The organism is Mycobacterium neglectum, from assembly GCF_002591975.1.
GTDB classification, from domain to species: Bacteria; Actinomycetota; Actinomycetes; order Mycobacteriales; family Mycobacteriaceae; genus Mycobacterium; species Mycobacterium neglectum.
Window position 1 is genome coordinate 57,672 of sequence record NZ_NVQE01000011.1, and the last position, 90,813, is coordinate 148,484.

Sequence of the window (90,813 nt, forward strand, 5' to 3'; positions counted from 1 at the left end):
CGGACGGAATCCGCTACTCGGGCGGGATGCGCAAGGACGTCGACGACTGGTGGGAGTACGGCTGGGTCTTTCACGCCATGAACACCAACAAGCGGTCGGTCACACTCGACCTGCAGACCGACGCCGGCCGCGGCCTCATCAAGACGCTGATCGCGCAGGCCGACGTGGTGATCGAGAACTTCTCGCCTCGGGTGATGGATCAATTCGACCTCGGCGCCGACGCATTGCTCGAACTGAACCCGCGCCTGGTGATGGTGCGCATGCCTGCCTTCGGGCTGACCGGTCCGTGGCGCGACAGGGTGGGCTTCGCGCCAACGATGGAGCAGATCGCCGGCCTTGCCTGGGTGACAGGCATGCCGGATGGACTGCCCGTCGCCCCGCGTGGCGCCTGCGACCCGTTCGCGGGAACACATGCGGCGTTCGCGCTCATGGCGGCATTGGAGTTCACCGATCGCACCGGCCGCGGCCAACTCGTCGAGGTGCCGATGATCGAGAGCGTGCTCAACGTGACCGCGGTGCAGCCAATGGAATTCGAGCTGTACGGGTCGATCCTGGAGCGCAACGGAAACAAGGGGCACCACCCGGGCGTGACGCAGGACATCTACCGGTGTGCGGGCGACGACAGTTGGATCGCCATGACCGTCCGCACCGACACTGAACGGGATGCGCTGGTCACACTGATGGGCACACCGGATAGCGACCTCGCGCAGTGGTTCGCCACGCAGGACGCGGCCACCGTCGTCGAGCAGCTCGTAGCGGCCGGTATTCCGGCAGCCGTGGTGATTTCGCCATCGGTCGTGATCGACAATCCGCAACTGGTGCACCGCGGCTTCTTCGAACCCCTGACCCATCCGAGCACCGGACCCGGTCTGTATCCGTGTCCGCCGTTCGCCCGCCTCGACGGTGTGGACACCTGGCTGCATCGTCCGCCTCCGACGCTGGGGCAGCACAACGGCGAGGTGTTGACGGAGCTGTGCGGGCTGACGGAGGCAGATCTCGAACGCCTTGCCGCTGACGGGGTCATCGGCACCCGACCGAAAGGCCTGTGAGTCAGCGGGGCGTGAGGGAGATCGCCATCCCGTCGAAGATCGACATGTTGTTCGCCAGGTTGGGATGGGTGACCTTGGGGGTGCCAAGACTGATGTCGTCGGCGCGCAGCAGCAGTTCGTCGAGCGCCGCACGAATCTCGGCCCGCGCCAGCATGGCCCCGAGGCAGTGGTGGGGTCCACCGCCGCCGAAGGTGACGTGGGGATTGTCTGGGCGCCCGACGTCGAACACGAACGGGTCTTTGAAGACGTCCTCGTCCCGATTGGCCGAACGCAGCATCGACACCACCCGATCGCCCTTGGGGATAGTGATGCCGTCCATCTCCACGTCGACCTTTGTCGTGCGGGTCCAGAACGCGACCGGCGACGACCAGCGCAACACCTCTTCGACGGCGCGCGCCCGGATCGACTCGTCGGCGCGATAGCGCTGTATCTCACCGGGATTGGCCACGAAGGCCTGAAGACCGGCTGCCAGCGCGTTTTTCGTGGTGTCACTGCCTGCGAGCGTGAGCACGAAGAAAAAGATCTCGAGCTCGTTGGCGGGGATGGACAGCTCCTCGCCACTTTCGTCGGTCACGACGGCGGTGGTGAGTGTGCTCCAGATGTCGTCGGTGGGGTTGCGTCGCTTCTCGGCGGTGAGTTCGAGCGCGTAGGTGAAGATTTCCCCGAACAACGCCATGTGCTCCTCGGCATTGGTCTGGCTCTCGGATGCGCCGGCCTTGAGGATGCGATCGAGGGTGTCGAAGATGTGCGTCCGGTCCTCGTCGGGGATGCCGACGATGTCGCCGATTACCGACATCGGCAGCACGTCGGCCACGTCTTCGATCCAGTCGCCGCCCCCCGAATCCAGCAGCCCGTCGATCATCGCGGACGCGCGTCGGCGGATGCCGTCCTCGAGCTTGCCGATCGCTTTCGGCGTGAACGCATGCGACATCACCCGGCGGCGCTTCGTCAGAACCGGGGGATCCATGGTGATGACGTTCGGAAATGAGCCGATGGGCCCGATGCCCTGGATCAAGGGTCCGTCGGCCGCGGTGAACGCGTCGGTGTCCCGGTGGATGCGTTGGGTGTGGCGATGCTTGGTGGTCATCCAGAAGTCACGTTTCACCGAGTTGGCCACGCCGTCGGTCAGCTCGTGGTGGAAGATCGGCAGCTCACGGCGCAGTTCGGTGAACAGGTCGTCGGGAAAACCGTTCTCCCACAACACAGAATCCGAGAGATCGACCGGAGTCGTCGTGGGCATGCGTTCTCCTCGCGTCGCCATCCTTGACCTAGAATGCCTAAAATAGTAAAAATAGGCAACGGGCAGGTTTGACGACCTGCGGTTATAGCGCGCGCGGACGGAGAAACGTGATGACGGCAGGGTCTTTTCAACAAGAAGAGGTTCACGACCCGCAGATCGATCCGTCCGAACGCGAGTTCGGCCCGAGTGGGATCAGCCTCTCGACCTACCGCTTTCCGACGGGCTGGTTCATCGTCGGGTTCGCCTCGGATTTGGAAGCAGGTCAGGTCAAGCGGGCGCACTACTTCGGCGAGGAACTGGTCATGTTCCGTACGAAGTCGGGCAAGGTGAACGTGCTCGATGCCTATTGCCTGCACCTCGGTGCGAACATGGGTGTCGGCGGGACCGTCGAGGGCGAGCACATCGTCTGCCCGTGGCACGGGTGGGAGTGGCGCGGCGACGGCACAAACGCGCTGATTCCGTACAGCAAGATCGGCTGCAAACAGAACGTGCGGATCAAGTCGTACCCCGCGCAGGAGTGGTACGGGTTCATCATCGTCTGGCACGAACGTCACGGCCGCGCTCCGTACTGGGAGCCGCCGGTGCTGCCGGAACTGGAAACCGATGACTACTACCCGCTGCACCCGCATTCCCGGATGCTCAACCGCGTCAAGGTGCACGCGCAGATGATCATTGAGAACGCGGCCGACCCATATCACGTGCAGTTCGTCCACAAGGCCGACAGCGCCGCCAACACCACGTCGTTCGATGCCAACGGCTACCACCTGCATGCGACGGTGACGGCGAACTTCGGTGGCGGCCGTCCGTCCACATGGCTCACGCCTGAGGGTCCGGTCGACGCCAACATCATCTACGACAACTATTCGCTCGGGCTCGGCATCGTGCGCTTCCCCAAGGAGCTCGTCGCAACCATCGAGGTCACCGGCCAGACCCCGGTCGATGAGGACTACACCGACTACTTCTACACACAGGCGTCGGTGCGCGAACCCGGCGACACCGGCGACAAGCCGGCGGGCCGCGCTGCGAAATTCCTTGCGCTGCAACAGGAGGTCATCAAGCAGGACTTCTTCACCTGGGAGAACATGAAGTACCTCGAGAAGCCCAACCTGGCGCCGGAGGAGGCGCGCGACTACGCCGCGCTGCGGCGGTGGGCACACCGGTTCTACCCGGGTGAAGAGCCGTCGCCTATCGACTTCGGCTACACCGCCGAGGGCGATCCCGCTCCGGCTGCAGCGAGGGTGTGATGCCCCGTGGTCGGGGACCTTCACTAGACCCGGCGGGGTTCGGCGTCGAATGCTTCAGCGTCCCTGCGGTGCTCGACCGTCGCGCCGATCAGTACGGCGATCGCGTGATGATGTCGATCGCGGGAACTCCGGTCACCTTCGCGCAGATGCGAGAGCGGTCGTGTGCCGCCGCTCATCTGCTCTCCGATCTCGGCGTGGCGCGCGGCGAAACGGTGGCGCTGTTCACCGGAACCTGCGCGGAGTGGGTGTACTTCTGGCTCGGCGCTGCCCGAATCGGGGCGGTGTCCGCCGCGGTGAACGCGGCCAGCAAGGGGGAGTTCCTGGCCCATGCGCTGAGCCTCTCGAGGGCCGCGGTGGTGATCACCGACACCGACCACCAGGACCGGGTGGCCGAGGTTGCCGATGATGTACCGACACTGAGATCCTCGCTGGTTCAAGATGATTCGCTCGCGGAGGCGTTGGCGGCCGCGCCCACCTCCGCGCCAGAGGTCGAGCCCGTCGGGCCTGATGAGATCGGCGCACTGTTCTTCACCTCGGGAACCACCGGGCCGTCCAAGGCCGTCGCCACCACCTGGCACTACTTGTTCTCCGCGGCGGCAACCGTCGCGGCGTCGTGGGAACTGCAGCAGGGAGACACGCTGTGGACCGCGATGCCGCTGTTTCATCTCAGCGCCGCCCCCACGGTCCTGGCGCCCCTGCTGATCGGCGGGACGAGTGTGCTGGCCGCCGCGTTCCATCCCGGCACGGTATGGGACGAGATACGGAGCTGCGGCGCAGTCGGCTTCGCCGGCGCCGGAGCCATGGTGTCGATGCTCTGGAGCCTGCCGCCTGATCCGCGCGACGCCGAGCTTGGCATCCGTTTCATCTCGGCGGCACCCATCACCGCGGACATGTACCGACAGATCGAGGAGCGCTACCGCTGCCGCGTGGTGACGATGTACGGCATGACCGAAGCATTCCCGATCGCCTACAAAGCAGTCTCCGACCAGGGCAAACCGGGTACCTCAGGTCAGGTCAACCCGGCGTTCGACGTGCGGATTGTCGACGGTCGGGGCCTGCCACTGCCCACCGGTGTGGTCGGTGAGATCGCCTGCCGGGCGCGGACTACGCATGCGATGAGCCAGGGGTACGTGTCGTCGGCACCCGGCAGAGCAGGTCTGGACGTGGAGCCGCACCCGGAATGGTTTCCCACCGGTGATCTCGGCTCGCTGGACGACGACGGCAACCTCACCTATGTGGACCGCGCCAAGGACTCGCTGCGCCGCCGCGGCGAGAACGTGTCGTCGGTAGAGGTCGAACAGACCGTGATGGGCCACCCCGCCGTGTCGGAGGCTGCGACGGTCGGCATTCCGAGCGACCTCGGAGAGGACGACATCCTCGTCGTCGTGATGTTGCACCACGGTGCGACAGTGGATTTCGCCGAACTGCTCGACTTCTGCGCGGCCCGAATGCCGTACTTCTGTGTGCCGCGCTACCTCGAAGCGCTTGAAGAGATTCCGAAGACCGTCATCGGACGCGTCCGCAAGGACGTGCTCCGCAACAGGGGACTGGGCGCCGACGCCTGGGACCGCGAAGCGCACGGCTACGTGCTCAGCCGCTAGGAGATGAGATAGATGTCGTTGACATACCAACAGCAGTTCGTGCTGGACGGACTGGCGGCGCGGGCAGCCATCCTCAACCTCGACGCGCGACACAACCGGCTGTACTCCGAAGGCGATCTCATCGGCTGGATCACCACGTTCCGTCACGCGGGCGCCACCTATGTGCGGGCAGGGGAGTCGTTCACCGATCTGCGCAAGGCATTCGACGGCGGTGGCGGGGTGCGGCTGGTGACCGTTGACCACGAGATCACGGTCGACGGCGTCGACGCGACCCAGAAATGCGTCGTGTTGCTGCTGCGCGACAACCAACTTCAGGGCTCAGGGACGTTCAGCGACCGGCTCATCTACGAGCGTGGCGGCTGGTACTTCACGTCACGCGAACTCGAATGGGACCGCGTGCCGCAGGAAAGTGCGCTACCCGTGTGAGCGAGGGGATCCGGTACGAGTTTGCCTTCGGTACCTACGAGGACGCCCTGCGCATGATCGGCGTCCAGACGGAGCCGAGGTATGCCGGGACGGCGGTGAGCGGAGCGCGCATCCAGCATTTCGCCTCGATGGTTCACGATCCCAACCCTGCCTACTGGGAAGCCGACTTCGCCCGCGAGGTGTGGGGCGGTCTGGTCGCTCCGCCTGCGTTGTTGATGGGCTGGCTGATCCCGCCACCGTGGTCGCCCACCGACGAGCCTCCGGTGGCTTCGATAGCCATCCGGGTGCCATTACCCGGAACGACGATGATCAACGCGTCCAACGATGTCGAGTTTCCCGCAACCATCCTCGAAGGTGACCGTCTCCAAGTTGTCGAGGAACTCGTCTCGGTGTCACCCGAGAAGACGACGCGGGTGGGCACGGGTCATTTCGTCGAAACCTGCGACCGGTTCCACCGCGCCGACGGAGCGTTGGTCGCGATCAACCGAAACACGTTGTTCCGGTTCACCCCTGCGGGGAAGCCGTGAGACCGTATCGCAGCCTGTCGTGGGACGACATCGTCGTGCCCACCGAACTCGCCGAGGTGGTCGACCCGCTCGATTACCACCGCGTCGCGATGAACCCCGGCGCGACATGGGACTATTTTCCCGGCCACTTCGATGCCGAATACGCCCAGCGGCACGGACATCCGACGATTTTCGTCAACACGATGCACACCGCGGGATTCGTCGATCGGATCGCGACCGGCTGGGCGGGTCCCTACTGCCGGGTCGTGCGGCGCAAGGTTTCGCTGCTGGGCTCGTTCTATGCCGGCGATTCGATGGTCGGCCGCGGCCGCGTCGTCGACAAGCGCGTCGATACGGCGGGCGACCTCCCGCGACAGCTCGTCGACCTCGAGATCGCCGTCTACAACCAACGCGACGAGTTGTGCTGCCCCGCCGAGGTCACCCTCGAGTTCTGCAGCTAGCTTGCGACCGGACGTCCGCCTTCGACGTCGTTGTGTGCGCCGATGGTCACGGCCAACATGTCGCTCCTTCACAGCCGAATGTCCACTTGTACGACGCCTCTCGCGCAGAAGCGTCGCACAGGTGGCCATTCGGCGAGGAGGGCTAAGCCAGGTCGGGCAGCTTGCTCGCGCTCACCGTCGACTGCAGCTCGACATACTCCGAGAGTCCCTCGGTCCCGAACTCACGCCCGATTCCCGACTGCTTGAATCCGCCGAACGGAGCGGTGGTGTCGAGCGTGTACATGTTGATGCCGTAGGTGCCCGTCCGGACCTCCGCGGCGATCTCCAGACCACGTGCCACGTCGGCGGTCCAGACCGAACCCGCCAGCCCGTAGTCGGTGTCGTTGGCGATCCGCACGGCATCGGCTTCGTCGCGGTACTTCAGCACGGTCAGCACCGGACCGAAGATCTCCTCCCGCGCGATCTTCATGTCGTTGGTCGCATCGGTGAACAGCGTCGGCCGGACGTACCAACCGCGATCATGCGGTTTGTCGGTGCCGCCCAGGACCATTCGCGCGCCCTCGTCGACGCCGGCCTGGATGTAGGACTGCACTTTGTGCTGCTGACGTTGCGCCACCAGTGGGCCGATATCGGTCGCATCCTCGGCGGGATCGCCAACTTGCAGGCCCGTCATCATCTCGGCGAGCGCGTCGACGACTTCGTCGTGTTTGCGCTCGCTGACCAGAATCCGGGTCTGCGCGACGCATGCCTGACCGTTGTTCATCAGGCTGGCCATCTTCAGATGCTTGACGGTGTTGCCGATGTCGGCGTCGTCGAGGATTATCGCTGCGGACTTGCCGCCCAGTTCGAGGCTGACCCGCTTGAGCTGCTCACCGCACACCGAGGCGATGTGCCTGCCCGTCGCCGACGATCCGGTGAACGAGATTTTGTCGACGCCGGCGTGGCGGACCAGGCTCTCGCCGGTCTCCCTGCCGCCTGGGACCATCGACACCACACCTTCGGGCAGGTCGATCTCCTCCAGCATTTCGGCCAACCACATGGCGTCCAAGGGTGTTTCGGGCGCGGGCTTGACGACGACGGTGCAGCCCGCGATCAACGCCGGAATCATCTTGGGCATGATCAGGAACTGCGGCACGTTCCACGGAACGATCGCGCCGACCACGCCGACCGGGGCACGCCGTAGATGAATATCCCCGAACAATCCCGGCCGTCGCTCGACCCACGGAAATTCCTTGGCCGTCGCCAGGTTGAGATGCATTTGGGCCAGTGCTCCTGCGCCTTGTCCCAGCCGGCTGAAACTCTTGGGCGAGCCCATCTCCGCGGTGATGAGGTCGGCGATCGCGTCGGTCTCGGCCAGGTAGATGGCGGCGAGCCGCTCGATCTTCTCCATCCGTTCGCTCACGCTCATTCGCGGCCACGGGCCCTCGTCGAAGGCCTTCCTGGCTGCGTTGACCGCCTTGTCGACATCGGCGGGGGCGGCCTCCGGCGTCTCACCGATCGGCTCTTCGGTATGCGGGGAGATCACGGATATCCGTTGACCCGTCGACGGCGCCTGCCAGCGGCCGCCGATATACAGCTCGTCGTAATTGAGGGATCTCATGCTGTCGCCTCCACCGCCTAAAGTTGCTATTAATATAAACATAGACAAAAAGGCAGGGCGCGTGAACCATCCGCAAACCGACGACTGGCGCCGGTACCCGTTCGCACTGGTACCGGAGGATCGTCAGCTCGATTTCCCCGCGGCCGAGGCGAACCATCCGGACTGCGAGTCCGACACCTGGTTTCTGGCCGGCGAGCTGACCGGCGACAGCGGACGTGGCTATGCGTTCCTGTCGATCTTCAACAAGAACAGGCCGGGGCTCGGGGGCATCGTCGCCGACTTCTATACGTTAGCGCTGTTCGACCTCGACGCGGGCGCCTACGGGACATACACCGACTACGACATGCCGCCGGGAAGCATGCAACCCGGCGCCGTTGTGAAGATGTCGGTTTCCGACGAATGTCTCGACATCGCCTTCGACAGCGGCGCGGGCCGAGCGGTCTGGCGTACGTGCCGCGACGATAAGGGCGACCTGGTGCCCTACACCTACGACGTCACGTTCGTCGGCACCGACGCAGCCGGCGAGGCGATGCGGGTGGACCTGCACGTCACCCCGACCCGCGCGCCTGTGCCGTTGGGCGCCGCGGATTTCGGCGGCAAGATCGAGTGCTTCGGACAGGCCGACACCTACTCGTATCTGCAGACCGGCCTGACGATGACGGGAACGCTCGCGTGGGGCTCGTCCTCCGAACCGGTCACCGGCAGCGCGGGTCATGTCGACCGACAGTGGTTCCCGCTGATTGCCAACAGCGGTGGCGCGGATGGCAATGTGCGGTGGCGGGCGCACGAATGGCGCACGATCAATCTCGACAACGGCGTGGACCTGAGCATCTGGCGGCAATTCGACCGCACCGATCGCAATGCACTGCAACCGTTTTCGGGTGCCACCACCAGCTCACCCATGCCTGGCGTCGACCCCGAGTACGCCGACGACATCGAGGTGACGATCGACAGCTACGTGCGCTGGCCCGAAGCGGTCCGCACCCTGTACCGACCGCCTGCTGCCGCGAGATACCTACCGGATCGGCACCGGCTGACGTCGCGCAAGCTCGATCTCGATCTGACGGGCGAGCCGCTGGTGCCCGCGCCAGGACACGGTTTACCGCTGGAGTACATGGAGGGCCCGTTTCGCTATCGCGGGACGCTGCTCGGAGAGCCGGTGAGTGGCTTCGCGTTCTACGAGCGATCCCTTGCGCTGTACCGCGATTGGGAGTTGGTCGACGTCCTCGCCGGCGTCGTGGGCGACGCGCGAGTGGTGACACTGCGCGAACTGGTCGAAAGTGGGCGCCGCGATGACGCCGTGGCACATCTGCGTGACGAGATCCTCCCGTCAGGAACCGGGATAACTCAGCTCGTCGACGATCTCATCGTTGCGCTGTCGGTGTGATCGCCTCAGTCCACGTCCTGTGACGGTGATGCAGTCCCGGTTCGTTGCGGCCGAACACCAGGTGCTCGCGCACCCCGGATTCGAGGTTGGCCTGCAATCCGGCGACGAGGGCGTAATCCTCATCGCGGACGGTCGAGTGTGCGTACTCGAAGACCGCTGCCGCACCGGCGGCCGTGGATTCGTCGGACACGTCCAGCGGCGTGGAGTTCTGGTGCACGGTGATCGACCGCCCCGACATGTCGCCGGGGTAGACGCGGAACAGTTCACCGTTGGCGACGGTGCACGAAATGACGATGTTCGGGAACAGCGCGTAGATGACGACCATCGCCTGCAGTGGCTCCCACTGTTCTTCGGGAACATCCTCGAGGTCGAGAATCCCGTTGAGCGGGAACACGAGTCGGTGGTGGAGGCCGAACGAGTCGAACACCGTGCAGTTACTACGGGCGATCGTCGCAAACGTCGTCTTGTGCACCGTCGCGAAATGGTAGTTCTCGGCGAACGTGTCGATCGCCAGCTTCCAGTTGATCGGACAGTCCAGCACCTTCTCGCCCAGCGGCGACCACCGGCCGATGCCCCACGAGTCGAGTTCGTCGGCCAGTGGCCCGAGAAAGGTTCCGATGTCCAGCCCGTCCGACGACGTCGCGCCCGGATCGAGCGAGATCCACAGGAAGCCCGCACATTCGGCGGCCGGCAATTCAGCTAACCGCGTTGTGCCCGATGATGATTCGGGAAATCCTTCCCTGCCGGGCACTGCAGCCAGATTGCCGTTGAGGTCATAGCTCCACGAGTGATAGGGGCACGCCAGCCGACGCGCGGCACCGCAGCCGTCGGCGATACGCGACTGGCGATGCAGACAGACATTCTCGAACGCGCGTACCACTGAATCGGCGGCGCGGGTGAGCAGGATGGACCGGCCCATCACCGTCTTGGTGCAGTACGTGCCTGGCCGGGGGAGTTCTGAGACGTAGCCGACCAGTTGGGGGCTCGACAACAGCATCGCGGTGTCCTGCGAGTGGCGCGCGGCCGACGTGTACGACTCCGCGGCGACGGTGCACTCCGAGGGCATGAGGTCGGTGGCCCTGTCCCGCGCAAGCTTCAATGCGCGACGGGTGAGATCGATGAGCTGGTCGCGTTCCATCAGTGGTCCTTGGGCGTGGGCTTGTTGACCATCTGCCTATTTTTATAATGATAGCTGCGGTATGTCAAAATTCGCTGGTGAGCGACGTCGCCCGCGTATCGTCCGATCATGCGCGCAGAGCGGGTGCTGTCTGAGGATGTGCCAGCCTCGCCCGATGAGGTTCGCGCGTTCTATGTCGACCTCGACAACATCAAAATGGTTCATCCGCTGGTGGTCTCCGTGCGCAAGACGACGCGGACGGAACTGGTGGACGGCTACTGCCAGAGCTACCGCGTCAAGGACCGAATCCCCCTCGGACCTTTCACGCTGCCGACCAGTTACACGGCCAACCTGCGGGTTGCGTCGACCGGACCGGTGATCACACAGGCGCGTCAGTTCCCGCACGTCCGTCTGTACGGCGTGGTCTCCTTCGAGCCGGTCGGCGCCGGAACCAGGCTCGTCGAACGGCTGACGATCGACGCGCCGCGCCCGCTGGCCGCAATGACCACGCGGGAGGCGGTCAAGGCCCACATCAAGATGCTGGCGGGCATCCGAAGCCATTTCGGCGGCTAGTTGTCCTCGGCGGGCGATTCGGACGCGTCGAGCACGCTGACCGCGATGCCGTACGGCAGGAATCGCACCTTGCGGGTGGGGTCGGTGTTGTTCTTGTTGGCGCGCAGCGCGTCCAGTTCGGCCGGATACACCTGCTCGATATGGGCGCCGCCATCGCTGTCGACGGTGTAGATCGCCCAGACGCCGTCGCCGGTCTCGCCGGTGGTCTCGGGTTCCCGTTTCGGCCTTGACTGGCGGGTGAACTCGTCGACGAGATTGACCCAACCTGCGCGTTCACCGGAGGTGTTGAGGAACTTTCCCACGCCGTCCAATGCGTCGCGCAGTCCTTCACCCGCCTCGCGGACGACACGGTCGAACTCCTCGGGATCGATCCCGAAAGGCCTGTTGCTGCTCATGGCGGTCCCTCCTCAGGCGCGTGCGCCCTGCCCAGCTGACGCGGGTGCTCAGCGCGGCGGTGATTCCAGTGTGCCTGCAGGTGGCGAAGTAGTCGACCGAGGCCAACGGAGATGGTATCCAGTCGTATGGCTTTCACGCGCTCGGATGTGTTGGCGGCCGCCGAGCGGTCACCGGCGGCGGCGGGCGCGCGCGACAAGACCGGGTGGATCGAGCTGTTCACCGCAGACGGGCGGGTCGAGGATCCGGTGGGCTCGGAGCCCCACCGGGGATTGGGCGCGATCGGCAGGTTCTACGACACGTTCATCGGTCCCCGGCACATCACCTATCGCCCCGACGCGGACATCGTGACGGGCTCGACGGTCGTCCGGGACGGCGAACTCGAGATCGCGATGGGTGCGGTGTCGCTGCGTGTCCCCGTCTATATCCGTTACGACCTGCAGGAGGGCGGCGGCGGACTGAAAATCGCTGCGCTGTCGGCCTTCTGGGAGCTGCCCGCGATGGTCGGCCAATTCCTGCGGGCCGGAATCGGCGGCCTTCCGGCCGGATTGCAGCTGTCCAGAGCGTTGCTCGCCAACCAGGGCGTTGTCGGGGTGCTGGGCTACCTCGGCGGCCTGCGGGGAACCGGGCCGCAGGGAAAGCGGCGGATCCGGGAATTCCTCGACGACGCGCGGGCGGGCGACGAGGTCGCGGTGCGCCGCTGGCTGGGCAAGGGGGCGCGGGTTACCACCGGCGACGAGTTCCCGTTGACCACCGCAGACTTGCTGGGCCGGCTGGCAAGTGCCCGTCCCCGCAAGATCATCGCCTCCGGATACAGCGTGGTTGTGGGGTTGGACCGGGAGGGGCGACGCGACGTGATGATCGTCGATGTGGCGGCCAAGCCGTTCGCCATCCGCAGAATTCGATACTTCACCGAAGACCCCCTAGACGGCGGCTGAACCGGTTTCATCGCTGCCGTGCTCGGGCAACCGGTGAACATGGGACTGACCGACACCCGCAAGGTCACGATCATCGGCGTGTTCGTGGCGGCGGTGCTCGCCGCCTGCCTGGTCGTCCCGGCCTTCGGCCAGGTGCTCACCCTCGAGGGAACGTGGGTGGCCGCCGCGATTCTCGGGCTGCCCACCGCCGCGGTGCTGGCGCTGACTGGCTACCGCCACTACGGACCGGGCCGCAGCCTTCTCGTCGCCGCGATCGTCACGGTCCTCACGCTGCTGATCACTTGGGTGGTCTCGGTGTTCGTGGTGGCCTCCGCGCTGAGTGGTTCGGCGACGAGTCTGGTCGTGGGAGCCGTTCTCTACGGTGTCCCGGCCGTGGCCGTGGTGGTTCTGGGCCTCGTCGCACTGCGGCTGGTACCGGGTCGACCGCGTTTGACCACTTCGACGCCGGGTAACCGGCAGCACATGAGCCCGCGAGACGACAACAAGTCCGAATCCGACGTCGACGATGACGACCACGTCGCCGGATCGCGAGCAGGCAAAGGCGGAGGCGACGACGGTGGCTACGTCGGTCAGACAGCCTCCGACGACGCGCTGGATGTAGGTGAGTCGGGGGCGGAGGCGCGCAGCGAAGCCGAGCGCTGACAGCGGGTTGTCTCGATTCAGTCGCGTTGGACCTCGATTCAGTCGCGTTGGACACTGTGCGACTGCCCGACGTGAGACGGTATGAGCACCATGTCCGTTGACGATGAAATGACCTACGAGGAATTCGGTCGGCAGTTCTTCGAGATCGCCGTGACCGAGGATCGTGTCGGCGGTGCGATCGCCGCCATCGCGGGTGACGAATTCGAGATGGGTCCGATGGCGCAGGGCCCGGGCAAGGTCGCCAAGGTGACGGCGAAAGTCAGGATCCAGGAGCCCCGCCTTACGCGCGACGTCGGCGAGAAGATCACGTTCGCCATCCGGATTCCGCTCGAGATCGACCTGGTGGTCGACCTGCGGATCGACAAGCCGCAGTTCATGGTTTTCGGCGAAATCGCCCTTCGTGCGACCGCGCGCGCCGCGGCGCCGCTGCTGTTGATCCTCGATGTAGAGAAACCCCGGGCGTCCGATATCGCCATCCACGTGACCTCAAAGTCGCTGCGCGGTGAGCTGGTGCGGATAGTCGGGGGCATCGACGCCGAAATCCGGCGATTCATCGCGGCACACGTCGCCGGGGAGATCGACAGCCCGGCCTCGCAAAAGGCCAAGATCATCGATGTCGCGGACAGCATCGACGGTGCCTGGTCGGGCACCTGACACTCGGCCCACGTACGCTCGCTCCGTGCATCGCAGACTCACCACGACCTTCGCCCTGGCCATGGGACTACTCACCACCGCCGCGGTCGCGGCCTCTCCGGCCCAGGCTGACCCTCTCGATGGCGCGTTCGTGGCGGCCCTGGCCGATGCCGGTGTCACCGCGGTGGATCCAGCCAGCGCTGCGGCGCTCGGCCAGCAGGTCTGTCCGATGCTCGCGGACCCCGGTCAGACGGCCGCCGACGTCACGAGCAAGGTGGCCGAGGCGGGCGGGATGTCGCTCGGGCCGGCGACCATGTTCACCGGCGTCGCGATCTCCATGTTCTGCCCGGCGATGATGTCGTCGATCGGAAACGGTGGCTCGCTCGATTCACTGCCGATCCCGCTGTCGATTCTGGGGTTCTAGCTAGGCTGCCACGCCTTCGAGCCGCGGCCGTTTGGGGCCGCGACCGTCGCCGGCCGATTTACCCCGCACGTGATACCAGAGCCACGGCATCAGCATGTTCTGCGTCCACAACACCTGCGAATACGCCTGCGACCGCAGCGACGGACGCCGCGCAGGACCGCCGACCGTCGCCCATTCGTGGCTGCTGCCCGGCAGGCCGAGCGCCTCGGCGGCCGCGGCGGCAAACAGCCTGTGTCCCTTGATCGATCCGTGCACCCGGTCGGGGCTCCAGGTGTCCGCCTCGGTCATCGACGGCGCATCGTATAGGTCGACGAGCCGAAATCCGTTCCGCACTGCGGCTTTCCGGATCTCGTCATTGATCTGTTCGACGCGTGACGCGATCACCCGTCCGATGGGCAGGATCTTCGCGATATCCGGGAACGTTGTGGTCAGGATGGTCGCGTCGGAGGCCGCCAGACGCGTGTGCAGAGCGTCCAGTTCTGCCAGGGCGCTGCCGAAGTGCGGGCCGGGACGCGTCACGTCGTTCATCCCGATGCACACCGAGATCAGATCTGGCTGCAACGCCAGCGCGGCGGGCAGCTGCTCATCGAGCAGATCTTTGATCCGTCGGCCGCGGATGGCCAGGTTGGCGTAGGTCACGCCGGGGTGGTGGGTGTCGATCATCGTGGCGAGGCGGTCGGCGAAACCGACGAGACCTTTCGAGTCGTCGCCGTCCCACAGCCCCTCTGTCTGACTATCGCCGATCGCGACATATCGGGAGTACCGAGGCACACCGGAACTCTAGCGGCGCAGCGCCGCCGCTACCTCCGGTGCGCCGGCGTTCGCCGCGAGTTCACGGTGGCGCTCCGACACCACCGCGCCCCCGGCACGCAGGAGATCGACCACCTCGACGACCGCGGCGGCCCGGTATTCGTTGAACGCGGCGCCCGCCGCCCACCACGTCATCAGCGAATCCAGCCCGCGACCGGCATCGGCGCCGAGTTCGACCATGGCCGCGACTGTCGCCGGAAGGACCATTCGCGCCGCGAGCTCGATCGGCTGGGTACCGCTCGGCAGCGGTGTGTTCATGGAGGCGCCCGCGCGCACCAGTGCGCGCACCATCTCGGGGTTGACGTTGTCGGCCGAACTGCCGATCACATGCAGCGCGGTGGCGCCCTCGGAATCGACGAGGCCGGGGTCGACGCCGTGGGCCAGCGCGTGGTTGAGCGCGACAGGGCGTCCCCGCCGCACGATCTCATGCAGGATCGTGGTGAATTTCTCACCACGGGCCGACAATTCGATACGGCGTCCCGCATCGGCGTCCTCTTCGATCAGGGCGACGACGATGCCGGCGGAGTGCGAGCGCACGGCGTACCACAACGGCGTCGCACCGCACGGGTCGACAGGGTCCGGGTCTGCGCCCCAGGCCAGCAGCTCGATCACCCGCGTGTCGCCGCGATCAGCGCGCTCGAAGAGATCCAGCACGCTGGGCGCCAGCGGTTCGGTCCAGGTGGGGCGGCCGGCCCCGAGCGCGTCGAGCACCTGCAGCGTTCCGTCGCGTTTGACCCCGAGGTCGAACCACGGCCAGGGCCCCGGTCCTTTCAGGACGAACTCGGCGGCCGGGCTGCGGAATTCCTCGGTGATCGTCGCACCGAAATCCTCGTACGCCGAGGAGAACATCAGCTCGTCGCCGTCACGCACAACGGTGACCTCGGCGGGCCCGACCTGGTATCGCGCGATTTCGGTCACAAGGAACGCATTCTCCCAAATGGCGACGACCGGACTAGAGCAGACGCGTCAACCGCGTCAGGTTCAGCGGAACCCCTGCGACGCTCAGCTGACCGAGGATGTCCTCCAACCGCTTGCGTGGCATGTCCATCTGCCATTCGGACACCGATGCCGACAGGCACACCGCGTCCGGGGCGAAGGCGATACCGGTGAGTCGCAGGCCGTGCGGCAGTTCGGGAAGGCACACGGGATAGGCGGGCGTCTTCGCCGGCAGTGTCCAGCGTGATCGGCGAACACCGAGTACGCGCGGTCGCAGCCACAGCGTCGAATCGTCGAGCCGCGCGTCGACCTCGATGTGGCCGAGCATCGGGCGCCTGGCCATCCGCAGCCGCGCGACCCCGTCGCTGCCGACCTCGCCGGACAACCGCGGCGCCACCCATCGGAACAGATCGTCCAGGGCGGCCGTCGGCACCTCGACGGTGAGATCAACCGGAGCAGCCACCAAGACGGGCGGCGTCGTGGGTCGCATGTGCACGTTGTGCAGCAGCGCCGTCGCGCGATCGAACGTCTTGTCCTCCCAGGAGATATCGCGGGCAGCGATGCGGACGTCGTTGAGTTGTCCCACCGACAGGCCCCGTACGTCGAGCGTCGAATCGAATTCCGTGACCGTCAGATTCAGCACGCCGTCGTCGAGCCGGATCGCGAGGCGACGGCCCACCACCAGCCTGCGCACGGTCGTGAACAGGGTCCGGTAGGCCATCGCCGCGCCGCTGCTCACCGGAGCGACCGCCGCTGATGACCACAGCGATGTCAGCATGTCGATCGGCCGGAACGGATCGAACCGGCGCAGCGGACCCGTCCCGCCGGCTGAGCCGGCAATCCAATCCATGACATCCAGCATCCGCCATCCGCGCCTCGGAATGAAATGGAGGTCGGGTGAATGATGCCCGGCTACAGGGGTATGTCAGCGCGGGGCCGATTTCCGTAAGGTGGGATTTGATGACTTCAGTCGTGGTGGTCGGCAGCGGGTTCACCGGCTTCGAATGCGCCCGTCAGCTGGCACGAAAGATACGCAGGCACTCCAAAGATGGGGCTTCGGTCGACATCTCGATCATTTCGCCCGTCGACTACATGCTCTATACACCGCTGCTACCCGACGTCGCCGGTGGCCTGGTGGACGCGCGGTTCGTCGCGATTCCGCTCGCCAACGCCCTGCGCGGCGTGCAGGCCATCCGCGGGCGGGTGGATGAAGTCGATTTCGACGGTCGAACCGTCACGTACACCGACCCCGAGGAGCGTGTCCGCAGCATTGCCTGGGATCGGCTGGTGCTGACGCCGGGTTCGGTCACCCGACTGTTCGACATTCCCGGACTGGCCGAGCACGCCCGCGGCCTCAAGTCGACGGCCGAGGCGTTGTACCTGCGTGACCATGTTCTGGAACAACTGGAATTGGCCGACGTCGATGACGACGCAGGCCGGGCCGAGGCGCGGCGGACTGTGGTGGTGGTCGGCGCGTCGTACTCGGGCACCGAGTTGGCCGTACAACTGCGCGCACTTGCCGATTCCGCAGCCAAACAGATGGGTTTCGACCCCTCCGAGGTGAAGTTCGTCCTCTTGGACCTCGCCGAGCAGGTGATGCCCGAAGTGGGCGAAAAGCTCGGCGCCGCGGCGCAGCGGGTGCTCAGTGCGCGTGGCATCGATGTGCGCCTCGGTGTCACACTGGCCGAAGTCCACGCCGAACACGTTGTGCTCAGCGATGACTCGCTGATCCGCACGCATACCGTCGCCTGGGTCACCGGGGTCACGGGCGCACCGCTCATCGAGAAACTCGGACTGCCCACCGAGCGGGGTCGCCTCAAGGTGACCACGGAGCTTCAAGTTCCGGGCCACCCCGATGTGTTCGGCGCCGGTGATGCGGCAGCTGTTCCGGACGTCACGCAGCCGGGCAAGATCACCCCGCCCACCGCCCAGCACGCGACACGGCAGGGAAAAGTGTTGGCCCGCAACGTTGCAGCGAGCCTCGGCTACGGCAAAGCCAAGGCGTACAAGCACCGCAACATGGGCCTGGTGGTCGACCTGGGACCCCGTAACGCCGTCGCCAACCCACTCAACGTGCAGCTGGCCGGATTCCCGGCCAAGGTTGTGACCCGGGCTTACCACATCTATGCGATCCCGCGATTCGTCAACAGGTGGGCGGTGTCCCTGGCGTATCTGACCGATGTGTTCTTCGATCGGTCTGTCGTGTCGTTCGGGCTGTCGACGCAGGAGGACGCGCGGTTCTCCACCAGCGAGGGCATCCCGATGCCCAAACCGGACTGATTGGATTCCCGGGCAGCGGGAACGTTAGAGGGTATGGCTACATATCGTGTGTTGAACCCCAAAGGTGACGTCGTCGACACGAAGGACATCGAGAGCGCCGGCGACGCGCATGCCTGGTTCGTCGACCAGAAGGCCGATCCCGAACTCGGGTGGCGGATGGAGGTCAAGTCCGATGACGGCGACTGGGCGTTCTTCGACAGCAGCGAGGGCGACCGCAAGTACTGACCAGCGCGAGTACTTACTAGGCTTGAGCGGTGCCCAAACTCAGTGCGGGGCTGTTGCTGTACCGCCTCGCCGACGGCGAACTCGAGGTGCTGATCGGCCATCCTGGCGGGCCGTTCTGGGCGCGCAAGGACGACGGGGCCTGGTCGATACCCAAGGGGGAGTACACCGAGGACGAAGATCCGTGGGCGGTCGCGCAGCGTGAATTCTGCGAGGAGCTCGGCAAGAGCGCACCCGACGGCCCACGCATCGCCTTCGAACCGGTGAAACAGCCCAGCGGCAAGGTGATCATTGCGTTCGCCGTTCGCGGCGACCTCGATCTGGACGGCACCTCCTCCAACACCTTCGAGCTGGAGTGGCCGAAGGGTTCGGGAAACATCAGGGAGTTCCCCGAAATCGACCGCGTGGCTTGGTTTCCCGTGGCGCAGGCTCGGTCGAAGCTGCTGAAAGGCCAGCGGCCGCTGCTCGACCATCTGATTTCGGCGGTCGGAGCCGACGAACCGGGTGCGTCTCGATCGCGTTGATGGTCAGCGCGCGGCCGTGGATCCGCCAGCCCGCGGGCGTGCGCATGTACTCGTCGTCGTATCGCAGATGCCAGACCAGGTCGGTGATTTGATCGTCGGCAACCGTCCAGTGATGCGCGATGCAGGTGATCCGGCCCAGTGCATAGTCGACGTCGTCGCCCGAGGCATACACTTCGCCGACGATCGCATGCTCTGTGCGGGTCACGGCGGCCAGCGCCGCCATCGCGGAGCGGACACCGTCGCGGCCATGGTGTGGGCGCACCGGCTCCAACGAGCGGGGCGGATCCGGCAGCCGCAGTTCCGCCGTGTGGGTGAATAATTCGACCACGTCATCGAATCGCCGGTCATCAACCGCTGATGCATAAAGATGCACCAGGTCGGCGAGCGCAAGCCGGTCCGACGTCGTGAGGGTCATGGCAGCGGGGGCAAGCCGTTGCTTTCCCGGATATCTCTGCGGCATTCGCGGCGGGTCTGTCCGGTTTGTTGCATGCACACCAGCACCGGGGACTCTTCGGCGACCGGCAACGGTTCTTCGGTCGGTTCGGTGGTGACTGTGGGACTCGGGACGTCACCCTGGGTCAGCGACCAGATCGAGCTACCTGTGCTCTGCAGCGTGGAGCAGTAGGCGGTGGAGCCGCCGGCGGTCGTCGCCGTGCTGCCGACGGGGGAGCAGTCGGCGCCGATCACCGCGGCGGTAGGCGGTGCCGATGCCGTGGTGGCGTCGGTCGTCGTCGGTGCTGCCGTTGTCGTCGCCGCTGGAGACGGTGGCGGCTCGGGCGGTGGCGGTAGCGGCGTGAATGTCGGTTTGGTGGCGGTGACCGCGGACGGTGCTGTCGTGGTCGGGGCCGCCGCGGGGCGGTCTTCGTTGTCGGCGCGGCCCGCCTCGAAGACCGCCGCCCCGATCGCCACCAGCAGCAGCACCGCCAGGATGGCCGGGACGATCACCCCGGCACGGATTACGGATCGGCGCGGCGGTTTCGGGTGCGCGACGGCTGCGGCCAGGCTGGTGCCGACGTCGGCGGGTGTGCCCGACCCGAGTTGGTGGGCAAGGGCCCGCGCGAAATCGGCGCACCGTTCGAATCGGTCGGCCGGGCACTTCGCCAGGGCCTTGGCGAGGACAGGATCGAGTCCCGCGAGCTCCGGGCGCTGCTCGCCGATGGTGGGCGGCGCCGCCGACAGGTGCTGGCTGATGACGACCGCGGGGTTCGAATGCTGGAACGGTGGCGATCCGGTCAGTAGATGAAAAGCGGTGGCCGCCAACGCATATTGATCGGCCCGGCCGTCGATTCGTTCCCCCATCAACTGCTCGGGTGCGGCGTAGGACACCGTGCCGACGGTCATGTTCGTCGCCGTCAGGCCACTGATGTCGTTGACCCAGCGCGCGATTCCGAAGTCCGCCAGAAGAATCCGTTGATCGCTGGCCTCGGGATTGGCGAGCAGAATGTTGGCGGGTTTCACGTCGCGGTGCAACAGGTCGCGCTGGTGCGCGTAATCCAACGCGTCGGCCACGGCGCTGATGATCTCGGCGACTTCTCCTTTGGCCATGCCGTCCGGATAGCGCTCACGCAGCAGGCGCGCCGCGTCGGTGCCCTCGACGTAGTCCATCGAGATCCAGAGCTGACCGTCGAACTCGCCGCGGTCGTGTACCCCGACGATGTGGGGATGCCACAGCGTGGCGGCGATGTCGGCTTCGCGGTCGAACCGCTCCCGATACTCACTGTCGGCAGACACCGACGCGGGCAGCACCTTCAACGCATCACGGCGTGGCAGCCGCGGGTGTTGGGCCAGGTAGACCTCGCCCATGCCGCCTGCGCCGAGTAGTCGCACGACGGTGTAACCCGCGAATGTCGCACCATCGGCCAACGGCATGGCCGAATAGTACGAGATGGCGCTACAGGTCGAGCGTGAGACGCGACCCCTCAGTGGCCCGGGATATGCAGATCAACATCATCTGGTTCTCGTGCTCAGGGTCGGTGAGCAGCGTGTCGCGGTGGTCCACGGTCCCCTCGGTCACACCGACCACTCGGGTCCGGCAGGTCCCGCAGAAGCCCTGCTGACACGAGTACGGGGCGTCCACATCCGACCGCTGCAGCGCCGCGAGCAGGGTCTCGTCGGCGCCAACGCGGATCCGTCGTCCGGTCGACGCGACGGTGACGTCGAAAATCCTGCCGTCCACGACGGGTGGTGCGGCGAACCGCTCGAAGTGAAGTTCGATCTTGTCGCGGCCGGCCAACTCCGAACGGATCGCGGTCAGCATGGGCGCGGGACCGCACGCATAGACCGCGGTGCCGTCCGGGCAGTCCCCGAGCAGATCGGACGCTGTCGGCAGCCCGCTGTCATCGTCGGTGTGGATGCGTACCGTGTCGCCATAGCCTGCGATGTCGTCGAGGAACGGCAGGCTGTCGCGGGAGCGTCCGGCGTAGACCATCGACCAGTCGACGCCGAGGCGCTGCGCCAGAGCCAACATCGGCAGGATCGGGGTGATCCCGATGCCCCCCGCGATGAACCGGAAGCGCTTCGTCGGCGAGCCGTAGCCGGGCACTGTCAGCGGGAACGCGTTGCGCGGGCCCTGTGTCGTCGCCGTCGCACCGACGTCGAGGACGTCGTGCACCTCGATGGAACCGCCACCGCCGTCGGGGATCCGGCGCACCGCAATGCGGTACACGTCGCGCAGATCAGGGTCTCCGCACAGCGAGTATTGGCGCAGCCGTCCGCTGGGCAGTTGCACATCGATGTGGGCGCCGGGATGCCAGCGGGGTAGCGGTTCACCATCCGCGGCCGCGAACGTCAGCGCTACCACGTTCTCGTCGTGAGCCACTGTCTGCCGGTCGACGACCCGCAATACGCGGGTTCGGTCGGACGCTTCTGGCAGCCTGACCCGCCTGGTGACACCCGCGAGCGCATCCATACCGGAGATCACCGCGCCGGCAAGGCCGATCATCACGTCACGGCGCCCCTGCCGTAGCGGATTGGACGGCAGTTGCCGGTAGCGCTCCCGCAGGCCCATCAAATGTGAGCCGCGCGGGCAGCGGGCGAGGTGGCCAGATAGGCGACGGCCTGCGCGGTGGAACCCATCTGCTCGGGCGTGTAGGCGGGCCGGAAATACGTAAGGGTCTGCGACCCGAAAAGAACCCGGAATTTGGGCAGCAGCCCCAACTTTGAGTCGCGCATCCGAAGGCGCTGCATCTTCCACCATCCGATGTCGTCGGCGGGGTGGGATTTGAACAGGTACCAGGTACCGCGCTGGAAGAACATGAAGATCGCCGCTGCGGCCAGAGCCATGGCCCTGATGCGGTCGGGGTAGCTGTCGTGGAAGTAGACCGCCACGTCGTGAGCGACGCTGCGGTGTTCGACCTCTTCGCTGCCGTGCCACCGGAACAGGTCGACCATTGTCGGGTCTGCGTGGTGCTCGTCCCAGGTCGCGTTGAGGGCGAAGTCACCGAGCACCGCCGTGTAGTGCTCGATCGCCGCGATCAGCCACAGGCGTTCGCATAGGTTATTCAACCGGCGCTTGGGATTGGTCGAAGTGGTTGGCGCCAAGACCTTTCCGAACAAGTAATCGACCATTTCGAGTATCGGCGCCGGGTCCACGCCGTTGCCGACGAGGAAGTCGCGGATCACCTCGTCGTGGGCGGCCGCGTGCGTGGCTTCCTGCCCGATGAAACCGCGAATGTCCTCGGCGAGCCGGGGATCCTTGACCAACGGCAACGCCTCGTTGAACGTCTGAACGAACCAGTGCTCGGCGGCGGGTAGCACGACATTGAAGAGGTTGATCATGGTGGAGGCGACCGGGTGCGCCGGGATCCACTCCAGTGGGACATCGGTGAGGTCGAAGTGCACCTTGCGGGCCTGGATCTGTACTGGTCCAGGGTCGATTTCCTGGTCGAAACGGTGGCGTCGCAAAGCGCCCTGCTGAGCCGGCGATCCTGCCATGGCGGACTCCCTGACGAGAAGGTGGTGCACGGGAGCTTACCGGAAGTACATGGGAACGCCGGTATCGGATTCTTTTTGCGATGCTGGGTTTCAAGCTGCCGTCCGTGGTCAATAGGACCGCTATGGCGGGGTTTGGCGACATTGCGAATTGGACCCGGCAGCAGGTCACCTCCCGGGTTCCGAAAGCCGACCTGGACCAACGCGACCCCGACTACATCCGTGAACAGCTGCCTGGACTGTGGCTGCTGGCGTCGCTGTACTTCCGCGCCGACGTCCGCGGCCTCGAGCGGATCCCGAACGACGGGCCCGTACTGCTCGTCGGCAATCACAGCGGCGGCAACCTCCCGCCGGACACATTCGTCTTCACGCTGGCGTTCTGCTCGTACTTCGGCGTCGAGCGGCCGTTCTATCAACTGGCGCACAACCTCGTCGTGTCGATGCCCGGACTGGGGTCCCTTCGCAAGTTCGGCACGGTGGCGGCCAACCACGAAAACGCTGAACTGGCACTGGATTCCGGTGCGGCGCTGCTGGTGTACCCGGGCGGTGACTACGAAGTCTTCCGACCATCGTGGCAGCGCCACGAGGTGGACTTCGGTGGCCGCAAGGGATACGTCAAGCTCGCCCGCGAGGCCGGCGTGCCGATTGTGCCGATCGCCAGTGTCGGCGGACAGGAGGCGGCGCTGTTCCTCGATCGCGGGCAGTGGCTGGCCAAGCTGCTGATGGTCGACAAGCTGGCACGGCTGAAGAGCGTGCCGATACTGCTGGCGCCGCCGTGGGGTCTGACCGTCAGCGATATGGTGCCGCGGCTGCCGTTGCCGACGAAGATCGCGATCGAGGTGCAAGACCCGATCGACGCCGACGACATCGCCGTCAGCGATGACGACGTGGTGCACGACAAAGTGGAGGCCGCGCTGCAGGCCGGTGTGGACCGGCTGGCGGCTGGGCGTCGATTCCCGGTGCTGGGCTGATGAGGGTCCAACGGCAGTGCGTCGTCGATGCCGACCGTGACACGGTGTGGAAGATCGTCAGCAGTCCCGATTGCTACCCGCAGTTCATGGCGAGCCTCGAGCGCTGGGAGGCCGCCGACGACGCCCCGGCCAGCAAGGGCGCCCGCTACACCGTGCACTGGAAGGTCGGGTCGGTGCCCATCGGAGGCATCATCGAGGTCGTCGAATTCGATCCGCCGCGCGAGTTGTCCTGGGTCGGCCTCACTGGCGTGTCACAGCGCGGACGGTTCCGGCTGCGCGAAACACCCGACGGCCGCACCAAGGTCACGTTCCGATTGGCCTATGAATCAGCGGGCAACCTGCTCGGCCTGATCGCGGACCGCGTCGCGGCCGGCCAAGTGGGGCGGAACATGGGGGAGACGCTGAAGAACCTGCGCCAAATGGTCGAAGGCTAGACCGGTCTAACCCGTCGAGATGACAGGGGGCGGAGCGCCCGGAGCCCGTGGAACGCCCGGGACCTGGGCGCCCGGAGCGCTGCCCGCGCCCGGAGCGCCGGCAATCGGCACCATCGGCGTCGGGGTCACGGTCGTGACGCCATTGCTGCCGACCCGCGGGCCTGCGGCCGGGCCCATCGCCGCGAGCATGTCGGCGGCGTGCTGGGTGCAGTCCAGCATCAGCAGAATTTTGCCCTCCGACGTCATCTTCTGCGTATCGACCAGGCAACTGGACTGCGACAGCACGCTGCCGACCGAGCCTCCGAAGGTCCCCTTGTAGCCAGACGCCTTGAGGATCGCCAGCGCCTTGTTGTACGGCTCGCCGACAACGTTCAAGGAGCCGCTCGGCTGTGACATGGCGATACCCGCGCCGACCAGCGCGGCGGAGCCGACTGCCACGAGCCCTCCGCTCACGACAACGAGCTTTTTCACGTGAAGAATCTCCCTAAGTCGGTGCGGTGCGAACATATCGCAGACGTGACATTTGTGAAACCGGAGGAGAGTCGCCCGGCGTTACATCTGGGTTTGCACCGCGGTCCGCATCACCTCGGCCAGCGCGGCCGCTCGCGGATCCGTGAAAACATCTTCTAGCAGCAGTTTTTGTCCATCCGGGCCCGCCAGCGGCACCCTCCAGTTGGGGTATTCGTCGGTCGTACCCGGCTGATTCTGGGTGCGCAGGTCGCCGACGGCGTCAGCAAGGGACAGCGCCAGCAGCCGCGACCGGGTCCGGCCCAGGTATCTGTACAACGCACGCACCACTTGATCGACCCCGGTCTCGTCGAGATCGCCGTTCAACAGCCCGACACGGCGCAATTCGTCGAGCCAGGCCGTCTGCTGGCGGCGATCGGCGGCCAGTTCCTCCTCGGCCGACCGGGTCAGCAGCCCGAGTTCGTCGCGAAGCCGGACATGTTCGCCAGCCAGGTAGCCGGGAGTCGGTGGCAGATCGTGCGTGGTCACCGCGGACAGGCAGTACTCGCGCCAGCGGTCGGCGGGCAGCGGACCGCCGTCACCGTCCCGATCGAACTCGAACCACAGGATCGACGTGCCGAACAGGCCGCGCTCGCGCAGATAGTCGCGCACCCAGGGTTCGACGGTGCCCAGGTCCTCGCCGACGATGACGGCGCCGGCGCGATGCGCCTCCAGCGCGACGATCCCGATCATCGCTTCGTGGTCGTAGCGCACGTAGGTGCCTTCGGTGGGCAAGGAGCCCTTCGGAATCCACCACAGCCGGAACAGCCCGATGATGTGGTCGATGCGGACGCCACCTGCATGTCGGAGCAGTGTGTTGACGAGGGCGCGAAACGGCTCGTAGGCCTGGTTCGCGAGTGCGTCGGGGCGCCACGGCGGTTGCGACCAGTCCTGGCCGAGCTGGTTGAACTCGTCCGGCGGCGCGCCGGCGGTGACGCCAAGTGCCAGCACATCCTGCAGGGCCCACGCGTCGGCTCCGTTCGGGTCGACCCCGACGGCGAGGTCGTGCATGATCCCCAGCCCCATGCCCGCCGCCACCGACGTCGCCTGGGACGCGGTGAGCTGATCGTCGAGCTGCCACTGCAGCCACCGGTGAAAGTCGACGTCGTCGGCGTGCCGTTCGGCGAAGTCGGCGACGCTCGGGCTTTCCGGATGGCGCAGCTCGTCGGGCCACTCATGCCAATCGGCGCCGTGCTTCTCGGCAAGGGCGCACCACGTTGCGAAGTCGTCGAGGCCGCGGCCCTGCCGCTCGCAGTAGGCCTCATACGCCAGGTTCCGGCCTGCGGATCGCTTGACGCGATACACCGTTTCCAGGGCGGAACGCTTGACCTTCCAGGCGCCGTCACGGTCGATCAGGCGTGACTTCCGCGCCCGTGCCTGCGCGTGCTCTCGGGCCTTGCGGATGCGCGCTCGGCCGGTGACGTGGGCGAACTCCGGGATCGCCTCCACCCGCAGGTACATCGGGTTGACGAATCTCCGCGAGGTCGGCAGGTACGGCGATGGCTCCATCGGCGCGGTTGGCGCGGCGGCGTGTAACGGATTGACGAGGATGAAACCGGCCCCGTACCGGGCCGCTGACCACACGGCAAGGTCAGTGAGATCCGTCAAATCGCCTATGCCCCAGGAGTTTTGTGATCGAACACTGTACAACTGGGTGGCCAGGCCCCACGTCCTCCCCGTCGGTGGCTCCAGCGACGCGGGGGAGACGACAATCGGGGAACTGACGTCGGAGGTGCCCAGTTGAAGGTGTACTTCGTGATAGCCCAGCGGCAGGTCGGCGGGCAACTCGAAGGAGGCCTCGCCGATCATGCGGCCGTCGAGATCATAAGGGGCCCTGTTGTTTTCCAGCTGGCGCAGGCCCATCCGGACGGAACCGTCCTCCAGTCGGATCCACAACCGCACCGGATCGCCGTGCGTGACGTGCACCCAGAACGCCGATGTCGCTCCCGAGCGCCCCACGATCACCGGCGGTAGCGAGCGAGACCAGTGGTTACGATCGTGCTCGGTCAATGCGGTCGCGCGCCGGTACTCGGTGGCTGCCGGAACCCCGAGGGCATCGAGAACGCCGACGAGGGTGGATTCGGGAACTGTGACGTGCCTGCCGGTCCAGTCGTCGTATTTCGTTGCGACGCCGTATCGTCGCGCCAACTCGACGAGTGATTCCGGAAGGTCGGTCATGGGGCCATCTTGCCCGCCACTAGTCGATGTCGCGCACCAAAAGGTCATCCCACGTGTCGCGGCGCACCACCGGTCGCGCCGCGCCGTCACGGATGAACACCACCGGGACGCGGCGCGCGCCGTTGTACTGGTTGGACATCGTGTAGCAGTAGGCGCCGGTGACCGGCACCGCCAGCAGGTCGCCGACGGACGGATCGCGCAATGCGACACCGTCGACCAGTTGGTCGCCCGATTCGCAGTGTCGCCCGACCACGTTGACGGTCTCGCCGCCGCCAACGCGGTTGACGATCGTCGCCTCGAACCTCTGCCCGGTGAGTGACACCTCGAGGTTGTCGCCCATACCGCCGTCCACCGCGACGTGGGTCAGGACACCGCGCTTGACGGTGGTGACGCGATACACCGTGCATGCGCTGTTGGCGACCATGCTGCGTCCGGGTTCGACGATGATTCGGCTGCCTTCCGGCAGCAGTGCCTTCGCCTGCTCCACCATCGCTTCGGCGTATTCGCCGAGTGACGGCGGGTGCTCGTCGTAGGTGTATCGAACGCCCAGACCGCCGCCGAGGTCGTAGACCTCGAAGGTGCCGAGCTTGGCGATGGGTTCGACCGCCTGCGCGAGTTGTTCGACGTTGAGTAGTTGCGACCCGACGTGGGTGTGCACACCGTCGAGTCGCATCTTGGTGCTGCGCTCGATCCGGGCGATCGCATCGCGGGCGTCGTCGGGCATCAGGCCGAACTTCGATCCGGCGTGTCCCGTCGCCTGCGATGCGTGGGTGGCGGCCTGCACACCCGGGATGACCCGCACCAGGCATGGCTGCCGGCGCCCCGTGGGAACGAGGCGTTCGAGGCGGTCGATGTCGTCGAAGTTGTCGACCACGACGAGGCCGATTCCGTGCTTCACGGCCAAGCCGAGTTCATCGTCGGACTTGGCGTTGCCGTGCAGCAGCATCCGGGCCGGGTCGGCGCCCGCTTTGAGGGCCGTTCGGATCTCGCCGCCGCCCGCAACGTCGAGATGCAGACCCTCTCCGACCATCACCCGCTGAACGGCGGTGCACGGGAAGGACTTCGACGCGAACGCCACGTCGCAGCGCGGCCAGCGACTGCGGAAGGCTGACAGATAGTCGCGGGCCCGCTGCCGTAGTGCGTCTTCGGATACGACGATCGCCGGAGTGCCGAACTGCTCGGCCACCTCGTTGAGGCGGCAGTCGCCGACCATCAGGGTTCCGTCGCTGTCGGTGCGCGTGCCCGGCGGGAACAGGCCGATCAACTCGTCGGCCGTGGCCTCGGTGTGGATCGTCATCGACTCAGCGTGCCACCGCGGAGGCACGTGTGAACTCAGTGCGACGAAGTTCGCCCAAAATCAGCCGTGCCTCCGCCGTCTCCGTGTGCTAGCGTATGTCTGTAATGATCCTTACAGAGCGAGCTCCGACGAAGAAGCAGCAGCAGGGCGAGCAGTCCCGCGAGCAGATCCTCGATGCGACGGAGAAGTTGATGGGCACCCGCGGGTACGCGGCGACGTCGATCAGCGACATCCGCAAGGCGTGCGGCCTGCCTGCCAGTTCGATCTACTGGCATTTCGGATCCAAGGACGGCGTGCTGGCAGCTGTCATGGAACGCGGCGCGCAGCGGTATTTCGCCGCGATTCCCGCCGAGGCCGCGGTCGAGCGGCAACTGGATGCGGTGGTGGACCAGCAGTCGCAACACCCCGATTTCCTGCGGCTGTTCCTCCTGTTGTCCTTGGAGCGCAGCGACGATCCCGCGGTCGTTGAGGTGGTGCGCCGCGTTCGCGATACCGCGATCGCGCGTTTTCGCGACGCGATCGCGCAGCTGCTTCCCGCCGACGTTGGAGAACAGAAGGCGCAACGGGTGCTGGCGGAACTCGCCGCCATGGCGGTCGCGCTGTCGGATGGCATCTTCCTCGCCGTTCATCTCGAGCCCGACACCACCGACGTCGACCGAATGTACCGGCGGCTGTATCAAACCCTGACGGCCCTGATCCCGATTCTCTTGGAGGAGCAATGAACATGCGAACCGCGATCATCACCGGAGCCAGCGCCGGGCTCGGACGGGAATGCGCCCGGGCGCTGCTCGCGAGCGACCCGTCCTGGCATGTCGTATTCGCGGTTCGCGACGTGGCCCGTGGCGTACAGGCCGTCGAACAGGCCGGACACCCTGCGCGCTGCACGGTTCTCGAAATGGATCTCGCATCACTGGCGTCGGTCCGCACCTTCGCGGCGAACTTCCGCAGCAGCGGATTGCCGCCGTTACACGCGATCGTCTGCAATGCCGGTCTTCAGGTGGTGTCCGGCACCGAGCGCACCGCCGAGGGCGTGGAGATGACGTTCGGCGTCAACCATCTCGGGCACTTCGCCTTGGTGAGCGACCTGCTTGCCGACCTCGCTCGGCCGGCACGCATCGTTGTGGTCAGCAGCGGCACTCACGATCCGGCGAAGTTCACCGGCATGCCGTCACCGCAGTACTCCAGCGCCGAGGAGCTCGCGCTCGCTGTGGAGGACGAGTCGGCCGATGGCCGCCGCCGCTACACCACGTCCAAGCTGTGCAACATCCTCTACACCTATGAACTCGACCGCCGACTGGGCCACGGCGCTCAGGGTGTCACCATCAACGCGTTCGACCCGGGCCTGATGCCGGGTTCCGGTCTGGCCCGCGACTACTCGGCGATCGGGCGATGCATGGCGCTACGTGTTTCCGCTCCTGCGCGTCCTGCCGAACGTCAACAGCACCCGGTCCTCAGGCGCGCGTCTGGCGGCACTGGTGCACGATCCCCGGTTCGACGACGTCACCGCCACCTATTTCGAAGGGAATCGGCCGATCCGGTCGTCCACCGACTCCTATGACCTCGAGAAGGCGCTCGATCTGTGGGAGACCAGCGAGCGGCTGCTGACTCTAGAGAAGACTGAACATCACGATCAACGCGGCGAAACCAGCGGTCGCCCAACCAAGTAAGAGGACTTCGGTCCTCGGTGTGGCGGTGATTCGGCGCGCTCGTCGGCGACCCAGCACGACGACCAATATCGCCAACGCGGCTCCTACGACCGGAAGCACCGACTGCCCCGCATCGTCGAACGGCCCGTTACCCAACAGCGGAAACGCCCCCGCGACGATGAAACTGAAAGCGCTTCGTTCCCAGGATAGTTGGGTTCGTTCTGCCTGCAGTCCCGGCTTTTCCGGTCGAGTTGCCATGGTTACGGCTGGACCGAGATCACGAAGATCAACGCGATTGTCAGGACGACGATGGCGCCCGCGAGAAGTATCGGCATGTGCGATCGAGGTAGTTCGGCGTCCTCGCTCATCGCGGCTTGCACGCTCCGCCAGCGCCGAACGGCCAGCACCGCCAGAACACCGCCCGCCACCGTGAGCGCTACCCCGAGGCCGTGGCGTAGTCCAGGGATGGACAGAGCGGGTATCAGTTGGACGACGGCGACACCGCCTGCGATGAGCGCGAGCGCCGTGCGGATCCACGCGAGGAACGTCCGCTCGTTCGCGAGCGTGAATCGATAGTCCGGATCCTCGCGATCGTCCTCCGCTGCCACGACCAATCAGCCTAGAGTCCCGGGTCGGTAGTGTCCCCGACATGGCGCCCAAACCGGTCGACGCGGCCGTGGCGCAAAATCGCAACGCCCGCATCGCCGTCGCGGTGCTATTCCTGAGCAACGGAGCGCTGTTCGCCAACCTGCTGCCCCGTTACCCCGAAATCAAGGCTGATCTGAACCTGTCCAACGCGGTCTACGGCGCCGCGATCGCGGGGTTCTCCGCGGGGGCGTTGGTGGCCGGGCTCGCCGCTGGGACGCTGATCCGGCGATTCCGATCGTCGCGCGTGGCGGTCGTCGGCACCCTCGGCCTCGCGGCGTTCATTTTCGTTGCGGGCCTCGCAGGTACCCCGCTGATTCTGGCCGCGGCGCTTTTCGTCGCGGGGGCGTGCGATGCGATCACCGACGTCGCCCAGAATGCGCACGGACTGCGTCTACAGCGCAATTACAGCAGGTCGATCATCAACTCGCTGCACGCCGTCTGGGCGGCCGGCGCGATCGTCGGCGGACTGATGGGCGCCGCCGCGATCGCACTGGACATCTCTCGGACAACACATTTGGCGCTCGCCGGGGTCGTCTTCTGCGGTCTTGTCCTGTTCTCCTACCCCTACCTGTTGACCGGTCCCGATCATGACAACCATCCGTCGGCACGCACCGGAAGCGGGGGAGACGCGGGGTTCGCGGTGTACGTGACGTTGCTCGCGCTCGTCGTCATCGCCGTGGCTGGTGCCACCGTCGAGGATGCCGGAAGCTCATGGGCGACACTGTATTTGCGCGACAGCCTCGACACGCCCGGCGCGGTAGCGGTGTTCGGTTACGTTGCGCTGGTCGGATTCATGTTCATCGGCCGGCTGATCGGGGACCGCCTTGTCGACAGGTTCGGCGAACGCACGGTGGTTCGCGTGGGTGGTGTCATCACGGCAGCGGGAATGGGCGCGGCGCTGGTCTTTCCTTCGGCTGGCGGCACGATAGCGGGATTCGCCGCAGCGGGGTTCGGAGTCGCAACCCTGATCCCGGCGGCGATGCATCGCGCCGACCAGTTGCCGGGCCTGCGCCCGGGCAGCGGGCTGACAGTGTTGACGTGGCTGATGCGGATCGGCTTCTTCGGCGCGCCGTTGATCGTCGGCGTCATCGCCGACGCGACCAGTCTGCGGGTCGGGTTGCTGGTGATTCCGGCGGCAGGGCTGGTGGTATTCGCACTCGCAGGCGTACTCAGCGCACGACCCCGACCATCTCGATAGTGAGCACACCGCCGACGATGAGCGCGATGCCGGCCCCCATCATCCAGGTCAGGGGTTCCTTGAACAGGAAGCGCGCGAGGACTGCTACCAACGCGACGCCAGACGCCGACCACACGCCATACGCGATGCCGACCGGCATGCCCAGCCCCAACGACACCCACAGCAGATAGAACGACAGCAGATACCCCGAGACGACGGGCACGATCCACGCTTTCTTGCGGAAACCGTCGGAAGCGCGCAGCGACAAGGTCGCGACCACCTCGACGAGAATTGCGCCTGCAAGCGCCAGCCACATCACGACTCGGCAGCCTCGGCTCGATGGGATCCGAACTCGACAAGCAGCACCCCGGCGATGATGAGCCCGATGCCCGCGACGATCGGCCAGGTGAAGGGGTCGCCGAAGAGGGCGGCGGCAAGCACCGCGGTCACCGCCGTGCCCAGCGCACCCCAAATCCCGTAGGCGACCCCGACCGGTACGCCGGCACGCAGCACCATCGTCAGCAGGATGAAGGAGGCGACATAGCCGACGACGACCACTACCAGCCACGCCGAATCGTCGACAGATGCGCGCAGACACAGCGTCGCGGCGACTTCGGTGAAGATGGCTCCCGCAAGTAGCGCCCACTTCCGCACCGCACCAAGCTATGCCATCGCTTTCAGATGGCGCGCTCCACCATCGGCGTGAGTACCTCGTGGGCGAACCGCCGCAGTTCGGCGTCGTCGCCGAAGTCAGGGTCGGACGGCGGTACCGCGATATAGGTGAAGAACAGCCGGGCGAACACATCGGCAACCCAGCGGACCCGCTGCGGCGGTTTCCCCGGCGCTTCGCCGTGAATGTAGTTGGCGATGAAGGCCGACCCCATCTTCAACAGTTCGGCCGAATCGATCGGTGCCGGCTCGACATGACCGGCGCGGCGCAGCATTGGATTCTCGCGGGCGAACGTGACTGCGGCGATGAACGCCTCGGCCACCCCCTCGTGCGGATCATCGGTGGCGTCGATGGCATCGGCGACCGCGCCGAGGAACCGTTGCGTCTCGCGGCGGACCAGCGCTTCGACCAGATCGTCGCGCCGGGGATAGCGGCGGTAGGCGGTCATCCGTGAGACGCCGGCGCGCCGGACCACGTCCTCGACGGTAATCCTCTGCAGCCCAACGGCTGCTGCTTCCTGCAGGGCGGCATCGAGAATGCGCTGGCTGGTCTTGTCGGCCGACTCGTCCACGCTGCCGCCGGCCTTGCCCATGGACACAGCGCCTCCGACGACCTCGATCAGCTGGGCGTCGATCACTGCACGGCCACTTTCGGGCGCACACCGGCGGCGCGCTCGTGTGCGAGCTGGGCATACCGCGGCGTCCCGACCGCCCAGCGCAATTGCCGCGCGTCGAGATGAAGTGCGGGGTCGATGAGCCTGCGGGTCAGCGCTGACGGACGGTCGTACCCGATGAGCTCGCGCGCCCATTCCGGTGCGCGGCTCATGCCGGCGTAGATGGTGAACCGGTGCAGCTGACGATCCACCGGCCCAGGTAGGTCGGGAAAGAATGGCGAGGACATCAAGAAGTCGATGAACTCCCGGGTCTGCGCGTTCACGCTCAGCTTCGGTCGCATCGACTCGACATAGTCGTCGAGTTCGGCGGCCGTGGTCGGCACCCAGTCCGCGCCGCCCATCCTGCCGATCACGGCCTGCTCGGCCAGATAGCGGTCTTGCTCTTCGCGCGACAGCGGGCGCTTGGTGTGCGCGTACGTGCGCAGGATCATCCACGGGATGCAGGTGTGCACCCAGGCGATCAGTTCAGGATCAAGTGCGCGGTACGGCATACCGTCGGGGCGGATGCCATTGACGAACGAGTGCACGTGTTTGACACGTTCGATGACGCGGGTCGCGGCCGCGGTGTTGCCGAACGTCGTGCTCAGCACATAGCCCAGGGTGGCGCGGGCGCGCTGGAAGGGATCGTCGCGGTAGTTGGACAGATCCTGGACACCGGCGACCACGGACGGATGCAGGATCTCCAGCACGATCGCGGGCAACCCGGCCTGAGCGACCGAGGCCAGGTCGGCGTTGATCTCCCACGACATGCTGTCCGGCCCGAGCAAGCCGGGATCACCAGGCGGTCCGCCGTAGACCGCCGGATCGTCGTGACGACCCGCACCCTTCTCGAAGTCCTCGACAATGCGGCGGCGCAGCTTTTCTCGTTGCGGTAGAAATGTGACACTCACACAACCATATATACCATCTCGGTGAGCCGCCACCGCGGTACGCGCGCGTACTCTGGGGTGGTTGTGTCCCATCGGGTTGAGGAGGTCAAGCGGTGACGGCGGAGGCCAACACGCGACGTGCCGCGGACGAGCGGCCGGTGGTCGACACAACCCACGGTCCCGTTCGTGGTGTCGACAACGGACAACTCAAGGTGTGGAAGGGGCTTCGCTACGCCGCGGCGCCGGCAGGGGACCTGCGGTGGCGGGCACCGGTGGCTCCGCAACGGTGGACCGAACCGGCCGACGCGACGCGCGTCGGCCCCGCGTGCCGACAGCCCACCGATCCAAGGATTCCCATTGACCTCGGTGCGCCGCAGGGTGACGACTGCCTCACGCTGAACGTGTGGGCGTCGTCGGACACCGAGGCGGGGGACCGCAAGCCGGTCATGGTGTGGCTGCATGGCGGCGCCTACATCCTCGGCTCGGCGGCGCAGACGCTCTATCACGGTGGCGCGCTGGCGGGCAGCGAAGACGCGATCATCGTCACGGTCAACTACCGGCTGGGTGCGCTGGGATGGATGGACCTGTCGGCGCTCGGCGATGCGTTCGAGACCAACCTTGGACTGCGCGACGTGCTCTTCGCGCTGCAATGGGTGCGTGACAACATCGCCGGGTTCGGGGGAGACCCCGAACGCGTGACGTTGTTCGGCGAGTCGGCGGGCGCAGGAATTGTGACGACATTGTTGGCCAGCCCGGCCGCCGCCGGGCTGTTTTCCGCCGCGATCGCCCAGAGTTCGCCCGCCACCTCGATCTACGACCGAGAGCGCGCCCAGCGCGTCGCCGCCCTGTTCCTCGACGCGTTGGACGTCGGAAGGGGCGACGCCGGGCGCCTGCCCGCCATTCCCATCGAAGCGGTGCTCGCGGCCTCCAAAAAGGTCTTCGACGACGTGCCGGTCCGCTCGCCGGGGACACTGGCGTTCGCGCCGATCATCGACGGCGACGTCGTCCCCGCGCACCCGGTCAAGCTGGCCAGGGAGGGGCGCACACATCCGGTCCCGCTGATCATCGGCACCAACAAGCACGAGGCTGCGTTGTTCCGCTGGATGAAGTCGCCGCTGATGCCGATCACCCCGCAGGCGTTGCGGGCGATGTTCACCGAAATCGCCGCCGAGCAGCCAGCCCTGCGGCTCCCCAGTGAAGGTCAGATTCGTACGGCTTACCGCGGCCGGCCCAAGACGATCGGTATGGGGGTGGCCCGCGACATCGGTTTCCGGATGCCCTCGATCTGGTTCGCCGAGGGCCATCGTGAAGTGGCGCCGGTCTACCTTTACCGCTTCGACTTCGCGACCCCGATGTTGCGGCTGCTGCGCCTCGGCGCAGCCCACGCCACGGAGTTGCCGTACGTGTGGGGCAATCTCGTCGCCGGGCCCAAGGATCCGACGTTCAAACTGGGCGGGCTGAAGGCGGGTAAGACCGTGTCGGCGCGGATGCGCAGGCGCTGGGTGAGCTTCGCGGTTGACGGCAATCCGTCGGCCCCGGCGGGGGATCCGCAATGGCGCCCCTACAGCAAGGAGGACCGCGCATCGCTGCTGATCGACGCCCAGGACCGAGTGGTCGATGACCTGGACCGTGATCTGCGGGTGGCCTGGGGTGACGAGGTGCTCAGCTTTCGTTGATGGGCTGAGCCGTTCGTGAAGGTGTTCTGGTTGCCGATCGTCGATGTGCCTGATCCAAGGGAAACCAAGGCCGAAAGTTAGACTTGCCGCCGGAGGTGTCACCGTGGACTGGTCACGTGTTTTGTCGGACGTGCTGCCGCCGCTGATGCACGACCCGGTGACCTTCGCCATTCCGTTCTTCCTGATCCTGCTGATCATCGAGTGGGTCAGCGCAGGGAAGTTGGTCCATGATGAGGCGGGCCGGGCCCCGGCGGGCTCCTATCTGAAGCCCGACGCGTGGGCGAGCATCAAGATGGGCCTCGTATCGATCGCGACCAGCGGCGCCCTCAACGCCGTCGCCCTGGTGGCCTATGCCGCACTCTACGTCTACGTCGCGCCGTGGCATCTGCCCGCGACCGCCTCGTACACGTGGGTGATCGCGATCGTCGGTGTCGACGTTCTCTATTACTTCTATCACCGCATTGCCCATCGGGTCCGCCTGATCTGGGCGACGCACCAGGCGCACCACTCCAGCCAGTACTTCAACTTCGCGACCGCGCTGCGCCAGAAGTGGAACATCAGCGGCGACGTGTTCCTGCGGGCGCTGCTGCCGTTGCTCGGTGTGCCCCCGTGGATGGTGTTCGCAAGCTTCTCGATCAACCTGGTCTATCAGTTCTGGATCCATACCGAACGCATCGGAAAGCTCTGGCGACCAATCGAATTCGTATTCAATACGCCGTCACATCATCGCGTTCATCACGGCATGGATCGGCAGTACCTCGACAAGAATTACGGCGGCATCTTCATCCTCTGGGACCGGCTGTTCGGCAGCTTCAAGGCCGAGGATGCACGCCCGAACTATGGGCTGACCAAGCAGGTCGATACGTACAACATCTGGACGCTGCAGACACACGAGTACGTGTCGATCTTCCGCGATGTCCGGCGGGCGTCGCGATGGCGCGACAAGCTCGGCTACGCCTTCGGTCCGCCGGGCTGGGAACCCGCCGAGCGTCGCGTCGATGAGCATGCGAAGGTTCGCGTCTAGGATTTTTCGACGCTGCCGCCATTAGCCCCGTAGTCTCCGCGATGTGCAGACGGTTTTCGACGGCCCCGTTGACCCTCAGTTGGTCGAACGTTCGCTTGTGGCAAGCAACTTCGGCTCGATGTGGCTGGATGTTCGGCGACCCGAGTACCCGCAGCTGACCGCGCCGGTCAGCTGCGACCTCCTGGTGGTCGGCGGCGGTTACACCGGGCTGTGGACGGCGCTGCACGCCGCCGAGCGCCATCCGGATCGACGGATCGTGCTGATCGAGGCGAACCGGATCGGGTGGGCGGCGTCGGGACGCAACGGCGGTTTTGTCGACGCCAGCCTGACGCATGGAGCTGAGAACGGAAAGACGCGCTGGCCCAACGAGATCGACACGCTCGATGCGATGGGCCTGCAGAATCTCGACGGCATGCAATCAGACATCGAGCGCCTTGGGCTGGACGCGGAATGGCAGCGCACCGGGATGCTCTCGGTTGCCACCGAACCGCATCAGGTCGAGTGGCTGCGGCACGCTGCGGACTCCGGGGAAGGCCGCTTTCTCGATACGCAGCAGGTGCGCGCGGAGGCGAACTCGCCGACCTATCTCGCAGGCCTGTTCAGCCCAGACAGCTGCGCCATCGTCCATCCAGCCAAGCTGGCCCTCGAACTGGCCCGGGCGTGCACGGATGCGGGCGTGCAGATCTACGAACGCGCGAACGCCACCGGGCTGGACACCGACGGATCCGCCTTGCGGGTGCAGACCGCGACGGCGACGATCACGGCGCGCCAGGCGGTGTTGGCGACGAACGTCTACAAGAGCCTGCTGCGACGCAACCGGCTGCATACCGTGCCGGTGTACGACTACGTACTGTCCACCGAGCCGCTCACCGATGGGCAGCTGGACCGCATCGGATGGCGAAACAGGCAGGGAATCGGGGACTGCGCCAACCAGTTTCACTACTACCGCCTGACCAAAGACAACCGCATCGTGTGGGGCGGCTATGACGCCGTATACCACTTCGGAGGCAAGGTCGATCCGGCCTACGAGGACCGTCCGGCCACCTACCGCAGCCTCGCCGCACACTTCTTCATCACGTTCCCCCAACTCGACGACGTCCGGTTCTCGCACCGCTGGGCGGGGGCCATCGACACCAATACGCGGTTCTGTGCGCACTGGGGTCTGGCCCGCGACGACCGGGTGGCGTATGTCAACGGATTCACCGGCCTCGGGGTGGGCGCGGCGAGGTTCGCCGCCGACGTGTGCCTGGACCTTCTCGAGGGCATTCCGACAGCACGCACCGAGTTGCAGATGGTGCGCGATCGCCCGATGCCGTTCCCGCCCGAACCGATCGCCAGCGTCGGTATCCAGGCGACGCGGTGGTCACTTGACCGCGCTGACCACTCGGCGGGTCGGCGCAATATCTTCCTGCGCACGCTCGACGCATTGGGACTCGGTTTCGATTCCTGACCCGATTCGCGACGGCCACCGTGGCGTTGCCGTTGCCGCTTTGTAACGTCGCCGTGATCTGTGCCGATGGGCAGGAGTAGTACCACTGTCGTGTAGTTGCTCCTGGTAGGGCGGGGTTCTCAGTTCTCGCGCTCGCCCTGTGGGGTTGGCGATACGCCGGTAGCCTTTACACACTTGAGACCAAAGGGGGCCGACGATGCGCCGGACCTGGATACGCGTATTTGCCGCCGTCGCGGCTCCGCTCGTCGCGCTGGCTCTTCCCGGTGTACCGGTCCAGGCCGATCCCGGTGTCGTGGTGTTCCCAGGGATGCAGATCATCCAAGGCACGAACGCCTGCACGCTGGGATTCGTCGACCCCGGCGCACGCATCGCCTACACCGCGGGGCACTGCCGCGGCGACGGCACTGTGCAGGACGGGGCCCGCCGATACATCGGGCAGCAAGCGTCTTTCCGGGACAACACTCCCGACGGCGCCACCATCGACACCAACCACCAGATCACCGATTGGGAAGTCATCAATCTCGCCTCCGACGTCGTGGTCAACAACGTCCTGCCCCGCGGCGTGACGCTGGTGTCCGATCCCGCAGTAGGGCCCTCGCCCGGTCTGCCGGTATGTCACTTCGGTGTGGTCACCGGCGAAACCTGCGGCAACATCCAGGCCGTGTACAACGGCTGGTTCACGATGGCCAACGGAGTGGTGAGCCAGAAGGGCGACTCGGGCGGACCGGTCTACTTCATCACCTCCGACGGCAGGGCCGCGATCGTCGGAATGTTCAACAGCACCTGGGGGCAGTTCCCCGCCGCGGTCTCCTGGCACGTCGCCAGCCAGCAGGCGCATCAGGACGTCATTTCCGCGGCGTCAGCCCCTCTTCCCTAACGCTGCAGTTCGAACACCGGGATCGACGGTGCGGCAGCGCGCAAGTCGGCGTCCGAGGACTCCGGGGTCAGCCCACCGACGTGCCCTTTCACCTCCCAGAACCACCGGTCGAGGTAGTGCCTCAGCAGCTCCGGCTTGGCGTCGTCGTCAACTTCGGTGATGCGGACCTCGCTGTTGTGCCACCTCGGACCCATCTCAATCGCGCCCGCTGCCCGCGCGTTGCGGGCCCACTGGGTGTTGCCCCGGGGTGACACCAGGTAGTCGCGGCCCTTGACGGTCAACAGGTTGACCACCACTGGACGACGCTTTCCCGTCTTTCGGCCGCGCACGCGAATTGCGACCGTGCCTGCGATGCTGATGCCGGCCTCGGCCAGCAGCCGGAACACTTCGTTGAAGGCCCGGGCGGCGCCCGTGGGCTGGTCATAGCGGACGGTCATGTCCATCTCCTTCGTTTTGAGAGCGGTGCTCTCCATCAGACTGGCACGGCGGCCATGAGAAATCAAGAGCAATGCTCTCGTTTTGTGCGACACTGGGCCGTATGGGTAAGCGGCAGGACACTCGCGACCGGATCCAGCGCCAGATCGTCGAACTGGGTCGCCGCCACCTGGTCACCGAAGGCGCTGCCGGGCTGTCGCTGCGGGCCATTGCACGTGACCTCGGCATGGTGTCGTCAGCGGTGTACCGGTACGTAGCCAGCCGCGACGAACTCCTGACACTGCTGCTCGTCGACGCCTATTCAGAGTTGGCTGACGCGGTGGACGACGCTTGCGCGACCGAGAAGTCATGGCGCGACCAGCTGTACGCCATGGCGCATGCTGCACGAGGGTGGGCCGTCGAACACCCCGCGGGCTGGGCGCTGCTGTACGGCAGCCCCGTGCCCGGTTACCGCGCGCCGGCAGAGCGCACCGTCGGTCCGGGCACCCGCGTGGTGGGTGCACTGTTCGGTGCCGTCGCCGCGGCAATCGTGGCAGGCGAGATCTCGAAGACCGACGTCGCTGTGACGCAGCCGTTGTCGTCGGATTTCGACGGCGTGCGCACCGAGTTCGCCTTTTCCGGCGACGATTCCGCGGTCGCCAAGTGCTTCCTGCTGTGGGCGGGACTGGTCGGAGCCATCGGCCTGGAGGTGTTCGGCCAGTACGGGCAGGACACGCTCACCGACCCCGCGGCCGCCTTCGACCTCCAGGTTCGGCTGCTGATAGAGATGCTGACCAAGTAGTTCAGCCTTGACTTATATAAGTCAGTACTTTAATTTGAGGACGTGCACGCGTTCGATGTACTGGGCGACCCGGTACGTCGGCGCATTCTCGAACTGCTCGCCGGGGGCGAACTATCGGCCGGTGCCATAGGTGCGCAGGTTCAGGCGGAGTTCGCGATAAGCCAACCGGCGGTGTCACAGCACCTCAAGGTGTTGCGGGAGAACGGATTCACCTCCGTTCGTCCGGACGGCCAGCGCAGGCTCTATGCGGTCAACGGCACGGCGTTGCGCGATGTCGACGAGTGGCTCGACGGCTTCCGCCGCTTCTGGACGCCGCGACTCGACGCACTGGGGACCGAGATCGCGCGCGGTAAACGACAACGCAGAAACCAAGGAAGGCAACATGACTGAGATAGATGTCGAGCATCAGATCAACGCCGTCGAGCGGAAACTGGGGACCCGCATCATCGATGCCAAGGACGCACACGTCGTCACCATCAGCCAGTCCTACGACACCAACCGGGATGACCTTTGGGACGCTGTTACCAACATCGAGCGCATTCCCCGGTGGTTGATGCCGATTTCGGGTGACCTGACGGTCGGCGGTCGTTACCAGTTGGAGGGTCAGGCCGGGGGAACGGTGCTGACGTGCGATCCGCCGAAGAACTTCACCGCGACTTGGGAATTCGGCGGTGGCATCAGCTGGATAGATGTCAGCGTCAGCAGCGAGGGGCCGGATCGTTCGCGCTTGGTGATCGAGCACATCGCCCACGTCGACGACCACTGGGAACAGTTCGGGCCGGGCGCCGTGGGGATGGGCTGGGACTCGATGGTGCTCGGGCTGGCGATCCACTTGGCCACCGGCGAGGCGATCGACCCGTCGTTCGGCGAACAGTGGATCGTCACCGAGGATGGTCGCCGCTTCCTCACGCTGTCCGGCGACCAGTGGTGCGCCGCGAACGTGGCCTTCGGCACGGACCCAGTGGCTGCCCGCGAAATGGCCGCGCGATGCCTGGCGGCCTACCTTGGCGAGGAGTCAAACTAGAACACGTTCTAGCCATCGGGAGCGGGCGGGGATATCCTCGACGCGATGCATGCCCAGACACCTGTCCAGATTGCGTGGGTGACGCTGGACCTCGACGCCACCGAAAAGGCGCTGACCACGCTGTTGGGCGCCAGGAAGTGGATCCGGATCCCCGACGTCCACTTTGCGCCCGATACCTGCACATTCCGCGGCCGACCCGCTGATTTCACCGCGCACATCTCGTTCAGCTACGCAGGCGACACGCAGCTCGAATTGATCGCGCCGGTCAGTGGCGAGAGTGTGTACTCCGAGTTCCTCGAAACCGCCGGTCCGGGATTGCACCATATCTGTATCGAGGCACCTGACGCCGCGGCGTTCGACACCGTCCTGCGTGAGGCGGAAGGCAACGGCACGCCCGTCGTGGCGCAGGGGATCATGCCGGGGGGCATGCGGTTCGCCTATCTTTCGGCGGCCGACGCCGGCGTCCCTTACCTCGAAATCGCCGTCATCCCAAACGAAATCAAAGAATTCTTTGACTATGTGAAACAGGAGCAACAGTGAGCGGTCTCGACATTCCGGACACCGTCAACGCGGCCGATGTCCAGTCATGGTCCGACGAGGTCGATGTCCTGGTGATCGGCTTCGGTATTGCGGGCGGCTGTGCCGCGGTCAGCGCCGCGGCGGCCGGAGCGAACGTGATGGTGCTGGAGAAGGCGGCTGCGGCCGGCGGCACCAGCGCGATGGCCGGCGGCCACTTCTATCTCGGCGGCGGCACCGCGGTACAGCAGGCCACCGGACATGAGGACAGCGCCGACGAGATGTACAAATACCTCGTCGCGGTTTCGGCCGACCCCGACCTCGAGAAGATCCGCCTGTACTGCGACGAAAGCGTCGAGCACTTCGATTGGCTTGAAGCGCTTGGCTTTCAGTTCGAACGCAGCTACTGGAAGGGCAAGGTGGTGGTGCCGCCCGGCACCGAGGGACTGTCCTACACCGGCAACGAAAAAGTGTGGCCATACTGCGAGCAGGCCAAACCCGCGCCGCGCGGACATTCGGTTCCGGTGCCGGGGGAGTTGGGCGGTGCCGCCATGGTCATCGACCTGCTCGTCAAGCGGGCCACCGATCAGGGCGTGCAGATCCGGTACGAGACCGGGGTGACCAATTTGGTGGTCGACGGCGACGCCCAGGACAGGAAAGTGGTCGGAGTCCGCTGGAAGCACTTCGGCGAGAGCGGGGCGATCAAGGCCAAGGCGGTGATCATCGCCGCGGGTGGATTCGCGATGAACGCTGGAATGGTCGCCGAGCACACTCCGGCACTGGGACAGAAGCGGCGCACCAAACACCACGGCGAGGTCGAACCCTACATTCTGGGCAACCCTCACGACGACGGACTCGGCATTGGTCTCGGCGTATCGGTCGGCGGCGCGGCAGAGAACCTCGACGGGCTGTTCATCACCGCGGCCGCGTACCCGCCGGAGATTTTGTTGACGGGCGTCATAGTCAACAATCAGGGGCAGCGGTTCGTCACCGAGGACTCCTACCACTCACGGACATCGGCGTATGTCCTCGAGCAACCCGATCAGCAGGCCTACCTGATCGTCGACGAGGCGCACATGCAGATGCCGGAGATGCCGTTGATCAAGTTCATCGACGGATTCGAGACGGTGGCGGAAATGGAAGCAGCCCTGGGTATTCCGGCGGGTAAGCTGGCCGCCACCCTGGACCGCTACAACGAGAACGCCGCCCGTGGCGAGGATCCGGACTTCCACAAGCAGCCGGAATACCTTGCCGCTCAAGATCACGGCCCATGGGCGGCATTCGACCTCTCACTGGGTGTGGCGATGTACTCGGGATTCACCATGGGTGGTCTCGACGTGTCCATCGACGGGCAGGTGCTGCGCCAGGACGGCAGCACCATTGGCGGCCTGTACGCCGCCGGCGCGTGCGCATCGAACATCGCTCAAGACGGTAAGGGCTATGCCAGCGGCACCCAACTCGGCGAAGGGTCGTTCTTCGGCAGACGCGCGGGTGCGCACGCCGCGCATGCCTAGACCTGGGCCGGTTCGTCGCCCCCCACTCGGCCGAACCGCCATTCGCCGTCGCCGAGGAGCTCGAGTTCGTGGGTGTGGTGCTGCTCGACCGCCTTACGATGACTGACGCTGACCAGGATGGTGTCGGGTAGTTCGGTCCGAACGAGGTTGTACACCAAGAATTCCAGTCCTTCGTCGAGGGCCGACGTGGACTCGTCGAAGAACACTGCCTTGGGCTTGGTCAACAAGACCCGAGCGAACGCGATTCGCTGCTGTTCGCCGGGGGAGAGCACCTTCGCCCAGTCCTCGACTTCGTCGAGCCGCGCGACAAGGTGCGGCAGCGCCACCTTCTCCAGCGTGCGCTTCAGCAGCTCGTCGTCGCATTCGCCTACCTCGAGCGGATAGGTGACGACGGCGCGCAGATCGCCGAGGGGCACATAGGGCATCTGGGACAGGAACATCGTCTCGTTCGGTCCACACGGCCGGGTCAATGTTCCCGTGGTGAACGGCCACAACTCGGCGAGGCTACGCAGCAACGTGGTCTTGCCAGAACCCGATACTCCCTTCACCACCAGCGTGTCCCCGACTTCGAGGAGCAGGTCGAGCGGCTTGACGAGCTGCTTCCCGTCCGGTGTGCGAACCTCGATCTTCTCGAGTTGCACCGTGCCGTCCTTGCACGGCGTGGTCGTGATCTCCGGCAGCGCTCTGCCTTCTTCGTTCGCGGTCATCAGCCCATCGAGGCGGATGATCGAGGCGCGATAGCCGGCGAAGGCGTCGTAGGCGTTCCGGAAGAAGGACAGCCCGTTTTCGATGTTGCCGAAGGCCGAGGCCGACTGACTCATCGCGCCGAGGGTGATTTCGCCGTTGAAGAACCGTGGGAACTGGAACAAATACGGTGGCACGACGATGATCTGGCTCATCGAAAGGTTCCAGCCGTAGAAGCCCATCATCCTGTTGATCCACCGCTTGTAATTGGCGACGATGGGCGCGAAAAGCTTGCGTAGACCGCTCCGCTCGGCGATTTCGCCGCGGTAGAACGCGACGGCCTCCGACGCGTCGCGCAGCCGCACCAGCGCATATCGGAAGGCCGCGTTGAACTTCTCGTTTCGGAACGACAGCCAGATGATCGGCCGACCGACCCAGAACGCGATGACCGAGGCAAAGAGCACATAGGTCAGCAAGATCCAGAACATGGCCTTCGGGAGTTCGTAGTTCACGATCGGCAGCGTGAGCGTGCCCGACAGGTTCCACAGAATCGCGGTGAACGAGATCATCGACGCGATGGCGTCGACCGAGCCGAACAACAGCGTCGACGTGGAAGTGTTTCCCGGTGTGTTCGGAAGCCCGCCGACGCCGGCGGTGAAGATGTCGATGTCGTACTGAATTCGCTGGTCGGGGTTGTCGATCGTGTCATCGATGAAGCGACCGCGGTAGTACGCCTTTCCGTCGAGCCAGTCGCCCGTGAGCCGATCGGTCAGCCATGCGCGCCACGCCAGCATGAAGCGCTGGGTGACGAACAGATCGAACATGATCCGTGCGACGTGCAGGAAGGCCAACGCCGAGAACACCAACATCGACATATAGAAGCCGTCGCGTCCTGAGTTCTTTACCGCGTCATCGCCACCGGCAACGCCTGACGCCACGACCTGAAAGCTGGTCATCATGTCGCTGCCCTGGTATGTGAAGAGCACCGAGAGTCGGACGCCTGCGACCACCGACAGCAGGATCACCGCGAGCCACAGCCACACCTTGACGCTCTCCGGGCCCTTGAAGTAGTCGCCGGTGATGCGCCAGAACTGCCTGCCCCAGACCGTGTACCTGGCAATGAGGACACAGATCAGCAGCGTGACGACTGCGGCGATCAACCACGCCTGGCCGATCCACTTCAGCGATACCAGGAGCTCGTGTCCCCAGTCCAGCGTCGGGGCGAACATTCCCTCTTCCACTGTGGCAAGGTACCTCGCCTGCCAGCTACGGGCTTGCCACTGGTCTCAACTCCCGGTGGCGAGTGATGAGCAGGTCAGCTGAACGTCGCCCGCAGGTGCGCCGCAAGGCCGTCGATGTCCGCGGGTGCGCCGGTGAACCCGAGGTACCCGTCGGGCCTGACGACGAAGCTGGAATGCCCCACCGACGAATACGCCGAATATGCCGTGGCGAAATGCGATTCCGCATCGCGCACCAACGGCAGCACCGTGCTTGCGACGTCGGCGCCCGGCGCGGCGACCAGATACACGTTCAGGTCACCGCAGGCGATTGCCGCCGCCGCATCGGCGGCCCGCTCGAAGTGTTCGACGTCAGCGGGCCTCGCGGTGTCGTCGGCGTACAGCAGCAGGGTGTGCCCGGGCCCGAACAATGTGAACAGCCGCAGGGGTCCGGTGACCGCGTCGCGGGTGAGGCCCCTCGCATCGGGTGCGCGCCCGCCCGCGCGTAGGCCCGATGTCGCCGGCCGAGCGGCTCCGGCCGCCACGATGGGGCTGTCGGCGTAGTTGATCAGCAGTTGCGCTTCGCGACGGATGACGTAGTCGACATCGGTGGAATCGGCGCCGATGCCCTCACGAGCGCTACGCACCGTCCGGCCGACGACCTCTTCGCCGACGGGTCGACGTTCGGCGTCGTAGCTGTCGAGCAGGTCGGGCGCCGCACGTCCGGACACCGCGAGCGCGAGTTTCCACGCCAGGTTGTGCGCGTCCTGGATCCCGGTGTTCATGCCCTGCGCGCCGGTGGGCGGGTGGATGTGTGCGGCATCGCCCGCGACGAACACCCGGCCCCGGCCATAGGCGTCGACGATGCGGTGGCTGATCCGAAAGACCGAGGACCAGCGCAGGTTTCGCGCCGTCGTCGGCTCGGGCGAGAGTCGGTCCAGCACCGCCTGGATGTGGTGCAGTTCGGGCTTGCGGTCGCCTTCGAAGCCGTGCGCGATTCCCTCTGCCGGGGCGGCGGCCAGTTCGTCGGGAACGAGCATCGACATCCGGTACCGACAGCGGCCGGGCAGGGGGATGCACACCAGCAGGTCGTCGGTCGCGCCGTCGGTCTGATGCATGGCGCGGATGGCGTAACCACGCAGCAGCGTCCAGTCCACCTCGACGTCGCCGAGCATGTACTGCTCCTCGAACGCCGCGCCCTCGAACGTCAGGCCGAGTGCCTTGCGCACGGCGCTATGCGCACCGTCGGCCCCGACGAGGTAATCGGCGTGCACCGTCTGCTCACCGCCGTCGCCCGCCAAGGTGGCGCGTACGCCGCCGGCGTCCTGTTCGAACCCGGTGAGCCGCAAACCGCGCTCCACTTCGACACCGCGCAACGCCAGTTCCTCGCGCAGTATCCGCTCGGTGGCGTACTGGGGAATCGCGGTGAAACCGAATGGCACGTCGGCCGGAACGGCGAAATCGACCTGGGCGACTCGCTCACCGTTGACGTAGACGATCTGTCCATGCATCTCGATGGCCGCGTCCAGGACCCGGCCCAGCAGGCCCATGGATTCGAAGACTTCGAGCGTACGTGGTTGCACACCAACGGCTTTGGCGTACTGCAGCGGCTCCAGAAGTGGGTCGACGACGCGGCAATCGACACCACGGCGGGTCAACTCGATGGCTGCGGTGAGGCCGATCGGGCCGGCGCCGGCGATGAGTACTTGCGTTCGCGAAGAGTTGGGCACGTGCTGATTATGCTGCTCGCATGAGCAACGACGCTCCACCGCCCGCGGCGGACTCGACGGTCAATGCCGGACACCTGATCGCCCGGCGACTGCGGGCCAGCGGAATCGACACGATCTTCACGCTGTCGGGTGGCCACCTTTTCTCGATATATGACGGCTGTCAGGCAGAACATGTCCGACTGATCGACACCCGACACGAGCAGACCGCGGCGTTCGCGGCCGAGGGCTGGTCGAAGGTGACCCGTGTCCCGGGGGTCGCGGCGCTGACGGCCGGGCCCGGCGTCACGAACGGGATGAGCGCGATGGCCGCCGCTCAGCAGAACCAGTCGCCTCTGGTGGTACTCGGCGGCCGGGCACCCGCAGCGCGCTGGGGCCAGGGTTCGCTGCAGGAGATCGACCACGTTCCGTTTGTCGCACCGCTGACCCGGTTCGCCGCGACGGCCCAGTCACCGGACGCGGTCGGCCCGCTGATCGACGACGCGCTGCGTGCCGCTGCGGGTGCCGACGGCCAACCGACGGGGGTGTCGTTCGTCGACTTCCCGATGGACCACGTGTTCGGCGCGGCGCATGACAGCGGCGGACCCGGTGCGTTGGCAGCGCCGTCCGCAGTTGTTCAGCCGGACGGCAACGCCGTCGATGTGGCGGTCCGACTGCTCACCGACGCCCGTCAGCCGGTCATCATGGCGGGCACCAACGTGTGGTGGGGACACGCCGAAACCGCGCTGCTGCGCCTGGCGGAGACGCTGCGGATCCCGGTCCTGATGAACGGCATGGCGCGGGGAACGGTGCCGGCCGACCACGACCTCGCGTTCTCACGCGCGCGGTCGAAGGCCTTGCGGGAGGCCGACGTTGCCGTGGTGATCGGCGTGCCCATGGACTTCCGGCTCGGTTTCGGTGGCGTGTTCGGGACCGAGACCACGCTCATCGTCGCCGATCGGGTCGAACCTGGGCGCCCGCATCCTCGCGAGGTCGCCGCGGGACTGTACGGGGACCTGACAACCTCGCTGTCGGCACTGACGGGGGCGACGCCGACCGGCCACGAAGCCTGGATCGCCGACCTTCGCACCCTGGAAACCACGTTGCGGGCCGGTGAGGCCTCCGAGTTGGCCGACGACCGCACGCCGCTGCACCCGATGCGGGTGTACGCGGAGGTGAGCGCGCTGCTGGACCGTGATGCGATCGTCGTGATCGACGCGGGCGACTTCGGCTCATATGCCGGCCGGGTCATCGACAGCTATGTGCCGGGAGCGTGGCTGGACAGCGGCCCGTTCGGTTGTTTGGGGTCCGGACCCGGCTACGCGCTCGCCGCCAAGCTGGCCCGGCCCGACCGACAGGTCGTGCTCCTGCAGGGTGACGGCGCATTCGGCTTCTCCGGCATGGAGTGGGACACGTTGGTGCGCCACGGAGTCCACGTTGTGTCCGTCATCGGCAACAACGGAATCTGGGGTCTGGAGAAGCACCCCATGGAGATGCTGTACGGCTATTCGGTGGTCGCCGAGCTTCGGCCCGGCACCCGCTACGACGAAGTCGTCACCGCCCTGGGCGGGCACGGTGAGTTGGTGGCGACGCCTGCTGACCTGCGACCCGCGCTCGATCGGGCGTTCTCTGCCGGCCTGCCCGCGGTCGTCAACACATTGACCGACCCGACGGTGGCCTACCCGCGTCGCTCCAACCTCGGCTGAGACGCTCGAGCGCGACCGCACTTCCGCGATGGTGCGTGTCCCCGCGCTTCGCAGCAGCATTTTGTGCACGCCGGTGCAGAAATTCGATGGACGCAGCCGACCCGTGGCGGTCACCCTGGATGAGTGGTTGACATTCGGCTGCACGATTCCGTCGAGGAGTTCCGCGCCATCGCCGAGCCTCTGTATCGGCGCGACCCCGTCGTGCACACGATCGAGCTGACACTGCTCGGTGCCGGTAGGTTTCCCGAAGACCTGCTCCTGCTCACGGTGTGGGACGACGGCACTCCGCTCGGCGCGGCGATTCAGACTCCACCGTATCCACTGGTATGCACCGGGATTCCGGCCGACTCGGTGAAGGTGGCCGCCCGTACGGTCATGGAAGTCCGCCCCGCGCTGGACGGCGTCCGCGGCGTGCGCGACACCACACACGCGTTCGCCGACGAGTGGCGCGTCGCTACCGGCCGAATCGGTCAGGTGATCGTCGAAGAGCGGCTCTACCGATTGGGCGACTTGGTTGTGCCGGATGCCGTCGCCGGCGCGGCTCGGCTCGCGGTGGACGAGGACCGCGAGATGCTCGTCGACTGGGTGGAGCTTTTCTTCGGAGAGACATTCGGTCATCCACGCGATGACGCCGCGGGAGCGAGTTTCGTCGACGGCGCGAAGGACAAGCACGACCAGTTCGTGCTGTGGGAAGCCGGCGGTGTCCCGGTGAGCATGGCGATGCTGCGCGCTCCCGGCGCCGACGTGTCACGAATCGGGCCCGTCTTCACCCCGCTGGCTCACCGACGCAATGGATACGGTTCCGCCGTCACCGCCGCGGCGGCGGATTTGGCGCGACGCCGCGGGGTCGCCGACGTCGTACTGTTCGCCGACCTGGCGAACCCGACCTCGAACGCCATCTACCAGAACATCGGCTTCGAAGCGGTCGCCGACTCCGTGCGCATCGACTTCAGCGACTGAGCATGCGTCAGACGCGCGCACGGGCCGCGTACCGTAAAGCTGTGGCGAAGACCAAGACCCGCACCTCGGGGCGTGTCAGCAATCGGTTCTGGCGGATGCTCGGCGCGAGCACAGACAGGGATCAGGCCTCGTCGATGGCCCAGGTCGGCGACTCGGCACAGTTCGACGAGAAGGCCACCGACCTCGACGATGAGCAACTACGCAAGGCCGCCAAGCTGCTGAACCTGGACGACCTTGCCGATTCCGATGACATCCCGCAGTTCCTGGCGATCGCGCGGGAGGCGTCCAATCGGGCCACCGCGCTGCGACCGTTCGATGTGCAGCTGCAGGCAGCCCTGCGGATGCTCGCCGGCGACGTCGTCGAGATGGCCACCGGTGAGGGCAAGACCCTGTCGGGTGCGATCGCCGCGGCGGGCTATGCCATCGGCGGCCGCCGCGTGCACATCATCACCATCAACGACTACCTGGCACGCCGCGATGCTGAATGGATGGGGCCGCTGCTGGAGGCCCTTGGCCTCAAGGTCGGCTGGGTCACCTCCGACTCGACGCCCGACCAGCGGCGCGAGGCTTACAAGTGTGACGTGACCTATGGCTCGGTCAACGAGATCGGCTTCGATGTACTGCGCGATCAGCTGGTCACTGACGTGAGCGATCTGGTGTCGCCGAACCCCGACGTCGCGCTGATCGATGAGGCCGACTCGGTGCTCGTCGACGAAGCGCTGGTGCCGCTGGTGTTGGCGGGCACCACCCACCGCGAGACACCGAGGGTCGAGCTCATCCGGATGGTCGGCGAGTTGATCGAGGACAGGGACTACGAGACCGACTCCGACAGCCGCAATGTGCACCTCACCGAGACCGGCGCGCGGAAGCTGGAGGCCAAGCTCGGCGGCATCGACCTTTACTCCGAAGAACACGTCGGCTCGACCCTGACCGAGGTCAACGTCGCACTGCATGCTCACGTGCTGCTGCAACGCGACGTGCACTACATCGTTCGTGACGACGCGGTGCACCTCATCAACTCCTCCCGTGGCCGCATCGCGCAGTTGCAGCGATGGCCCGACGGCCTTCAGGCCGCGGTCGAGGCCAAGGAGGGCATCGAGACGACCGAGACCGGCGAGGTGCTCGACACGATCACCGTGCAGGCCCTGATCAATCGGTACCCGACGGTGTGCGGGATGACCGGTACCGCTTTGGCCGCCGGCGAGCAGCTGCGCCAGTTCTACAAGCTCGGCGCGTCTCCAATCCCGCCGAATACCCCCAACATTCGTGAGGATGAGACCGACCGGGTCTACGTCACCGCGGCTGCCAAGAACGAAGCGATCGTCGAGCATATCGTCGACGTGCACGAAACCCGTCAGCCGGTGCTGGTCGGTACCCGCGATGTCGCCGAGTCCGAGGACCTGCACGAGCGCCTGGTCAAGGCGGGGGTGCCGGCGGTCGTGCTCAACGCGAAGAACGACGCGGAGGAAGCCGCCGTCATCGCTGAGGCGGGCGCGCTCGGGGTGGTGACGGTGTCGACGCAGATGGCCGGCCGCGGCACCGACATCCGGCTCGGCGGGTCCGATGAAGCCGACCATGACAAGGTCGCCGAACTCGGCGGGCTGCATGTGATCGGCACCGGACGCCACAAAACCGAGCGACTGGACAATCAGCTGCGCGGGCGCGCGGGACGCCAGGGCGATCCGGGATCTTCGGTGTTCTTCTCCAGCTGGGAAGACGACCTGGTCACCGCTCACCTGGACACGAGCAAGCTGCCGATGCGGACCGACGAGGACGGTCGCATCGTCAACCCCCGCGCGGCCAGCCAGCTCGACAACGCGCAACGCATCGCCGAGGGGCACCTGCTGGAAGTGCACGCCCAAACATGGCGCTACAACCAGCTGATCGCCCAGCAGCGCGCCATCCTGGTGGAGCGCCGCAACAAGCTGCTGCGCACCCCGACCGCACGCGACGAGCTGCGTGAGTTATCGCCGGACCGCTACGACGCGCTCGTGGAGGGCATCGGCGAGGAGAAGCTGGAGAAGATCTGCCGGCTGATCATGCTGTATCACCTGGACCGTGGCTGGGCCGACCACTTGGCGTTCCTGGCTGATATCCGGGAGAGCATCCATCTGCGGGCGCTCGGTCGGCAGAACCCGTTGGACGAATTCCACCGGATGGCCGTCGATGCGTTCGGCTCCCTGGCCGCCGATGCGATCGAGGCCGCCCAGCAGACCTTCGACACCGCCGCGTCCATCGAGGACGAGCCCGGTATCGACCTGTCCAAGCTCGCGCGGCCCACCTCCACGTGGACCTACATGGTCCACGACAACCCGCTCTCCGATGACTCGGCGCTGAATCTGCCCGGGGTGTTCCGCTAGGTTTTACGCATGACGGAGCCGCCCAGCCGGCGACATCAGACACCGGAGCCGCGGACGGCTGAATCTCGGGTGTTCACGGTGCCCAACGTGCTCAGTGCGTTGCGTCTGGTGCTGGTGCCGGTCTTCCTCTGGCTGCTGCTGGTGGCGCACGAAAACGCGTGGGCCGTGGCCGTGCTCATGTTCAGTGGATTCTCGGACTGGGCCGACGGCAAGATCGCACGCCTGGTCGACAATCAATCGTCGCGACTCGGTGAGCTGCTGGATCCGGCGGTGGACCGCATCTACATGGTGGCCATCCCGATCGCCCTCGCGATCCACGGGTCGGTGCCGTGGTGGATCGTGCTGACCCTGCTCGGACGCGATGTGGTGCTGGCCGCCACGCTGCCGCTGCTGCGCAGCCGGGGACTGACCGCGCTGCCGGTCACCTACATCGGCAAAGCGGCGACCTTCGCGCTGATGTCCGGGCTCCCGCTCATCCTGCTCGGTCAGTGGGATGCACTGTGGAGCCGGGTGATTCTCGCGTGCGGGTGGGCCTTCCTGATCTGGGGCCTGGCGATGTATCTGTGGTCGGGCGTTTTGTATCTGATTCAGGTCGGGATGGTGATGCGCCACATGCCCAAAGTGGGGCGTTGAGGCCGCCAGATGATGACCCACCTCGGCGGCTTCGACCCGGAAGCCGGACGCAGCGCCCATGCGGCGCACAAGCCGACGCTGATCCCGGTGCCGTCGCTGTTGGCGTCCCTGTTGTCCGACCACCTCGATCCCGGCTACCAGGCGGCGGCTGAGGCGAAACAGCAGGGCAAAGAGCGGCAGCGATGGCAGACGTGGGGCTGGCAGATCGCCGGTGCGTTCCTGATCGCGTCGGTGTTCGTCGTCGCGGTCGCCCAGGCCCGCTCGACTGCTCCCGGCGTGCGGGAGACACAACATGTGCTTTCCGGCAGCGTGCGCTCGGCTGAAGCCACGGTCGCTGATGTCTCCAGCCGACGTGATGCGCTGGCGGCCGAGGTGGATACCGAGCAGCGCCAACGACTGGAGGGTGACGCGCGCGGCCAACTGCTTCTCGGCCGACTCGACGAGTCGAACCTCGCCGCGGCAGCGACCCCGGTGATCGGACCGGGTCTGCAGATCACCGTCACGGATCCGGGAATGTCCACCGATCTCAGCGATGTGTCCAAGGAGCGCGTCCCCGGCAGCCAGCAGGTGATTCTCGACCGCGACCTCCAGCAGGTGGTCAATTCGCTGTGGGTCAGCGGCGCGGAGGCGATCTCAGTGGGCGGCGTGCGCATCGGACCGAACGTGACGATCCGGCAGGCGGGCGGAAGCATCCTGGTCGACAATCAACCGATCAGCAGCCCCTACGTCATTCTCGCCATCGGACCACCGCACGCGGTGCAGGACGCCTTCGAGCGCAGTCCCGGCTTGCACCGCCTTCGGCTCCTGGAAGCCTCGTACGGTGTTGGAGTTACGGTGAGCACCTCCGATGCGCTCACCCTGCCGGCGAGTCCGGTTCGGGATGTCAACTTCGCCAAGGAGATTGGGCAGTGACCAGAAGATGAAGCCGTACACATGATCGGTATCGCCGCACTCGTCATCGGCATTGTGCTCGGGCTTGTGTTCCACCCCGACGTGCCCGAGTTCGTCCAGCCGTACCTGCCGATCGCCGTCGTCGCCGCGCTCGACGCCGTATTCGGTGGTCTGCGGGCCTATCTGGAACGCATCTTCGACTCGAAGGTGTTCGTGGTGTCCTTTGTGTTCAACGTGTTGGTCGCTGCGCTCATCGTCTACGTGGGCGACCAACTCGGGGTCGGCACGCAGCTGTCGACCGCGATCATCGTGGTGCTCGGGATCCGGATCTTCGGAAATGCAGCCGCCTTGCGGCGCAGACTGTTCGGCGCATGAGCGCGAGTCGAGACATCGTCTGATGACCGACGAGTCACCGCAGCACTCGGCCGAAGCTGATCAGCACGGCCGCCACGAACTGCCGCCGGATGCGCCGCCGCCCGAGATCGGCGACGTGCATGGCGGCGGCGTTGTCGGGGTGGCGCGGCGTGGCAGGTCGCAGGTGGTGTTCGGCGCTCTCGCGGTCCTGCTGTGTGTGCTCTTGGGCCTGGCGATCATCACCCAGGTTCGGCAGACCGACTCGGGCGACTCGCTCGAGACGGCCCGGCCCGCCGACCTGCTGGTCCTGCTGGACTCGCTGCAGCAACGCGAGGCCGCGCTGAACACCGAAGTGGCCGACCTGCAGCGCACCCTCGCGGAACTGCAGGCGTCCGGAACCAGCGATCAGGCGGCGATCGAGAATGCGCAGGCCCGACTGGCCGCGCTGTCGATTCTGATCGGCACGGTGCCCGCGACCGGCCCGGGTGTGACGCTCACCATCACCGACACCACCCCCGGCGTGCCGCCCGAAACCATGCTCGACGTGATCAACGAGCTACGCAACGCGGGGGCCGAGGCGATCGAGATTCGCGGCGGGGGATCGGCTGTGCGGGTGGGGCTGGACACCTGGGTGGTCGGTGCCCCCGGCGCACTGGTCGCCGACAGCGTGACCCTCAACCCGCCGTATTCGGTTCTGGCGATTGGTGATCCGGCGACGCTCGCCGCGGCCATGAACATCCCCGGTGGTGCAATGGACAGTGTCGAGCGCGTCGGGGGCGGGATGGAGGTGCAGCAGTCGGACCGAGTAGATGTCACCGCCTTGCGGCAACCGAAACCTCGCCAATACGCTCAGCCAGTCAAGTGAGATGTGCGCGAGGCAGTAGTGAAAGTGCGAACAACAACACCGCGGTGAACCGCGAATGAGACCAAGCGGTGAACCGCGAATGAGAACCAAGCGGTGAACCGCGAAAGAGACCAAGGAGCGCCGTGAGCGAAATCCCAGCCGATCTGTACTACACCGAGGAACACGAGTGGGTGCAGCCCACCGGCGACGACACCGTCCGCGTCGGAATCACCGATTACGCGCAGTCAGCGCTGGGGGACGTGGTTTTCGTCCAGCTGCCTGACGTCGGCGCCGACGTGGCCGCGGGCGAGTCGTTCGGCGAGGTGGAATCGACGAAGTCGGTTTCGGACCTCTACGCGCCGCTCAGCGCGAAAGTCGTTGCTGTCAATGGTGATCTGGAGGGCAACCCCCAGCTCGTCAACTCCGACCCCTACGGCGGGGGTTGGCTGCTGGACCTGCAGGTCGAAGCCGGTGCGCTGGCGGACGGGTTGGGCAAGCTTCTGGACGCCGACGGCTACCGCGCCACCGTCACCGAATGACGGGTTGTTAGGGTTCACCCAAGACCGGATACCAACCAGAGGCGGATCCGGCGGTGGTGGACACAACGATGTCCACCTCGCGGTACGGTCGACACCAGACGAACTTCGGCCGAGGGTTTGGCCAGATTGCACTGAAACGCCACAGCAGCCAGTGAGGAGCAGCGGGTGACGGACAAGGACCAGAATTCTGGGGCGGACCAGACGTCTGACGATCTCACCGTGGAAACGACTTCGGTTTTCCGCGCGGACTTCCTCAACGAGTTGGACGCCCCGGCGGCGGCGGGCGCCGAAGGTGCGGTTACGGGGGTCGAGGGCCTGCCCGTGGGTTCGGCACTGCTCGTCGTCAAGCGCGGGCCCAACGCCGGCTCACGGTTCCTTCTCGACCAGCCCACCACATCGGCGGGTCGCCATCCCGACAGCGACATCTTCCTCGATGATGTAACTGTGAGCCGCCGTCACGCCGAGTTCCGACTCGAAAGCAGTGAGTTCCAGGTCGTCGACGTCGGCAGCCTCAACGGCACCTACGTCAACCGCGAACCCGTGGACTCCGCGGTGCTCGCCAACGGCGACGAGGTGCAGATCGGCAAGTTCCGACTGGTGTTCCTCACCGGGCCGAAGAGTGACGACGGTGCCAGCTAGTGGCCTATGAGCGCTCCCGCGACGAGTAAATGAGCCAGCCCGACACCCCCGCTCTGACTGGGATGTCGATCGGAGCGGTCCTCGATCTGCTGCGACCGGACTTCCCGGACGTGACCATCTCCAAGATCCGGTTCTTGGAAGCCGAAGGACTGGTCACGCCGGAGCGCACGGCGTCGGGCTATCGGCGGTTCACCGCCTATGATTGCGCTCGCCTGCGGTTCATCCTGACTGCCCAGCGCGACCAGTATCTGCCCTTGAAGGTCATCAAATCTGCGCTGGACGCGCAGCCCGACGGTGAATTGCCGCAGACCGGATCCGCCTACGGCGTACCGCGTTTGGTGACGGTTTCCGGGGATCCCGAGAACAACGGTGCGGCCGAAAGATCGGCCGTTGCGCAGACTCAGGTGCGGTTGTCGCGCGAGGATCTGCTGGCGCGCTCGGGCGTCGACGACGAACTTCTGACGGCACTGGTGAAGGCGGGCGTGATCACTCCCTCCTTCAAGGGCGCCACCGCGACTTTCTTCGACGAACACTCCGTGACGATCGCCCAATGTGCCCGCGCGCTGGCGGAGTACGGTGTCGAGCCGCGCCACCTGCGTGCGTTCCGTTCGGCGGCTGACCGCCAGTCCGATCTGATCGCCCAGATCGCCGGACCCGTCGTCAAGGCAGGCAAGGCAGGGGCAAGGGACCGCGCCGACGATCTGGCGCGTGAGGTGGCCGCGCTGGCCATTACGTTGCACACGTCGTTGATCAAGTCGGCGGTGCGCGACGTACTTGACCGCTGAGGATTAGACTCAAATTTTGCAGGCTATTGCGCGAAGGGCGGACACAGATGGGTGAGGTTCGTGTGGTCGGCATTCGCGTGGAGCAGCCTCAGAATCAGCCGGTGCTGCTCCTGCGCGAGTCCAACGGCGACCGCTACCTGCCGATCTGGATCGGACAGTCGGAGGCCGCGGCCATAGCGCTCGAACAGCAGGGCGTGGAGCCCGCGCGACCACTGACTCACGACCTGATCAGAGATGTCATTGGCGCCCTTGGTCATTCGCTCAAGGAAGTACGCATCGTCGATCTCCAAGAAGGCACCTTCTACGCGGACCTGGTCTTCGATCGGGACATCAAGGTGTCGGCGCGCCCGTCGGATTCGGTGGCGATCGCGCTGCGGGTCGGAGTGCCGATCTACGTCGAAGAGGCAGTGCTTGCCGAGGCCGGCCTGCTGATCCCCGATGAGAACGACGATGAAGCCACCGGCGCAGTGCGCGAGGACGAGGTCGAGAAGTTCAAGGAATTCCTCGACAGCGTGTCGCCCGACGACTTCAAGGCGACCTGAACCCTGCGGGGCCCCTTTCGCAGGCGTTTTGTCACGGAAGCGTCTCTTCAGACTCGACACGCGGCGCGGGTTTCTTCTAACCGCCGATCGGGCAGCCATACTTTGGGAGTCGGACCTGCTGATGGGCAGTCGCAGGCTCGGTGAAAGCGTATGCTCGACACATTCGGGCTTGGGCAAATGTGCTGCCATGCAGGTCACAGTCGCGAGTTCGACCGGCGAGAGGATTCGAAAGTGGGAGACACGCCACGTCAAGAGGAGTTCGATTTGTCCTCGACCAGCGGTCCCGCCGAATCGGGAATCACCGTGACCAGTGCACCCGTTCAAGGGGGTCTGTTCCCCGATGACTCGGTGCCCGATGAGCTCGTCGGCTACCGCGGTCCCAGCGCATGCCAAATCGCCGGAATCACCTACCGGCAGCTGGACTACTGGGCGAGAACCTCGCTGGTGGTCCCGTCGATCCGCAGCGCAGCCGGTTCGGGCAGCCAGCGGCTGTACTCGTTCAAGGACATCCTGGTCCTCAAGATCGTCAAGCGACTGCTGGACACCGGTATCTCACTGCACAACATCCGCGTCGCCGTCGATCACCTGCGTCAGCGCGGTGTTCGCGACCTGGCCAACATCACGCTGTTCTCCGACGGCACCACCGTTTACGAGTGCACCTCGGCCGAAGAGGTCGTCGACCTGCTTCAGGGTGGCCAGGGCGTATTCGGCATCGCGGTGTCAGGCGCGATGCGCGAACTGACCGGCGCGATCGCCGACTTCCCAGGTGAGCGGGCCGACGGCGGCGAATCCATCGCCGCGCCCGAGGACGAACTCGCGTCTCGGCGCAAGCACCGCGACCGCAAAATCGGCTGAGTCTCTCCTGCGCGACAGTCTCGGCGTGGGTGTGAAGCCCCGCAAAGGTAAACTCGTCACCGCATCGCCCTTGTGCGGGAGAGTTCCGTAGCCGCCAGCCACGGACGCCGAAGGAGCAACACCTCTCCGTCAACCTCTCAGGCACCCCGGACCGCGCAGGGCCCCGATGCCTCTGGAAAGTGGTGGGCTCAGGCGCACCCGCCCATGGGGAAAGGCATCTCTCGCGTTCTGTGCGAGTCGCCGAATCTCTCAGGCACCGACGACAGAGGGAGAGGAACCCAACGGTTCTGAACCTGTACGCGTCTGGAGCAATCGCCGGTGTCCGAATTTAACGACCCACTCACCTTCGCCGCGCGCCACATCGGACCTGACACCGACGCCATCGGCACCATGCTGGCGACCATCGGCGTGGGTTCGCTGGACGAACTTGCCGACAAGGCACTGCCCGCGGGCATCCTCGATTCGCTGAATACGGATCAGGTGGCGCCCGGTCTGGATGAGCTTCCACCGGCGGCCACCGAGGACGAGGCGCTGGCAGAACTGCGGGCGCTGGCCGACGCCAACACTGTCGCGGTGTCGATGATCGGACAGGGCTACTTCGACACGCTCACCCCGCCGGTGTTGCGCCGCAACATTCTTGAGAACCCGGCGTGGTACACCGCGTACACGCCCTATCAGCCGGAGATCAGCCAGGGCCGGCTCGAGGCGCTGCTGAACTTCCAGACAATGGTTTGTGACCTCACCGGCCTCGAGGTCGCCAACGCGTCGATGCTCGACGAGGGCACCGCCGCCGCCGAGGCGATGACGCTGATGCACCGGGCGGTGCGCGGGGCATCGAACCGGCTGGTCGTTGACCGTGACGTCTACCCGCAGACCGCCGCTGTGCTGGCCACTCGCGCCAAGCCGCTCGGCATCGAAATCGTCGAGGCCGACCTCGGTCAGGGCCTGCCGGATGGCGAGTTCTTCGGGATCATCGCGCAGCTGCCGGGTGCCGGCGGCGCCATCGTCGACTGGAGCGACATGGTCGCGCAGGCACATGACCGCGGTGCGCTGGTCGCTATCGGCGCCGACCTGCTCGCCATGACGCTCATAACGCCGCCTGGTGAGATCGGCGCCGACATCGCGTTCGGCACCACCCAGAGGTTCGGTGTGCCAATGGGATTCGGGGGGCCACACGCTGGTTATCTCGCCGTGCACGCCAAGCACGCCAGACAACTACCCGGTCGCCTCGTCGGAGTATCGCTCGACGCCGACGGGGCCCCGGCGTACCGACTGGCCTTGCAGACTCGCGAACAACACATTCGGCGGGACAAGGCGACAAGCAACATCTGCACCGCTCAGGTGCTGCTGGCGGTGATGGCGGCGATGTACGCGAGCTACCACGGTGCCGACGGGTTGACCGCAATCGCACGACGGGTGCACGGGCGCGCCCGTGCGCTGGCCGCAGGGCTGACCGGTGGCGGTGTCAAGGTCGTCCACGACAGGTTCTTCGACACGGTCCTGGCACGGGTGCCCGGCCGGGCCGCCGCGATCCGCGACGCCGCCAAGGCTCGTGGTGTGAACATCTGGCGGGTGGACGACGACCACGTGTCGGTGTCCTGCGATGAGGCCACCACTGCGCAGCACGTCGATGCTGTGCTTTCTGCTTTCGGAGCCGCCCCGGCGGATGGGTTCGATGGGCCGGCCATCGCGACCCGTACGTCGGAGTTCCTGACCCACCCGGCTTTCACGAGGTACCGCACCGAGACGGAGATGATGCGGTACCTGCGATCGTTGGCGGACAAGGATATTGCGTTGGACCGCAGCATGATCCCCCTCGGGTCATGCACGATGAAACTCAACGCCGCCGCCGAGATGGAGCCGATCACGTGGCCCGAATTCGCCCGTCAGCATCCGTTCGGCCCGGCGTCGGACACACCCGGTCTGCGCAAGCTGATCGCCGACCTCGAGACGTGGCTGGTCGGTATCACCGGCTATGACGCGGTGTCGCTTCAGCCCAATGCGGGATCGCAGGGGGAGTACGCGGGTCTGCTCGCCATCCAGGCCTACCACGTCGAGAACGGACAGCCCGACCGGGACGTGTGCCTGATCCCGTCGAGCGCGCACGGCACCAACGCCGCGTCGGCGGCGCTGGTGGGTATGCGCGTCGTCGTGGTGGCGTGCCGCGCCAACGGCGATGTCGACCTCGACGACCTGCGCGCGAAGGTCGCCGAGCACGCGGATCGGTTGTCGGCGTTGATGATCACCTATCCGTCGACCCACGGCGTCTTCGAACATGACATCGCAGATATCTGTGCGGCCGTTCACGACGTCGGCGGCCAGGTCTACGTCGACGGGGCCAACCTCAACGCACTCGTCGGCCTCGCCCGCCCCGGTCGGTTCGGCGGCGACGTCAGTCACCTCAATCTGCACAAGACGTTCTGCATTCCGCACGGTGGCGGCGGTCCCGGGGTGGGACCGGTCGCGGTGCGCTCTCATCTCGCCAAGTACCTGCCCGGCCATCCGCTGGCAGATGAATTGGGTGCCGATTACACCGTGTCGGCGGCGCCGTACGGTTCGGCGTCGATCCTGCCGATCAGCTGGGCTTACATCAGGATGATGGGTGCGAACGGTCTGCGCGCGGCGTCGCTGACGGCGATCGCATCGGCCAACTACATCGCGCGTCGACTGGGCGAGCACTACCCCGTCCTCTATACCGGCGAGAACGACATGGTGGCCCACGAGTGCATCCTGGATCTGCGCGCCATCACCAAGGAGACGGGTGTCACCGTCGACGACGTGGCAAAACGGCTGGCGGACTACGGCTTCCACGCTCCGACGATGAGCTTCCCGGTGGCGGGTACATTGATGGTCGAGCCGACGGAAAGCGAAAGCCTGGCCGAGGTGGACGCCTTCTGTGAGGCGATGATCGCGATCCGCGGCGAGATCGACGCGGTCGCCGCGGGCACCTACCTGGTCGACGACAACCCGATGCGCGGTGCTCCGCACACCGCGGAATGCCTGCTGGTGTCCGACTGGGACCATCCGTACACGCGCGAGCAGGCCGCCTACCCGCTTGGCAAGAACTACCGCCCGAAGGTGTGGCCGCCGGTGCGGCGTATCGACGGCGCGTACGGCGATCGCAACCTCATGTGCTCGTGCCCACCGGTGGAGGCCTTCGCGTAGCCGCTGTCAGGCGAAGCGGTCGATGATCGCCTCGGCGATCGGGCCCGGCGCATCCTCCTGGATGTAGTGATTGGCGTTCGGCAACTCCACCAGGACGTGATCGGGGAACGCGGTGCGCATGCGCGGAATGTTCGGACCCGGCCGGAAAGCGAAGTCCTTCATGCCCCAGACCAGCAGTGCCGGTTTGGACCCGAGTTTGGCGGGCACGTCGCGGGAAAGCCGTTCGAGAAGTGGACGGGCCGCGAGAATCTCCTTGGGCATCCGCGCCACCCCGGCACGGGCCTCAGGTGTCGGTTGGACTCCGCGGTAGTGTTCCATCACCGCGTCGTCCAACGGGGTGGCTGTGCCGGCCGGGATCAACCGCTCGACGAAGAAGTTGTGCTTTGTGATCGCCCACTGCATCGGCGGACTGCCCATCACCGTGCTGAAGATCTTGGTGGACATCTCCGCGGTGGGCCAGAACCAGGTGTTCCCGAGGACGACTCCGCGCACCCGCTCGGCACGTTCGGTGCCGACAGCCATGCTGATCGGTCCGCCCCAGTCCTGGCCCATACTCAGATACTGCTCGAGTTCGAGATGGTCGATGAACTCGCCCATCACAGCGGCGTGCTCGTCGATGCGGTAGGTGAACTCCGAAGGACGCTCGGAGAGCCCGAAGCCGAGGTAGTCAGCGGCGATGCACCGGAAGCGGTCGCGCAACCCGGCGATGATGTTGCGGTAGAGGAAACTCCACGTCGGATTGCCGTGGAAGAACACGATCACCGGACCCGTGCCCTCGTCGATGTAGTGCACACGTCCGCGCGAACTGTCGAACCATCGGGAGGTGAACGGGTACAGCGCTGGATCGGGCGTGAATTCACTCGGCAATTTCTGTCCCTCCACCAACGGTGTTGATACGGTTCGTCAAGTGTTACCCCCCAGCGTGGCAGAGTGGCGCGGCGGCGGCACGCTGATCAGCACACCCGGCGGTCGGGTGTTTGTCCGCTCGGCGCCCGGCGACGGCCCGACGATCCTGCTGTTGCACGGTTACCCGTCCAGCTCGTACGACTACCACCAGCTGGTGCGGTATCTGGATGGCCGGGCGTGGGTGACGCTGGATTTCCTTGGCTTCGGCCTATCGGATAAGCCGCGCCCGCATCGCTACAGCCTGCTCGAGCAGGCCGACATCGTCCAGACAGTGGTAGCGCAGGCGGCATCGGGTCCGATGGTCTTGATCGCGCACGACATGGGAACTTCGGTGGCCACCGAGCTGCTGGCACGAGATATGCAGGGACAGTTACCATTCGAGCTGCAACGTGCGGTGATCAGCAATGGGAGTGTGATCCTGAACCGGGCCAGCCTTCGGCCCGCCCAGAAGTTGCTTCGCGGTCCGTTCGGGCCGATCTTGTCCCGGCTGTCCAACGAGTCGTCGTTCGTCAGGAGTTTCGGGAGGCTATTCAGCGACGGCCATCCGCTGACCGAACAGGAGGGTCGGGCGCAGTGGGCGCTGTGGTCGGCCAACGACGGGCACCGCATCGCACACCTGCTCATCTCGTATCTCGACGAACGGGTCCGTTATGCGTCGCGATGGCACGGCGCCGTCGGCGGCTGGCCCAAGCCGCTGAGCTTCCTGTGGGCACTCGATGACCCGGTCGCGACAACGAATGTGCTCGACGGGCTACGCGAGCTACGGCCCGCCGCAACCGTTGTCGAGCTTCCCGGGGTAGGCCATTACCCGCAGGTGGAGGTGCCGGAGCAGTTCACCCGGGCCGCGCTCAGCCTGCTGTCAACTGCGCACTAGCCCAGGAATCTGGCGACCGCCGACGTCAACTCGGGGCCCGTCGAGCCGGGCAGGTTCTGATAGCTGCCGCCGCTGATCTCTGCGACCGCCTCCCACGTGGCGCGGTCGGAGTCGGAGCCGAAGTCGATCACGTTCACCTTGACAGGGCGGGCGGGATCGGCCGCTCCGCGGATGAACTGCTCGAGGCCTGCGCCGTTCAACGACTGGTCGGTGTGCGGACCAGTGGTGATGACCAGAACCGAATTGCTCTGGCCCTCACGGAAATTCTCCTTGGCCTGGTCGTAGACCAACCGCAGCGTTGTGAAAGAGACGGCGCCACCGCCGGAGGCCGACTGTCCGGTCAGCTCTGCGGTGAGCGCCGCCGATCGGGGTCTGCCGTCGACCTGATCCGACAGCGGGCCCATTGTCACCTCTGATCGGCCCTCGACACCGTCGAAGGTCCACAGGCCGACCGCGGAGTTCGGCGGCAGCGCCTGCAGTCGAGCGTTGAGTGCCGCGGCTACGTTCGCCAGTCGCGTTTCGCCGCCCTCGTCGACGGGCATCGACTGGTCCAGCATGATGGTGACCGCGGGGCTCGCGACAGGGGCGGTCAGTGTGTTGGCAAGCGAAACGCGCATTGCGTTGTCACCCACCGACAGTGGAGCCGCGAGCGGCGCAAAGTCTGTGACGTCGCTCTGCGGTGGCGTGCCGCCTTCGGTGCGGAAACCGGCCTTCGAGAGCTCGGCCAGCTGTTCGGGCTTGCGCATGAACCGCGCGAACTCGCTGGCCGCAGACACCTGCTCCTGTGACAGCCATTCCCCGGCCAGCAGTGCTGTCGGATAGTCCGCCAGTGCCACCGGCCCCGGCGGCAACCAGGAGGCCACCACGCTTTTCGCATCGGGCAGCTTGGCGGCGCGCTGGAACAGCTGCTGTTCGGTCGTGACCACCGCATGCACCGGTGCGGCGGCGGGATCGGTGGCGTCAAGCAGCGCGTCCATTGCCGTCGAGACCTTCTTGTCGGCCAGCTTCGGTTGGCCGGCCACCAGCGAGTTCACCGCTCCGATACCCGAGCTGGGTGGCGCCCCTGAGGGTGCGGACTCCGCCGCCACCGCCTCGGCCGCCAGATACGAGGCATCGCTGTCACCCAACAGCGGTAGCGCCAGCCGCAACGAGCCCCAGCCTGCCAGGCCCAGCCCCTCCAATGCGCTGGGATTGGTCTGCAACGACGACAGTGAAGCCCAGTTCTGTTGCCCCAACGCAGCTTTGAGTTGTGGCCGCACCGCGAGCACCACCGGCGAGGTGACCAGCGAACGGCTGTCACTGATGGTCTTCTCGCCGGCGCTGGCCTCGAGGCGGGCCGCCGACACGGAGCTCGCCGGGATCCACAGGGCGGGTCGCTCGCCGAGTTCGTCCGGCCATTGGCCGATGAAGCCGTTGACGACCTGATCGGAATCAGCCGGTGTGACTCCGACTTTCACGCAGCGGTCACCGACCGGCGCAGCGTCGCGATTGTAATTGTCAGCCAGGGTCTGTATCTGGCCGGATACCGACGGGTCGGCGACGACGGCGACGGTGAGTTCACCGTTGACACATCGGGCGGCGGCGACGTCACTGCGATTGGACAGTGCGTCACCGAAGAACCGCCACAGGATGACCGCACCGACGACTACGACGACGGCGACGAGCGCGACGATCACGCTGATGCTGACGCCCCGCCTGCCTGCGGTCACCGCGCGGTGGCTGCCTGTCCATTCGCCGCCGTCCCATTCGCCGCCGTGCGCAGGGCCGGAGCGCGGACGGCCGGGCGGGGGCGGCGTCGACGACCCGACTCGCTGCAGGTCGAAAGAGCCGACCGGTTCGAGGTCCTCGAATTCCACCTGACGGTAGTCGGGGTCGTCGAAGGCGAATGCATCGGGATCCGGCCGTTCGAAGCCCGGCTCGCCGGAATCCCCGCTGCGATAGCCGGGTTCGGGATCTCGGTATTCCGGATCGCTGTACTGCGGCTCGCTGAAGCCGGGCCGGTAATCCGCCTCGCTGTCCTCGGATCGGTCGAAGCGCTGGGTCTGAGGTTCTTCGTGCTGCTCTTCGCCGGCCGAATCTTCGGGATCGGGAATGCTATGCCTGCCCACGGAAGCCCTTGTGCTCGCTACGTCGACGGGTCATCGAATCAACCACCGTTGTTCGCTGCCTTGAACTCTCGGCGCTTGCGATGCAGGATCGGTTCGGTATAGCCGTTCGGCTGCGCGGCGCCGGACAGGATCAGCTCTTCAGCGGCGGTGAACGCCACGCTGCCGTCGGGGTCCGTTGCCATCGGCCGGAATTCCGGATCCGCCTCGTTCTGCTGGTCTACCACCGCTGCCATCCGTCGCAGGCTGGCCTTCACATCTTCCTCGGTGATCACGCCGTGGCGCAGCCAGTTCGCCAGCAGCTGGCTCGAGATACGAAGGGTGGCACGGTCTTCCATCAGCGCGACGTCGTGGATGTCGGGCACCTTGGAGCAGCCGACACCCGCATCGATCCAGCGCACCACGTAGCCGAGGATGGACTGGCAGTTGTTGTCGACCTCTTCGCGGATTCCCTCGGGCGCCCACGCGAGTTCTTTGCCGAGTGGGACGGTGAGCAGCTCGTCCACCGTGGTCCGAGACTTGCCCTCCAGCTCCTTCTGCACCGCGTACACGTCGACCTCGTGATAGTGCATCGCGTGCAAAGTCGCCGCCGTCGGCGATGGCACCCACGCCGTGCTGGCGCCCGCCTTGGGCTGACCGATCTTCTGCTCGACCATGTCGGCCATGAGGTCGGTCATCGCCCACATGCCCTTGCCGATCTGCGCGCGCCCGGAGAATCCGGTGGCCAGACCGATGTCGACGTTCTGGTCCTCGTAGGCCAGGATCCACGGCTGGGTCTTCATGGCGCCCTTGCGAATCATCGGGCCCGCCTCCATCGACGTGTGGATCTCGTCGCCGGTGCGGTCCAGGAAGCCGGTGTTGATGAACGCCACGCGGTCGGCTGCCGCCTTGATGCAGGCCTTGAGGTTGAGGGTGGTGCGTCGCTCCTCGTCCATGATGCCGACCTTGATGGTGTTCTGCGGCAGGCCGAGCACGTCCTCGACCCTGCTGAACAACTCGCCGGTGAAGGCCACCTCGTCGGGACCGTGCATCTTGGGCTTCACGATGTAGATCGAGCCAGTGCGGCTGTTCACCTTCGGACCGTTTCCGTCGCCGGAGCGCAGACCGTGAATCGCGATCAGGCTGGTGAACAGCGCATCCTGGATGCCCTCGGGGATCTCTTTGCCGTCGGCATCGACAATGGCGTCGTTGGACATCAGGTGACCGACATTGCGCACGAACATCAGGCTGCGTCCGGGCAGCGTCAGCTCACCAGTCCCGTCAGGGCCCGAATTCGGCCGAGTGTAGACGCGGTCCTCGTTGAGCACGCGGGTGAACGACTTACCGCCCTTGGCCACCTCTTCGGAGAGATCACCGCGGTTCAGGCCGAGCCAGTTGCGGTAGCCGAGCACCTTGTCGTCGGCATCGACGGCGGCCACCGAATCCTCGAAGTCCATGATCGTGGTGATCGCGGATTCCAGGACGACGTCCTTGATGCCCGCCGGATCGGTCGCGCCGACCGGGGAGTCGGGGTCGACCAGGATCTCGATGTGCAGGCCGTGGTTGCGCAGCAGCACCGACCAGGCGGGCGAGCCGAGCTCGCCGGTGTAGCCGACGAACTGCTCGGGCGTCGCGAGTCCGGTGGATTTATCGCCGAGCGTGACAACGAGCTGCCCGTCCTCGATCTTGACGCCGGTTGCCTCGTTCCACGCGCCGGAGGCCAGCGGGGCGGCGCCGTCGAGGAAACGACGGGCGTACGCGATGACCTTGTCGCCACGGACACGGTTATAGCTGGTGCCCTTCTCGGCGCCGTCGTCCTCGGAGATGACGTCGGTGCCGTACAGCGCGTCATACAGCGAACCCCAGCGGGCATTCGCGGCGTTGAGCGCGAAGCGCGCGTTGAGGATCGGGACCACGAGCTGCGGGCCCGCGGTGGTGGTGATCTCGTCGTCGACGCCTGCGGTGGTGATGGTGAAGTCGTCGGGTTCGGGCAGCAGGTACCCGATCTCGGTGAGGAACTGGCGGTAGGCCTCGGGGTCGAGGGGCTCGATGACCCGCTGGCGGTGCCACTTGTCGATGCGGGCCTGCAGATCGTCGCGGCGCGCGAGCAGTTCCTCGTTTTTCGGCGTCAGGTCGGCGACGACCTTGTCCACACCCGACCAGAACGTGTCGGGATCGAGGCCGGTGCCCGGCAGTGCCTCATCGTTGACGAAGTCATACAGCACTTGGGCAACACGCAGGTTGCCCACCTTCACACGATCAGTCATATTTCCTCCCTCGCCGCAAAGGCGCGTTCCGCAGTGCCGTCGATCCAGCTTACCCGCGGGTAGAGGCGGCTATTCCAGGTGCGTCTCCCGCGCACCGCGCGTGCGCTTCAGCCGGTCGCGTCGGCTGTTTCCCGTCGCACGGCGTCGGGGTCCACCGCTCCGGCTGTTGCGCGGTTCACCGCGGTGAGCAGCTGCTCACACCGATCGGCCAGGCGCTCCCGCAGCGGTGCCGCCCGCTCGGCGACCTGCTGCTGGATACGAACATATTCGGCACGCCCTGCCGACGTTTCGATCGCGATCGGCTCGAATCCGTAGTCACGCAGATCATAGGGACTGGCGCGCATATCGAGTTCACGGGCGTGCGTCGCGAGGTCCAGACATTCCATCAACAGCGCCGAGTCCACCAGTGGACCCAACTTGTAGGCGTACTTGTAGCAATCCATGGCAGTGTGCAGGCAACCCGGTTGTTCAGCGCCGACCTGACCTTCGCGGGTCAGCTGGGCGCTGTTGCGCTCGCTAGCCGGTTCGGTGAAGAACCGGAAGGCATCGAAATGGCTGCACCGCAAGGGCATTGATTCGACGACGGCATTCGTGGCGGCGGTCCCGAGTCGCAGCGGAACCCGGTCGTGGCGCACGGTCGGCGCCCGGTAAACCATCGCCCATTCGTGCAGCCCGAAGCAGTTGAGCCGCGGCGGCCGCGACGCCGTCGCGCGCAGCAGCTCCGCGATGAATCGCACGGTATCGGCACGGCGGACGAGGAACTCACGGGTCACGGTCACCCCCGCCGGAGCGCGACCGTAACCGCTGCGGCCTAGATAGCGCGCCGCCGAGTCGCCGGCCAGCACGACGCCGAACCCCGGATGCCATGTGCGCAGCTGCCGGGGTCGCAGGCTGTAGTACGTAAACAGGAAGTCCCATACGGGATGCGGCTCGCCGGCCGGTGCGCGGACGGACCGCAGGAAACCGTCGACCCGCTCGCGGTGCATCCGTTGTCGGGTGGTCCAGTCGCGCTCGTCGAGCACTCGCCCGCCGATGATGCTGTGCGCAGTTTCACACACGGTGGGTTCCGTCGCGCACGGTGCCGACCAGGTCCTCGACCAGGTCCTCCAGCGCCACCATGGCCGACACACTTCCGTCGGGTGCGGTGAGAAGTGCCAGGTGAGCATTGTCTCGTCGGAGCCGCGAGAGCGCGTCGGGCAACGACATGGAGGCCGGGACCCGCGGCAGCGGACGCACCATCGAAGCGTCCAGCACCGCCTGATCATTGGCGGGGTCGTGGACGAGCGGCAGGAGGTCCTTGATGTGCAGGTAGCCGACGAAGTCGCCGGAAGGGTCGCTGACCGGGAATCGCGAGTAGCCGGTTTCGGCGAGGGCCTGTTCGATCGCGCCGAGGGTGGGACCCGAACCTTGGCGAGCTACCGGGACGGCACGGATCTCGGTCAGCGGCACCGCGACGTCGTTGGCGACGCGGTCGCGGATCTGCAGGGCGCGGGTGAGCCGGGTGTGCTCCTCCTGGTCGAGCAGGCCTTCCGAGACCGACTCGGCGATCATCTCGGACAGCTCGACGGTCGAGACTGCGACGTCGAGTTCGTCTTTGGGCTCGACCCCGAACGACCGCAGCGTGGTGTTGGCACACCAGTTGTAGAAGGAAATGAACGGCCGGGCCAGCCGGATGTAGACCAGGTAGGGAGGAATCAGCAGCATCGCCGACGATTCCGGGCCGGCGATCGCGATGTTCTTCGGCACCATCTCGCCGAGCAGCACGTGCAGTGTCACCACGATGGCCAGCGCGACAAAGAAGGACACGGTGTGCAGTACGGAGTCGGGTATGCCGAACAACCCGAATGGCCCCTCCAGCAGGTGTGCCACCGCGGGTTCGCCGACGCGGCCCAACAGGATCGAGCAGATGGTGATGCCCAGTTGGGCGCCGGCGAGCATCAGCGACAGGTTCTCGCCCGCGCGGATGACGGTTACCGCACTCTTCTTGCCCTGCTCGGCCAACGCTTCGAGCCGGTCGCGGCGCGCCGAGATCAACGCGAACTCCGAGGCGACGAAGAACGCGTTCGCGCCGAGCAGCAGAACTGTCAGCAGTACGCCGAATATGTCGCCGCCCATCAGCGCGCATCTCCGGGGCCGTGCCTGCCGAGTTCGGTGAGCTCGAGCAGATCGATGCGCCTGCCGTCCATGCGAACCACCGTGGCCAGCCACCGAATAGGGTCGTCCACCGCGGCACCATCTGGGTCGAACGCCGTCAGTTCCACCGACTCGGCTTGGTCGGGGATGTGCCCCAGTTTCTCGAGCACCAGTCCGCCGATCGTTTCGTAATCTCCTTCGGGCGCACGGAAACCGGTGGCGTCGGCGACCTCGTCGATGCGCAGAAGTCCCGACACCCGCCAGCCGCGGCCCGCGGGCACCACATCGGGTGGCTCGACGTCGTGCTCGTCGCGAACGTCGCCGACGATCTCCTCGATCAGGTCCTCCATGGTGACCATGCCTGCGGTGCCGCCGTACTCATCGACGACCAGTGCGGTCTGCAGGCCGTTGGCGCGGATCTGAGTCATCACCGCATCGCCGTCCAGAGTGGACGGGACCGTGGCGACAGGCAGCGCCAAGCTGGCCAGCGCGGTGGTGGCCCGTCGTTCCGGCGGCACCTCGAACACCTGCTTGACGTGCGCGATGCCGATGGTCTCGTCAAGGTCGCCGTCGATGATCGGAAAGCGCGAGAATCCGGTCTTGATGGCCGCGGCCACCAGGTCCGCGGCGGTGCCATCCGATTCCAGCGCCTCGATCTTGGATCGCGGAGTCATCAACTCCTCGGCGGTGCGTTCACCGAACTGGAGGGATCGGTTCACGAGGACGGCGGTGACCGGGTCCAACGCGCCGCTGCGCGCCGAGCTGCGGACCAGCGACACCAACTCCTGCGGGGAGCGGGCCGAGCGCAGTTCCTCGGCTGGCTCGATACCCAGCCGCCGCAGGATCCAGTTGGCGGTTCCGTTCGTCATCCGAATCAGCGGAGTGAACAGCGTTGAGAACAGCAGCTGCGGACCCGCCGACCAGCGCGCCGTCTGCACGGGCCGGGCCACCGCCAGGTTCTTGGGCACGAGTTCGCCGAACACCATCGACACCGAGGTGGCGATCAACACGGCGAAGAACAAGGCCAGCCCGCTCACGAAGCGTCCGGGCACGCCGATCGCTTCGAGGCCGGGCCGGATCAGCCGCCCGACGACAGGTTCGGCCAGGTAGCCGGTGGCCAGGGTGGTGATCGAAATGCCGACCTGGGCCCCCGAGAGCTGAAACGACAGCGTGCGGTGGGCCCGTCGGACCATGTGGTCCCGCCGGTCGCCGTTGCGCGCGTTGGATTCCACCGTGCTGCGCTCTAATGCGGTCAGCGAGAACTCGGCGGCGACGAACACCGCGGTGCCCGCGGTGAGCAGCACGATCGCGCCGATGGAGAGCAGGGATGTCGCGAGATTCATCGAGTGCTCGGTGTCCTGGCCGATAGATCGCCGGGCCTGGTGCCCGGCCGACTAGGGGAGGGCTCTTCGGGTTCGGCAACCAGGCATGACTGCTGTTCCGCCCGGAAGCCGTTGGCCTCGACGGGTGCCTGCGGCACTTGAACCCTTTCGCTGGTGTTACGAGGTACGTGAATGCACATACTAGCTCGCAGCGCGAGACGGCCACATACCCGATGATCAGGACTTTCTTAAGGCTAACCTTAGCCGATGATAGGTTAACCAAACCGGGGGTGATGACCGAAAGGCAGGCCGCAAAGCATGTCCATCTCGATCGTCCGATTCGCCGGTGCCATCGGCGCCGCAGCCACCATGTTGGTCCTGAGCTCCTGCGGATCCGATTCGCAGTCAAGCGATTCCGAAAACAAGGTCGTCGTGTACTCGGGGCGTAGCGAAGAGTTGGTGGCTCCGCTGATCAAGCAATTCACCGCCGACACCGGGATCGAGGTCGAGACGCGATACGCGGGCTCGGGTGAATTGGCGGCACAGCTGATCACCGAGGGCGACAAGTCGCCCGCCGACGTGTTCCTGTCGCAGGATGCGGGCGCGCTGGGAGCGGTTTCGCAGGCCGGTCTGCTGGCACCCGTCGACGGCGAGACCCTGGCAGCCGTCCCGTCGAACTACTCGGCCGCGGACGGCACCTGGGTCGGGGTCTCCGGCCGGGCACGTGTGATCGTTTACAACCCGCAGTTGGTGCCGACTCCACCGGATACCATCGACGGCCTCCTCGCGCCGGAGTGGAAGGGCAAGATCGGATTTGCTCCGAGCAACGCCTCATGGCAGGCGTTCGTGACCGGCCTGCGAGTGATTCGCGGCGACGACGGTGCCGAACAATGGCTGCGCGCCTTCAAGGCGCAGGAACCGAGGGCATACGAGAACAACGTCGCGGTGCGGGATGCCGTTGATTCCGGCGAGATACCACTCGGTCTTGCCAACCACTATTACCTGTACGAATTGATCAGCACCAAGGGATCCGACTCTGTGGTTGCGCGTAACCAGTTCATGGCCGCGGGCGACCCCGGCGGACTCGTCAACGTCGCGGGCGTTGGTGTGCTCAAGTCGGCGCCCAATCCCGAAGGGGCACAGCAGTTCGCCGCATATCTTGTAGGGACGTCGGCCCAAGAGTATTTCGCGAACGAAACCGCGGAGTATCCGCTCATCGCCGGAGTGGCGACGTCCGAGCAGATGCCTCCGTTGGCCGACTTGCAGCCGCCCGCCGTCGATCTGTCCCAGCTGTCCGACCTCGAGACGACACAGGAAATGCTCGTCGACACCGGCCTGCTGACCAACTGACGCGGTGCGGCCGCCTGCCCGTCGCGGACTCCGCGCCCCGGCGCTGCTGGTCTGTGCCGCCGCCCTCGTCGCGGTCATCACCCTGCTCCCGCTGGTCTACCTCGGCGAACGGGCACTGGAGCGTGGGTGGGCCTTCGTCGTCGACGAGCTGCTCGAGCCGCGCACCGTCGCGTTGATCGCCCGGTCGCTGTTACTCGTCATCGTCGTCACCGGCATTTGCGTTGTCATCGGGGTGGGCCTCGCCGTCCTCGTGTGCCGAACCGACCTGCCGTTGCGGCGCGGCCTCGCGGTGGCACTCACCCTGCCGCTGGCGATGCCGAGTTATCTGCTTGCCTACCTTTGGGTTTCGACAGTTCCCTCGGTTGCCGGCTTTTGGGGCGCGTGCCTGGTGCTGGTGCTGGTCAGCTATCCGCTGGTCATGCTCACCACATTGGCGGCGTTGTCGCGCGCTGATCCCGCCCATGAAGAGGTCGCCCGCTCGCTCGGCCACGGCGGGGTGTCTGTGCTGTTTCGTGTGACGCTCCCGCAAGCGCGAGCCGCGATAGCCGCAGGCGCTCTGCTGGTTGCCCTCTACGTCCTGAGCGATTTCGGTGCCGTGGCCGCGATGCGGTACGAGGTCTTCACATGGGTGATCTACGGTGCGTATCGCAGCGGCTTCAACCCGTCGCGCGCGGCGATACTGTCGCTGGTACTGCTGATCTTCGCGCTCGTGCTGGTCGTAGCCGAAGGGCGGGCCAGGGGATTGGCGTCGGCACGCCTCGGTGCGGGCGCGCCCCGCCCCGCACTGCTGAACAAGCTCGGCGGGTGGTGGCCGATCGCGGCCATCCCGCCTGCGGCCGTCCTGATCGGCGCCATCGGGTTGCCGACGCTCGCGCTTGCGCAGTGGCTGCTCAATGCGGGCGCCCGATGGGACGGTGCGGCATGGCTTGCCGCCCTTGGCTCCACAGTGTGGCTATCGCTGGTGGCCGCGGGCGTGTGCACCCTCGCGGCGCTCCCACTGGGCCTTCTCGCGGCCCGCTACCGCAACCGCACGACGCGCGCGCTGGAGGGAGCGAGTTACGTGGCTCACGGGCTACCGGCGATCGTCGTCGGTATCGCCATGGTGTCGGTGGGTGTATTGCTGCTAACGCCGCTCTATCAACGAGAGCCCCTCCTGATCCTTGCCTATGCCGTGCTGTTCATACCGTTGGCCGTCGGGTCCGTGCGCTCGTCGCTGGAGGCGGCGCCGATACAGCTGGAGGAAGTGGCGCGGTCGCTCGGCCGTCCTCCACTGCGCGCATTCACCTCGGTCACCGTCCGCGTGGCCGCGCCGGGTATCGCGGCGGGTGCAGCCTTGGTTCTGCTCACCTGTATGAAGGAACTCCCGGTGACGCTGCTACTCCATCCGACCGGCACCGACACGTTGGCCACCCGGTTGTGGGGCTACACGTCGGTCAGCGATTACGCCGCGGCCGCACCTTATGCTGCTGCGCTTCTCGTGTTCGCCGCGGTGCCCACCGCGGCACTCGGTGTGTGGAGCACCAACGGGAGCGGGGTACGAAGTGACTGAGGACGTACCGCCGGGTGTGTCGGTGCGCGGTTTGCACAAGTCGTTCGGCGAGCACTCGGTGCTTTCCGGCGTAGAACTGGCGATTCCTGCCGGGACCATCACTTCGGTACTCGGGCCGTCCGGGTGCGGGAAGACGACGCTGCTTCGCATAGTCGCCGGCTTCGACGAACCCGACGGCGGTGTGGTCTCGATCTGCGGACACGCGGTGGCCGGACAGGGACACTCGGTGCCTGCGCATCGCCGCCGCGTTGGACTGATGCCGCAGGAAGGTGCGCTGTTTCCGCACCTGTCCGTCGGCCGTAATGTCGGATTCGGCCTGACCGGATCGGCTCGCGATACCAGCAAAGAAGTCGCGTACTGGCTCGAGGTCGTCGGGCTGGCCGGCTTGGCCGACTCCCGGCCCCATGAACTGTCCGGGGGACAGCAACAGCGGGTGGCGTTGGCGCGGGCGCTGGCGCCGCGGCCGCGGGTGCTGCTGCTCGATGAACCCTTCGCCTCGCTCGATGCCGGGTTGCGGGTTCGCGTTCGCGAAGACATCGCCGAGATTCTTCGCGCCGCAGATACCACGGCGCTGTTGGTCACCCATGACCAGAGTGAGGCGCTGTCGCTTGCCGATTCCGTTGCCTTGCTGCTCGGCGGCAGGATCACCCAGCACGGGCGTCCCGCCGAGCTTTATGCCCGACCCGCGGATCTCGCCAGCGCCAGGTTCATCGGTGCGACGGTCGAACTGCGCGGCGATTGTCTCGACGGTGTCGTGACGACAGCGTTGGGCCGCCATCGCGCGCGGGTGCCCGTGGCAGACGGTCCGGTCGTGGTGGTGCTGCGGCCAGAAGAGTTACGCCTGCACGACGCGGCGGACGGCGACGTGAACGCCAGGGTGACCGGATTTCGCTTCTACGGCGCCGACGCCGTTGTCCATGTGGCGATGTCCGACGGCGTCGCGCTGCGGCTGGGGAGCCCCGGAGACGTTCAGGTCGAGAATGGTGCGCCGGTTGCCGTCGAGGTCGTCGGCGACGTGCTGGCCTATGCCTCACCAACCGGTGGGTAAGGGATGTCCCTCGGCGAATCCCGCCGCGGACTGAACGCCGAGCACCACCTTGTCGTGTAGTTCCGCGATATTGGTGGCACCCACATAGGTACAGGTGCTGCGGACGCCCGAGGTGATGTGGTCGAGCAGATCCTCCACCCCGCCCCTGGACGGATCCAGACCCATGCGCGACGTCGAGATGCCCTCCTCGAACAAGGACTTGCGGGCCTGGTCGAATGGCTCGTCGGCGGCGGTGCGTGCCGCGACGGCGCGCTTGGAGGCCATGCCGTAACTCTCCTTGTAGGGCCGGTCCTCGCGGTCGCGCATGAGGTCGCCCGGCGACTCGTAGGTGCCGGCGAACCACGAGCCGATCATCACGTTCGACGCGCCAGCGGCAAGCGCCAGCGCGACGTCGCGCGGGTGCCGGACACCGCCGTCGGCCCACACGTGGCCACCGAGTTGCCTTGCCGCCGCGGCACATTCGACCACCGCGGAGAACTGCGGACGGCCAACGCCGGTCATCATCCTGGTGGTGCACATCGCGCCGGGGCCGACGCCGACCTTCACGATCGACGCGCCTGCGGAGATGAGGTCACGCGTGCCTTCGGCGGAGACCACGTTGCCCGCGGCCAGCGGCAGTCCGAGGTCCAACGAGGAGACCGACTTGATGGCGTCCAGCATCCTGAGCTGATGTCCGTGTGCGGTGTCGATGACCAGCAGGTCGACCCCGGCCTCGGCCAGGCTCCGGGCTTTCGCCCCGACGTCACCGTTGATGCCCACCGCTGCGGCGATGCGCAACCGGCCCTGGTCGTCGACGGCCGGTGAGTAGATGCCCGCCCGGATGGCGGCCCTACGGGTGAGCACTCCGGCGAGCGTGCCGTCGGAGTCGGTCAGCACCGCGACGTCGACCGGCGCATGTTCGAGCAGGTCGAACACCTTCCGCGGGTCGGTACCCGTGGGCGCGGTGACGAAATCGGTGACGGCGATGTCGCGGACCCGGGTGAACCGGTCCACACCTACGCATCCGGCCTCGGTGACCAGGCCGATCGGCCGTCCCTCGAAGATCACCACCGCCGCACCGTGCGCGCGCTTGTGAATCAGCGCCATGGCGTCAGACACGGAGTCGTCGGGGGAGAGCACCACCGGGGTATCGACGACCAAGTCCCGGCTCTTGACGAAGTCGACCGTCTGCTTCACCACCGAAATCGGAAGATCCTGCGGGAGAACAACGATGCCACCGCGACGCGCGATCGTTTCGGCCATCCGCCGACCCGCTACCGCGGTCATGTTGGCCACGACCACCGGGATGGTGGTACCAGAGCCGTCGCACGTAGAAAGATCGACGTCCATCCGAGACATCACGTCCGAACGTCCCGGGACGATGAAGACGTCGTTGTAGGTCAGGTCGTAGGCGGGCTTGTGGGCATTCAGAAACTTCATGTCAGGCCAATTCTAGTAGGCCCCGAGCCTGCTCCACCTCGGCGGGGAAAAGCGGAGAAGCTACGCCTCGACCTCGCTGCGGTCCCCGCTCCACAGCGTGTGGAAACGAGCCGACGGGTCGGCGTCGATGCGGCCATAGGTGTGGGCGCCGAAGAAGTCACGCAGGCCCTGGGTCAGCGCGGCTGGCAGGCGTTCGGTGCGCAGCCCGTCGTAATACGACAGCGCCGAGGAGAAGCCGGGGATGGGGATGCCCAGTTCGGTCGCGGTCACGACGACGCGGCGCCAGCTGTCGATCGCGGCCTCGATCGCCTCCCGGAAATACGGGGCCACGATCAGCGACGGCAGGTCGGGGTTCTCGTCGAACGCCTCCTTGATGCGGTTGAGGAACTTGGCGCGGATGATGCAGCCACCACGCCAGATGGTCGCCATGTCGCCGGGGGTGATGCCCCAGTCGTATTCGGAACTGCCTGCCTGAATCTGGTTGAAGCCCTGCGCGTAGGCGATGATCTTTGATGCGTAAAGGGCCTTGCTGACGTCATCGATGAATCGTGCTGCGTCGCTGGGCTTCTCGCCGAGATCGCCGGATGCCAAACCGGTCGTGGCCTTGCGTTGGGCCACCGACCCCGACAGTGCGCGCGCGAAGACCGCCTCGGCGATCCCGGTCACCGGCACTCCGAGGTCCAGCGCCGACTTCACCGTCCACCGGCCGGTGCCCTTCTGCTCAGCCTCGTCGAGGATGAGGTCGACGAGCGGCTTGCCGGTCTTGGCGTCGGTCTGCCGCAACACCTCGGCGGTGATCTCGATGAGGAAGCTGTCCAGGTCGCCGGAGTTCCACTCGGAGAAGACGTCGGCGATCTCGGGTGCGGTCAAGCCCAGGCCGTCGCGCAGCAGCTGATAGGCCTCGCCGATCAGCTGCATGTCGGAATACTCGATGCCGTTGTGCACCATCTTGACGAAGTGCCCCGCGCCGTCGGGACCGATGTGGGTGCAGCACGGCACGCCGTCGACGTGCGCGGAGATCTCCTCCAGCAGCGGGCCCAGCGACGTGTATGACTCGGCGGGACCGCCGGGCATGATCGACGGTCCCTTCAGGGCGCCTTCCTCGCCACCGGAGATGCCGGCACCGACGAAGTGCAGGCCGCGCTCGCGGATCGCCTTCTCGCGGCGGATGGTGTCGGTGTAGAGCGCATTGCCGCCGTCGATGATGATGTCGCCTTCCTCCATCGCATCGGCAAGCTCGTTGATGACGGCGTCGGTCGGATCGCCCGCCTTGACCATGATGATCACCCGGCGCGGCTTCTCCAAGGCGGCAAGGAATTCACCGATGGTCTCGCTGCGCACGAAGTTGCCCTCGGAGCCGTGCTCGGCGAGCAGCGCGTCGGTTTTGGCGACGGACCGGTTATGCAGTGCCACGGTGTAACCGTGGTTGGCGAAGTTGCGCGCGAGGTTGGATCCCATGACGGCGAGGCCGGTGACCCCGATCTGAGCGGTGCCGGTGGTTGGATTTTCAGACGAGCTCATTCGGGCAGCCTTTCGATTTTCGTTGTGCGGGAACGGCCTAGTACGCCTACTACAGAGAAATGCCTATGCGGTGAACAAACGATTCAACTCGGTCAACCACGGCAGCACCACCGCCACGGTGGGCACGACGAGGACGGCGGCGGCGGCCGCGTAGGCGCACGCGGCCACAGCCAGGCTGTTGCCGCTACCACCGAGGCGGCGCACTCGGACCACGGTCGTCGGCCCGCCGGCCGCAAGCGCCCCCGCAGGTGTGCGACCGGTCGCGCACGCGACCAGCGCGCGGGCCAGGGGAGTCGGGCCTTCGGCACGCACCGCGGCGTCGTCGGCCAGCATCTCGATCAGTAATCGCACGGCGTCCAACGCGCTGGCACTGCGGACGAACCGAGGGAACGCGGCATGGACCGCGGTGAACATCTCGAGCACCAGGTCATGCCGGGCCCGTAGGTGGGCGCGTTCGTGCGACAGGATCGCGGCGATCTCGTTGTCCGCCAAAGTCGTCAGCGTGCCCTCACTGACGACGACGCGACTGCGCACACCGGGCAGGCAGTAGGCCAGCGGCTCCTCGACGTCGAGTATGCGCAACCCATCCCCAGCGCGTGAGTGGGCCCACTTCCGCGATTTGCCCACCAGGTCGACGACCATCCGGTGATGTGCGCGCCTGCGCCTGGTGGCTATCGCGACCTGCACGATGGCAACGGCAAGCCGCGCCCCGATCACCAGCGTCAGCGCGAACACCGCGAGATAGAGGACCCATAACGGCCAACCAAGAGCGTCGATCTCGCTGGCGATCGTCGCGGTCGGTCTCCCGTCGGCTCCGGGCGCGAAAAGCCTGCTCGCGATGGCGATTCCCGCGGAGAAGGCCGACAGTACGGCAGCCAAAGCGATGGACTGCCACAGCACGATGGCGGCCCGCGGTGCCCGCGACGGCCACGTTGCCCGCGCCAGCATCGCCGGCACCGGTCCCGACAGGACCAGCGCCATGACGGTGAAGGCCAGCGCGGACACGCTGTAAGTGTCTCTCAGCCGGTGCCCGGCTCGCTAGCGGGTGGCGATATCTGGTGCTTGCTCTCCAACTCGGACAAGGCGCGCCGCAGGGCGGCCGCCTCGTCGGCGTTGACCCGCTCGACGAAATGCACCAGCGCAGCCTCCCGGCCACCCGAGTCAGCAGCTTGATCGAGGGCGTCCACCATCAGGCCGGCCACCAGCTCGTCGCGGCCGTGCGTCGGTGCGTATCGATGTGCGCGGTCATCGCGGTGTTGAACGACAAGGTTTTTCTTCGCCAGCCGCTGCAGGACGGTCATGATCGTGGTGTAGGCGAGGTCGCGCCTGGCGGCGAGTGCCTCGTGAACCTGGCGCACGGTCTGGGGCTCTCGCGCGGACCACAGGTGGTCCATCACAGCGCGTTCGAGTTCCCCTAAACGCGTCAACTTGGCCATTCTTCGTTCATCTCCTAGAGACGGTAGATCCAGCGTACTACGGGTTTACTACCGTGCGTCGTATCCCGCACAGCTACGTCGTTCGGCGCGGTTCCGCGCTTGCCCGACAAAATGTCGAAGCGAAGCTCTTCCGAGGTCAGCGCCCCTTCGCCCACCCTTGTGAGTCCAGTCACAGGGTCTGGCCCCAGGGGCCAGCCTGACTATAGTAAGGCTAACCTAAGTCTCATCGGGAGGTCCTATGACGGTTCTTGTCGACGACCCGCTCATCTCGAGCATGGCCATCGCGCAGTCGCTGCCATTGCACGAGTCGAGCCGCCGACTGCGCGAGCTCTATCCCGAATGTCCGAGGGTCTACGGCGTCGCCGTGATCGGTGATCTGTCACGCCGACGTTGGTGGCCGCTGACGCAAGCGCTGACCACCGATCGGCTGGATTCGATGTTCAAGCTCGCTGCGGAGGAGACCGAAAGTCGCGCGGCGGTGGCCCAGCAGCTCGCCGCGACCTTGGCGCACGTCGTCGTCGGACGAGTCGTGCCGCTGATCGTGCTGGAGGGCCGCGCCTGGGATACCGGTCTGGAGAACCTCTGGGTACACGTGGATTCCGAGGGTGCGATCGATTGGGTCGGGGTCGCGGATCCGACTCTGCGCGCGCTGCCCGATGACCCGTACTTCTGCGGGCGCCGGGCGCCAAGGACGAACGGTTCCGCGCGGGACGGGATCGTCGTCCTGCCCAACGAGGCCGCGCTGACGACGTGGATCGCGCACCGAAGCCACCGCACCCTCGAGCCACTGTTCGGCAGGCTCGCCGAGGTCAGCGGTTCGGCAATCTCGATTGCGGCGATGTGGCACATCGTCGGCGCTGCGGTGGTCAGTGCGGCGACGCAGGTGCCCCTGCTGGCGGGTTCGAGCGAGCTGACCAGCATGCGGCGCGGTCAAGCAGTGCTTGACGCACTGGTCGGATTCGGTCTGCCGGTTCGCGGCACCACACGGGCGCCGGCGGGTGCCGGGACGAAGGGCTTGCTTAATTAGGGCAGCCTTGCCTATGCTCATGGACAGAACGAACTTGAACCACCGGACCGCACCGGAGTCCTGAGGGCTGCAGAGACTCCCGGTCCACACGAAGGACGGGCCCCGCACAATGTGCGGGGCCCGTCCGCATTTCCGGGTATCCGACGAAGGCGTTTCCGGCATCACCGTGTAGACAAATCTGCGTGAGCACAGACATCCCGCCCGGCCTGGGTGCCGGGTTCGACTCGGCGATCGGCCTCGAATTCCTCGAGCTGACACCCGACGGCGGCAGCGCCCGCCTCCAGATCGATGACAAGCTGCTGCAGCCGTGGGGGATCGTGCACGGCGGTGTCTACTGCTCGATCATCGAGAGTCTGGCCAGCGTTTCAGGGCAGATCTGGCTCGGCGAGAACGGCGGCGGCCATGTCGTGGGGGTCAACAACAACACCGATTTCCTGCGCGCCATCTCCGCCGGGACGGTAACGGCAGCGTCGGTTCCGATCCACCGCGGCCGACGTCAGCAGCTGTGGCTGATCACCATCACCGACGAAAAGGAGCGGGTGGTGGCGCGGGGGCAGGTGCGCCTGCAGAACCTGCCGCCCGAGTAACGGACCGATTTCCTCGCGCTGCTGAGGTGTGCAGGGCGTGGCATTATCGCCGACTATGCGATTAACGCCGCATGAACAGGACAGGCTGCTGCTGTCGTACGCCGCGGAACTGGCGCGTCGGCGTCAAGCACGCGGGCTCAAGCTCAACCACCCCGAGGCAGTCGCCCTGATCACCGATCACCTCCTCGAAGGGGCGCGCGACGGCCGCACCGTGGCGGAGTTGATGGCCAGCGGCCGTGAGGTTCTCAGCCGTGACGATGTGATGGCCGGCGTTCCGGAGATGCTCTACGACGTCCAGGTGGAGGCGACGTTCCCGGACGGAACGAAGCTCGTAACTGTCCACCATCCGATCCCATGACGGCCGACGGCACGCCGTGGGCTCCCGGCGAGATCATCTACGGCCAGGGTGATATCGAAATCAACGAGGGTGCGCAACGGCTCGAGATGGACATCGTCAATACCGGTGACCGCCCGGTTCAGGTCGGCAGCCACGTGCATCTGCCGCAGAGCAACGCCGCGTTGCAGTTCGACCGCGCCTCTGCTCACGGCCGGCGCCTCGACATCCCCGCGGGCACGGCCGTGCGCTTCGAACCCGGTGTCGCCCAGCGGGTCTGGTCGGTTCCGCTGGGCGGATCGCGCGAGGTCCACGGACTCAGCCTGCAACCGCCCGGCCGATTGGATCCGCCATGAGCGCTATTTCCCGGTCCAGGTACGCGGCATTGTTCGGGCCGACCACCGGCGACCGCATCCGACTGGCCGATACGGATCTGTTTGTCGAGATCACCGAGGATCGCAGTGGCGGACCGCGTCTGGCGGGTGACGAGGCGGTATTCGGTGGCGGCAAGGTACTGCGTGAGTCGATGGGACAGGGTCGCGCAACCAGGGCCGACGGCGCCCCCGACACGGTGATCACAGGCGTGGTGATCATTGATCACTGGGGAATCATCAAGGCCGACATCGGGATTCGTGACGGCCGAATTGTCGCCATCGGCAAGGCGGGAAATCCCGACGTCATGTCCGGTGTACATCCGGATCTGGTGGTCGGTCCGTCGACCGAGATCATCGCGGGCAATGGTCGCATCGTGACCGCTGGCGCGATCGACTGTCACGTTCACCTGATCTGTCCGCAGATCATGGAAGAGGCACTCGGCGCCGGTATCACCACTATCGTCGCCGGTGGCACCGGCCCCGCGGAAGGTAGTAAGGCCACCACCGTCACTCCCGGGGCGTGGCATCTGAGCCGCATGCTCGAGGCGCTGGACTCCTGGCCGATGAATGTGGCGCTGCTCGGCAAGGGCAACACCGTCAGCACCGAGGCCATGTGGGAGCAGTTACGCGGCGGCGCAGCCGCTTTCAAACTGCATGAGGATTGGGGTACGACACCTGCGGCGATCGATGCGTGTCTGACCGTCGCCGATGAATCCGGCGTTCAGGTGAACATCCACACCGACACCCTCAACGAGATGGGCTTTGTCGAGGACACGCTCGCGGCCATCAAGGGGCGGTCGATCCACGCGTATCACACCGAAGGGGCGGGCGGCGGGCACGCGCCCGACATCATCACGGTGGCATCCCATCCCAACGTCCTGCCCAGTTCGACCAACCCGACACGGCCGCACACCGTCAACACGCTCGACGAGCATCTGGACATGTTGATGGTCTGCCATCACCTCAACCCTGCCGTGCCAGAGGATCTCGCGTTCGCCGAAAGTCGCATCCGGCCGTCGACGATCGCAGCCGAGGATCTGCTGCACGACATTGGCGCGATCTCGATGATCGGCAGCGACGCTCAGGCGATGGGACGGATCGGGGAGGTGGTCATGCGCACCTGGCAGACCGCGCATGTGATGAAGCGCCGACGCGGCGCACTCGAGGGCGACGGGGCCGCCGACAATAACCGGGCCCGCCGCTACGTCGCGAAATACACGATCTGTCCGGCCGTCGCGCACGGGCTCGACCACGAGATCGGCTCGGTGGAGGTCGGCAAGCTCGCCGACCTCGTGCTGTGGGAGCCGGCGTTCTTCGGGGTCCGCCCACACGCAGTGCTGAAGGGCGGCATGATCGCGTGGGCGGCCATGGGGGACGCGAATGCGTCGATCCCCACGCCGCAGCCGGTACTGCCGCGACCGATGTTCGGCGCGGCGCCGGCAGCCGCCGCCGCGACGTCCGTGCACTTCGTCTCGTCGCATGCCATCGATGACGGGCTGGCCGACCGGCTCGCCGTCAACCGCAGACTGGTCGCGGTCAAGAACGTCCGCGCCGTCGGTAAGGCCCAGATGCCGCTCAACGACGCACTTCCCGACATCGAGGTCGACCCCGATACCTTCACGGTGCGCATCGACGGTGACGTCTGGCAGGAAGACCCTGCCGTCGAACTGCCGATGGCGCAGCGCTATTTCCTGTTCTAAGGCGATGACGAATCTCGCGACGCTGCTGACACTGTCGGACTCACGGCTGCCGACCGGTGGTCACGTGCACTCCGGCGGCATCGAGGAGGCCGTCACCGAGGGTTTGGTGCGTGACCTCGTGACGCTGCGGGCTTTCCTGTGCCGGCGGATCCGTACCACCGGCCTGGTGACAGCATCGGTAGCCGCGGCCGTGCACGGCGGCGGCCTGCCGATTACGCAGGCCGACCACGAGATCGACGCCCGCACACCGGCACCCGCCGCTCGCCAGGCATCTCGCGCGCAGGGGCGCGGTCTGCTGCGACTCGGTCGGCGCGTCTGGCCGGCCGAGAGCTGGGAAACCCTCGGTGTCGCGCCGCACCTCGCCGTAGTGGCGGGTGCGGTCGGGGCGGCCAGCGGTCTTGAGCCTGAACAAACGGCGCTGACCGTCGTTTACACGACGATGACCGGGTCGGCGACAGCCGCACAGCGGCTACTTGCGCTCGACCCGGGCGATGTTGCGGCCCTGACCTTCGAACTGGCCACGTCGTGCGATCAGACCGCCGCATCGGCCTGCAAGGAGCTGGCCGACCTGTCCGATCCGCTGCTCGACGTGCTGGCCCAGCGACACAGCCACCGCGAGCGACCCCTGTTCGCGTCCTGAAAGAGAGTTGTCATGCCACCGCATTTCCTCGACGGCCAGCCACACGGTCACTCCGATCGCCCCAAGCGCCGGCGGACGGCCGGAGAGCCGCTGCGCATCGGTATCGGCGGCCCCGTCGGTTCGGGTAAGACAGCGCTGGTCGCCGCGTTGTGCAGACAACTGCGTGATGAACTGTCACTGGCGGTGCTCACCAATGACATCTACACCACCGAGGACGCCGACTTCCTGCGCCGTCATGCCGTCCTGCCCGACTACCGCATCGCTGCCGTGCAGACCGGCGGCTGTCCGCACACCGCGATTCGTGACGACATCACCGCGAACCTCGATGCGATCGACGACCTCATCGCGGGCAACGAGCGGCTCGACCTGATTCTGGTGGAATCCGGCGGCGACAACCTGACGGCCACCTTCAGCTCAGGCCTTGTCGACGTGCAGATCTTCGTCATCGACGTCGCCGGTGGTGACAAGGTGCCGCGCAAGGGCGGTCCGGGCGTCACCTACTCGGATCTGTTGGTGGTCAACAAAACCGACTTGGCACCGCTCGTCGGAGCCGACCTGGAGGTGATGCGCCGCGACGCGGCCACCGTGCGCGGTGACCGCCCGGCCGTGCTGATCTCGCTGACCGAAGACCCCGGAGCGACGGCGGTGTTGAGCTGGGTGCGTGAGCAGCTGAAGGTAACGGTCTAGTGCGATCCGACGTCCTCATCGTCGCGCATCGCGACCGGCGGCCGCGCATTGAATCCAAGGGCGGACTCGCCGCGCGGGAGACCGAACCCGACACGGTGCATCTGGTGTCGGCGGCGGCCACCCCGCTCGGCGGTGACACCGTGTGTGTGCGCATCGTCGTCGAACCGGGGGCAATTCTGCGAGTACGCACCGCCGCGGCGACGGTGACGCTTCCCGGCCCGACCACGCATGAGTCACATGCGATGTGGACTCTGGACGTAGCCGGTGAACTCGATCTCGATCCGCAACCGACTGTTGTCGCGGCGGCCTCTCGGCACATCACCTCGACACGCCTCGCTCTGGGCGGATCCGCCCGTGTCAAGCTGCGAGAACGCATTCAGATCGGCAGAAGCAATGAGCGACAGGGCTTTTGGTCCGGGTCACTACACGCCGATGTCGACGGGTCTGCGCTGCTGCGGCACCGCATCGAAATGGGCCGCGGCTCGGTGACCGACGACGAATTGGCGGCGCCGATGGCGTGCATCAGCGAACTGAATTATCCCGAAACGGAAGCCGACACCGCGGGCATGGCACTGGCGTTGGCGGGCGGCGGCTGTCTGTCGACGTGGCAGGGCGAGCGGCTCTAGACCGCCGCTTTTTCCGGATCCTGAACCAAGGCCGCGATCTCCTCGAGTTCTTCGATCCTGGTGCGGGCGTAAGCCTGTTGCTCCGTGATCGTGAGGTTTCCGCGCTTCTTCGACAGGAACGTCACCGTCCACAACAGCAGCGTGGTGATCTTGCGCCGGAATCCGACCAGATACACCAGGTGCAGCACGAGCCACGCCAGCCAGGCGATGAAGCCGCCGAACTCCAGCGGTCCGATCTTGGCGACCGCGGAGAAGCGCGACACCGTGGCCATGGAGCCCTTGTCGAAGTACTGGAACGGCTCGCGCTCGGCGGGGTTGGCACCCTTGAGCTCGGCCTTGACCGCCTTCGCCGCGTACTTGCCGCCCTGAATGGCACCCTGCGCCATACCGGGAACGCCTTCGACGGCAGCCATGTCGCCGACCACGAACACGTTGGGGTGGCCGGGAACGCTCAAATCCGGCAGGACCTTCAACCGGCCGGCGCGGTCGACCTCGGCGTCGGACTGCTCGGCGATGTCGCGGCCGAGCGGGCTGGCCGACACGCCCGCCGACCAGACCTTCGTCGCGCAGTCGATGCGGCGGAACTTGCCGTCGGGATCCTTGACGGTGATGCCGTTGCGGTCGACGTCGGTGACCATCGCACCGAGCTGGATCTCGACGCCCATCTTCTCAAGGCGCGCCTGGGCCTTCTTGCCGAGCTTCTCGCCCATCGGGGGCAGCACGGCGGGGGCGGCGTCGAGCAGGATCACCCGCGCAGTCGTCGAATCGATGTGCCGGAACGCGCCTTTCAGGGTGTGGTCGGCGAGTTCGGCGATCTGCCCGGCCATTTCGACGCCGGTCGGGCCGGCGCCGACAACGGTGAACGTCAGGAGCTTCTCGCGACGGGCAGGGTCGCTGGACCGCTCGGCCTGCTCGAACGCGCCGAGGATGCGGGAGCGCAGCTCCAGCGCGTCGTCGATCGACTTCATGCCCGGCGCCCATTCCGCGAAATGGTCGTTGCCGAAGTAGGACTGGCCCGCACCTGCCGCCACGATCAGCGTGTCGTACGGCGTGACGTAGGTGTGCCCGAGCAACTCGGACCTGACGGTCTGATTCGACAGGTCGATGTGCGTCACGTTGCCCAGCAGCACCTGCGCGTTCTTCTGATTACGCAGGATCATCCGGGTGGGGGGCGCGATCTCCCCCGAGGAGATGATGCCCGTCGCGACCTGGTACAGCAGCGGCTGAAACAGGTGGTGGGTGGTCTTGGCGATCATCTTGACGTCGACGTCGGCCCGCCTGAGCGCTTTGGCAGCGGTCAGGCCGCCGAACCCCGAACCGATGATGACGACCTTGTGCCTATCGGTCGCAGTGGCTCCGGGATGGCTCATTCTTGGGCTCCTCGACGGTGCTTCACGTGCAGTTCCTACCCACTACGGTAGCCGCCTGAACCTCTCATAGTCGCATCGTTGGCTGTGTTGTTTCCCACGTCAAAGGGCGGAATTATGTCCCGAGGAATGGCTTCAACGCCTCGCCGACAGCGGTGACGCCGCCGGGGTGGTAGCCGTTGAGGCTTGTCACCGGGCTCAGAATCACGCCGGTGACGCCCGCGTCGATCACCTTGGTCTTTATTTGTTCGGCGACGCGCTCGGCGCTGCCGAACACCGCCTGCTGCTTGAAGTCGTCCGGGATCATGTCCTCGGTGACGTTCTCGTCGATCATCGCGATGACCAACATGCTTGTCTCCAGCGTGGCCGGATCGCGGCCGATCTCCTCGCAGCGCTCCTTGACCACGGCCAGTTTGCGGGGCAACTCGTCGAATCCCGCGATGATGTTGAGGTGGTCGAAGTGCTTGGCCGCCAACGGAATCGTCTTCTTCTCGCCGCTGCCGCCGATCATCAACGGAATGTGATCGCGGAAGCGCGGTTCGGCCATGGCTTCCTGCGTCTGGTAGTACTTGCCGTTCACCGTCGGTCGCTCGCCGGCGAGCATCGGCAGGATGATCTGCAGCGCCTCGCCGAGCTTGTTGAAGCGATCGGTGAAGGTACCGAATTCGTAGCCGAGCGAGTCGTGCTCGAGTTCGAACCAGCCGGTGCCGATGCCGAGGATCGCGCGGCCCTGACTGATCACGTCGAGCGTGGTGATGGCCTTGGCCAGCAGCGTCGGGTTGCGGTACGTGTTGCCGGTGACCAGGGTTCCGAGTTGAACCCGTTCCGTCGCGGTAGCCAGCGCGCCGAGGGCGGTGTACGCCTCGAGCATCGGCTGGTCGGGGGTTCCGAGGCCCGGCAGTTGGTAGAAGTGATCCATCACGAAGACGGAGTCGAAGCCGGCGGCCTCGGCCTCCTGAGCCTGGGCGATGACGGTGGGGAAGATTTCGGCGACGCCGGTGCCGTAGGAGAAGTTGGGGATCTGGAGTCCGAGTTTGATAGCCACGCCTCCACGTAACCACAACTAACCGGAGCGGTCACCCCGCTTTAGCTTTCGGCGAACGGAGGAATATCTAGCCGAAGTTCGCCAGCGCACCGTGGCTGACGTGCAGCGTCTGACCGGTGATGTGCCGGGCTGCCGGCGTGGTCAGGAACAGCGCGAGCCGACTGATCTCGTCGGCCACCGGCGGCGGCGTCCGAGACAGTCCGTCGTAGCCGGGCTCTGTGTTTCGGCCCGATGCGACGGCGTTCACGGTGATGCCCCGGATGCCGAAGTGCGGGGCCTGCCCGGCGGTCCAATCGGATACCGCAGCCTTGATGGCCGCCTCTGCACCGCCCTCAGTCGGGTTCTCTGGGATGACGTTGATGATCGAACCGCCCGACCGCAGGTGATCACCCAGGATCTGGACGGTGAGCACGGCCGAAAGCACCGTCGCATCGAGAGCATTGCGCCACGCCGTGGCCCGATCCGCGAGGGAGTACGTCCGCGGATCGCCGGCGTCCCAGCGCGGGGCCGGCACGTTGACGATGGTGTCGAGATGGTGGGGGAACTGGTCCCGCGCTTCTTCGAGGCTTGCCGCATCGGTGTTGTCGAACACGACTGCGTCGACTTCGAGTTCCTTCGCGGCGACGTCCAGCTCGTCGCGGCGTGCGCCGGCGATCACCACCCGGTGCCCCGCGTCACGGAAGCTCTCCGCGATCGTCCGGCCTAGATCGGTGTCGCCTCCGGTGACCAGCACCTCCATCGCCAGGACCTCCTCCGTGTTCAGCACTGAACCCCAGCCAGTTCACAAAATGTTACTGGACAGTAGCTATAGGACGAAACGCGGCACGCGGGACTTGCCACCACATCGCAGCCGACGTGCCATAGGGTCGTGATCTGTGAAGCCCATCGCGGCGCTGACCACCTCGAAAGCCAGCGCGATTTCCGCAGCTCTCGCTACGCCTTGAGCCCGTCGGCCGTCCTGCCTCGCTGGATCTACATCCCCGCCGCGCTCGGGGCACTGTTCGTCGCCGTCCCGCTCATCGCGGTCGCCGCCAAAGTCGACTGGCCGCGCTTCTGGACACTGATCACGAGTCCCGCGTCGCTGTCTGCGCTGGAATTGAGTCTGAGAACCGCGACGGCGAGCACAGCGTTGTGCGTGATCCTCGGGGTGCCGATGGCTCTGGTGTTCGCCCGCAGCGACGCCAGGGCGGTGCGAATGACCAGGCCGTTGATCCTGCTTCCGTTGGTCCTTCCGCCGGTCGTCGGTGGCATCGCACTGCTGTACGCCTACGGCCGTCTCGGCCTGATCGGTCAATATCTGGATGCCGCGGGGATCCAGATCGCGTTCACGACGACGGCCGTCGTGTTGGCGCAGACCTTCGTGTCGCTGCCGTTCCTGGTGATCTCGCTGGAAGGCGCTGCCCGCACCGCGGGGGTCGACTACGAGGTGGTCGCCGCGACCCTGGGTGCCCGGCCCACCACCGTCTGGTGGCGGATATCGCTGCCGCTCCTGGCTCCCGGCCTGGTGTCCGGCGCGGTACTGGCATTCGCCCGCGCGCTGGGCGAGTTCGGCGCCACCTTGACCTTCGCGGGTTCGCGCGAGGGCGTCACCCGCACCCTTCCGCTGGAGATCTATCTGCAGCGGGAGAGCGACGCCGACGCAGCCGTGGCGCTGTCGCTGCTGCTCGTCGTGGTCGCCGCGGTCGTCGTCATCGGTCTCGGTAGTCGGCGCCTCCGCGCCGGGGGCGCCAATGCGTGGTGACCGATCGTGACCGACCTCAGCGTGCGCGCGGTCGTTGAAAACCGCGGCGTGGATATCGAATTCGCGGTTGCCGCCGGAGAGGTACTCGCCGTCCTCGGGCCGAACGGCGCCGGCAAGTCGACGGCCGTTCATGTCGTCGCCGGCCTGGTGCGGCCCGACGACGGTGTCGTTCGCGTCGGTGACCGCGTGCTGACCGACACAGCCGCGGATACACATGTCGCGACCCATGACCGTCAGGTCGGCTTGTTGCTGCAGGATCCGCTGCTGTTCCCGCATCTGAGCGTCGCCGCCAACGTCGCGTTCTCACCGCGCAGCTCGCGGGCCGCTGCAGCACGTTGGCTGGACGAGGTCGACGCCGCCGACCTCGCCGATCGCACGCCCCGACAACTCTCGGGCGGGCAGGCGCAGCGGATCGCGCTGGCGCGTGCGCTTGCTGCCGAGCCGGATGTGCTGCTCCTCGACGAGCCGCTGGCCGGCTTGGACGTGGGTGCCGCGGCTTCGATGCGCAAGCTGCTGAGCCGGGTGCTTGTCCGCGACAACCGATCGGCGGTGCTCATCACCCACGACCTGATCGACGTGCTCACCCTCGCTGACCGGGTGCTCGTCATGGAGGCGGGGAAAATCGCTGAAATAGGTTCCACCGCAGCCATTTTGGCTACACCTCGCAGCAAGTTCGGTGCGCGCTTCGCCGGCGTGAATCTGGTCGCGGGAACTGCGGGTCCCGACGGCGTGCTGACGACGCAGTCTGGCGCTGCCTGGCACGGAGTCGCTGGACCCGACACCGTGTCCGGGGGGTCGACCGTGGCACTGTTCTCACCGGCGGCGGTCGCTGTGTACCGGGACAAACCACACGGAAGTCCCCGCAACACCGTGGAAGTGACGATCGCCGAACTCGACAGCCACGGGCCCGCCATCCGTATCCGCGCCGAGGAGCAACCGGGCGGCGCGCCGGGCCTGGCTGCCGACATCACCGCCGACTCGGCCGCCGAATTGCGTCTGACGGCGGGGGAGCGTGTCTACTTCTCGGTGAAGGCGCAGGAGGTCACGCTTTTCCCGAGCCAGTAACGGTGCGGCTTGCCGTCGCGATTTACCGACAGATCGACTCTGACAACCAGCGCCAACCGCAGTGGGCGCACCCCGCGCCACGCGTGGGCGCCCTGTTGTCTCAGCAATCTGTCTTTATGCTGCCTTGCTGCAGGTTTAATGTTCACAGCAATGTCACAATTTAGCACTTTTGGAGCAACTCGCACTTGCGTCACGGCCGCAACACGGTAGTTTCTTCCCCATGGATGAGCGAGACGCGATACGCGAACACCGCAAGGGCCTCTCAAAGTCACTGGCGATCGCGGCGCTGACCGGCGCCACCGCGATGGCGCTCACACTGCCTTCGATCGCGCACGCGCAACCGGAGCCCACACCGACGCCGCCACCGCCACCGAGCGGTAATACGTTCTTGCAGGGGCCGCCTCCGCCGCCCGCCGACCCGAAGGCGGGCGGTGGAGGCGGCCCGTGAAAGAACGTCATATCTGTCGCTTATTCTCTCCTGACGCCGTCGACGCACGCCCTTGCCGTAATCTATCTTCTTCGATTTAA

At 66.2% G+C, this 90,813-nt stretch carries 91 protein-coding genes, 3 pseudogenes and 1 riboswitch (1 of these 95 cut by a window edge); of the genes and pseudogenes, 58 read left to right on the forward strand and 36 right to left on the reverse strand.

From position 1 onward, the window contains the following. On the forward strand, window positions 1-1,049 hold the end of the coding sequence (locus tag CSQ99_RS11230; protein ID WP_099039127.1) for a CaiB/BaiF CoA transferase family protein. 1,249 nt of this gene lie to the left of the window's left edge; only the last 1,049 of its 2,298 coding nucleotides appear in the window; its start codon lies beyond the left edge, outside the window; it ends in the stop codon at window positions 1,047-1,049. A gap of 1 nt (window position 1,050) precedes the next feature. Here the strand turns inward: CSQ99_RS11230 and CSQ99_RS11235 are convergent, their stop codons facing one another. Then, window positions 1,051-2,289 (reverse strand): cytochrome P450, encoded by a 1,239-nt coding sequence (locus CSQ99_RS11235; RefSeq protein ID WP_099039202.1) that lies wholly within the window; start codon window positions 2,287-2,289, stop codon window positions 1,051-1,053. 110 nt (window positions 2,290-2,399) lie between these two features. On the opposite strand from CSQ99_RS11235, the gene CSQ99_RS11240 reads away from it, so the two are divergent. From CSQ99_RS11240 to CSQ99_RS11260, 5 genes are read left to right on the forward strand one after another with little or no spacing between them, the layout of a single operon-like run. After that, window positions 2,400-3,533 carry an aromatic ring-hydroxylating oxygenase subunit alpha gene (locus CSQ99_RS11240; RefSeq protein ID WP_099039203.1) on the forward strand — a complete coding sequence of 378 codons (1,134 nt, stop codon included), beginning with the start codon at window positions 2,400-2,402 and terminating at the stop codon, window positions 3,531-3,533. Further along, complete coding sequence (locus CSQ99_RS11245; protein ID WP_099039128.1) at window positions 3,533-5,134, forward strand: AMP-binding protein; 1,602 nt, start codon at window positions 3,533-3,535, stop codon at window positions 5,132-5,134. Before CSQ99_RS11240 ends, CSQ99_RS11245 begins: the two co-directional genes overlap by 1 nt. 12 nt (window positions 5,135-5,146) lie before the next feature. Then, window positions 5,147-5,560, forward strand: a complete 414-nt coding sequence (locus CSQ99_RS11250) for a nuclear transport factor 2 family protein (protein ID WP_099039129.1) — start codon at window positions 5,147-5,149, stop codon at window positions 5,558-5,560. A 53-nt stretch (window positions 5,561-5,613) separates the two neighbouring features. Then, entirely contained in the window at window positions 5,614-6,087 is a 474-nt protein-coding gene (locus CSQ99_RS11255; protein WP_099039204.1) for a MaoC family dehydratase, read from the forward strand. After that, window positions 6,084-6,527 carry a MaoC/PaaZ C-terminal domain-containing protein gene (locus tag CSQ99_RS11260; protein ID WP_099039130.1) on the forward strand — a complete coding sequence of 148 codons (444 nt, stop codon included), beginning with the start codon at window positions 6,084-6,086 and terminating at the stop codon, window positions 6,525-6,527. Before CSQ99_RS11255 ends, CSQ99_RS11260 begins: the two co-directional genes overlap by 4 nt. Window positions 6,528-6,669: 142 nt before the next feature. On the opposite strand, the gene CSQ99_RS11265 is transcribed toward CSQ99_RS11260, so the two are convergent. Continuing rightward, the gene (locus tag CSQ99_RS11265) at window positions 6,670-8,127 is read right to left on the reverse strand and encodes an aldehyde dehydrogenase (RefSeq protein WP_099039131.1); all 1,458 of its coding nucleotides are present in this window, start codon (window positions 8,125-8,127) and stop codon (window positions 6,670-6,672) included. A 61-nt stretch (window positions 8,128-8,188) separates the two neighbouring features. Here CSQ99_RS11265 and CSQ99_RS11270 point away from each other — a divergent pair, with 61 nt between their 5' ends. After that, on the forward strand, window positions 8,189-9,514 hold the full coding sequence (locus tag CSQ99_RS11270; RefSeq protein WP_099039132.1) for a lipocalin-like domain-containing protein: 1,326 nt from the start codon (window positions 8,189-8,191) through the stop codon (window positions 9,512-9,514). Here the strand turns inward: CSQ99_RS11270 and CSQ99_RS11275 are convergent. Further along, the gene (locus CSQ99_RS11275) at window positions 9,492-10,652 is read right to left on the reverse strand and encodes an aromatic ring-hydroxylating oxygenase subunit alpha (protein ID WP_099039133.1); all 1,161 of its coding nucleotides are present in this window, start codon (window positions 10,650-10,652) and stop codon (window positions 9,492-9,494) included. The genes CSQ99_RS11270 and CSQ99_RS11275 overlap by 23 nt on opposite strands. A gap of 108 nt (window positions 10,653-10,760) precedes the next feature. On the opposite strand from CSQ99_RS11275, the gene CSQ99_RS11280 reads away from it, so the two are divergent. Next, complete coding sequence (locus CSQ99_RS11280) at window positions 10,761-11,204, forward strand: SRPBCC family protein (RefSeq protein ID WP_099039134.1); 444 nt, start codon at window positions 10,761-10,763, stop codon at window positions 11,202-11,204. Here CSQ99_RS11280 and CSQ99_RS11285 read toward each other — a convergent pair. After that, complete coding sequence (locus tag CSQ99_RS11285; RefSeq protein ID WP_099039135.1) at window positions 11,201-11,599, reverse strand: hypothetical protein; 399 nt, start codon at window positions 11,597-11,599, stop codon at window positions 11,201-11,203. The genes CSQ99_RS11280 and CSQ99_RS11285 overlap by 4 nt on opposite strands. Before the next feature lie 126 nt (window positions 11,600-11,725). On the opposite strand from CSQ99_RS11285, the gene CSQ99_RS11290 reads away from it, so the two are divergent. The 4 genes from CSQ99_RS11290 to CSQ99_RS11305 all read left to right on the forward strand — a co-directional run bounded on the left by CSQ99_RS11290 (window position 11,726) and on the right by CSQ99_RS11305 (window position 14,234). Next, on the forward strand, window positions 11,726-12,535 hold the full coding sequence (locus tag CSQ99_RS11290; protein ID WP_099039136.1) for a nuclear transport factor 2 family protein: 810 nt from the start codon (window positions 11,726-11,728) through the stop codon (window positions 12,533-12,535). 462 nt (window positions 12,536-12,997) lie between these two features. After that, window positions 12,998-13,177, forward strand: a complete 180-nt coding sequence (locus CSQ99_RS11295; protein WP_099039205.1) for a hypothetical protein — start codon at window positions 12,998-13,000, stop codon at window positions 13,175-13,177. A gap of 81 nt (window positions 13,178-13,258) precedes the next feature. Beyond that, window positions 13,259-13,831 carry a hypothetical protein gene (locus tag CSQ99_RS11300; protein WP_425437811.1) on the forward strand — a complete coding sequence of 191 codons (573 nt, stop codon included), beginning with the start codon at window positions 13,259-13,261 and terminating at the stop codon, window positions 13,829-13,831. 25 nt (window positions 13,832-13,856) lie between these two features. Then, window positions 13,857-14,234, forward strand: a complete 378-nt coding sequence (locus tag CSQ99_RS11305; protein WP_425437812.1) for a DUF732 domain-containing protein — start codon at window positions 13,857-13,859, stop codon at window positions 14,232-14,234. Here CSQ99_RS11305 and CSQ99_RS11310 read toward each other — a convergent pair whose 3' ends face one another. The 3 genes from CSQ99_RS11310 to CSQ99_RS11320 are packed head-to-tail and all read right to left on the reverse strand — an operon-like array spanning window position 14,235 to window position 16,830. Further along, a complete protein-coding gene (locus tag CSQ99_RS11310) occupies window positions 14,235-15,005 on the reverse strand; it encodes an SGNH/GDSL hydrolase family protein (RefSeq protein WP_099039138.1) in 771 nt (256 codons plus the stop codon). It abuts the gene before it with no gap. Window positions 15,006-15,014: 9 nt separating this feature from the next. Then, the gene (locus tag CSQ99_RS11315) at window positions 15,015-15,962 is read right to left on the reverse strand and encodes an ankyrin repeat domain-containing protein (protein ID WP_099039139.1); all 948 of its coding nucleotides are present in this window, start codon (window positions 15,960-15,962) and stop codon (window positions 15,015-15,017) included. A 34-nt stretch (window positions 15,963-15,996) separates the two neighbouring features. Beyond that, a complete protein-coding gene (locus CSQ99_RS11320) occupies window positions 15,997-16,830 on the reverse strand; it encodes a hypothetical protein (protein WP_245908861.1) in 834 nt (277 codons plus the stop codon). A gap of 110 nt (window positions 16,831-16,940) precedes the next feature. On the opposite strand from CSQ99_RS11320, the gene CSQ99_RS11325 reads away from it, so the two are divergent. The 3 genes from CSQ99_RS11325 to CSQ99_RS11335 are packed head-to-tail and all read left to right on the forward strand — an operon-like array spanning window position 16,941 to window position 19,006. Continuing rightward, window positions 16,941-18,260, forward strand: a complete 1,320-nt coding sequence (locus tag CSQ99_RS11325; protein WP_099039141.1) for an NAD(P)/FAD-dependent oxidoreductase — start codon at window positions 16,941-16,943, stop codon at window positions 18,258-18,260. A 33-nt stretch (window positions 18,261-18,293) separates the two neighbouring features. After that, window positions 18,294-18,485 (forward strand): hypothetical protein, encoded by a 192-nt coding sequence (locus CSQ99_RS11330; protein ID WP_099039142.1) that lies wholly within the window; start codon window positions 18,294-18,296, stop codon window positions 18,483-18,485. 29 nt (window positions 18,486-18,514) lie between these two features. Beyond that, on the forward strand, window positions 18,515-19,006 hold the full coding sequence (locus tag CSQ99_RS11335) for an NUDIX hydrolase (protein ID WP_099039143.1): 492 nt from the start codon (window positions 18,515-18,517) through the stop codon (window positions 19,004-19,006). A gap of 70 nt (window positions 19,007-19,076) precedes the next feature. On the opposite strand, the pseudogene CSQ99_RS31325 reads toward CSQ99_RS11335, so the two are convergent. The 4 genes and pseudogenes from CSQ99_RS31325 to CSQ99_RS11355 all read right to left on the reverse strand — a co-directional run. Beyond that, window positions 19,077-19,466: pseudogene (locus tag CSQ99_RS31325) on the reverse strand (nuclear transport factor 2 family protein); the annotation flags it as partial. Then, a complete protein-coding gene (locus tag CSQ99_RS11345) occupies window positions 19,418-20,875 on the reverse strand; it encodes a serine/threonine-protein kinase (RefSeq protein ID WP_099039144.1) in 1,458 nt (485 codons plus the stop codon). The gene CSQ99_RS11345 and the pseudogene CSQ99_RS31325, both read right to left, overlap by 49 nt. Window positions 20,876-20,897: 22 nt before the next feature. Next, a complete protein-coding gene (locus CSQ99_RS11350; protein ID WP_176560979.1) occupies window positions 20,898-22,013 on the reverse strand; it encodes a PDR/VanB family oxidoreductase in 1,116 nt (371 codons plus the stop codon). Then, window positions 22,013-22,939: a metal-dependent hydrolase gene (locus CSQ99_RS11355; protein ID WP_099039207.1), complete on the reverse strand. Its 927-nt coding sequence runs from the start codon at window positions 22,937-22,939 to the stop codon at window positions 22,013-22,015. The genes CSQ99_RS11350 and CSQ99_RS11355 overlap by 1 nt, the downstream gene beginning before the upstream one ends. Window positions 22,940-23,061: 122 nt before the next feature. Between CSQ99_RS11355 and CSQ99_RS11360 the strand changes: the two genes are divergently transcribed. Then, a complete protein-coding gene (locus tag CSQ99_RS11360) occupies window positions 23,062-23,907 on the forward strand; it encodes a lysophospholipid acyltransferase family protein (protein WP_099039208.1) in 846 nt (281 codons plus the stop codon). Beyond that, window positions 23,907-24,341: an SRPBCC family protein gene (locus CSQ99_RS11365; protein WP_099039146.1), complete on the forward strand. Its 435-nt coding sequence runs from the start codon at window positions 23,907-23,909 to the stop codon at window positions 24,339-24,341. Before CSQ99_RS11360 ends, CSQ99_RS11365 begins: the two co-directional genes overlap by 1 nt. Window positions 24,342-24,347: 6 nt before the next feature. Here CSQ99_RS11365 and CSQ99_RS11370 read toward each other — a convergent pair whose 3' ends face one another. The 3 genes from CSQ99_RS11370 to lysA form a co-directional block, all read right to left on the reverse strand. Continuing rightward, entirely contained in the window at window positions 24,348-24,812 is a 465-nt protein-coding gene (locus CSQ99_RS11370; protein WP_099039147.1) for a hypothetical protein, read from the reverse strand. An 81-nt stretch (window positions 24,813-24,893) separates the two neighbouring features. Further along, on the reverse strand, window positions 24,894-27,026 hold the full coding sequence (malQ, locus tag CSQ99_RS11375; protein ID WP_099039148.1) for a 4-alpha-glucanotransferase: 2,133 nt from the start codon (window positions 27,024-27,026) through the stop codon (window positions 24,894-24,896). A gap of 19 nt (window positions 27,027-27,045) precedes the next feature. Beyond that, entirely contained in the window at window positions 27,046-28,323 is a 1,278-nt protein-coding gene (lysA, locus tag CSQ99_RS11380; RefSeq protein WP_099039209.1) for a diaminopimelate decarboxylase, read from the reverse strand. A gap of 104 nt (window positions 28,324-28,427) precedes the next feature. Between lysA and CSQ99_RS11385 the strand changes: the two genes are divergently transcribed. Together CSQ99_RS11385 and CSQ99_RS11390 are read left to right on the forward strand one after the other, a co-directional pair. After that, window positions 28,428-29,045 (forward strand): TetR/AcrR family transcriptional regulator, encoded by a 618-nt coding sequence (locus CSQ99_RS11385; protein WP_099039149.1) that lies wholly within the window; start codon window positions 28,428-28,430, stop codon window positions 29,043-29,045. Continuing rightward, window positions 29,042-29,990, forward strand: a pseudogene (locus tag CSQ99_RS11390) (SDR family NAD(P)-dependent oxidoreductase). Before CSQ99_RS11385 ends, CSQ99_RS11390 begins: the two are co-directional and overlap by 4 nt. Here the strand turns inward: CSQ99_RS11390 and CSQ99_RS11395 are convergent. Continuing rightward, window positions 29,931-30,227: a DUF202 domain-containing protein gene (locus CSQ99_RS11395; RefSeq protein ID WP_099039150.1), complete on the reverse strand. Its 297-nt coding sequence runs from the start codon at window positions 30,225-30,227 to the stop codon at window positions 29,931-29,933. The pseudogene CSQ99_RS11390 and the gene CSQ99_RS11395 sit on opposite strands and share 60 nt — an antisense overlap. Window positions 30,228-30,229: 2 nt before the next feature. Beyond that, the gene (locus CSQ99_RS11400; protein WP_099039151.1) at window positions 30,230-30,577 is read right to left on the reverse strand and encodes a YidH family protein; all 348 of its coding nucleotides are present in this window, start codon (window positions 30,575-30,577) and stop codon (window positions 30,230-30,232) included. Window positions 30,578-30,618: 41 nt separating this feature from the next. Here CSQ99_RS11400 and CSQ99_RS11405 point away from each other — a divergent pair, with 41 nt between their 5' ends. Next, window positions 30,619-31,815: an MFS transporter gene (locus CSQ99_RS11405; RefSeq protein WP_099039152.1), complete on the forward strand. Its 1,197-nt coding sequence runs from the start codon at window positions 30,619-30,621 to the stop codon at window positions 31,813-31,815. On the opposite strand, the gene CSQ99_RS11410 is transcribed toward CSQ99_RS11405, so the two are convergent. Genes CSQ99_RS11410 through CSQ99_RS11425 form a run of 4 tightly spaced genes read right to left on the reverse strand, consistent with a single transcriptional unit; the run spans window position 31,787 to window position 34,027 of the window. After that, on the reverse strand, window positions 31,787-32,110 hold the full coding sequence (locus CSQ99_RS11410; protein WP_176560980.1) for a DMT family transporter: 324 nt from the start codon (window positions 32,108-32,110) through the stop codon (window positions 31,787-31,789). The genes CSQ99_RS11405 and CSQ99_RS11410 overlap by 29 nt on opposite strands. Then, entirely contained in the window at window positions 32,110-32,448 is a 339-nt protein-coding gene (locus CSQ99_RS11415) for a DMT family transporter (protein ID WP_099039154.1), read from the reverse strand. The genes CSQ99_RS11410 and CSQ99_RS11415 overlap by 1 nt, the downstream gene beginning before the upstream one ends. 23 nt (window positions 32,449-32,471) lie before the next feature. Further along, on the reverse strand, window positions 32,472-33,101 hold the full coding sequence (locus CSQ99_RS11420; RefSeq protein WP_099039155.1) for a TetR/AcrR family transcriptional regulator: 630 nt from the start codon (window positions 33,099-33,101) through the stop codon (window positions 32,472-32,474). Continuing rightward, window positions 33,098-34,027 carry an oxygenase MpaB family protein gene (locus tag CSQ99_RS11425; protein ID WP_099039156.1) on the reverse strand — a complete coding sequence of 310 codons (930 nt, stop codon included), beginning with the start codon at window positions 34,025-34,027 and terminating at the stop codon, window positions 33,098-33,100. The genes CSQ99_RS11420 and CSQ99_RS11425 overlap by 4 nt, the downstream gene beginning before the upstream one ends. Before the next feature lie 92 nt (window positions 34,028-34,119). Here CSQ99_RS11425 and CSQ99_RS11430 point away from each other — a divergent pair, with 92 nt between their 5' ends. The 4 genes from CSQ99_RS11430 (at window position 34,120) to CSQ99_RS11445 (ending at window position 39,033) form a co-directional block, all read left to right on the forward strand. Beyond that, window positions 34,120-35,682 carry a carboxylesterase/lipase family protein gene (locus CSQ99_RS11430; RefSeq protein WP_099039157.1) on the forward strand — a complete coding sequence of 521 codons (1,563 nt, stop codon included), beginning with the start codon at window positions 34,120-34,122 and terminating at the stop codon, window positions 35,680-35,682. A 103-nt stretch (window positions 35,683-35,785) separates the two neighbouring features. Further along, window positions 35,786-36,706, forward strand: coding sequence for a sterol desaturase family protein (locus tag CSQ99_RS11435; RefSeq protein ID WP_176560981.1), 921 nt, complete (start codon window positions 35,786-35,788; stop codon window positions 36,704-36,706). Between the two features lie 43 nt (window positions 36,707-36,749). Next, a complete protein-coding gene (locus CSQ99_RS11440) occupies window positions 36,750-38,156 on the forward strand; it encodes an NAD(P)/FAD-dependent oxidoreductase (protein ID WP_099039158.1) in 1,407 nt (468 codons plus the stop codon). A gap of 196 nt (window positions 38,157-38,352) precedes the next feature. Next, window positions 38,353-39,033, forward strand: coding sequence for an Rv1815 family serine proteinase (locus CSQ99_RS11445; protein ID WP_099039159.1), 681 nt, complete (start codon window positions 38,353-38,355; stop codon window positions 39,031-39,033). On the opposite strand, the gene CSQ99_RS11450 is transcribed toward CSQ99_RS11445, so the two are convergent. Next, window positions 39,030-39,470, reverse strand: a complete 441-nt coding sequence (locus CSQ99_RS11450; protein ID WP_099039211.1) for a PNPOx family protein — start codon at window positions 39,468-39,470, stop codon at window positions 39,030-39,032. The genes CSQ99_RS11445 and CSQ99_RS11450 overlap by 4 nt on opposite strands. Window positions 39,471-39,571: 101 nt before the next feature. Between CSQ99_RS11450 and CSQ99_RS11455 the strand changes: the two genes are divergently transcribed. Genes CSQ99_RS11455 through CSQ99_RS11475 form a run of 5 tightly spaced genes read left to right on the forward strand, consistent with a single transcriptional unit; the run spans window position 39,572 to window position 43,303 of the window. Further along, window positions 39,572-40,249: a TetR/AcrR family transcriptional regulator gene (locus CSQ99_RS11455; protein ID WP_099039160.1), complete on the forward strand. Its 678-nt coding sequence runs from the start codon at window positions 39,572-39,574 to the stop codon at window positions 40,247-40,249. A 42-nt stretch (window positions 40,250-40,291) separates the two neighbouring features. Continuing rightward, complete coding sequence (locus tag CSQ99_RS11460; RefSeq protein WP_099039161.1) at window positions 40,292-40,639, forward strand: ArsR/SmtB family transcription factor; 348 nt, start codon at window positions 40,292-40,294, stop codon at window positions 40,637-40,639. Beyond that, window positions 40,632-41,273, forward strand: a complete 642-nt coding sequence (locus CSQ99_RS11465) for an SRPBCC family protein (protein WP_099039162.1) — start codon at window positions 40,632-40,634, stop codon at window positions 41,271-41,273. Before CSQ99_RS11460 ends, CSQ99_RS11465 begins: the two co-directional genes overlap by 8 nt. A gap of 45 nt (window positions 41,274-41,318) precedes the next feature. After that, window positions 41,319-41,813: a VOC family protein gene (locus CSQ99_RS11470; protein WP_099039163.1), complete on the forward strand. Its 495-nt coding sequence runs from the start codon at window positions 41,319-41,321 to the stop codon at window positions 41,811-41,813. Next, a complete protein-coding gene (locus CSQ99_RS11475) occupies window positions 41,810-43,303 on the forward strand; it encodes an FAD-binding protein (RefSeq protein WP_099039164.1) in 1,494 nt (497 codons plus the stop codon). The genes CSQ99_RS11470 and CSQ99_RS11475 overlap by 4 nt, the downstream gene beginning before the upstream one ends. Here CSQ99_RS11475 and CSQ99_RS11480 read toward each other — a convergent pair. Both CSQ99_RS11480 and CSQ99_RS11485 read right to left on the reverse strand, forming a co-directional pair. After that, a complete protein-coding gene (locus CSQ99_RS11480; protein WP_099039165.1) occupies window positions 43,300-45,216 on the reverse strand; it encodes an ABC transporter ATP-binding protein/permease in 1,917 nt (638 codons plus the stop codon). The genes CSQ99_RS11475 and CSQ99_RS11480 overlap by 4 nt on opposite strands. An 86-nt stretch (window positions 45,217-45,302) precedes the next feature. After that, window positions 45,303-46,934, reverse strand: coding sequence for an FAD-dependent monooxygenase (locus CSQ99_RS11485; RefSeq protein WP_099039166.1), 1,632 nt, complete (start codon window positions 46,932-46,934; stop codon window positions 45,303-45,305). A 20-nt stretch (window positions 46,935-46,954) separates the two neighbouring features. Here CSQ99_RS11485 and CSQ99_RS11490 point away from each other — a divergent pair, with 20 nt between their 5' ends. The 13 genes from CSQ99_RS11490 to gcvP all read left to right on the forward strand — a co-directional run bounded on the left by CSQ99_RS11490 (window position 46,955) and on the right by gcvP (window position 61,183). Next, a complete protein-coding gene (locus CSQ99_RS11490; RefSeq protein ID WP_099039167.1) occupies window positions 46,955-48,616 on the forward strand; it encodes an acetolactate synthase in 1,662 nt (553 codons plus the stop codon). Between the two features lie 123 nt (window positions 48,617-48,739). Next, on the forward strand, window positions 48,740-49,576 hold the full coding sequence (locus CSQ99_RS11495; protein WP_099039168.1) for a GNAT family N-acetyltransferase: 837 nt from the start codon (window positions 48,740-48,742) through the stop codon (window positions 49,574-49,576). A 2-nt stretch (window positions 49,577-49,578) separates the two neighbouring features. Further along, the gene (secA2, locus tag CSQ99_RS11500; RefSeq protein WP_099039169.1) at window positions 49,579-51,936 is read left to right on the forward strand and encodes an accessory Sec system translocase SecA2; all 2,358 of its coding nucleotides are present in this window, start codon (window positions 49,579-49,581) and stop codon (window positions 51,934-51,936) included. Window positions 51,937-51,945: 9 nt separating this feature from the next. Then, a complete protein-coding gene (locus CSQ99_RS11505; protein WP_099039170.1) occupies window positions 51,946-52,569 on the forward strand; it encodes a CDP-alcohol phosphatidyltransferase family protein in 624 nt (207 codons plus the stop codon). Between the two features lie 12 nt (window positions 52,570-52,581). Beyond that, on the forward strand, window positions 52,582-53,481 hold the full coding sequence (locus CSQ99_RS11510) for a DUF881 domain-containing protein (protein ID WP_099039212.1): 900 nt from the start codon (window positions 52,582-52,584) through the stop codon (window positions 53,479-53,481). A gap of 21 nt (window positions 53,482-53,502) precedes the next feature. Beyond that, on the forward strand, window positions 53,503-53,835 hold the full coding sequence (locus CSQ99_RS11515) for a small basic family protein (RefSeq protein WP_006243660.1): 333 nt from the start codon (window positions 53,503-53,505) through the stop codon (window positions 53,833-53,835). A gap of 22 nt (window positions 53,836-53,857) precedes the next feature. After that, complete coding sequence (locus CSQ99_RS11520; protein WP_099039171.1) at window positions 53,858-54,679, forward strand: DUF881 domain-containing protein; 822 nt, start codon at window positions 53,858-53,860, stop codon at window positions 54,677-54,679. A gap of 122 nt (window positions 54,680-54,801) precedes the next feature. After that, window positions 54,802-55,197, forward strand: coding sequence for a glycine cleavage system protein GcvH (gene gcvH, locus CSQ99_RS11525; RefSeq protein WP_099039172.1), 396 nt, complete (start codon window positions 54,802-54,804; stop codon window positions 55,195-55,197). A gap of 165 nt (window positions 55,198-55,362) precedes the next feature. Then, window positions 55,363-55,836: a glycogen accumulation regulator GarA gene (garA, locus tag CSQ99_RS11530; protein ID WP_099039173.1), complete on the forward strand. Its 474-nt coding sequence runs from the start codon at window positions 55,363-55,365 to the stop codon at window positions 55,834-55,836. Between the two features lie 29 nt (window positions 55,837-55,865). Then, window positions 55,866-56,621 (forward strand): transcriptional regulator FtsR, encoded by a 756-nt coding sequence (ftsR, locus tag CSQ99_RS11535; RefSeq protein ID WP_099039174.1) that lies wholly within the window; start codon window positions 55,866-55,868, stop codon window positions 56,619-56,621. Between the two features lie 47 nt (window positions 56,622-56,668). Further along, complete coding sequence (locus CSQ99_RS11540) at window positions 56,669-57,163, forward strand: bifunctional nuclease family protein (protein ID WP_099039175.1); 495 nt, start codon at window positions 56,669-56,671, stop codon at window positions 57,161-57,163. Window positions 57,164-57,394: 231 nt separating this feature from the next. Next, the gene (locus tag CSQ99_RS11545) at window positions 57,395-58,018 is read left to right on the forward strand and encodes a MerR family transcriptional regulator (RefSeq protein WP_006243654.1); all 624 of its coding nucleotides are present in this window, start codon (window positions 57,395-57,397) and stop codon (window positions 58,016-58,018) included. Between the two features lie 65 nt (window positions 58,019-58,083). Next, window positions 58,084-58,182, forward strand: a riboswitch (glycine riboswitch). 154 nt (window positions 58,183-58,336) lie between these two features. After that, window positions 58,337-61,183 carry an aminomethyl-transferring glycine dehydrogenase gene (gcvP, locus tag CSQ99_RS11550; RefSeq protein ID WP_099039176.1) on the forward strand — a complete coding sequence of 949 codons (2,847 nt, stop codon included), beginning with the start codon at window positions 58,337-58,339 and terminating at the stop codon, window positions 61,181-61,183. Between the two features lie 6 nt (window positions 61,184-61,189). On the opposite strand, the gene CSQ99_RS11555 is transcribed toward gcvP, so the two are convergent. After that, complete coding sequence (locus tag CSQ99_RS11555; protein WP_099039213.1) at window positions 61,190-62,050, reverse strand: haloalkane dehalogenase; 861 nt, start codon at window positions 62,048-62,050, stop codon at window positions 61,190-61,192. Window positions 62,051-62,090: 40 nt separating this feature from the next. Between CSQ99_RS11555 and CSQ99_RS11560 the strand changes: the two genes are divergently transcribed. Continuing rightward, on the forward strand, window positions 62,091-62,963 hold the full coding sequence (locus CSQ99_RS11560; RefSeq protein WP_099039177.1) for an alpha/beta fold hydrolase: 873 nt from the start codon (window positions 62,091-62,093) through the stop codon (window positions 62,961-62,963). On the opposite strand, the gene CSQ99_RS11565 is transcribed toward CSQ99_RS11560, so the two are convergent. The 5 genes from CSQ99_RS11565 to CSQ99_RS11585 form a co-directional block, all read right to left on the reverse strand. Beyond that, the gene (locus CSQ99_RS11565; protein ID WP_099039178.1) at window positions 62,960-65,071 is read right to left on the reverse strand and encodes a substrate-binding domain-containing protein; all 2,112 of its coding nucleotides are present in this window, start codon (window positions 65,069-65,071) and stop codon (window positions 62,960-62,962) included. The genes CSQ99_RS11560 and CSQ99_RS11565 overlap by 4 nt on opposite strands. A 38-nt stretch (window positions 65,072-65,109) precedes the next feature. Then, complete coding sequence (locus tag CSQ99_RS11570; protein ID WP_099039179.1) at window positions 65,110-67,314, reverse strand: malate synthase G; 2,205 nt, start codon at window positions 67,312-67,314, stop codon at window positions 65,110-65,112. Between the two features lie 107 nt (window positions 67,315-67,421). Further along, window positions 67,422-68,300: a 3-methyladenine DNA glycosylase gene (locus CSQ99_RS11575; protein WP_425437813.1), complete on the reverse strand. Its 879-nt coding sequence runs from the start codon at window positions 68,298-68,300 to the stop codon at window positions 67,422-67,424. A 64-nt stretch (window positions 68,301-68,364) separates the two neighbouring features. After that, complete coding sequence (locus tag CSQ99_RS11580; RefSeq protein ID WP_099039181.1) at window positions 68,365-69,429, reverse strand: hemolysin family protein; 1,065 nt, start codon at window positions 69,427-69,429, stop codon at window positions 68,365-68,367. Then, complete coding sequence (locus CSQ99_RS11585; protein ID WP_099039182.1) at window positions 69,429-70,790, reverse strand: hemolysin family protein; 1,362 nt, start codon at window positions 70,788-70,790, stop codon at window positions 69,429-69,431. The genes CSQ99_RS11580 and CSQ99_RS11585 overlap by 1 nt, the downstream gene beginning before the upstream one ends. Window positions 70,791-71,087: 297 nt before the next feature. Between CSQ99_RS11585 and CSQ99_RS11590 the strand changes: the two genes are divergently transcribed. The 4 genes and pseudogenes from CSQ99_RS11590 to CSQ99_RS31865 all read left to right on the forward strand — a co-directional run bounded on the left by CSQ99_RS11590 (window position 71,088) and on the right by CSQ99_RS31865 (window position 74,716). After that, window positions 71,088-72,119, forward strand: coding sequence for an iron ABC transporter substrate-binding protein (locus tag CSQ99_RS11590; RefSeq protein WP_099039183.1), 1,032 nt, complete (start codon window positions 71,088-71,090; stop codon window positions 72,117-72,119). A gap of 4 nt (window positions 72,120-72,123) precedes the next feature. After that, entirely contained in the window at window positions 72,124-73,668 is a 1,545-nt protein-coding gene (locus tag CSQ99_RS11595; protein WP_245908862.1) for an ABC transporter permease, read from the forward strand. Beyond that, a pseudogene (locus CSQ99_RS31860) lies at window positions 73,580-74,156 on the forward strand (ABC transporter ATP-binding protein); the annotation flags it as partial. The gene CSQ99_RS11595 and the pseudogene CSQ99_RS31860, both read left to right, overlap by 89 nt. 329 nt (window positions 74,157-74,485) lie before the next feature. Continuing rightward, window positions 74,486-74,716, forward strand: coding sequence for a TOBE domain-containing protein (locus tag CSQ99_RS31865; protein ID WP_425437814.1), 231 nt, complete (start codon window positions 74,486-74,488; stop codon window positions 74,714-74,716). Here the strand turns inward: CSQ99_RS31865 and CSQ99_RS11605 are convergent. From CSQ99_RS11605 to CSQ99_RS11620, 4 genes are all read right to left on the reverse strand, one after another. Continuing rightward, entirely contained in the window at window positions 74,699-76,135 is a 1,437-nt protein-coding gene (locus tag CSQ99_RS11605) for a GuaB1 family IMP dehydrogenase-related protein (RefSeq protein ID WP_099039184.1), read from the reverse strand. The genes CSQ99_RS31865 and CSQ99_RS11605 overlap by 18 nt on opposite strands. Before the next feature lie 60 nt (window positions 76,136-76,195). Beyond that, on the reverse strand, window positions 76,196-77,656 hold the full coding sequence (gene gndA, locus CSQ99_RS11610) for an NADP-dependent phosphogluconate dehydrogenase (protein WP_099039185.1): 1,461 nt from the start codon (window positions 77,654-77,656) through the stop codon (window positions 76,196-76,198). Between the two features lie 63 nt (window positions 77,657-77,719). After that, window positions 77,720-78,661, reverse strand: a complete 942-nt coding sequence (locus CSQ99_RS11615) for a M56 family metallopeptidase (RefSeq protein ID WP_099039186.1) — start codon at window positions 78,659-78,661, stop codon at window positions 77,720-77,722. A 14-nt stretch (window positions 78,662-78,675) separates the two neighbouring features. Continuing rightward, the gene (locus CSQ99_RS11620; RefSeq protein WP_099039187.1) at window positions 78,676-79,092 is read right to left on the reverse strand and encodes a BlaI/MecI/CopY family transcriptional regulator; all 417 of its coding nucleotides are present in this window, start codon (window positions 79,090-79,092) and stop codon (window positions 78,676-78,678) included. A 238-nt stretch (window positions 79,093-79,330) separates the two neighbouring features. Between CSQ99_RS11620 and CSQ99_RS11625 the strand changes: the two genes are divergently transcribed. The 8 genes from CSQ99_RS11625 to CSQ99_RS11660 all read left to right on the forward strand — a co-directional run bounded on the left by CSQ99_RS11625 (window position 79,331) and on the right by CSQ99_RS11660 (window position 85,067). Next, window positions 79,331-80,119, forward strand: a complete 789-nt coding sequence (locus CSQ99_RS11625) for an iron reductase (protein WP_099039188.1) — start codon at window positions 79,331-79,333, stop codon at window positions 80,117-80,119. A gap of 182 nt (window positions 80,120-80,301) precedes the next feature. Further along, a complete protein-coding gene (locus tag CSQ99_RS11630) occupies window positions 80,302-80,706 on the forward strand; it encodes a PaaI family thioesterase (protein WP_099039189.1) in 405 nt (134 codons plus the stop codon). A gap of 55 nt (window positions 80,707-80,761) precedes the next feature. Continuing rightward, window positions 80,762-81,064, forward strand: a complete 303-nt coding sequence (locus tag CSQ99_RS11635; protein WP_006243639.1) for an urease subunit gamma — start codon at window positions 80,762-80,764, stop codon at window positions 81,062-81,064. After that, window positions 81,061-81,396 carry an urease subunit beta gene (gene ureB, locus CSQ99_RS11640; protein ID WP_099039190.1) on the forward strand — a complete coding sequence of 112 codons (336 nt, stop codon included), beginning with the start codon at window positions 81,061-81,063 and terminating at the stop codon, window positions 81,394-81,396. Before CSQ99_RS11635 ends, ureB begins: the two co-directional genes overlap by 4 nt. After that, complete coding sequence (locus CSQ99_RS11645; protein WP_099039191.1) at window positions 81,393-83,114, forward strand: urease subunit alpha; 1,722 nt, start codon at window positions 81,393-81,395, stop codon at window positions 83,112-83,114. Before ureB ends, CSQ99_RS11645 begins: the two co-directional genes overlap by 4 nt. Window positions 83,115-83,118: 4 nt before the next feature. Continuing rightward, entirely contained in the window at window positions 83,119-83,754 is a 636-nt protein-coding gene (locus tag CSQ99_RS11650) for an urease accessory protein UreF (protein WP_099039192.1), read from the forward strand. A 12-nt stretch (window positions 83,755-83,766) separates the two neighbouring features. Continuing rightward, window positions 83,767-84,441 (forward strand): urease accessory protein UreG, encoded by a 675-nt coding sequence (gene ureG, locus CSQ99_RS11655; protein ID WP_099039193.1) that lies wholly within the window; start codon window positions 83,767-83,769, stop codon window positions 84,439-84,441. Continuing rightward, window positions 84,441-85,067 (forward strand): urease accessory protein UreD, encoded by a 627-nt coding sequence (locus tag CSQ99_RS11660; RefSeq protein WP_099039194.1) that lies wholly within the window; start codon window positions 84,441-84,443, stop codon window positions 85,065-85,067. Before ureG ends, CSQ99_RS11660 begins: the two co-directional genes overlap by 1 nt. Here the strand turns inward: CSQ99_RS11660 and CSQ99_RS11665 are convergent. The 3 genes from CSQ99_RS11665 to CSQ99_RS11675 all read right to left on the reverse strand — a co-directional run bounded on the left by CSQ99_RS11665 (window position 85,064) and on the right by CSQ99_RS11675 (window position 88,224). Continuing rightward, on the reverse strand, window positions 85,064-86,437 hold the full coding sequence (locus CSQ99_RS11665) for an NAD(P)/FAD-dependent oxidoreductase (protein ID WP_099039195.1): 1,374 nt from the start codon (window positions 86,435-86,437) through the stop codon (window positions 85,064-85,066). The genes CSQ99_RS11660 and CSQ99_RS11665 overlap by 4 nt on opposite strands. Before the next feature lie 112 nt (window positions 86,438-86,549). Next, complete coding sequence (locus tag CSQ99_RS11670) at window positions 86,550-87,479, reverse strand: LLM class F420-dependent oxidoreductase (RefSeq protein ID WP_099039196.1); 930 nt, start codon at window positions 87,477-87,479, stop codon at window positions 86,550-86,552. Between the two features lie 67 nt (window positions 87,480-87,546). After that, window positions 87,547-88,224, reverse strand: a complete 678-nt coding sequence (locus tag CSQ99_RS11675; RefSeq protein WP_176560983.1) for an SDR family oxidoreductase — start codon at window positions 88,222-88,224, stop codon at window positions 87,547-87,549. A gap of 195 nt (window positions 88,225-88,419) precedes the next feature. Between CSQ99_RS11675 and CSQ99_RS11680 the strand changes: the two genes are divergently transcribed. From CSQ99_RS11680 to CSQ99_RS11690, 3 genes are all read left to right on the forward strand, one after another. Beyond that, window positions 88,420-89,220 carry an ABC transporter permease gene (locus CSQ99_RS11680; RefSeq protein WP_099039217.1) on the forward strand — a complete coding sequence of 267 codons (801 nt, stop codon included), beginning with the start codon at window positions 88,420-88,422 and terminating at the stop codon, window positions 89,218-89,220. 6 nt (window positions 89,221-89,226) lie between these two features. After that, on the forward strand, window positions 89,227-90,285 hold the full coding sequence (locus tag CSQ99_RS11685) for a sulfate/molybdate ABC transporter ATP-binding protein (protein WP_099039197.1): 1,059 nt from the start codon (window positions 89,227-89,229) through the stop codon (window positions 90,283-90,285). 220 nt (window positions 90,286-90,505) lie between these two features. Next, on the forward strand, window positions 90,506-90,733 hold the full coding sequence (locus CSQ99_RS11690; protein WP_342746691.1) for an APA family fibronectin-binding glycoprotein: 228 nt from the start codon (window positions 90,506-90,508) through the stop codon (window positions 90,731-90,733). Window positions 90,734-90,813 lie beyond the last annotated feature (80 nt).

Coding starts and splice junctions, on each gene's coding strand:
- CSQ99_RS11235 (WP_099039202.1), bottom strand. CDS start 2,289: ATGCCCACGACGACTCCGGTCGATCTCTCGGATTCTGTGTTGTGGGAG.
- CSQ99_RS11240 (WP_099039203.1), top strand. CDS start 2,400: ATGACGGCAGGGTCTTTTCAACAAGAAGAGGTTCACGACCCGCAGATC.
- CSQ99_RS11245 (WP_099039128.1), top strand. CDS start 3,533: ATGCCCCGTGGTCGGGGACCTTCACTAGACCCGGCGGGGTTCGGCGTC.
- CSQ99_RS11250 (WP_099039129.1), top strand. CDS start 5,147: ATGTCGTTGACATACCAACAGCAGTTCGTGCTGGACGGACTGGCGGCG.
- CSQ99_RS11255 (WP_099039204.1), top strand. CDS start 5,614: ATGATCGGCGTCCAGACGGAGCCGAGGTATGCCGGGACGGCGGTGAGC.
- CSQ99_RS11265 (WP_099039131.1), bottom strand. CDS start 8,127: ATGAGATCCCTCAATTACGACGAGCTGTATATCGGCGGCCGCTGGCAG.
- CSQ99_RS11275 (WP_099039133.1), bottom strand. CDS start 10,652: ATGGAACGCGACCAGCTCATCGATCTCACCCGTCGCGCATTGAAGCTT.
- CSQ99_RS11280 (WP_099039134.1), top strand. CDS start 10,761: ATGCGCGCAGAGCGGGTGCTGTCTGAGGATGTGCCAGCCTCGCCCGAT.
- CSQ99_RS11285 (WP_099039135.1), bottom strand. CDS start 11,599: ATGAGCAGCAACAGGCCTTTCGGGATCGATCCCGAGGAGTTCGACCGT.
- CSQ99_RS11290 (WP_099039136.1), top strand. CDS start 11,726: ATGGCTTTCACGCGCTCGGATGTGTTGGCGGCCGCCGAGCGGTCACCG.
- CSQ99_RS11295 (WP_099039205.1), top strand. CDS start 12,998: ATGAGCCCGCGAGACGACAACAAGTCCGAATCCGACGTCGACGATGAC.
- CSQ99_RS11300 (WP_425437811.1), top strand. CDS start 13,259: ATGAGCACCATGTCCGTTGACGATGAAATGACCTACGAGGAATTCGGT.
- CSQ99_RS11320 (WP_245908861.1), bottom strand. CDS start 16,830: ATGGATTGGATTGCCGGCTCAGCCGGCGGGACGGGTCCGCTGCGCCGG.
- CSQ99_RS11325 (WP_099039141.1), top strand. CDS start 16,941: ATGACTTCAGTCGTGGTGGTCGGCAGCGGGTTCACCGGCTTCGAATGC.
- CSQ99_RS11330 (WP_099039142.1), top strand. CDS start 18,294: ATGGCTACATATCGTGTGTTGAACCCCAAAGGTGACGTCGTCGACACG.
- CSQ99_RS11345 (WP_099039144.1), bottom strand. CDS start 20,875: ATGCCGTTGGCCGATGGTGCGACATTCGCGGGTTACACCGTCGTGCGA.
- CSQ99_RS11350 (WP_176560979.1), bottom strand. CDS start 22,013: ATGGGCCTGCGGGAGCGCTACCGGCAACTGCCGTCCAATCCGCTACGG.
- CSQ99_RS11355 (WP_099039207.1), bottom strand. CDS start 22,939: ATGGCAGGATCGCCGGCTCAGCAGGGCGCTTTGCGACGCCACCGTTTC.
- CSQ99_RS11360 (WP_099039208.1), top strand. CDS start 23,062: ATGGCGGGGTTTGGCGACATTGCGAATTGGACCCGGCAGCAGGTCACC.
- CSQ99_RS11365 (WP_099039146.1), top strand. CDS start 23,907: ATGAGGGTCCAACGGCAGTGCGTCGTCGATGCCGACCGTGACACGGTG.
- malQ (WP_099039148.1), bottom strand. CDS start 27,026: ATGACCGACCTTCCGGAATCACTCGTCGAGTTGGCGCGACGATACGGC.
- lysA (WP_099039209.1), bottom strand. CDS start 28,323: ATGACGATCCACACCGAGGCCACGGCCGACGAGTTGATCGGCCTGTTC.
- CSQ99_RS11385 (WP_099039149.1), top strand. CDS start 28,428: ATGATCCTTACAGAGCGAGCTCCGACGAAGAAGCAGCAGCAGGGCGAG.
- CSQ99_RS11395 (WP_099039150.1), bottom strand. CDS start 30,227: ATGGCAACTCGACCGGAAAAGCCGGGACTGCAGGCAGAACGAACCCAA.
- CSQ99_RS11405 (WP_099039152.1), top strand. CDS start 30,619: ATGGCGCCCAAACCGGTCGACGCGGCCGTGGCGCAAAATCGCAACGCC.
- CSQ99_RS11410 (WP_176560980.1), bottom strand. CDS start 32,110: ATGTGGCTGGCGCTTGCAGGCGCAATTCTCGTCGAGGTGGTCGCGACC.
- CSQ99_RS11445 (WP_099039159.1), top strand. CDS start 38,353: ATGCGCCGGACCTGGATACGCGTATTTGCCGCCGTCGCGGCTCCGCTC.
- CSQ99_RS11450 (WP_099039211.1), bottom strand. CDS start 39,470: ATGACCGTCCGCTATGACCAGCCCACGGGCGCCGCCCGGGCCTTCAAC.
- CSQ99_RS11455 (WP_099039160.1), top strand. CDS start 39,572: ATGGGTAAGCGGCAGGACACTCGCGACCGGATCCAGCGCCAGATCGTC.
- CSQ99_RS11465 (WP_099039162.1), top strand. CDS start 40,632: ATGACTGAGATAGATGTCGAGCATCAGATCAACGCCGTCGAGCGGAAA.
- CSQ99_RS11470 (WP_099039163.1), top strand. CDS start 41,319: ATGCATGCCCAGACACCTGTCCAGATTGCGTGGGTGACGCTGGACCTC.
- CSQ99_RS11480 (WP_099039165.1), bottom strand. CDS start 45,216: ATGTTCGCCCCGACGCTGGACTGGGGACACGAGCTCCTGGTATCGCTG.
- CSQ99_RS11490 (WP_099039167.1), top strand. CDS start 46,955: ATGAGCAACGACGCTCCACCGCCCGCGGCGGACTCGACGGTCAATGCC.
- secA2 (WP_099039169.1), top strand. CDS start 49,579: ATGCGTCAGACGCGCGCACGGGCCGCGTACCGTAAAGCTGTGGCGAAG.
- CSQ99_RS11505 (WP_099039170.1), top strand. CDS start 51,946: ATGACGGAGCCGCCCAGCCGGCGACATCAGACACCGGAGCCGCGGACG.
- CSQ99_RS11510 (WP_099039212.1), top strand. CDS start 52,582: ATGACCCACCTCGGCGGCTTCGACCCGGAAGCCGGACGCAGCGCCCAT.
- CSQ99_RS11515 (WP_006243660.1), top strand. CDS start 53,503: ATGATCGGTATCGCCGCACTCGTCATCGGCATTGTGCTCGGGCTTGTG.
- CSQ99_RS11520 (WP_099039171.1), top strand. CDS start 53,858: ATGACCGACGAGTCACCGCAGCACTCGGCCGAAGCTGATCAGCACGGC.
- ftsR (WP_099039174.1), top strand. CDS start 55,866: ATGAGCCAGCCCGACACCCCCGCTCTGACTGGGATGTCGATCGGAGCG.
- CSQ99_RS11540 (WP_099039175.1), top strand. CDS start 56,669: ATGGGTGAGGTTCGTGTGGTCGGCATTCGCGTGGAGCAGCCTCAGAAT.
- CSQ99_RS11570 (WP_099039179.1), bottom strand. CDS start 67,314: ATGACTGATCGTGTGAAGGTGGGCAACCTGCGTGTTGCCCAAGTGCTG.
- CSQ99_RS11575 (WP_425437813.1), bottom strand. CDS start 68,300: ATGCACCGCGAGCGGGTCGACGGTTTCCTGCGGTCCGTCCGCGCACCG.
- CSQ99_RS11580 (WP_099039181.1), bottom strand. CDS start 69,429: ATGGGCGGCGACATATTCGGCGTACTGCTGACAGTTCTGCTGCTCGGC.
- CSQ99_RS11585 (WP_099039182.1), bottom strand. CDS start 70,790: ATGAATCTCGCGACATCCCTGCTCTCCATCGGCGCGATCGTGCTGCTC.
- CSQ99_RS11590 (WP_099039183.1), top strand. CDS start 71,088: ATGTCCATCTCGATCGTCCGATTCGCCGGTGCCATCGGCGCCGCAGCC.
- CSQ99_RS11605 (WP_099039184.1), bottom strand. CDS start 76,135: ATGAAGTTTCTGAATGCCCACAAGCCCGCCTACGACCTGACCTACAAC.
- gndA (WP_099039185.1), bottom strand. CDS start 77,656: ATGAGCTCGTCTGAAAATCCAACCACCGGCACCGCTCAGATCGGGGTC.
- CSQ99_RS11620 (WP_099039187.1), bottom strand. CDS start 79,092: ATGGCCAAGTTGACGCGTTTAGGGGAACTCGAACGCGCTGTGATGGAC.
- CSQ99_RS11625 (WP_099039188.1), top strand. CDS start 79,331: ATGACGGTTCTTGTCGACGACCCGCTCATCTCGAGCATGGCCATCGCG.
- CSQ99_RS11635 (WP_006243639.1), top strand. CDS start 80,762: ATGCGATTAACGCCGCATGAACAGGACAGGCTGCTGCTGTCGTACGCC.
- ureB (WP_099039190.1), top strand. CDS start 81,061: ATGACGGCCGACGGCACGCCGTGGGCTCCCGGCGAGATCATCTACGGC.
- CSQ99_RS11645 (WP_099039191.1), top strand. CDS start 81,393: ATGAGCGCTATTTCCCGGTCCAGGTACGCGGCATTGTTCGGGCCGACC.
- CSQ99_RS11650 (WP_099039192.1), top strand. CDS start 83,119: ATGACGAATCTCGCGACGCTGCTGACACTGTCGGACTCACGGCTGCCG.
- ureG (WP_099039193.1), top strand. CDS start 83,767: ATGCCACCGCATTTCCTCGACGGCCAGCCACACGGTCACTCCGATCGC.
- CSQ99_RS11665 (WP_099039195.1), bottom strand. CDS start 86,437: ATGAGCCATCCCGGAGCCACTGCGACCGATAGGCACAAGGTCGTCATC.
- CSQ99_RS11690 (WP_342746691.1), top strand. CDS start 90,506: ATGGATGAGCGAGACGCGATACGCGAACACCGCAAGGGCCTCTCAAAG.